Annotated in this window: 77 protein-coding genes, 1 tRNA gene, 7 pseudogenes and 3 other annotated features (1 of these 88 only partly in view); of the genes and pseudogenes, 18 read left to right on the top strand and 67 right to left on the bottom strand. The window is 41.3% G+C overall.

The genetic code is table 11. The features are described from left to right. Together safA and D1970_RS17475 are read right to left on the bottom strand one after the other, a co-directional pair. A partial coding sequence (gene safA / locus D1970_RS17480) for a SafA/ExsA family spore coat assembly protein (protein ID WP_119114139.1) occupies positions 1 to 350 on the bottom strand: 350 nt, incomplete at its 3' end. Positions 351 to 684: 334 nt separating this feature from the next. After that, positions 685 to 1,268: pseudogene (locus D1970_RS17475) on the bottom strand (quinolinate synthase NadA); the annotation flags it as partial. On the opposite strand from D1970_RS17475, the pseudogene D1970_RS23460 reads away from it, so the two are divergent. The 3 genes and pseudogenes from D1970_RS23460 to D1970_RS17460 form a co-directional block, all read left to right on the top strand. Beyond that, positions 1,201 to 1,359 (top strand): annotated as a pseudogene (locus D1970_RS23460) (hypothetical protein); the annotation flags it as partial. The pseudogenes D1970_RS17475 and D1970_RS23460 sit on opposite strands and share 68 nt — an antisense overlap. A 74-nt stretch (positions 1,360 to 1,433) precedes the next feature. Further along, positions 1,434 to 1,985: pseudogene (locus tag D1970_RS23455) on the top strand (aminotransferase class V-fold PLP-dependent enzyme); the annotation flags it as partial. A 302-nt stretch (positions 1,986 to 2,287) separates the two neighbouring features. After that, positions 2,288 to 2,821: a transcription repressor NadR gene (locus tag D1970_RS17460; RefSeq protein WP_119114137.1), complete on the top strand. Its 534-nt coding sequence runs from the start codon at positions 2,288 to 2,290 to the stop codon at positions 2,819 to 2,821. A 77-nt stretch (positions 2,822 to 2,898) separates the two neighbouring features. Here D1970_RS17460 and D1970_RS17455 read toward each other — a convergent pair. The 17 genes and pseudogenes from D1970_RS17455 to D1970_RS17375 form a co-directional block, all read right to left on the bottom strand. Further along, positions 2,899 to 3,967 (bottom strand): annotated as a pseudogene (locus tag D1970_RS17455) (HTH domain-containing protein). 90 nt (positions 3,968 to 4,057) lie between these two features. Beyond that, positions 4,058 to 4,903, bottom strand: coding sequence for a prephenate dehydratase (pheA, locus tag D1970_RS17450; protein ID WP_119114136.1), 846 nt, complete (start codon positions 4,901 to 4,903; stop codon positions 4,058 to 4,060). 35 nt (positions 4,904 to 4,938) lie between these two features. Beyond that, positions 4,939 to 5,394 (bottom strand): transcriptional regulator ThrR, encoded by a 456-nt coding sequence (thrR, locus tag D1970_RS17445; RefSeq protein ID WP_119114135.1) that lies wholly within the window; start codon positions 5,392 to 5,394, stop codon positions 4,939 to 4,941. A 15-nt stretch (positions 5,395 to 5,409) separates the two neighbouring features. Then, complete coding sequence (gene obgE / locus D1970_RS17440; RefSeq protein WP_119114134.1) at positions 5,410 to 6,714, bottom strand: GTPase ObgE; 1,305 nt, start codon at positions 6,712 to 6,714, stop codon at positions 5,410 to 5,412. A 96-nt stretch (positions 6,715 to 6,810) separates the two neighbouring features. Beyond that, on the bottom strand, positions 6,811 to 7,365 hold the full coding sequence (locus tag D1970_RS17435; RefSeq protein WP_119114133.1) for a sporulation initiation phosphotransferase B: 555 nt from the start codon (positions 7,363 to 7,365) through the stop codon (positions 6,811 to 6,813). Positions 7,366 to 7,523: 158 nt separating this feature from the next. Further along, positions 7,524 to 7,817 carry a 50S ribosomal protein L27 gene (gene rpmA, locus D1970_RS17430; protein WP_119114132.1) on the bottom strand — a complete coding sequence of 98 codons (294 nt, stop codon included), beginning with the start codon at positions 7,815 to 7,817 and terminating at the stop codon, positions 7,524 to 7,526. Continuing rightward, entirely contained in the window at positions 7,818 to 8,162 is a 345-nt protein-coding gene (locus tag D1970_RS17425; RefSeq protein ID WP_119114131.1) for a ribosomal-processing cysteine protease Prp, read from the bottom strand. It lies immediately after the preceding gene. A gap of 12 nt (positions 8,163 to 8,174) precedes the next feature. After that, positions 8,175 to 8,483: a 50S ribosomal protein L21 gene (gene rplU, locus D1970_RS17420; protein ID WP_071460263.1), complete on the bottom strand. Its 309-nt coding sequence runs from the start codon at positions 8,481 to 8,483 to the stop codon at positions 8,175 to 8,177. A gap of 14 nt (positions 8,484 to 8,497) precedes the next feature. Further along, positions 8,498 to 8,576, bottom strand: a sequence feature (ribosomal protein L21 leader region). 68 nt (positions 8,577 to 8,644) lie between these two features. After that, positions 8,645 to 10,123, bottom strand: coding sequence for an Rne/Rng family ribonuclease (locus D1970_RS17415; RefSeq protein ID WP_246369968.1), 1,479 nt, complete (start codon positions 10,121 to 10,123; stop codon positions 8,645 to 8,647). Between the two features lie 78 nt (positions 10,124 to 10,201). Further along, complete coding sequence (locus D1970_RS17410) at positions 10,202 to 11,068, bottom strand: M50 family metallopeptidase (protein ID WP_119114129.1); 867 nt, start codon at positions 11,066 to 11,068, stop codon at positions 10,202 to 10,204. Next, positions 11,061 to 11,831, bottom strand: coding sequence for a M23 family metallopeptidase (locus D1970_RS17405; protein WP_119114128.1), 771 nt, complete (start codon positions 11,829 to 11,831; stop codon positions 11,061 to 11,063). Before D1970_RS17405 ends, D1970_RS17410 begins: the two co-directional genes overlap by 8 nt. A gap of 125 nt (positions 11,832 to 11,956) precedes the next feature. After that, complete coding sequence (gene minD / locus D1970_RS17400) at positions 11,957 to 12,763, bottom strand: septum site-determining protein MinD (protein ID WP_119114127.1); 807 nt, start codon at positions 12,761 to 12,763, stop codon at positions 11,957 to 11,959. A 1-nt stretch (position 12,764) separates the two neighbouring features. Then, positions 12,765 to 13,445, bottom strand: a complete 681-nt coding sequence (gene minC, locus D1970_RS17395) for a septum site-determining protein MinC (protein ID WP_119114126.1) — start codon at positions 13,443 to 13,445, stop codon at positions 12,765 to 12,767. A gap of 83 nt (positions 13,446 to 13,528) precedes the next feature. Continuing rightward, the gene (mreD, locus tag D1970_RS17390; protein WP_119114125.1) at positions 13,529 to 14,047 is read right to left on the bottom strand and encodes a rod shape-determining protein MreD; all 519 of its coding nucleotides are present in this window, start codon (positions 14,045 to 14,047) and stop codon (positions 13,529 to 13,531) included. After that, on the bottom strand, positions 14,044 to 14,919 hold the full coding sequence (gene mreC / locus D1970_RS17385; protein ID WP_119114124.1) for a rod shape-determining protein MreC: 876 nt from the start codon (positions 14,917 to 14,919) through the stop codon (positions 14,044 to 14,046). The genes mreD and mreC overlap by 4 nt, the downstream gene beginning before the upstream one ends. Before the next feature lie 41 nt (positions 14,920 to 14,960). Next, the gene (locus D1970_RS17380; protein WP_119114123.1) at positions 14,961 to 15,983 is read right to left on the bottom strand and encodes a rod shape-determining protein; all 1,023 of its coding nucleotides are present in this window, start codon (positions 15,981 to 15,983) and stop codon (positions 14,961 to 14,963) included. A 159-nt stretch (positions 15,984 to 16,142) separates the two neighbouring features. Further along, a pseudogene (locus D1970_RS17375) lies at positions 16,143 to 16,310 on the bottom strand (JAB domain-containing protein); the annotation flags it as partial. 168 nt (positions 16,311 to 16,478) lie between these two features. On the opposite strand from D1970_RS17375, the gene D1970_RS17370 reads away from it, so the two are divergent. From D1970_RS17370 to D1970_RS17355, 4 genes are read left to right on the top strand one after another with little or no spacing between them, the layout of a single operon-like run. Then, the gene (locus D1970_RS17370) at positions 16,479 to 17,723 is read left to right on the top strand and encodes a site-specific integrase (protein ID WP_119114122.1); all 1,245 of its coding nucleotides are present in this window, start codon (positions 16,479 to 16,481) and stop codon (positions 17,721 to 17,723) included. 36 nt (positions 17,724 to 17,759) lie between these two features. Further along, positions 17,760 to 20,996, top strand: a complete 3,237-nt coding sequence (locus D1970_RS17365; protein WP_119114121.1) for a hypothetical protein — start codon at positions 17,760 to 17,762, stop codon at positions 20,994 to 20,996. Beyond that, entirely contained in the window at positions 20,993 to 22,642 is a 1,650-nt protein-coding gene (locus tag D1970_RS17360; protein WP_119114120.1) for a tyrosine-type recombinase/integrase, read from the top strand. The genes D1970_RS17365 and D1970_RS17360 overlap by 4 nt, the downstream gene beginning before the upstream one ends. Positions 22,643 to 22,646: 4 nt before the next feature. Continuing rightward, positions 22,647 to 23,291, top strand: coding sequence for a hypothetical protein (locus tag D1970_RS17355; RefSeq protein WP_119114119.1), 645 nt, complete (start codon positions 22,647 to 22,649; stop codon positions 23,289 to 23,291). Between the two features lie 625 nt (positions 23,292 to 23,916). Here D1970_RS17355 and D1970_RS17350 read toward each other — a convergent pair. Further along, positions 23,917 to 25,335, bottom strand: a complete 1,419-nt coding sequence (locus tag D1970_RS17350; RefSeq protein WP_119114118.1) for an ApeA N-terminal domain 1-containing protein — start codon at positions 25,333 to 25,335, stop codon at positions 23,917 to 23,919. Positions 25,336 to 25,503: 168 nt separating this feature from the next. Further along, positions 25,504 to 28,468: pseudogene (locus tag D1970_RS17345) on the bottom strand (Tn3 family transposase). 155 nt (positions 28,469 to 28,623) lie between these two features. On the opposite strand from D1970_RS17345, the gene D1970_RS17340 reads away from it, so the two are divergent. From D1970_RS17340 to D1970_RS17330, 3 genes are all read left to right on the top strand, one after another. Then, positions 28,624 to 29,196, top strand: a complete 573-nt coding sequence (locus tag D1970_RS17340; protein WP_119114117.1) for a recombinase family protein — start codon at positions 28,624 to 28,626, stop codon at positions 29,194 to 29,196. Positions 29,197 to 29,276: 80 nt separating this feature from the next. Further along, on the top strand, positions 29,277 to 29,810 hold the full coding sequence (locus tag D1970_RS17335; protein ID WP_119114116.1) for a sigma-70 family RNA polymerase sigma factor: 534 nt from the start codon (positions 29,277 to 29,279) through the stop codon (positions 29,808 to 29,810). Next, the gene (locus D1970_RS17330; protein WP_119114115.1) at positions 29,803 to 30,828 is read left to right on the top strand and encodes a DUF4179 domain-containing protein; all 1,026 of its coding nucleotides are present in this window, start codon (positions 29,803 to 29,805) and stop codon (positions 30,826 to 30,828) included. Before D1970_RS17335 ends, D1970_RS17330 begins: the two co-directional genes overlap by 8 nt. Positions 30,829 to 31,527: 699 nt before the next feature. Here D1970_RS17330 and D1970_RS17325 read toward each other — a convergent pair. Beyond that, positions 31,528 to 32,241, bottom strand: coding sequence for an STM2766 family helicase-associated protein (locus D1970_RS17325; RefSeq protein WP_119114114.1), 714 nt, complete (start codon positions 32,239 to 32,241; stop codon positions 31,528 to 31,530). A 2-nt stretch (positions 32,242 to 32,243) separates the two neighbouring features. After that, positions 32,244 to 34,283, bottom strand: coding sequence for an STM2767 family DEAD/DEAH box helicase (locus D1970_RS17320; RefSeq protein ID WP_119114113.1), 2,040 nt, complete (start codon positions 34,281 to 34,283; stop codon positions 32,244 to 32,246). A gap of 323 nt (positions 34,284 to 34,606) precedes the next feature. On the opposite strand from D1970_RS17320, the gene D1970_RS17315 reads away from it, so the two are divergent. Then, positions 34,607 to 34,795: a hypothetical protein gene (locus D1970_RS17315; protein ID WP_119114112.1), complete on the top strand. Its 189-nt coding sequence runs from the start codon at positions 34,607 to 34,609 to the stop codon at positions 34,793 to 34,795. A 125-nt stretch (positions 34,796 to 34,920) separates the two neighbouring features. Here the strand turns inward: D1970_RS17315 and radC are convergent. From radC to D1970_RS17290, 5 genes and pseudogenes are all read right to left on the bottom strand, one after another. Beyond that, positions 34,921 to 35,445 (bottom strand): annotated as a pseudogene (gene radC / locus D1970_RS17310) (RadC family protein); the annotation flags it as partial. 55 nt (positions 35,446 to 35,500) lie between these two features. Continuing rightward, positions 35,501 to 36,073 (bottom strand): Maf family protein, encoded by a 573-nt coding sequence (locus D1970_RS17305; protein WP_119114156.1) that lies wholly within the window; start codon positions 36,071 to 36,073, stop codon positions 35,501 to 35,503. Between the two features lie 461 nt (positions 36,074 to 36,534). Continuing rightward, positions 36,535 to 37,491 carry an SPOR domain-containing protein gene (locus D1970_RS17300; RefSeq protein WP_181213198.1) on the bottom strand — a complete coding sequence of 319 codons (957 nt, stop codon included), beginning with the start codon at positions 37,489 to 37,491 and terminating at the stop codon, positions 36,535 to 36,537. A gap of 109 nt (positions 37,492 to 37,600) precedes the next feature. Next, positions 37,601 to 38,095 carry a hypothetical protein gene (locus tag D1970_RS17295; protein WP_119114109.1) on the bottom strand — a complete coding sequence of 165 codons (495 nt, stop codon included), beginning with the start codon at positions 38,093 to 38,095 and terminating at the stop codon, positions 37,601 to 37,603. Between the two features lie 588 nt (positions 38,096 to 38,683). Then, positions 38,684 to 38,956: a transposase gene (locus D1970_RS17290; protein WP_246369965.1), complete on the bottom strand. Its 273-nt coding sequence runs from the start codon at positions 38,954 to 38,956 to the stop codon at positions 38,684 to 38,686. 456 nt (positions 38,957 to 39,412) lie between these two features. On the opposite strand from D1970_RS17290, the gene D1970_RS23450 reads away from it, so the two are divergent. Next, the gene (locus D1970_RS23450; protein ID WP_119114108.1) at positions 39,413 to 39,697 is read left to right on the top strand and encodes an IS3 family transposase; all 285 of its coding nucleotides are present in this window, start codon (positions 39,413 to 39,415) and stop codon (positions 39,695 to 39,697) included. Here the strand turns inward: D1970_RS23450 and D1970_RS22480 are convergent. Then, positions 39,618 to 39,884: a hypothetical protein gene (locus tag D1970_RS22480; protein WP_181213225.1), complete on the bottom strand. Its 267-nt coding sequence runs from the start codon at positions 39,882 to 39,884 to the stop codon at positions 39,618 to 39,620. The two genes, D1970_RS23450 and D1970_RS22480, sit on opposite strands and share 80 nt — an antisense overlap. Before the next feature lie 405 nt (positions 39,885 to 40,289). On the opposite strand from D1970_RS22480, the gene D1970_RS17280 reads away from it, so the two are divergent. Next, on the top strand, positions 40,290 to 40,478 hold the full coding sequence (locus D1970_RS17280; protein ID WP_119114107.1) for a hypothetical protein: 189 nt from the start codon (positions 40,290 to 40,292) through the stop codon (positions 40,476 to 40,478). Between the two features lie 15 nt (positions 40,479 to 40,493). Here D1970_RS17280 and D1970_RS23125 read toward each other — a convergent pair whose 3' ends face one another. The 5 genes from D1970_RS23125 to D1970_RS17260 form a co-directional block, all read right to left on the bottom strand. Beyond that, on the bottom strand, positions 40,494 to 40,811 hold the full coding sequence (locus D1970_RS23125; RefSeq protein ID WP_246369963.1) for a type IV pilus biogenesis protein PilM: 318 nt from the start codon (positions 40,809 to 40,811) through the stop codon (positions 40,494 to 40,496). 91 nt (positions 40,812 to 40,902) lie between these two features. Then, positions 40,903 to 41,481, bottom strand: a complete 579-nt coding sequence (pilM, locus tag D1970_RS23120; RefSeq protein ID WP_246369961.1) for a type IV pilus biogenesis protein PilM — start codon at positions 41,479 to 41,481, stop codon at positions 40,903 to 40,905. A gap of 17 nt (positions 41,482 to 41,498) precedes the next feature. Further along, positions 41,499 to 42,254, bottom strand: coding sequence for a prepilin peptidase (locus D1970_RS17270; RefSeq protein WP_119114106.1), 756 nt, complete (start codon positions 42,252 to 42,254; stop codon positions 41,499 to 41,501). A 560-nt stretch (positions 42,255 to 42,814) separates the two neighbouring features. Next, entirely contained in the window at positions 42,815 to 44,137 is a 1,323-nt protein-coding gene (locus D1970_RS17265; RefSeq protein ID WP_119114105.1) for a bifunctional folylpolyglutamate synthase/dihydrofolate synthase, read from the bottom strand. Between the two features lie 122 nt (positions 44,138 to 44,259). After that, positions 44,260 to 46,899 carry a valine--tRNA ligase gene (locus D1970_RS17260; RefSeq protein WP_119114104.1) on the bottom strand — a complete coding sequence of 880 codons (2,640 nt, stop codon included), beginning with the start codon at positions 46,897 to 46,899 and terminating at the stop codon, positions 44,260 to 44,262. 61 nt (positions 46,900 to 46,960) lie between these two features. After that, positions 46,961 to 47,198, bottom strand: a binding site (T-box leader). A 163-nt stretch (positions 47,199 to 47,361) separates the two neighbouring features. Between D1970_RS17260 and D1970_RS17255 the strand changes: the two genes are divergently transcribed. Continuing rightward, positions 47,362 to 47,556, top strand: a complete 195-nt coding sequence (locus D1970_RS17255; RefSeq protein WP_119114103.1) for a YszA family small membrane protein — start codon at positions 47,362 to 47,364, stop codon at positions 47,554 to 47,556. A 14-nt stretch (positions 47,557 to 47,570) separates the two neighbouring features. On the opposite strand, the gene ysxE is transcribed toward D1970_RS17255, so the two are convergent. The 8 genes from ysxE to hemA all read right to left on the bottom strand — a co-directional run bounded on the left by ysxE (position 47,571) and on the right by hemA (position 56,300). Then, entirely contained in the window at positions 47,571 to 48,617 is a 1,047-nt protein-coding gene (ysxE, locus tag D1970_RS17250) for a spore coat protein YsxE (RefSeq protein ID WP_119114102.1), read from the bottom strand. A gap of 27 nt (positions 48,618 to 48,644) precedes the next feature. Beyond that, the gene (locus D1970_RS17245) at positions 48,645 to 49,904 is read right to left on the bottom strand and encodes a LysM peptidoglycan-binding domain-containing protein (RefSeq protein WP_246369996.1); all 1,260 of its coding nucleotides are present in this window, start codon (positions 49,902 to 49,904) and stop codon (positions 48,645 to 48,647) included. A gap of 160 nt (positions 49,905 to 50,064) precedes the next feature. Next, a complete protein-coding gene (hemL, locus tag D1970_RS17240; RefSeq protein ID WP_119114101.1) occupies positions 50,065 to 51,351 on the bottom strand; it encodes a glutamate-1-semialdehyde 2,1-aminomutase in 1,287 nt (428 codons plus the stop codon). Between the two features lie 44 nt (positions 51,352 to 51,395). Continuing rightward, positions 51,396 to 52,373 carry a porphobilinogen synthase gene (hemB, locus tag D1970_RS17235; RefSeq protein WP_119114100.1) on the bottom strand — a complete coding sequence of 326 codons (978 nt, stop codon included), beginning with the start codon at positions 52,371 to 52,373 and terminating at the stop codon, positions 51,396 to 51,398. Beyond that, positions 52,370 to 53,161, bottom strand: a complete 792-nt coding sequence (locus tag D1970_RS17230) for a uroporphyrinogen-III synthase (protein ID WP_119114099.1) — start codon at positions 53,159 to 53,161, stop codon at positions 52,370 to 52,372. Before D1970_RS17230 ends, hemB begins: the two co-directional genes overlap by 4 nt. Further along, the gene (hemC, locus tag D1970_RS17225; RefSeq protein WP_119114098.1) at positions 53,158 to 54,093 is read right to left on the bottom strand and encodes a hydroxymethylbilane synthase; all 936 of its coding nucleotides are present in this window, start codon (positions 54,091 to 54,093) and stop codon (positions 53,158 to 53,160) included. The genes D1970_RS17230 and hemC overlap by 4 nt, the downstream gene beginning before the upstream one ends. A 13-nt stretch (positions 54,094 to 54,106) precedes the next feature. Beyond that, on the bottom strand, positions 54,107 to 54,940 hold the full coding sequence (locus D1970_RS17220; protein ID WP_119114097.1) for a cytochrome C assembly family protein: 834 nt from the start codon (positions 54,938 to 54,940) through the stop codon (positions 54,107 to 54,109). A gap of 13 nt (positions 54,941 to 54,953) precedes the next feature. Then, entirely contained in the window at positions 54,954 to 56,300 is a 1,347-nt protein-coding gene (gene hemA / locus D1970_RS17215) for a glutamyl-tRNA reductase (RefSeq protein ID WP_119114096.1), read from the bottom strand. A 280-nt stretch (positions 56,301 to 56,580) separates the two neighbouring features. Between hemA and D1970_RS17210 the strand changes: the two genes are divergently transcribed. Continuing rightward, positions 56,581 to 57,069 carry a LiaI-LiaF-like domain-containing protein gene (locus tag D1970_RS17210; protein WP_119114095.1) on the top strand — a complete coding sequence of 163 codons (489 nt, stop codon included), beginning with the start codon at positions 56,581 to 56,583 and terminating at the stop codon, positions 57,067 to 57,069. Positions 57,070 to 57,091: 22 nt separating this feature from the next. Here the strand turns inward: D1970_RS17210 and yihA are convergent, their stop codons facing one another. From yihA to D1970_RS17105, 19 genes are all read right to left on the bottom strand, one after another. Then, the gene (yihA, locus tag D1970_RS17205) at positions 57,092 to 57,679 is read right to left on the bottom strand and encodes a ribosome biogenesis GTP-binding protein YihA/YsxC (RefSeq protein WP_119114094.1); all 588 of its coding nucleotides are present in this window, start codon (positions 57,677 to 57,679) and stop codon (positions 57,092 to 57,094) included. A gap of 3 nt (positions 57,680 to 57,682) precedes the next feature. Further along, on the bottom strand, positions 57,683 to 60,007 hold the full coding sequence (lon, locus tag D1970_RS17200; RefSeq protein WP_119114093.1) for an endopeptidase La: 2,325 nt from the start codon (positions 60,005 to 60,007) through the stop codon (positions 57,683 to 57,685). 159 nt (positions 60,008 to 60,166) lie between these two features. After that, entirely contained in the window at positions 60,167 to 61,837 is a 1,671-nt protein-coding gene (gene lonB, locus D1970_RS17195) for an ATP-dependent protease LonB (RefSeq protein ID WP_119114092.1), read from the bottom strand. Positions 61,838 to 62,004: 167 nt separating this feature from the next. Next, complete coding sequence (clpX, locus tag D1970_RS17190) at positions 62,005 to 63,270, bottom strand: ATP-dependent protease ATP-binding subunit ClpX (protein ID WP_119114091.1); 1,266 nt, start codon at positions 63,268 to 63,270, stop codon at positions 62,005 to 62,007. 363 nt (positions 63,271 to 63,633) lie between these two features. Next, on the bottom strand, positions 63,634 to 64,920 hold the full coding sequence (tig, locus tag D1970_RS17185; protein ID WP_119114090.1) for a trigger factor: 1,287 nt from the start codon (positions 64,918 to 64,920) through the stop codon (positions 63,634 to 63,636). A gap of 153 nt (positions 64,921 to 65,073) precedes the next feature. Then, the gene (locus D1970_RS17180) at positions 65,074 to 66,096 is read right to left on the bottom strand and encodes a tetratricopeptide repeat protein (RefSeq protein WP_119114089.1); all 1,023 of its coding nucleotides are present in this window, start codon (positions 66,094 to 66,096) and stop codon (positions 65,074 to 65,076) included. A 185-nt stretch (positions 66,097 to 66,281) separates the two neighbouring features. After that, positions 66,282 to 66,866, bottom strand: a complete 585-nt coding sequence (gene leuD / locus D1970_RS17175; RefSeq protein WP_119114088.1) for a 3-isopropylmalate dehydratase small subunit — start codon at positions 66,864 to 66,866, stop codon at positions 66,282 to 66,284. Positions 66,867 to 66,893: 27 nt separating this feature from the next. Continuing rightward, positions 66,894 to 68,306: a 3-isopropylmalate dehydratase large subunit gene (leuC, locus tag D1970_RS17170; protein WP_119114087.1), complete on the bottom strand. Its 1,413-nt coding sequence runs from the start codon at positions 68,304 to 68,306 to the stop codon at positions 66,894 to 66,896. Positions 68,307 to 68,326: 20 nt separating this feature from the next. After that, complete coding sequence (gene leuB / locus D1970_RS17165) at positions 68,327 to 69,439, bottom strand: 3-isopropylmalate dehydrogenase (RefSeq protein WP_119114086.1); 1,113 nt, start codon at positions 69,437 to 69,439, stop codon at positions 68,327 to 68,329. Positions 69,440 to 69,458: 19 nt separating this feature from the next. Beyond that, positions 69,459 to 70,997: a 2-isopropylmalate synthase gene (locus D1970_RS17160; protein WP_119114085.1), complete on the bottom strand. Its 1,539-nt coding sequence runs from the start codon at positions 70,995 to 70,997 to the stop codon at positions 69,459 to 69,461. Beyond that, complete coding sequence (gene ilvC / locus D1970_RS17155; RefSeq protein WP_119114084.1) at positions 70,984 to 72,006, bottom strand: ketol-acid reductoisomerase; 1,023 nt, start codon at positions 72,004 to 72,006, stop codon at positions 70,984 to 70,986. The genes D1970_RS17160 and ilvC overlap by 14 nt, the downstream gene beginning before the upstream one ends. Positions 72,007 to 72,034: 28 nt before the next feature. Further along, positions 72,035 to 72,550 carry an acetolactate synthase small subunit gene (gene ilvN, locus D1970_RS17150; protein ID WP_119114083.1) on the bottom strand — a complete coding sequence of 172 codons (516 nt, stop codon included), beginning with the start codon at positions 72,548 to 72,550 and terminating at the stop codon, positions 72,035 to 72,037. Then, positions 72,547 to 74,265: an acetolactate synthase large subunit gene (gene ilvB / locus D1970_RS17145; protein WP_119114082.1), complete on the bottom strand. Its 1,719-nt coding sequence runs from the start codon at positions 74,263 to 74,265 to the stop codon at positions 72,547 to 72,549. Before ilvB ends, ilvN begins: the two co-directional genes overlap by 4 nt. Before the next feature lie 128 nt (positions 74,266 to 74,393). After that, positions 74,394 to 74,650 (bottom strand) — a binding site (T-box leader). A gap of 5 nt (positions 74,651 to 74,655) precedes the next feature. Then, on the bottom strand, positions 74,656 to 75,561 hold the full coding sequence (gene ilvE, locus D1970_RS17140) for a branched-chain-amino-acid transaminase (RefSeq protein WP_119114081.1): 906 nt from the start codon (positions 75,559 to 75,561) through the stop codon (positions 74,656 to 74,658). Between the two features lie 1,965 nt (positions 75,562 to 77,526). Beyond that, positions 77,527 to 78,489 (bottom strand): restriction endonuclease subunit S, encoded by a 963-nt coding sequence (locus D1970_RS17125; RefSeq protein WP_119114079.1) that lies wholly within the window; start codon positions 78,487 to 78,489, stop codon positions 77,527 to 77,529. Next, complete coding sequence (locus D1970_RS17120; RefSeq protein WP_119114078.1) at positions 78,486 to 80,330, bottom strand: HsdM family class I SAM-dependent methyltransferase; 1,845 nt, start codon at positions 80,328 to 80,330, stop codon at positions 78,486 to 78,488. The genes D1970_RS17125 and D1970_RS17120 overlap by 4 nt, the downstream gene beginning before the upstream one ends. A 493-nt stretch (positions 80,331 to 80,823) precedes the next feature. Next, positions 80,824 to 81,366 carry a recombinase family protein gene (locus D1970_RS17115; RefSeq protein WP_374978561.1) on the bottom strand — a complete coding sequence of 181 codons (543 nt, stop codon included), beginning with the start codon at positions 81,364 to 81,366 and terminating at the stop codon, positions 80,824 to 80,826. 163 nt (positions 81,367 to 81,529) lie between these two features. Continuing rightward, a complete protein-coding gene (locus tag D1970_RS17110) occupies positions 81,530 to 82,999 on the bottom strand; it encodes a DUF8370 family protein (protein ID WP_119114077.1) in 1,470 nt (489 codons plus the stop codon). A 145-nt stretch (positions 83,000 to 83,144) separates the two neighbouring features. After that, positions 83,145 to 83,708, bottom strand: a complete 564-nt coding sequence (locus D1970_RS17105; RefSeq protein WP_119114076.1) for a tyrosine-type recombinase/integrase — start codon at positions 83,706 to 83,708, stop codon at positions 83,145 to 83,147. A 303-nt stretch (positions 83,709 to 84,011) separates the two neighbouring features. Here D1970_RS17105 and D1970_RS17100 point away from each other — a divergent pair, with 303 nt between their 5' ends. From D1970_RS17100 to D1970_RS17090, 3 genes are all read left to right on the top strand, one after another. Beyond that, on the top strand, positions 84,012 to 84,299 hold the full coding sequence (locus tag D1970_RS17100; RefSeq protein ID WP_119114075.1) for a helix-turn-helix domain-containing protein: 288 nt from the start codon (positions 84,012 to 84,014) through the stop codon (positions 84,297 to 84,299). A 2-nt stretch (positions 84,300 to 84,301) separates the two neighbouring features. Further along, positions 84,302 to 84,523: a hypothetical protein gene (locus D1970_RS17095; protein ID WP_119114074.1), complete on the top strand. Its 222-nt coding sequence runs from the start codon at positions 84,302 to 84,304 to the stop codon at positions 84,521 to 84,523. A 640-nt stretch (positions 84,524 to 85,163) separates the two neighbouring features. Continuing rightward, positions 85,164 to 86,105, top strand: coding sequence for a hypothetical protein (locus D1970_RS17090; RefSeq protein WP_119114073.1), 942 nt, complete (start codon positions 85,164 to 85,166; stop codon positions 86,103 to 86,105). 757 nt (positions 86,106 to 86,862) lie between these two features. Here D1970_RS17090 and D1970_RS17085 read toward each other — a convergent pair. From D1970_RS17085 to D1970_RS17060, 6 genes are all read right to left on the bottom strand, one after another. Further along, entirely contained in the window at positions 86,863 to 87,888 is a 1,026-nt protein-coding gene (locus D1970_RS17085; RefSeq protein WP_259339700.1) for a tyrosine-type recombinase/integrase, read from the bottom strand. Between the two features lie 132 nt (positions 87,889 to 88,020). Further along, positions 88,021 to 88,094, bottom strand: a tRNA-Arg gene (locus tag D1970_RS17080). A gap of 172 nt (positions 88,095 to 88,266) precedes the next feature. After that, positions 88,267 to 88,782, bottom strand: a complete 516-nt coding sequence (locus D1970_RS17075) for a metallophosphoesterase (protein ID WP_119114072.1) — start codon at positions 88,780 to 88,782, stop codon at positions 88,267 to 88,269. Next, positions 88,767 to 89,390 carry an XTP/dITP diphosphatase gene (locus D1970_RS17070; protein ID WP_119114071.1) on the bottom strand — a complete coding sequence of 208 codons (624 nt, stop codon included), beginning with the start codon at positions 89,388 to 89,390 and terminating at the stop codon, positions 88,767 to 88,769. The genes D1970_RS17075 and D1970_RS17070 overlap by 16 nt, the downstream gene beginning before the upstream one ends. 13 nt (positions 89,391 to 89,403) lie before the next feature. Then, positions 89,404 to 90,159, bottom strand: coding sequence for a ribonuclease PH (gene rph, locus D1970_RS17065; protein WP_119114070.1), 756 nt, complete (start codon positions 90,157 to 90,159; stop codon positions 89,404 to 89,406). A 129-nt stretch (positions 90,160 to 90,288) separates the two neighbouring features. Continuing rightward, positions 90,289 to 91,073, bottom strand: the 3' portion of a protein-coding gene (locus D1970_RS17060; protein WP_119114069.1) for a GerMN domain-containing protein. The gene runs 298 nt beyond the window's last position; the window shows 785 of its 1,083 coding nt (coding positions 299-1,083); the start codon falls outside the window, past its right edge — the gene reads right to left on this strand; its stop codon occupies positions 90,289 to 90,291.

Raw genomic sequence — 91,073 nt, 5'->3', positions numbered from 1 at the left:
GGCATTTGCTTTGGCGCTTCCATCTTTGGCATTTCCTGTTTTGGCGGCTGCGGTGCCGGTACTGGCTGTTCGGGGGCCGGGATTGGCTTCTCTTTAGCAAATGGATGATCTGTTATTGGCATTTCCTTTTTGCTGCCCATGTTGATTTTTGCCTGAGGCGCTCCCCCGCCAATTGGAGCTTCTTTCTTTATTGCACCACCTGCAGCGGGAACTTTTATTTTCATGCCGGGCATAATCATATCAGGGTTGCTGAGCTGTGTGTTCATTTGCTTCAGCTCTTCAAAGTTCACGCCGTACTTCTTGGCGATCTTCCAAAGGGTATCCCCTTTCTGTACGATATGGATCTTCACTCTGATGTCCCCTCCTATGCATAAGTCCATACATTGTATGTTGGTATGGGCAAATTGCCATTAATCAAAAAAAAATTTTCTTCTCTCGTCATGTATATGTGTGGGCATTCAATTTAAAGCTTTTCCTACAAAAAAACTCGATTTTCCGAAAGAGATTTATAGAAACAGAAAAACCTCGGGATGCGCTTAAGAAAACAGCCGTGAAACCAAAAAAGGTCGCCATTACCCAGCTAACATTAGCTGGGTAATGGCAACCTTTTTCTATTTAAGCTGTATAAAATGCCTTTCTCAACAATCCAAGGATGCATTTGCATTGCATTCTCAGCCAGTGAGGTTACGATTGTTCAAGCATTCGGTTCAGGGCTTTTTTTGCTGGTACTACCACATTACTCCCGACTTTTATCACATTATGCCCTTCCCCTTTTTCAATCGACTCGAGGCACCATGCCAGATGGGGGAGATCGATGCGGTTCATCGTTAAACAAGGACACATGTGGGGATTCAATGAGATGATGTATTTAACAGTATACTGTGAAATAAGTCGGTTCACTAAATTCATCTCAGTGCCAATCGCCCATGCTGAACCTTCCGGGGAAGACTCAATAGCTTGAATGATAAAGTTGGTGGACCTGCCATATCAGACAGCTCAACAACTTCATGCTTGCACTCTGGATGAACGATAACCTTCATATCAGGGTGCTGAACACGAACAGTGCTGATATGTTCAACGCCAAAGTTCTCATGAACCGAGCAGTGACCTTTCCACAAAATTACTTTTACCTTATCAAGAGGTCCATCGAATTCCAATGTAAGGTCGAGCGGATTCCACACTGCCATTTCATCCAGCCCAATGCCCATCTGGAATGCTGTATTTCTGCCAAGGTGCTGGTCGGGAAGGAAAAGCACTCTATCCTTTTCCGGCCTCTTTTTTACTTCAGGAGGCTCAGAAAGCAATTTCCTTTCCATCCACGCGCTCCTTTCTGCCGCTCCTTCAAACGGACGGCACATCATCACAAGCCATGCGGAGCATCCTTCAGTGCAGAACACATTTAAAAAGCTTGAAAATGAAATTATAAAACTACTTTCCTTCCTCTCAGTCCTGATGGATTTATCGATCCAGGACTCATTCAGCAAAACATCACAAAGGAGACTGTCCTTGTTTCAATCCAGCATGGAAACCCCGAAATCGGCACACTTCAGCCAATAAATGATATCAGTCGGATTTGCAGGGAAAGAAACATCCTGCTGCACAGCGATTGCGTCCAGACATTCGGAAAAATCGATATAAAACAAACTGCCGCAGCAGTTGATGCCCTGTCAGTATCTGGACATAAATTTCACGCTCCTAAAGGGACAGGGGCAGCTTTCATTCGTCCGCAAATCACCTGGCAACCTTTCCTTGAAGAAACGAGCCATGAAAAAGGTTTCCGCCCTGGCACTGTCAATGCTCCCGGAGTGCTCGCCATGACGGCCGCTGCTGAAAAAGCTACGGCCAGCCTTGATCAGACTAACGCTCGATTATGCAGTTATTGCGTTCCGAATTTATACAGTCCCTTGCTGGAGTATCCAAAGAAATCATCGTTCATGGTTCATTTGGAACATCACAGTTGGCTTGACTTATTGGAATGGGGATAAACGGAGTTGAGGGCCCATGGGTTATGCTTGAGGCCAATCGGAGCGGCTATGCTATTTCTACTGGCACAGCCTGCCATACTGGCCTTCAAGAACCATCTGCAACCATGCAGGCAATAGGAATATCAGGAAAAGCTTGCTAAGGAGTTTTTTAGAATTTCATTTGGGAGAAGTTCAACTTTGGAGGATGTTAAAAGCCTTGCCGGGCTGATCTGCAAAATAGCTGCTGGAGTGCCTGCTGGTTAAAGACCGCTCCCCAATTTTGTGGTAATATTCTATAAGAAGACACTCGAGGAGAAGATATAATGAGCCAAATGAAGAAAGTCACGGGTGATGATAGAAGAAACTTCCTGCTGGAAACGCTGAAGAACAGCAAAGAACCCATCACAGGGGGAGATCTTGCGACACTGACTAGCGTAAGCCGCCAGGTAATTGTCGGAGACATCACCCTCTTAAAAGCGAGGAATGAACCCATCATTGCCACAAGCCAGGGCTATCTTTACATGCACATGCCATCCCCTGCTCTTTTAGAACGAATTGTAGCCTGCATGCACCCTCCAGACAGAACCGAAGAAGAACTGATCCTTATTGTAGACCAGGGAGCGACAGTGAAGGATGTCAGGATTGAACATCCGGTTTACGGGGATTTAATAGCCTCCATCATGGTCTCAAACCGCAGAGAAGTTAAAAAATTCATGGAGAAAATTCTTGTTACAAACGCCGGCTACTTGTCGGAATTAACAGAAGGGGTCCATCTCCATACAATTGCCGCTTCAAGCGAGAGTATCTTGAATGATGCCGAGGAAGCATTGAGGAAAGCAGGGTTTCTGATTGGATAAATCAATTGAGCCCTGGATTAATAAAAAAAACATCCGGCAATGAACTGTTCCCTTTGTAAAGGACATTTTAAAAAAAGCTAGGCTACTTTAAGAAGATGATCTCTGTATTGAACAGGGGTCATCTTTTTTATATCCCACTGGTATCTATAACGGTTGTAATATGTCATATCAAGTGTAATGCGGTCTGAAATCTCATAGGCTAAAATTTCATTCGTGGAGGCATCCTTGATGGTTGATAAATACGCTTTTTTTCCTTTTCCATAAAACAGATATGTAATATCGGTAAGAAGGACTTTATATGGAATCTCCTGTTTGAACTCCCTATTAAGCATATCATGAAAGCCAACCATGTGCTCCTGGTTGGCTTTCATGATATGCCTGTAAGGGTTTGCCTTCCGGATAGGGCAGATAATTTCGTATTTCTTCATGATTCTTCGACTCCTTTTCAGATTGTAGACAACCTGAAATTGACCTGCCAATGTATCTTAATCTAGTGTGCCCCTTTTTTACGGTTTCTATTATTGTATGCTTTCAGGACTACATCCCGGACAGCTTCCTCCTCCATTTCCCTTTGTTTTCTGCGTTCTAAAACTTTCTCGGAAAGATGGTTATAGTAGCCGGAACGTGACACACCGGCTATATTACATAGATAGCTGACCATGTTTTTCAGATTGTATTTTTCGATGACGGATTGGATGAGGATGAATTTTTGGTCGTCAACTGGTAGCTTTATTTCTTCTTTAGCCCTCTTTCGGCGAATCGTATCTTTTTTAATAATTCGTTCTCAGCTTTCAATAGGTTGTTTTCCGCTTCAAGCCTGGCATACTTTTCTTCGGCTGAGAGTTCTCTTTCACGGGGTCTGCCTAAATTTCCTGCCCTTGTATCATTTATTCCTAATACACCATCTTTTCTATAGGCTACACGCCACCTTATGCCTGAAGAATCGACTCAATACATCCTAATCATCTCTACATCAAAACCACATTCTTTAAATATATCTCTAGAAAATTTTCCGGATTCATTTTGTTTACTGAAATTTTGCTTGAACTCGTCTGTATAGGTGATTCCTTTCGTACTAACTGATTTAACATAAGGGTTCCTAGACAATATTTTAATTTCTTTTTCAGTAATTAATTTTTTACTCACGTTTTCATTCATTGTACACAAAAAGACCCTGCAGAGTAGTCTTTTTTAAAGTGACTACTCTACGGGGTACAGTTTACAAACCGGATGGTTTTATATTTTATAGGATGGATAGCTGCCCAGAACTTTCACTGAACAACCGAGCGCTTCAAGCTCAGCCATGGCTCCCGGAAGAAGGATGCCCTCCATTTTCATATCGATATCAATAATAAAAAAGTACTTTCCCAGTCCAGTTTTCATTGGCCTCGACTCGATTTTTGAGAGGTTCAGCTTTCTCCAAGAAAAAGCTGAAAGGACTTGATGAAGTGCACCAGCACGGTCAGCAGGAAGCGTGACCATCAAGGTTGTCTTGTAGAAATCACTCTCATTTGGTAAAAGCGGCATGGACTCCGGTGCGCTTGAAAGGACGACAAACCTTGTATGGTTGTACTTGTAGTCATGAATGTCCTGCTTGACGATCACAAGTCCGTACTCTTCGGCAGCGAGACCATTTCCTATTGCTGCCGCCCGCACTTCGGGATGGTCGCGGACATACATGGCTGCGGCTGCAGTAGAGGTTGTATTCTGGCTTGGCACTCCCCGGAATTCATGATGCAGGAATTTATGGCACTGTGCAAGTGCATGCGAATGGCTACAGACCAGTTCAATCTCTTTTCCTCCTGCATTGGCCGGATGAACCATTAAATGCTGCTGAATCGGCGCTGTTGCTTCCCCGATGATCCGAAGAGGGACCTCATGTACCAGATAGTCAAGCGTGATGTTAACAGAACCCTCAAGAGCATTTTCCAAAGGGACAACCGAAATTTCCGTTTCTCCTGCTGCAGCTGCATCAATACATTCAGGTATTGTCAAATATGGCACAGATTCCTCTTGAGGAAACAGCCGGCGAACAGCCAAATCAGTGAACGTGGCGCACGGCCCCAAAAAACCTATTCTCAATTTTCCATCCCCCCTTCGCACGCGAAAGCTTCTCTCTACGCCCCGGATCCAAGCACATCGACTTTCTCGACAAATTCAAGCTTGCGAAGGCCTGTAAGCAGCTCGTCCATTGACATATTCATTTCTGTCACGTTCAGGCTGAGGGTAACATTGGCCCTTCCCTGAAGTGGAATCGTCTGGTGTATCGTAAGCACATTGCATCCTGATGAGGCGACCGTTGCCAGTAGCTGCGACAAGGTTCCTGACCTGTCTTCGAGGTAGAAAAACAGGGAGATAATCCGCTCCTTGACAATCGTATGGAAAGGAAATACCGTATCGCGATATTTATAGAAAGCGCTTCTGCTCAGGTCGACACGATGGACCGCATCCCATACAGATTCAGCTTTCCCCCGTTCAATCATTTCCTTGGCTTCCAGCGTTTTTTTCATCGCTTCCGGCAGGACATCTTCCCTGACAAGATAAAACTTTTTATCCTCATTGTTCAGCTTCATTTCTCCACCTCTGGATTATTCAACAAACTCGAATTCATACTTCAGGATGCGGACTGTATCCCCATCCTTCGCCCCGCGTTCCCTTAGCGCATCATCAATTCCCATGCCGCGCATCTGCCGGGCAAACTTCCTGGTAGATTCTTCACTGGCGAAGTTCGTCATTTTAAACAATTTCTCAAGGGTTTCACCAGAAAGAACAAAGGTTCCGTCGGAATCCCTCGTGATGGCAAACTTGTCCTTGTCTTCTTCATGCCTGTATACAACACGGTTGACACCCTGTTCTTGCTCCTGATCCTCTTCCACTTCCTCAATGAGCGGAAATTCCGGTGTCTTATCGACCAAGTCCGCGATGGCAAACAGAAGGTCACGCAGCCCATCTCTCGTAAAGGCTGAAATAGGAAAGACCATATCATTTTCATGCAGCTTTTCTTTAAAGGCAGCGAGGTTTTCTTCTGCACCAGGCATATCCATTTTATTAGCTACAATGACTTGCGGCCTTTCTGTCAGACGCAGGTTATATTCTTTCAGTTCATTATTGATTGTAAGATAGTCTTCGTAAGGATCACGGCCTTCAATAGCAGCCATGTCAATGACATGGACAATGACCCGGGTCCGTTCGATATGCCTTAAAAATTGGTGGCCAAGGCCTACGCCTGCGTGCGCGCCTTCAATCAGTCCAGGAAGGTCCGCCATGACGAAGCTTCTCGCGTCCTCTGTCTCCACCATTCCAAGATTCGGCACAATCGTTGTAAAATGATACTCGGCAATTTTTGGGCGCGCTGCAGAAACAACAGAAAGCAGTGTCGATTTTCCGACACTTGGGAAACCGACAAGTCCTACGTCAGCAAGAAGCTTTAATTCAAGGATAACATCTCTTTCCTGCCCAGGCTCCCCGTTCTCAGAAAGCTCAGGTGCCGGATTGGCAGGGGTTGCGAACCGTGAGTTGCCCCGTCCGCCTCTTCCGCCTTTCGCAATGACAGCCTGCTGGCCGTGTTCAGTCAAATCTGCGATGACTTCCTCTGTCTCAGCATCCGATACGATTGTACCAGGAGGAACTTTGACAATCATGTCTTTGGAGTTTTTCCCATGCTGGTTTTTCGACATTCCGTGCTCGCCGCGCGGAGCCTTGAAATGGCGCTGATACCTGAAATCCATAAGTGTCCTAAGGCCTTCTTCCACCTCAAAGATCACATTAGCCCCACGGCCTCCATCTCCACCGGCAGGACCCCCGTTCGGTACATATTTTTCGCGGCGGAAAGCAACCATTCCGTTGCCTCCGTCCCCGCCTTTTACATATATTTTAACCTGATCGACAAACATCTTGTAAATTACCACCTGTCCACAATTGTTTTATATTCGGCAAATAGCGGCAAAGCCGCAGCTTTCCGATTTGCATCGTTCCTTGAAGCCTTTAGCCTATTTCAACATTCCCCTGCAATACAGGCTAAAAACTTCAATGGACATCTCGGCATCCCCGATTTCCCAATCCATGACCGGCAAGGATGGTTCTGCATGCCTTACGAGGAAATCAGTCAATGCCGATTTATCTGTTATTGTTCCGCAAAAATCAAAAAAGAACCTGATTCCGTCACTTCCCGGTTCAATGGAAACCGATAGATGATTTTCCTGATACTTCTCGATGGAAGCATCGAGGGCTGCAAACAGCCCTTCTGCCCATTGTGCCAAAAGGCTGTCATGGATTAAGCCAAGGTGCCGCGAATCAACTATTTCATATTCAAGCTGGAAGAAATGGTTTTCCCAATTGCAGGTTAACAGCGAAGAGGCGAATTGAGGGAGGTTCAGATTAGTTAGCTTTGCTTCCTGCCTGGCTTCAATGATGATCTCGTCAATTATGTCCTTTGCCCGGTCCACATTGTTCAGGGAGAGATTGCCTTTAATGAGCTGCAGCTTATTCAACCAATCATGGCGTGCATGCCGCAATACCTTGATGGTATCCCACTCTTTTTTCATACATATTTGCTCCTACTCTTTTTACTGCTTGAAAATAGTATAACAAAAAAGCCTGGAAGCGTAAGCAAAAAGGGATAAATAAACGCTTGCAAACGGAATTTTTTCCGTTTCCAATAGCAAAAAAAAACCCCAACCGCAAAAGGTCAGGGTTTCTTTGCTTAAGCTTCTTGTGCAGTTGGGTAGACACTTACTTGCTTTTTGTCGCGGCCAAGGCGCTCAAATTTTACAACGCCGTCAACCTTTGCAAATAGTGTATCGTCTCCGCCTTTGCCAACATTTACACCTGGGTAAATTTTAGTTCCGCGCTGACGATAAAGAATGGAGCCGCCTGTAACGAACTGGCCGTCCGCACGCTTTGCGCCAAGGCGCTTAGCGATGGAGTCACGTCCGTTCTTTGTGGAACCTACACCTTTTTTCGATGCGAACAACTGAAGATCCAATTTTAGTAACATTTATTCCACCTCCTGCTTTTTGAAGGTAATTTTTATGTGCTTTCCGTATTCTTCTTCAATCGTCTGCAATGAGACAATCATTCCTTCGAGCAGAATCTGTACCTTGTCACTGACATCTTCCGGAAGGTCATTAGGGATGCTGCAGCTAAGATAGCCAGCCTCACCCACTTCAAACTCTGGTGTGATGCCAGTAACTTTATGAACGGCATTGATTGCACCAACAGAAACAGCCGACACGCCTGCACAGACAATGTCTTTGCCTCTGTTAGCATAGAAAGCATGACCGCTGATCATAAACGATTGAATTTTTCCGGACTGAGTACGATAAATCGTAACAGAAATCATTTAATATCCGCCTTAAGCGTTGATTGCTTCGATAACAACTTTTGTATAAGGCTGACGATGACCTTGCTTTTTACGGTTGTTCTTTTTCGCTTTGTATTTGAAAACGATGATTTTCTTTTGACGGCCTTGTTTCTCAACTTTAGCTGTCACGGTAGCTCCCTCAACAACAGGGCTTCCTACTTTCACGTTTTCGCCGCCAACGAATAGAACTTTGTCAAAAGTAACTGTTTCGCCTGCTTCTGCGTTCAGCTTTTCAATGTAGATAGCCTGTCCTGCTTCTACTTTGACTTGCTTTCCGCCAGTTTCGATAATTGCGTACATTCCACTTGCACCTCCTCTGAACTAAGACTCGCCATGACAGGCGCTTGCTAAAAGCAAAACTTGATTGCCTGTTCCGTGCGGTTGTAGCGTGGTGCGCTACAAACATAACATGAAAATACTATCATATAAGGCTGGCAGGTGTCAATCATATTTCTAATGCATTACTCGCTTTCAAATATTTCTCGAACATTTCCAAGCTTCCTGACCGAATAAAAAGGTTTGGGGGAATCAGCAATCAAGAAAGAAATTTTTAATCCAAGTACTTGCTCAAGGCGGATTTTATGCTCCCCCTCATTGGCCAAGAAAAAATTTGCAACCTCTGAATCGCTTTCCACAAGGACTGCTTCATAATCGGATCCGCGGTATTCCCATAATTCCCTTTCAAGGCGGAATGCCATCGTCTCAGAACTGAGGACGTGCCCGGCGCCGCTGCATACCCGGCATTTTTCTGTCAGGGCTTCTGTTATTGAAAGCTTTGTCTTCTTTCTTGTCAGCTGCAGGACACCGAGCAATGTAAACCCAGCAATTCTAGTCCGGCGTTTGTCCTCGGCAAGAGCGGATTCAAGAATCCGTGCAACCTCCTCCCTGCTCTCCTGGTCCTTCATGTCTATGAAATCGATAAGAATCATCCCGCCCAAGTCACGAAGCCTGATTTGGCGGGCAATTTCTTCCGCAGCGAGTTTATTGGCGGCAAATACGGTCTCCTCAAGATTATTTTTCCCTGTAAATTTTCCGGTATTAACATCAATGATGGTCAATGCCTCGGCTGCATCAAAAATAAGATAAGCACCATTTTCAAGCCAAACCACTCTTTTCAGCGCCTTGTCAATTTCATGTTCTGCTCCGTAGAAAGAAAAAATGTTTTCAGCTCCGCTGTAAGAGACTATGTTCGCCTCAGTGCCTTGTCCAGATTTATATCCAGCGAGCTTCTTCCGCATTTCCGGGTCATCCGAAACGATTTCCGCATTCCTATGCCTGTCGATTTCCCCTGTCAGCTCTTCGTAGAAGTAGTCCTTTCCATGGACCAAGCCCGGCTTTTTTAGGGCATCCGACTTTCGCTGAATGTCTGAAAAGAGATCGCGAAGCTCCTGAAGATCTTGTTCTATCTCTTTTTGTTCATGATTGACCGCTGAGGTCCTGAAGATGAGCCCTTCTGTCTCGGTTTTAATCGACTCTCCAATTTGTAGCATGTTCTTTCTAAGCTCAGGGTTTCCGTGTTTTTTCGAAACCGCAACATATTTTCCCGAGGGCATGTAAACAAGATGGCGACCCTTCAGCTCAATAACGGCTGTCAGCCTGGCTCCCTTTGATCCTGCCGCGTCTTTTTCTACCTGAATAAGCAGCCGCTCACCCTGATGGACATAACGGCTGATGCTTCTCCCTTGCTTTTCGGCTTTGCTGCCGTGTTCCTGGACAAAGGATGGAAGTTTGTCACGGTGAAGATATCCGCTTTTTTCACATCCGAAATTCACAAATGCCGCATTCATTCCGGGAACAACTTTTTCGACAATCCCTAGGTAGATGTTTCCGACCTGGGACTGCTGCCCGGGCTGTTCAATATAAAGCCTCTCAGCTTTGCCGTTCTTTATAGACGCAAACCTTTTTTCAGCCGTCAATGTATTGATAATCAGTCTGTCCAAAATATTTCCCCGCTTCGACAAAAATTTTCCCATAACAAAAAGGCAGGGCGTGTTCCCTGCCTGTCTATTATCCTATGGTCAATATGTGTAAAGCAAATCTCCAATTTTTGCAGAAAGCATTTTTTCCGTAAAATAAGCATGAAGAAGTTCATTTTCATCAAGCGCTGCCTCGATTCCGTCTTCCTTTGTAACAATGACAGGGTGCTTGCATCCGCGCTGAAACCTCTCCAGGACAGCGAGCAGCCCCTCTTCCTCGCTTACGTTAAGCGGCTTCAGATGGCGGAAGTCCCCTTGCTTGCCATAATATCTTTCCATGAGGAAACGCAAAAATACATATCTTCTCTGCTTCCACTCATAGTAAAGTGAAAAGCAAAGAAAGCCAAAAATCACCCATATATTTAATGTGAATGGCCCGATTACTGTAATGGCTGCTGCAAAAATCAATAGGAATGCAGCAGAGGATATTAGCGTCCGCCGATGTGCCTGCGGAAACGGCAACTTCACAGAAAAGAGCAAAAACAGTAGCTTTCCCCCGTCGAGGGGCCAGATAGGAAGAAGGTTGAATAGAAGTACCATTAAGTTAAAGTCAATAAACTGCGAATGCCAATACTCTGGCAGCAGCCCTGCGGAATAAAGCGTGAAGCTCGCGGCTGCCATCCAGATATGCTGCAGGGGACCCGCAGCCACCACTACACTCTCTTCAAAAAGGGAACGGTTACCGTGTTCATCCATTTCTGCCACTCCTCCAAATGGAAGAAGAGATATCCGCCTGACTCTCCATGAAAACAATGAAGCGGCCGCTGCATGGCCAAGTTCATGGACAAGGATGATAAACAGGAGCAGTGACAGTTCAATAAAATGTGCTGTTGCGACAGCGAGGAACATAACAATCCAGAGGATAGGATGGATGCTGATTTTCTTTAGCAAATCCATGGCTCTATTCAAATTTGATCACCGGCATTGGATCAATGAAGTCATCCCCTTTTTTGATGGCAAAATAAAAAGAACCCTTGCTTCCATCATCACTTGAGGTTGTTTTTCCCACCGGCTCGCCTTTTTTTACATACTCATACACGTTTACGTCAAAGCCGCTTAAATTCCCATACCAGGACTCGCTTTTATCAGCGTGCTGGATGATGACCGTTTTCCCGAAACCCTCCTTATTCCCGGCAAATCTGACAAGCCCTCCACTCATTGCTTCAACATTTGCATTATTCCCAGTCTCAATGGTGATTTTTTGTCCATCGTCCCCGAACTCCTCAAGAATCTTCCCTGAAGCCGGCAATGCATAGCCGTTGTTTACGTTGTTTGACTTTTCTTTGATTTTTACTTGCTGCGGCAGCAGGGCCAGCGGCTTTCCGAACTGCTGTTCATACCAATCTGAAACCATGGCGAATTGAAACTCTTTTTCCATCGTGCTTGCAACAAATTTTTTGGCCGGGGCGGCCGTTTCCGGTCCGCTGCGGAACAGAATGGAGACAACCAGTACGAGGCATGCCGAAAAGAGAAGCTTAAACAAAAACACTTCCTTGCTGAACACGGGATGATTTCCTTCTCCGGGACTGGTTTCATAGGCAGGCATCGGCGCAAAGCCATACAATTCCTCTGTCTCCGGTATCTTTCCGGAATAACCGCGTTTTGAAGACCTTTCCCTGTCCTTCTTGCGCTTTTCAATCCTCTTTCTTATATCGTCAGCTCTTGACCCCATTTCTCTTTCACCCATCCCTTTTAGACAGTTTGTACAAGTCTATGAAACTGTCAGGGATAGTATTCCAACAGCTGAAAGAACAACAAAGCCTCAGGAACGAATTCCTGAGGCTTTGTCCGGCTATTTTATGAACGCACTCCAAAAAAGCGCTTAATTTTTGTAAACATGCCTTCGTCTCCTGAATCAAGCTGCTGGAGAGGAACTGATTCCCCAAGGATCCTTCTGGCAATATTGCGGTAAGCAATCGATGCTTTGCTATTCGGATTAAGCGCAATCGGCTCGCCATGGTTTGATGCTTTGATGACTTCATCATCATCAGCAACTATCCCGATCAGCCCGATGGAAAGATGTGATGTCACTTCATCAACATCCAGCATATCTCCGTTTTTCATCAGATGGTTCCGAATCCGGTTGATTACGAGCTTCGGAGGTTCGACATTCTCTTCCTTTTCGAGCAGCCCTATAATTCTGTCCGCATCGCGCACAGCGGAAACTTCCGGCGTTGTGACAACAATGGCTCTGTCTGCCCCTGCCACAGCGTTCCTGTAGCCCTGCTCAATGCCTGCTGGACAGTCTATGATAATATAGTCATAATCCTGTTTCAGTTCATCAATCAGCTTCTTCATTTCTTCTGGCTGTACTGCTGTCTTGTCGGATGTCTGTGCTGCCGGGAGCAGATAAAGCTTGTCTTCGAACCTTTTGTCCTTGACAAGCGCCTGGTGGATTTTGCATCTTCCTTGGATTACATCGACGAGATCATATATAATCCGGTTTTCAAGCCCCATCACGACATCCAGGTTACGCAGACCGATATCGGTATCGACAAGACATACTCTTTTGCCTTGAAGAGCCAAAGCCGTACCAATATTTGCAGAAGTTGTCGTTTTGCCAACCCCGCCTTTTCCGGATGTAACCACGATTGCTTCTCCCACTTTAGCGGCCTCCTTCAAATCTTGTTAAATTCGGTCTAATCTTCATTAAAGTTTGCAATCTATCTATGACAATCTGCTGGTCTTCAGATATATACGCGCATTCCATGGCTTTTCCGTCTTCGTTAGGAAGCTGGTCCGGAGCACGGCTAATGCAGCCGGCAATGCGGAGCTGGGACGGCTTCATAGACGATGCTCCAATGACTGCCTGCTCATTTCCATTACAGCCAGCATGGGCGATCCCTTTAAGAGAGCCCATGACAAATACATTTCCGCTCGCTTTCACCGTTCCGCCAGGATTGACGTCACCAATCAGCAAGAGATCTCCGGTTATTTCAAGCACCTGGCCTGACCTGACAATCCTTGCCACTGATACAATTTCATTTTCCTGTCTTAGTTCCTCTGCTTCAGCTATTGTCATGACATTCGTTTCAATCACATCCACCAGCAGGTTTCTTTTCTGACGGATCAAATCTTTCAATTCCTCTTGCTGACCATGTGACAGGTATCGATTCCCGACCTTAACTTTAACAGTCAAAAGCCTATCCTCTTCCTGAGCCTTGCTTGTGTTAGCAAGCTTTCTGTCTAGTTCTTTTTTTAGTTCTTCATAGGAGCATGTATCATCAAGATGGAGCGTAAGCCCGTCTTTAGTCCCTTTAATTGTTACATTTTGTGTATTTTTCATACAGGATGTTCACCTCAATGATAAAAGAGATTCGACAGCCTAATTACAATCTCCTTTTTTTTGCTGCGGGAACGATTTTTTTATTAATCATTCCGCAAAAAATCGGCAAATTTCTCAAACTGTCTCTTGAATGGGTAGGCCGCCAGCACTAGAAATGCCATGTTGAGGACAAGGGTAGGGAATAAGCGAACGCTGACAAAGTTTGAAAAATCCATATTCGTAATATGGATTAAAAGGTTCATCTCGTATACGCCGACTTCCAGCAGCGCAATTCCTATTAGCGAAACTGCAGATACGACAACAACATTTGTTTGAAGGATTCGCATTACATTCGCGAAAAGATAGGAAAGCAAAGGAAACAAGACAAGATAGACGCCAAGGATTTCCGTATAAACCATGTCAAACAAAAGTCCGAATATCAAACCATAAATGACTCCTTGCTTCGCATTTCCATAAACCGTTAAAAAGAAAATTGCAGCCATCAGAAAACGCGGAACCATTACCCTTCCGCTATTAAAGACCTCGGGAGGAATGATGTCCACAAACAGGCTTTCCAGCAAAAACAAAAAAATGAACAAGAGGGGGACAGTTATCCGTTTCACAGTCCCCCCTCCCCAATCGCTGCCGCTGGCGGAGAAGGCATCAGCCTTTTCAAAACCATAACGTGCTGAATATCATAAAAATCCGCATCAGGTTTGATATAAGCAGTCTGGTTCAAGCCAAGTTCACCGGGCTCGACTTTCTGGACTTTGCCAATCGGCACGTTAGGCGGGAAGACACCGCCGAGGCCCGAAGTCACCACATTCTGCCCTTTTTTGATTTTCGAATCAAACGGCAGGCCTTTTAACAAGAGCAGTTTCTTTTGCTCATCATAGCCATCAATAGTGCCATAAATCTGCTTATCGCTCTGGAGAGCCGCCGAAATTCGGTTAGTCGGATCAGACCCGCTCATAAGCTGGACTGTGGAGGTAAAAGGAGTTGTGCTTTTTATCTTGCCAATCAGCCCTCTTGACGTCATGACCGCCATATTTTTTTTGACGCCGTCAGATTTCCCTTTATTGATAATGATTTTTTCATGCCAAATACGGTCAGGGCTCCTTGCAATAACGGTTGCCTGCATAGGTTTGTAGTCCTGGAGGGAACCTTTCTTGTCAAGGATGTCTTTCAGCTCTTTGTTTTCTTTTTGGAGAGAATACACTTTTGCTTCAAGCTGAGCCATATCATCAAGATGCTTTTTCAGCTTTTTATTCTCGTCATATGTATCTTGCAAGTCTTCAAGATTTTCAAAAAACCCGGCAATATAATGGGCCGGCCGTGACACCAGGGATTGGACCCAGCCGGTCGTGTCTTTCACGAATTGCTCCGGCCAGGTCAGCTCTTCCCGGTCCCTTAAGGAAAACCCAATCAATGCCACGAGGATAATAATGCTGACAAGCAGCATAATCAATCTTTTATTCAGGAAAAATTGTGGCATGACTCTACACCTCTATTTTAGTTAAACAAATTCATTCAGCATTAACGTGATTCTTTAGCTTTGTTTTTAAACAAGTCAATGTGGTCAAGGGCTTTTCCGGTACCAATGGCAACGCAGTCAAGCGGATCTTCTGCAATCAGGACAGGCATTTTTGTTTCATTTACAATCACCTTGTCAAGATTGCGGAGAAGCGCTCCCCCCCCAGTCAGGACAATGCCCCGGTCCATAATGTCTGCAGCAAGTTCAGGCGGTGTATTCTCAAGCGTGAGCTTAACAGCATCGACAATCGAATAAACAGTATCATGAAGGGCTACAGCCACTTCCGCAGCCGATATTTCTATTGTCTTCGGTAAACCTGTCAAAAGGTCGCGTCCGCGGATTTCCATGTTGTCGATTCCATCTGGTTCCCCAGCTGAACCGATTTCCATTTTAATGGATTCCGATGTCCGCTCACCGATCATTAAATTGTAGGTTTTACGGATATAGCTGATAATAGCGTCATCCATCTCATCACCGGCAACTCTGATGGACTGGGATGTAACGATTCCGCCAAGCGAGATGATCGCGACTTCAGTCGTGCCGCCGCCGATATCCACTACCATGCTGCCTGTCGGTTCCCAAACTGGAAGGTTCGCCCCTATTGCAGCAGCGAAGGGTTCTTCAATTGTAAAAGCATCCCTTGCACCTGCCTGGCGGGTAGCATCAATGACGGCCCGCTCTTCAACAGCTGTAATCCCGGAAGGCACGCAAATCATAACATACGGCTTGCCGGCAAAAATGCTTTTATTTTTTGTAGCCTGTTTAATATAATACTTCATCATTGTAGCTGTTGTTTCATAATCAGCAATGACTCCGTCTTTCATCGGGCGCATAGCCACAACATTCCCCGGTGTCCGTCCAATCATGTTTTTCGCGTCGTTGCCGACCGCTACAATCGATTTCGTGTCAGTCTGCATAGCCACAACAGATGGCTCGCGAAGCACGATTCCTTTTCCTTTTACATAAACAAGTGTATTTGCAGTCCCAAGATCGATTCCCAGGTCTCTTGTCCCAATTCCAAACATGTTGTATCTCCCTTTCTTGAAAAAAAATGCTTTTTAAAGTGCTGATTATCTATCATGACAGCGTTAGAATTCAGTCGTTGACTAAAGCATTTGCAGCTTCAAATTCGCCGCAAAAATCATAAATTATATTATATCCCAACGTCAAATAAAATCATAGTATCAAACATAACCTTTTTCCTTGAGGCTTACATATTTATTCTCCCCGATGATTAAATGATCAAGTATTTCAATTCCTACGATTTTTCCGCATTCGGCCAGCCTCTTTGTTACTTCAATATCTTCCCTGCTTGGGGAAGGGTCTCCTGAAGGGTGATTATGGGCGCTTATAGGTACACTTATAGGCGTTAATAATTATATGTAACATTTTTCATCATCTATCCATTAATATTGCAACATTTAACAATTTCGCCTATTTTAAATATAAAGGCTAAATTTAGTATTAATTGTTATAAAAAGTTAATCTATAATCATTAACATTTAAGGAGGGGGAATCAAATGGAGTTAAGTGAATCGTACAAGTTTATAGCAAAAGAAATTAGAGAGATTGCTAACAATAATAAAGTTATATCAATAATGATCCATGACCAAAAAACAAACCTTCAAGTACCGCACCCTATTACAGAGTTTATAACTGTAAAATATGCATATCATGGTAAATCATTAAACTCACAATTAGTACCAGCCCGAGTAGTATGCCGCTTTTTAAACTATACCCTTAAATCTATAGATAATAAAGACAAACTGTTCATGCAGCTATCATTTAAAGGATTAAAGAATCTGAATCTATATCATGGTAGTAATTATATTTCTCACCTATCAAGAAATGGCTTATCTCGGAACACAATCAAATTGTATGAAGGAGCACTCACTAACTTTTTTGTATTTCTAAGTGAAAATAATTATATCAATGAAAAGATAGAAATTGAATATAACTATTACAAAGATAAAAGAACAATTAAATCGGTATTTGAAAAAAGTTATCTCCAAACCAAATATCCTCCTTCAAGAAAATCAAATACTACCTTAAAATTAAAAGATTTCGGTAAGAATCGTTATGAGCTTATGATTTTATTCATACAGGTAGCTAGAGCTGTTTCACCAGATATCGTTTTAGGTATTTGTTTTCAGTTTTATGGTGGATTACGTAGAGGTGAGGTTGTAAATGTTACTAGATTAGATTTAGAGGTAATTCCAAATGAATCTATGATAGTTCATATTAAAGATAATAGACATCTCCTATTCTCGGATTTAGAGGATACATCAAATGAATTTCCAAAAAGAACAAATTATCTCTCCCCTAGATTATGCAAACAAATAATAATGGATATACCTTTAGTATGGGAAGTATATTTTGAACATATTAATCACCTACGAACTGTGAAAGCTAAAAATAAAAAAGCAATGTTTTTAAATAAAGATGGGAATGCAATGTCTGGTAAAGTTTATGATCGAAGGTTTAATAAAGTAAAAAAACGTTTTTTAGAGGAATTATTAAAGCAAGGTAAATATGAAGATTACACATTATTAAGTGAGAGTTATTGGTCTACTCATATTGGCCGAGGCATTTACAGTAATATTCTATTTGATATGAAACTTACACCTACTCAAATAGCCATCGCTAGAGGTGATACTAATATTAATTCATCTATGGAATATGTAGACGAAAAAACAACTTTAAATGCAATTAAAGACAATTTGCCTCGAATAAACAAGTTAACTGAAGAATATTTCAATAATTAAATATGAGAATAATTCACATCGAAAGGTGGAAGTAATTTGGATAGAAATCTAATTAAATTATCCTCGTTTTTTTACAACAAACAAAATATTCCTGCAACTAAACATAAAATAAAGCTTCTTATTAAGGAAGGCTACCTTAAAACTTTTCGAATTAACAAGGAAATCTATTTTTATCGAGATGAAGTAACCGAAATTTTTCAGATTGAAAATGACTTATCAGAGAATTACTTTAATACTGAAAGTTTTCTCCAAACAGTTTGTAGAGCCTCTAGTACTACATCTTATAGAAAACAATTAATCGAAATACTCTCTAAATGTAATCAAGTGTATAAAATTAATACTGTTAATTACAGAAACTCATTATACTTCGCTAAATCAGATGTAGAAAAATTTCTTTTTAATGTATATACCAAAGATGAACTTTTAAAAAAATTTAGCATCAATATTTATATCTACGATAACTTTGTAAATTTAAAGAATACAAATTTGATTAGAATCTCAAAAAACACAGAATACATTCCTAAGTCCTACTCAACCAAATTAAAAAACTTTTCAAATAAGTTTTCTTCTAAGGAACGGAAAGCTAAATGGGTCAAAGGCACAACAATAATAAGAAGTAATATTTTTTCTAAATTAGTTAAAAAAAATGAAACTTTATATAAACTATGTCTCAAAAATTCAATAAACCACTTTAAAAATCATGAAAAAGTTTTATATGTAGATTATCATTCTCTCTCATCGTTTTACAGGATACATCTAAATTCATCTAATAATTACTACACATTAACGGAGATTAGAAAATTATTTGGTACGCATCAAACTTCACTAACTAATTTAAAATATACTTTTGTCCCAAATTTATTAAAAATGTGCGAAAAATTGAATATAAAGTATTTTAAAACCAGTCAGCAACTTCTAGGGGATAATATTTATTTCAAAAAAGTACATATTAATGATTTTCTATCTACTTATATTTCCAATAAAGATGTAGTTAATCAATATAGCATAACTTTTCATCAATTAAATTTTCTGATCAATCACCATAACATTGATCACATTGATTTACACACCCGACTTAGGTTATATAAACAAAAAGACATTATTGAAATGTTTAACAAAGACGATACATGGCTGTACCTTGGAAAAAAAGATAAATTCTTTTATTTAAAACAAGTATTTGAATTATTACAAGTATCAGATAGTGAACTAATCACTATTAGAAAAGAGACTAAACTGACTTTTTATAATTTCCACAATACAACCTATTACTACAAAGAAGAAATAAATAATTTGCTTAAACTCAAACAGTATCTTAGGGAGAATTATGTTCCTTCTTCTTTAGTTTCTGAAACACTTGGAGAACACTACACTCGATACTTTACAAGTAAAAAAAAACCAACAGGTATTGAAAGATATGCTTTCAATGTAGACTCTCCAACATTCTTAATTTTTCCTAAATCAGAGTACGAAGTACTATTAAAACAGAAACAACATCAAGAAATATTAGATTCCATATCATATCATGATCCACTTTCGGCTTTTAATGAACTACTAAAAATATATAACATTAAATTTCATGAAAAATCATCTGTTACACAACAATATTGGTTTGATTACTGTACCGATTCAATTCAATATAACAATAAAGCGAAAGAAACTGTACCTTACTTTGTAAATGCCTTAGTAAAATGCACTAAATTATTATCAGAATTTATTTCGGATTCAGAATTATATCTAAAATCGAGCAATGAAATAAATTTTTGTTTATTAAACTCAAACATTCCAATTACTCATCGAAATATTATATTACCTTTTATTAATAAACATTATCACCAATTAATTCAAGATAATATTAAAGGCGCATTCAAAATAAGTAAAATTAAAAATTCATCAAATACCACTAGAACTGTAAATCAAGATATGGATATATACGACTACACTACTTTTAAGCAAGTATATTCATATGTAAATAAACTTAATCATAAAGCACCTGCAATAAATGACGGTTTACTTAGAATAAACTTTCCCACATTAAAACAATCAAACGAATATGCTTATTCTTGGCTATATATACTGTTACACCTAAATAACGCTTGGCGACATAGAGATATATGTAATATAAAAATGATTAATATCTCTTTTCTTAACATAAATTCGTTAGAGAAGTTTATAAATAGAGATCTTACCAACGATGAAGTAAACAAAATCATTAATTTACTTTTAGCAAAAGAATACATTGTTTCTAAAACTAAGGCTATCAATAATTTTTTCATATCTGATGACATTAAGGTCGCTGTTGCTAACGCTTATGTAATTTGTCATTTAATAAATCAACATTGCTATCCTACTTTAGATAATATTATTTATTTTAATAATAAACAAAATAATTTTCTCGACACTCATACTAATAGTTTCTTTAAGGATTTTCCTAAAGAATTCAAATTTAAAAACAGAAAGATGAATAGAACATTGCTTACTATCATGTATACACTATTAAAAACGGAAAAACATAGTGGCGCAGCCCTTAACATTACCCAGCGACTCCGTTCTCATAAAAGTGTGGAATCAACCAATGTATATATTAATATCCCTGACGAAGATATTAATAATCTTTCCATAAACTTATTTAATCGTGGAGTATTTGGTTATATACCAAAAATGCTTAGTGAAATAGTTTTCGGAAGTACAAGCGATCTGACAATTGAAACAAACAATATAAAAAAATTACAATCAGTATTCAAAGATATTTATAACATTGAATCCACCGCAGGTTTTTTAAATAGTGTACTCAAACAAAAAAAATCTATAATCGAGTTATTTATTTATAAAGGATCAAAAGTAGCATTCGAAACTTTAAATAAGCTTCAAAAGAATTTCTTACCGGGAAAGGATGAAAATTTCCAATGTATTGTTTCAGAAGAAGGTTGTCTTAATACTGGTTTAGACTGTAAGAACTGTGTTTATTCTGTACCAAATTTTTATGCTACAGCTAACATAGTCTCTAGCGTTACACACACATTAGAACAGTTTAAGAATAACTTCAACAATACTAATTTCGAAATTGAAAAGATAAAACAAGTAAATCTTTTGTTTATGGAATTAGATATTTTAGATGATTTGGTTAATAAGCTTGGCGAAGATGTAGTGTTAGGGTTTTTCGAAGGAAATAAACAGGGCTATATTAAGTTGCTAGACTTATTAAATAATATTGATTCAAAAAAACCTATACAAGAATACGCTACTTATGCACCAAAAGGAGTTGATGAAAGGTGAGTGATAATACAACAATAAAGTCCACTACTACTTTCGATACGCCCTATTTATCCGAATACGAAATTACTTACGTTATCAATTTAATATTAGAGCTAAAAGCAAAAGGTATTTTTCTATCGAATTCAATTCACGATGACATTTGGATATTCTCACATGAATATAGTCCAGGAAGATCTATTAAACTAGATTTCGGAAAAATTAACAAAGGTTTAACCCAAGATGGTCAATTACTAATAAAATGTTGGATAGGTTCATTGCTTGATAAATACCGACCATCTACGTGTATTCACTATTTCCACTATTTTTGTATGGCTATTAATATTACAAACTTTTTCTCTCTAAATCGTATAGATCATTTTGTAGAATGGCTTCATGAAGATCAAATCACTGATAATGAAAAAACTTATGTTCTTTCCACTGTTTTTAGTTTTTTTGATTTTAGTGAAATTTCCAATTCAAGTAAATATCTTACTAAACTATACGATATACGAAATAAAATTAAATTCAGTAAAAATCCCATTAGTCTACCTTCATCAAAATATATCTTAATATTCTCATATTATTTAGAGAAATATTTTGCTGACATCGAAAAAGACGAATTGTTTAATGTTGAAGAAACTATAAAAAAGAAAATCCTTTTCTCTCCGATCTTAATCTGGTGGAATTTAACTACAATTATTCCAATGAGATCTACTGAATTTTGTTTAATAAAAAGAGAGTGTATTTCGGAAGAAAACAACAAATATTTTATTACAATAACTAGAATTAAAAAACCATTAGACCAGGAAGTTAAAAATAATTATTATACTAAAATTGAGATCAATGAAAGTATGTATAATTTAATAAATAATTATATTGAGGTTACTGAAGAATATGGAGAAAGTGAAACACTTATCTCTTATAGATCTTTAATTTACGTTGATAATACAGAACGTAGAAGACTTCAAAAAAGAAACCTAAACTCTTTCAATAAAAATAATTTAGAAAAGTTACTTAAACGTTTCTATAAAGAAGTTATTAACGAATATTATCAAATTAACTTATCTCTAAATCAAAGATTAAGTCCAAATGATACTCGTCACATAGCTTTTGTTTCACTTATGATGCAAGGTATTTCACCTGTTGAAATAGCACGTTTGGGTGGTCATAAAACAATAGCAGCACAGTATCATTACAGTTTTCACAAAGAATACTGGATTGATAACGAGGTATTTAAGTTAATTAAAAACTATAAAAACATATCTACTTTCGATAACAATAATATTAGATATATTCCAGAAAACGTTAAATTGAAGGCCTTTGAATCACCTACATCAAGCTTTAGAGGCGAATTAGAAATCGGCTATTGTAGCGACTCTCTTATTCGTTGTGAAGCCAAAGAATGTATGCTTTGTAGCCACTGGCGAATTGATTTTGATGATATAAAATTAAAACATAATCTTATTATCGAAAAAGTGAATAAGAATCGAAACAATCTAAATGAACTTATGAATTTTATTTATAAAATTCATACAAATACAGTTTTAAATACCCTGACACCCAAACATCTAGAAAACGAGAAAGACTTACAGCAAACATTACAAAAAGTTAAATCAGAACTCCATAATTTATCAAAACTAATCCAATTTGAAAGGAATATCTATTAATTATATGACTAATAAAGGGCGGAAACCAATACTAACTGAAATTGAAGCTAAAGAAATAATAAACAGTTACGTACTAAAGCATAGTGTATCGAAAAAGATTAAATATAGTGATTTGAATAATTATTGTATTGAACTATATCAAAATAAAGAGATAACTCAATTACCATCAGAATCATTTTGGAGGAAAAAGGATCGGACAGGCAGAAAATTAATAGATGAGGTAAATTCAGTTCTAACTCACAAACTTGAAAGACATGAAAAACAATATGAGCTTCAAAATTTATTAAAGCTAATAGAAAATAAAATCACAAATAAAGTACTAAAAACAACTCTTTTCAACGAATTAGAATCTAAGCAAAATAAAATAGAACAGCTTGAAAAAGAGCTTAATATAAAGGAGGAAAGGATATTATCATTAGAAAAATCATATGAAAATAAAAAAACATTGAATAAACAGCAACAAGAATTAATATCACAGGTTTTTCACTACTTTCTAAACAAATCTACACCTGAAAATTTTAAATTTTTTGATTCTGCTCTAAACAATATATTCACAAACCCCTTTGATTACCTTTCTTTATTACAGGAAAAAGAATCTCAAAAACAAAATAATGTTGCTGACTTTTTTAAGAATAGACTGAAAAAATAATTAAAAAGTTTACTAGAAATATATCAGATTCCGGGCATAAGAACCAACTTGTAACCGTCAGATAACTTTGAACACTTTTTGCTGAATTGAAATGAACACTATACTGAAAATTAGAACATGCACATTGTCACTTACATGGAGCCTCTACGGGCAAGATGATGAGCCATGAAGCCAAGATGCACCAAAGCTTATCTGGCTCAGCCATAATAGGCTATCATGCCCGTCTCTCCAAATACAGTGCACGTCATTCTATTTTTCTTTTTTAGGCGGTTTTCCTATTAACGCTTCGACACATCTACAAGCCTGTACAATTGCTGCCTCATAATCAGATATTACATTTGCTTGCTCCTAAAACTCTGGTAACACTCGGAATATCCGAGCGTTTTTAGTCTTAATTTATGGCTCTGTTCGCATATTTTGTTGTTTCTAGGTAAAACTGTTATAATGTTGGAAATCTTTATAACAGAGGGTGCATTGTATGTGGCTAGATATGTACGAAAAATTTGCAGATCTTTCTGATCAAGATAAATTACGATTATTTAATGCGATTAAAGAGGACATTTTCCCTGAACCAAAAATGGATATCTCTAAACTGATATGCGCTCAGTCAGTGGCGCGCTAGGGATTATTGATTATTTTTTCTCTTATCGGATTTTCTTATATCGTTACTAATCATAATTGGTTTTATCCTTTCTCTTGTTCTTTCATGGATAAAATCTTCTTTAAATCCTAATTCTTTTAGTAAATAGAATTCTAATATGTTACGTAGGATGTGGAAAGCAATTATTAAATCTTCACCTTTAAGAGTTTTATCTTCTCGTTTTTGATTATAGTGTGTGTAGTAATTCCTTGTTTTAGCTATTAACTGGGGGAATTCTACTAATTTGAAGTCTCCGGTATGAAATATGAACCTATGGTCTGCTAGTAATAAATCTGCCAGACGGCTTCTTAATATAACAAAATCTTTGCACCCATCCAATAAGAACTCCCTATCTTGATTGCGAAAGGTTTCAGGCCTCACTTCTAATAACTTTTCTACTCTTTTTTTATAATCTTGAAGAGAATAAGCAATTCTTCGAGAATGGTAGGTTTCCAATGCTTGTACCATGTTCAAAAAATGCCGACTAACTGACAAATTTTGGTTGTATAAACTGTCAATATAGAGTTCTATTATAGGTTCCATTATAGTTGCTACTTCTTGCCATTGTGAAAAATTTGCTTGTTTTAGTTCACTCAGGCTAAAAAGATAATCATGTTTTATTAATTTTTTAGTGCTATTTTCAATATTTAAAGCGTGTTTATAAGCGTGAAAAACTTCTAGCGGTCGAATATGTTTCTCATCATCTTCAAATTCATAATAAACATCGGGGCTCTCAACGATCATCGAGCCATAGTTTAAAGGGACACCTACAGCTATCTCTATAAGTCTTTTCATTTGGTTAGCAGTTTTCATAAACCATTCTATTGTTTGTGTGGATTGGGCTTCGATTATAAGATGAGGCGTTTGCTTTAGTGTTATCTCCTCTTTCATGAGATGAAATGGTTCACTAAAGGTTAAATAGTAGTATATACTGTAAGTTTCATTTGAGTATATTTCGACTGGCTCTACAATCTTTAAATCTATAAGAGAATCTATTTTTTTGTCCAAATCAGGTCTTACATAGTTTGAAACATCACCCCATTGAATTATCCCTGGTATGCATATTATCATTTTAGAAAATTTGATATCCTCTTCTTCATTGAAATTTACACCATTAAACATGAATTGAGCCTTATATCCAAATACTTCTTCTGACCCTACTCTACTATTAGTACTTATTCTTGAGCAATTGAGAAGAGTAATTTCAGCACCATTAATTGTAGTACCAGTAATAAAAGGAATTTCAAGAGGAAGTTCTAAGTAACTCATGATAGGACCATTATTAGGTATACGAATATATAATAATATGCCACCTTCATCTTCATTTAAATATAAGTCCCCTGTATATTTTTTTCCTATATTGTTAATCCTCCAAAAACCTGTTGCCGATAAATTTACTTTCATTTTTTCACCACCATAAATAGCGTTGATAACTATTTCTATTGTATCTATAAATAGAAAAATATAGCAACTCAATAAACCTATTTCAGTTTGTTTAGGGGTAGCGTCAGGAAAATGCGGATTTACAACGCTAAGCCCATTTTCCTGACGATTCCCCTGTTTTTAACAACGTTAAGAAAGTTTCAGTGGTCTTAAAGAATCTACCGAGACCATTTTCTCCAAATTAAAATGGTATTCTCCTAGCAAATTAATATGTTCCCAACCTAGAGGCGACATATGGTGCAATAATTCTTCATTAAAACTACCAGACTGTTTTTGATATTCAACTGCTTTTGTTAGATGTAGGGTATTCCAGATACTAATGGCATTGATAATTATGTTTAAAGCACTGGCCCTTTGCAATTGATGTTGTATCGTTCGTTCCCTAAGCTCACCTTGTTTTCCGAAGAAAATAGCTCTTGCCAGCCCATTCATGGCTTCCCCTTTATTCAATCCTCTTTGTATTTTTCTTCTTAGCGATTCATCCGATATATAATTCAAAATAAAAATCGTTTTTTCTATTCGGCCCATCTCACGTAAGCTGTAGCTAAGCTGTTTTGTCTTGAATAGGAACCTAGTTTCCCATAATAAGGGATGCTGAGACTGTTCCTTCTCTTATTGAATGGGCTAATCGTAAAACATCCTCATAATTTTCTCCAATGACCTTTGTATTTATTTGTCCACGTAAAATAGCTTCTAGTTTTGGATACTCACTTGCTTTATCTATCGTAAATAATTTTGAGTCCGATATATCTCTTATTCTTGGAGCAAATTTAAAACCTAATAAGTGGGTCAATCCGAATATTTGGTCTGTGTAACCGGCTGTGTCTGTATAATGCTCTTCTATGTTTAGATCGGTCTCATGGTGCAACAAACCATCTAAAACATGAATGGCATCCCTTGAATTAGTATGAATAATCTTTGTGTAATAAGAAGAAAATTGATCACTTGTAAATCGATAGATGGTGGTTCCTTTTCCTGTTCCGTAATGAGGATTCGCATCTGCATGTAGTGATGAAACTCCTAGCTGCATTCTCATCCCATCTGATGAGGACGTTGTGCCGTCTCCCCAATAAGATGACAATTGTAGCTTATGATGCAAATTTACTAAAACAGCTTGGGCTTTATTCATTGCGTCTTCATACATGCGCCATTGAGACACATTCGCTAGTTGCTTATATGTAAGTCCTGGTGTGGCTTCAGCCATCTTACTCAATCCAATATTCATTCCCATACCTAAAAGAGCAGCCATAATAATGATTGTTTCTTCCTTATCTGGTTTTCGATTGTTAGAAGCATGTGTAAATTGTTCATGAAATCCTGTTATATGGGCAACATCCATCAGTAGTTCGGTTAATTTTATTCTTGGTAGCATCTGATACAGGCTGGCACTAAATTTCTTAGCTTCTTCTGGAACATCTTTTTCTAAGCGTGCAAGTGACAGCTTTCCTTTTTCAAGAGAAACCCCGTCTAACTTGTTGGAATTGGCAGCTAACCACTTTAACCTTTCGTTAAGGCTGCTGGTCCTCTCCGTCATATAATCTTCGAATGATAAACTAACTGATAATCTCGTATTCTCCTTCGTTTGGTTCCATGTATCTTCTGAAAACAAATATTCCTCAAAATCTCTATATTGTCTGCTACCAACAATGGAAACATCTCCTGCCCGAACATGCTCCCTAAGTTCTGTTAAAACGGCCATTTCATAATAATGACGATTAATTGTTTTACCATCATCCTCGTATAAATGCTTTTTCCAACGTTTTGAAATAAAATCCACTGGTGAGTCATCGGGTACCTTTCGTTTCCCAGATTCGTTCATTCCTCGGATAATCTCTACAGCCTTTAATAGTTGTTCATTTGCCTTTGTAGAATGAAATTCCAATACTCTTAATAGCGTGGGTGTATATTTTCTAAGTGAATAGAATCGTTTTTGCAGTAAATCTAAATAATCATAGTCGGCAGGACGTGCAAGCTCCTGAGCCTCTTCCACCGAAGAAACAAAAGAATTCCATTCAATAACCGATTTCAAAACCTCAAAAACGTTTAATTTTTCTTTTTTTGCTTTGATTAAGGCTTGTCCGATGCTCGTAAAGTGTATAACTTTCTCATTCAGTTTTTTACCGTTTTGTTTCTGAATTTCCTCTTGAGCCTTGCGGCCTTTTGATAACAGACTAAGTATTTGTCTGTCATGAATTTCAAAAGCTTTGTCCGTTAACTCCTGAGTAAGATGTAATAAATAGACGGTTAATATCGAATATCGTTTATTTTCTTGAAAGTCACGAAATGCATATGGCTCATATCTTGAACCTAAACGAGATAGCTGTAATAGGCGATTGCGATGCAGATGACTAATTTTTACCGTCTCTAATTCTATTCCCCGTATGTATTCGAGTCGTTCTATTACTTTCAGAAATGTTTCGGGTGAAGGATGCCCTGGTGGTTCCTTTAACCAACCCAATATCGTTTTATTGGATTCGGATGGATGCTGCGATGTAATGATCTCTTCAAGCTTTTCTTTTTGTTCATTTGTCAAAGATTTACTAACCGTATTAAATAGCTTCTTTTCAGCCATTGCTCTTGCCTCCCACACCATTCTTTCAAGTGTAGTGATAGCAGGCAGAATGCTTTTATTTCTTCTTAGAAAGTCGATACATTCGTGTAGTAGATGAATGGCATCACCATTTTCCAAAGCTAATTGATGAAGATGCTTAAATGTCATTCGATATTCTTTCAACGTAAAAGTTACAAAGTCGTATTCACTTCGAATTTCTTTCAAATGATCCCAAAGTGTATTTTCTCTATGAGGATAATGACTAAGTGAAGATGGAGTGGTACCGATTTGTTTTGATATATAATGTATGACCGAATCTGGGATGCTTTTGATATGAGTGTACGGCCAACCGGGATACCGAAGAACAGTTAATTGAACGGCGAACCCTAACCGGTTTTCTTCTCTTCTTCGTTTATTTATAATTTCTAAATCTCGCTTGGAGAAAGTGTAGTAGGTTCCTAGCACCCACTCATCTTCAGGAATTTGCATAAGAGCCTGTCTCTGTTCAGGTGTAAGCAATTCCCTACCTCTGGCAATTTTCATTAAGTATCATCCCATTTCTGTAATTTTCAATTTATTAGTTCAATTATATATCAATAGAGTGTACTCTATTGATAGAATTTTGGCTCCTTGATATTATTAGCTTAATAGACTCTCAATAACACTTATCAAAATTATAGATTAAAAGAGGGATAAAAATGATTTATGGATATGCTCGAGTAAGTACACAAGATCAAAATCTAGATAGCCAGATTGATCAACTTACAAAATACGGAGTAGATGAACTTGTGGAGGAGAAAATAAGTGGCGTTTCTAAACAAAAGCCATTTTTAGATGAACTTCTTTCCAAGGTAGCTCCTGATGATACATTAGTTGTGACACGAATGGATCGTCTTGGTCGAAACACTCTTCAGTTACTGCAATTAGTTGAACAACTTAGAGAAAGAGATATACACTTTGTTATTTTAAACTTAGGAATAGATACCAGAACACCAACTGGTAAATTCTTTTTAACGGTAATGGCAGCCTTTAGTGAACTAGATCGAGAAATGATTAAAGAGAAGCAACGTTCAGGAATTAAATTGGCCAAGCAAAAGGGGAAATATCGAGGAAGAGTTAAAAAATATACAGATAAGCATCAAGGTATGAATCATGCCATTGAATTACGTAAAACTACCAATAAAACTGTAAAGGAGATATGTGCAATTACAGGAATCAGTCAGGCGGCATTTTATCGTAGACTAAAGGAAATGGAAAAAGATAATGGATAACAATTTTAATACATTTAATTATTTTGCAACCGATTAACTTCCTCATTCGACTTTATTGTGTAACGGAGAGGAGAACCAAAATGGATCTAGCAAAATTAGTGAAAAAAGCAAAAAAAGGTGATGATGAAGCATTTGAACAACTGATTGGTTCTGTTCGACAAAAGCTGTACCGAACAGCCTATGCATATGTTAGAAATGAACAAGATGCTCTTGATGTCTATCAAGAAACAATTTATACAGCCTATATTTCAATAAAGACATTAAAAAAACCTGAAAGTTTTTCGAGTTGGATTACAAAAATTCTAGTTTTTAAATCGATTGATTTTATTCGGAAAGAGTCCCGCCATTTTACTACAGATAATGAGGAAATCTTTACTGAATTAATCGCTTCTGAAAATGTTGATTTTATTATGCATTCGATGGATTTATCAGATGCCTTTAAATTTTTAAATCCTACTGTTAAGACCATTATTTTGTTGAGGTATTATCACGATTTGTCCATTAAGGAAATTGCCACCATCATGAATTATCCGGAAGGAACTGTGAAATCACACTTAAATAGAGCGAAAAAAGAGCTAAGACCTATTTTAAAGGAGGGCTATCTTTATGAATAAAGACAAATTCAATCGATCTATCGACAACATAAATGTACCTGTTGAAAAGCTAATGGCAAGGGAGAAGATGGCTATCTTTCAAGCCAAGAAAAAAAGAAAAGTAGGAAGAACCACAAAACGGTCAATCTTGGTAGCGTGTGGGTTATGCCTATCTTTGCTTGGTTCTGGATTTGTTTCAACAGGCATGGCGGAAGCATTGTCAAATATTCCCCTAATTGGTCCGATTTATAAGGACTTTAGAGACATTGCCTCAGATAAAATTGAACACGATCAACTTACGACAGTAATTGATAAACAGGATAGTAAAAACGGCTTAACAATGACTGTAAAAGAAGCAACTTATGATGGTAGCCGGATAATCGTAACAGTTGTTTACACAGGTCAAAAAGAACTTTCGATGAAAGAAGAAAAGGCCGGCTTTAGCTATATAACAATTAATGGACAAGAAGTTAAACCAGCGAGTGGGTCAGCAGGGCAAGATGACATAAACTCGAATACAATAATTGAACATCATCAATTTACCTTTTCTAATTATAATGAATATGGCGATAAAATTGAGGTTGCGGTCCATGGAGAAGATTTATTTGGCTATGAGGGGAAATTGAAGGTGGCTTTCCCACTTGAAAAAATAAAAGGCGATATGTTTGAGTTTTATCCAAAGGCTACAACTAAAACGATTGATAAAGTTTATACATTAACAGCCGACAAAGTAACATTTTCACCTCTATCAACAAGAATAGACCTAACGATTGATTATCCTGTTGAAATGGATGAAAACGATAGTTGGCCATGGTTTGATTTCTCTGTAGTCGATGATAATGGTCATGTATATGATAAACTGAAACTACAAGCAGGCATGGCTGTTGGGAACTATGGTCATCATATGGTACTGACTTTGCCTCCAATGGATACGATACCAAAATCATTTACACTAAAGCCAAGTCGAACAAATAGTGAAGGCTTTAGTGAAGAAATAAAGGAATTAGAATTAGTCGTTCCTTTAAATAAAAGTAAATAATGACCTCGTTTGCTTCGTTTACTCATATCGCGGGAGTATCTTAAGCTAACGAACACGGTTGAATAAGGACTAGAGCAGTAACCCTGTGATCAGGACAATAACGAGTTTTATTAAAAACCATAATGAAAGCCGGATTCCATAGCTATTGGAATTCGGCTTTTTAAACTTTCTTAACGTTGTAAATCCGCATTTTCCTGACGGTACCCCGTTTAGAGGATACAAAACATGAAGGTTTAAAACAAATGTAATCGTAAATAACATCGATATGGGGTAGCACCAACAAAACGCGAATTTCGTACGCTAAGCAAAATTTTATAAAGAAAAAGCCGATTTCCTGTACGTGAAGGACCTCGGCTTTTTCTCAATCCATTATTCTTTAAAATTTAGTACTTAGTTTCACAGACAATGCTATGCATCAGTATTTTGAATAAAATCTATCATTTTCTCGTTTAATTCAGTAGTAAATTCTGTACGTGTACTGAGATAGAATTGATTATTACTAGACAGATGTACGCGTATAAGGTTTGCTGATCGTAATATCATAAGGTGATGATGGAGGTTCCCTTTGGCTCCGCCTATATAATTTAAAATATCCGTAAATTTATATTTAGGAAAAACCCTGTGGTTCCACAGGATTTTTTAATCAAAGTTTATTATTAACATACAGACTTTGCTTTGGTTTCTAACAACTTATTTTCATTAGCTTAGTGAGTAGCAATATGAAGCACGAGACCTTCCGTCTAATAATATATCCTCAAACTCTTCTAAGCTTAATCTATCATTAATCTTAAAGCTATCGTCGAATCCTAATTTAAATGTACCTACATCTGAATAGTAAATATCTATATGATGAAGAGGGTGAATAAACTCTTCACAGTTATCCACATCATAATCATATCTAATATAACCTGGTTCAAATGTCATTAGACATTTTATAACTGACCATAAATCCGTTTCTAAATCTACCGAGATATTAAAATCAGATAATAAATCTCCATAACTTTCTATAAATGACAAGATATCATGATTATCCTCATTATTATCTGAGAACCAATTATTTTTACAAAGTGTTGATAAAATTTCAAGAATATATAAGTCGATTTCTATCTCTCTATTATTAATACTAAAATAGACATTCGTATCAACGAAATTAATATTGAATGGAAATATAAACGAAAAATGTTTAAATACTTTTTCCTCTTTATCGTATATAGTGAAAAACATTCGTTTCTTCAGACCATAATATCTTAAAGTAAAAGTATCTCCACTTTCTTCAGTAGGGTTTAAATCAGTTAATATTATCTTTAAAGAAGATACTAAAATAGTTATAATTTGACTTTTAGATTTAATTCTCGAATGTACTAACTCATCTAAGGCCTCAAAACTAGTTATGTTATAGGAATTCCTTAGCAATTTCAGACCTCCAGCATGGATAATACTAATTTCTCTAACGCCCTATAATCAGTAGTCTGAACGTTAAGAGCACCGATAGCCGATTGTATACGAGATTGGTCAACATAGTCTAAATTTAAGTTGGTAAAAATTTCATATAAAATTTCATATTGTGACTTCTTAGGCTGCTTAATATCGTTTAATCGTCTTTTTTGATGTGCTTTTTCTTCACTAGTTGGTTCTAAAGTATAAATTGCATTTTCCCTTTTAATAATATCTAGACCATTTGTAAAATTTGTTAATATTTCTTCATTATATTCTTCCTGTATGATTAAGTATGAAGTTAAAAATGATCTTGTTAGAGCCATATATAACGTGTTTCGCTCAGCAAAATTACGTGTTATTTTATGATTAACAACACAAATAACAAATGGAAACTCTAATCCTTTAATATTGTTTTTATTTGATATTATAATTTTATCTTTTTCAACTTTTTTATCTTTATAAGTTACACTTGAATTCCAACCAAATTCACTAAAAAGATTAGCTTCAAGATAAGTTACAAATTCATAATCATGCCTAGAAAGTCTTTCCTTAGTAAAAATAACTGCTATATCCTCTGGACGAACGTCTGGATGCTTAGCTTTTATTCCATAAATTGTACTTATAATACCATTCATTATCTCACTTTGAGGAATTTTAATAATTTTGGTATAATCTAAGCCCTCCATTTCTAGCTCTTGAAACCTCAATATAGCTTCTCTTGTTAATTTATAGTTCCTTCCCTCAAATTCAGTTATATAACCACATGCATCCCAACCATTTTCCTCTAGCCAAGTGATAGTAGGTTGCTCAAATAATCCCATACCAACAGCATGAGAAAACATTAAGTTTTTAGGATGAGTACGATATACTTTATTTAATGAAAAATCAGGTTCAGAAGCTAGTTTTTGCATATCAAAAATATCTTGAAAAATATCTCCTGCTAAGTATAGTGTTTTAGAAGTTGCTTTTTGACATAATTGAATAAATTCCTCAGGAAAATCTTGTGCTTCATCTACCAATATATAATCAAAATATGGTTTTATTTCGACATCGTTTTCCTCAAGTTTCAACAAATGGGCCAAACTTTTTTTACAAGCACTTTGGAAACTGCCTTCACTGGCATTAAAAAATGGGAGTTTATAAATACTACATATTAAACTATATAAACCCAGATTATTAAGATTCCGTTGCGAGCCCCAGCCATGAAATACCCACAAACGTTCATTCCATTTAATTTGCTCCTCAACTTTCATAAAATCAAAAAACTCTGGAACACGAGATTTCAATTTATTCGCAAGAGCAATATTATGACATGTGAATGCTATTCTATTTGTTTCATTTTCAGTGTACAGCTCTTTTAATCTATGTAAGAGAAGTTCTGTTTTACCTGTACCTGCTAATCCTTGAATCTTTACAATGTCTTGACTCAATTCTTCATAAATAAACCTTGTTTGATCACCATCAAACAATACTATCTTTTTTCTAATTTTTTCTAATAAGGTTTCAGGAACCTCATTTCCAATTTTACTAATATCATTTATACTACCGGTAATTAGTGAAATTATTAGATCTACTTTTCTCTTCTCTTCGGAATCAGTGTATTCAATTTCCTTAAAAAAACTGTATATCTTTTCTTCCGAATCTAATAATCCTAACTCCTCAAAATTAAACTTTTTTAAATATTTTCGCCATTTATTTGGCCGTCCAATAACATCATTGTATTTAAATTTCTTACCCAAATATCCTATATCTTCTATAAGATAATCTACAATTTCTTCGAATTCATCAGTGTCTTTAGAATTATCTAGACTAACGATAGTAACAGCATGAAATGGACTTAGTATTAATATAAACCTATCAGTATCATAATCCGTTTCTTTTTCCATAAGAGGTCTATCCATTATATATATCTGGAATTGATTATTCACGGCATACTTAAAAATTTCATTAATGAAACTATCCAGTTTTGGAGTACTTTTTTCTAAATTTTTATAAAAAAAGCTACTTAATTGGCTCATTTAATCACCTTACCCCCACTTTAATTTTTTATCCATTACAAATAATTAGGGATTTCTTTCAACTGAAAAATATTAAATAGATTCCCTTTTTATATTTGAAGGTTTACATTTGAATTTTTTCATCTAAAATTGTTGGATAGGTATAATAATACCTGTAATTCCACCTTCTAAATGAACATGAACAGAAAGCTTTAACTTTTATAGAAGGAAATTTATTTTAATTCTACAATAAATTATATAATTGTAATATCGAAAATTAGTGAAATACACAAAACTTATGATTTGTATACATTCGTATGCATATAAGATTAGGAGTGATAAAAATGGCCGAGACATTCCGCCGTGGAAAAATTGAGGATTATATTAACAGATTGAAATTTAGAAAAGAGATCCTAATCAGGCAATTAACTCAAAATGAATATGTATGTTTAAGAGAAAATCTAACTGGACAAATACAATCTATAGACTTTATTTTAAATGAATTAATCCAGGAATTTAATATTAAAGTGTAATTCAGAGTATACAAATGTATACTCTTTTTTAATTTCGCCAAAGAAGTTTGGGCGAAATTAAAATAAGCTCTAGTTCACAATAAAATTTAATTTCGCCTCAATTTTTACTTGCCTATTTGAGCGAAGATGACTGAAGCGGCAGAACGGCGGACAGCTTCCTTAAAAACTTCCCTTGGGTGGACAATGGAAGCATTCAGGCTACCAATAAAAATGGTCTGCCTGTGGATCACCTGGTTTTTTGTATTCAAATACAGGCAGACAAAATGCTCCTGGGGTAGGAATCGCATATCATTCATCAGGTATTTTGCCCCGTCTTCCGGGGAGCGGACGACATACCTTTCATCAATAGTATGGTTAGCTATCCTTCTGCCAATTTCAACTGCAGCGAGGATATGGATTGCTTTCGCCTTGCCAATGCCTTTTATGCTTGTAAGTTCCTCAAGTGTGGCATCCTTAAGAAGCCGCAGCCCTTCGAACTGTGAGAGCAGTCTGTTGGCAAGCTGAAGGACGGGTTCGTTCTTTGTCCCGGTACCGAGCACCAGCGCAAGCAATTCATGGTTTGACAGGCTCTGTGGCCCATTCAGGATAAAGCGCTCCCTTGGCCTTTCACTTTGCGGATAATCCCTGATCAAGAACGTTTCATTTTGCAATCAAAATTCCTCCCTGTCATGTGACCGGGAGCTTCAGAGATCGAGTGAAGCTTTGCTAAAACGGGAGAATAAAGCCGGCTCTTTTCAGTTCCCGTACTGTCCTGGCAACAGGAAGACCGACAACCGTGTAATAGTCTCCGGAAATTTCCTTGACGAGAAAACTTCCAAAGCCTTGAATTCCGTAGCCGCCAGCTTTGTCGAATGGTTCTCCGCTTTTAATGTAGGCGTCAATCTCTGCATCTGACAGCCCCCAGAAAGTAACATCTGTTTTTTCAAAAAAGCGGGTCTCGGCTTCAGGGGAAACGATGGAAACTCCAGTGTAGACGGAATGAGTATTTCCGGACAGCCTTTTCAGCATCGATTCTGCCTCGGACACCCCTTTTGGTTTGCCGAGTATTGTACCTTCATGTACAACAACAGTGTCAGAACCGATGACAAAAGAATCAGGATGCTTGGCTCCGACAGTAAGAGACTTGCGCGATGCCAGCTCCATGACCGCTTCTGCCGGGCTCAGGAAGCTGCCCAAACTCTCATCCGCATCGCTCGCGGAAATGTCAAAAGTAAGGTGGAGATTCTGAAGGAGTTCTTTTCGCCGTGGAGAAGCTGAGGCTAAAATGAGGTTCTGCATGATATCACCTTTCCTGAAAAAAGCATAATTTAGGGAGATACAAATTAATGGTAACAAACTTCTTCCCTTCCTACAATGATAACCGGCAAAAGCCGACAAAATTTTTAATAGGGTCTGCCGACACCGGCAGACCCTATTTATAACTGTCTGGTTCCTGCGTCTAGTGGACTTCGCCTATTTCAACTACGACGAAGTACAGGAGATGCTAGTAAGGCAGAACGATCCTGGATGTTGCGTGAGATGAGCTTTTATTAACCTAATGATGCGGCTTTTCCAGCTTTAACAGGAGTTCGTACTGGTCTTGAAATGGCAGATTTCCTCCCCTATTCAAGGCGCTTCCGCTTTTCATTTTCCTTTATCTCGTGCCGGTGTGCTCCAGTCCAGACGGCGCTTAACGGGCGCCTCCGCTTTTCTTATATAAACTATTTCCCAGAAAATACTGTTGTTATACTTGGAATGTTTTATTGTCCCAATTCGCTGTATGCCGCCAGGACCTTTAGCAGTTCACCTTGGCTGGCAGGCTGTGAAAGGCTTGTCTTGATTGACTTTATTTTTTTGCTTTCTATATCTTTTTCAGGGATTTGTTTGAGAGTGCCAGCAATTTCTTTTGCTTTAGTTACATCACCAGGCGTGAGCATTGCTTGTACCGCGTTGGGCACCAATGTTAAAATTTCCGTTTCTTCCTTGCTGACCCCTTTGACTTGTCCTCCGCCGATTGTGATTGGCTTTGCAAAGGCATCTATCCCTTTCCCCTTCATTTCGGCTGCCTTCTGCTTTGCTACTTCAATTGAAGGCGCTGCATCCAATATTAAAGTGTACTTGCCTCCACTTTGAATAATGGCCGTTGTCATTCCTTTTGCTTCTATATCTTTTTGGGTTTTTTCCGCCGAATCCATCGAAGTATAGACGCCCCCTTGAATAATAAATGTCTCAATAGGCGTAAGCTTGGCAGTTCCCTTTCCCACGGCAGCCGGAGCATCCTCCTGCAGGGATGCAGCTTCATTTTGTCCCGGAGCTGCTGTTCCAGACGTCACAACACTTAGTATGGCATATCCAAGAGCGACACCGATAACGATTGCACATGCAACCGCACCAAGGACTCTCTTTGCCATTCCGGAATGTTTGATGCTTTTGTTTAATGCAGGCATCCTAAAGCTTCCATTTTCTTTTTTGACACGATCACTACCGGCATCATGATCCTTTTTTTCTGTTTTATGTACAGGATCTGGCAGAATCCAATCGAAGCTTTCATCATCATTTTCACGGGCAGCAGCGGTTTCTTTCCAGTGTCCCACCTTCAAATCAGTCCCAGGGGGAATCGTTCGTTTCCTTTCCTTCCCTTTTGCCTGCTGGGTACGTTTAAACGGACGATCCTCGCCATTGATTTTAATCGTAATGGTTTTTCCGCGCTTGTCCAATTTTATGTCCCCCCCAATTTCCTTCGTAAGTTTGTCCATTCTAGCATAAAGAAAAAAAAAAAGAACAAGACTTTTGTCGTCTCGTTCCTTAAGGATTTCGTCAAATTTTTTACTCTTGGCCATTTTGCAGAACAGAACCAAATGTATAGAATGGATTTTTTTTATTGGAAGGCTCCGGAATTTCCAGCGAAGGCAGTCCTTCTTTTAAATCATTGAGACTTGACATAAAAAAAACTGAAAGTGTCAAAGTAAAATTTATATTCCCAGCGTCCTGATTCCAGGAAGTGATTTCTTCGGGACCGTTGAAATCTATGCTGTCCACTGTGATGATCCGTTGAAGGCCTTCAAGTGTCTCAATAAAGCTTTTCAGTTCAAAATAATTCGATGCAGCTACTTTGACAGTTTTGCTATTTGTCTCCACACCATTCGGTTTCTTTACCGTTTCTCCAGCCTGCCGTTCCCCTTCTGCTTTCTGTCTGTTTTCATTTCCAACATCTTCTTTTGAATCTTGAGTGGTCGATTCTTCTGTGCCAAACTCTATTGAATCAATCTCGCTCCCTGAAATAATTTCCGCTTCTTCTATATCCAGAACAAGCTGGTCCATTTGCTGTACCATCTAAATTAAAGAGTAGAATAAAAGTTGAAGCGAAAAAACAAAAAGTAAATATGGAGGATATCGTTGTTAGTATATTGACAACTTATTATAATAATCAAGATAAAAATGGCAACGTATAATAACAAGAGTTTAATGATTATCTGCATTAGTTTTTCTCTTTTGGTTGTTCCTATAAGGAAACACCAAAATAAAAAGTTAATGAAAAAAGGGAAGAAGAAACTACATTTTCTTTTCTGCAGAAGTTTACTAGGCACGTAAGTCAGAACTCCCTTCAAAATTTAGATGAAGAACAATCATCACCAAATATTAAAAAGGGAGGATTGAAGTATTGTTATAGTTAAAAATACGATTAACGGATTATCGCCATAATTATGCACTTGTTTATTCTGTACATAATAATTATTGTTGATTTAGAGCCATTAAGCTCTTTTTTCTGTGAAAATAATTACTCACCTGGAATTAGGTATACGATCAATCTCAGCGGGTTAACCTATTCTTAACCGAAAAAAGCCATTAAGAAAGCTAGGGTACCTGTCGGAAGGTAACCATGTATATTCTTATCTGGTTTTGGTTATACTAACTGATTTGTGGTTCTTTGTAACACTCCTTGTTGATTAACATGGAGTAAATGATCCGAAGCATTCGATGCGATATGGCAACGAGTGCTTTTTTCTTTCCACGTCTGGAAGCTATTGACCAATATTTCGCAGCCAGCCATCGATTCCTGAATCTTGATACAGCCCAAGCGACCTCACACATAGCGGATTTGATATAGGGATTACCCTTGGTTGTCCTAGTGCTTTTCCGTTTTCCCGCACTTTCATGGTTCCCGGGTGATACTCCTACCATGAAGCAAGGTGCTGCGATGTCGGAAATTGAGTCATATCTGAATGTAGACTAGAAGACGGACACGTAGAATTGGTCATTTTTCTATAATGGCCTTACTAATTCATAAGAGGACGTGTCTAATAATGGGAAAGCATTTTGATAACGAGTATAAGATGCAAATAGCCAAATTCATTGTAGAAGATGGAAAAAAAGCCGCACAATTGGCCCGAGAACTGGATATCCCTGAGGGAACAGTTCGAAACTGAGTTCAAGCCTAAAAAAGGAAGAAAGACGGCGGTTTTGTGGGTAGCGGTAACTTAGCCCTGAGCTAAAATCTTTAAAGGAGATGGAAAAGCAACTAAAGGATCTTCAGGAGGAGAACGAGATATTAAAAAAGGCTATGCACATCTTCACGAAAAACCCGAAGTAATCTATACCTTTATCAAGGAGCACGAGCGCGCGTTTCGTGTGGTGAAGATGTGCCAGGTTCTAGGTGTTTCGAAAAGCGGATACTATGATTGGCTGAAGCGAGAAGAAAGCCCGCGGAAGCAGTCTCGGAAGGCACTAATAAGGGAAATTAAGAAAATCTACTTTGAATCGAAAAAGCGTTATGGAAGTATCAAAATTACCAGGAAGCTGCATGGCCAAGGGATCAAAGTTTCCGAACGGCATTTGCAGAGGATTATGACGAGCGAAGGAATAACGGGGCCACAGGCAAACGGCTTTGCATTTCCCCGATTCCCCTTACAATGCGCCGTTTAGTATTTCTTGACTTTTTCTCCAGCCCTTCCAATATTCGCTTTTCAGAAGTCATTTCCTTCTCTTTTCGCTCAAGTTCTTGATCTAAAGGTTTTATGTAAGATAAATAGAAAGCAAGGTAGAGAAAAAGTGATAATGGAAGTGAACCTGCCAGAATTAGTTTCTCTCTTTTCCCAAAATTCCAGTTCATAACGACTCTCCTCCTCTTCCAGGTTCCCTTTATTCCGGAAGAAAATGACCCTTTTTCAGAAAGATGGAATATTCCATGGAATACCTCGGCAAAATGTTACTCTAATTATTTTGCGGCTCCTTGCTCGCCTTTTCCTTTTTATCTCGTTCCGCTTTAATATAAAGCAAATCTGCACGATCCACCCAGTCTGCTTTTTCGAGGGAGTGTAAATAATAGGCTGCAGAACGCGTATCATCCATTCTGACATTGACGGTAACGGATTCGGAATCTTTATATTGAAAATTCCTAATAAAAACCTCTTTCAGGAAGAAGCGTGATGTGACTTTCCAGAAGCGGCATTGTCATCGTCCTTGTACTTTCCGCCCAATCTATTGCCTTCTCTAGTCTCTCGGCGGAGCTTTCCTCATGTTTATCCTGCAAGGAATCGGCCTGATCATGAAGTCTATTGATTTTTTTATCTGTACTATTTATTTTGATGCTATCGCTTTTCCCCTGCCAAAAAACAAGTCCACAAACTGCTGCTACCTAAGCACAGCAGCTAATACGGCTGCAATCACTGCAGAATGCCAGGCTCTTTTCTGGGAAGGAGGTTAATGTCCACAAGCATTCCTACGCCTCCTTCAATCCAAGTCCGAGTGCAATATACAAGCTTTTCGGGAGAGGATCAGCACCCGGTTGGGTAGATTTCATCGTTAGTGTGTCAACTGGAATATCAAACCGCTCCACCATTTCATCATGTATTCTTTCAAGCATAGGATGGTCGCCGTTTAACAATATTTCGGTAATTTCACTTTTTCCCTCTGTAAAAGAATAATGATAAAAATCCATCAGTTTGTTCATTTCTTTATATATATCCTCAAACTGGAACACAAGCTCGTCCATCTCGCCATTATACGCCAGCTCCTGCTCTCCCGAGGTACCCAGCATAACTTTCCATTCTTCCTTTGATCCAACAGTGAGATGACGCATGAAGACTGGGTAGCGGTCCTCGAATATGCACATGCTGACACGGTCAAGATCAAAATTTACTGTTAATAGCCTGCCGGCTGGCTTCCTTATGTAGAGCTGACGATAAAGCCTGTAAAGTGCCAGTGTGGAAAATATCGGCTGAGACCGGTTTCAGTTTTGCGCTTTTTAATAGATTGGCATACTCCTGTACATACTTTTCAGGAGCGGCAAAAAGCAGAACCTCTTTGTTTCCATTTGGATTAGGAAGGGAAACCGTATCAAAAACTGGCTCTTCAAAAGGCAGATGAATCGATGATCCGAATTCTAAATAAAGGTAGCCATAAAGCTCGTCATCTTTTACGTCAGTTGGGACCGCTGCTTTTCTGATGACGACAAGTGAATCGGGGACAGTAAAACGCACTTTCCTCCCCGGAATTCTCCAATCCTGGATACACTCATCCAAAATATTGGCCAATGTATCATAATCATGGATTTTCCCGTCGGAAATAATGCCTTGCTGGAGGTATTTTTCTCCGTAGTGGAGGGGTACTGGGGAATTTGAATGCTTGAGCTCAACGAACCGGATTGAATGGTCATTTATAACAAGGTTAATGACCCTCCTCCGGCCAAGAAAACGGGAAAACAGCATGAACAAAACTCCTTCAATTAAAATCCTGATGACAGCATCGTTAAGTACGCATGGACGATTGCATCTCCAAAAAAATAAGCTGTGAGCGTTCCAATCGCAATAAAAGGTCCAAATGGAATAGGCTGTTTTCTTTTAACAAGCCCAGCCATCAAGCCGACAATACCGAAAAAAGCACCAAAAAATGTGGCAAAAAAGAAAGATAGCAGCATCGTTTTTAATCCAACCGCCATGCCGATGACAGCAAACAACTTTACATCTCCCATGCCCATCCCACCGCGGCTGATGATGCTGATGAATAGAAGCAGTAGGAATCCTGCCACAGCACCGGCAAGCGAATCCCACCATGGTGATAGAGGAGCTACAGCTCTGATCAACAGAAAAATCCCGGCAAACACTAAAAGCACTTTATTGGGAATGATCATGTAGGCAAAGTCGGAGACGGTGATGATCATAAACAAGGAAATCAGCGCCAAAGCGGCAAAAAGCTCCCAGTTCCAGCCGATGAGATAAGAAGCAGCAGCAAAAAGAATTCCAGTGGTCAATTCGGCAAGAGGATATACAAGTGAAATGCTCCCGCCGCAGCTTCGGCATTGTCCCTTTTGAATCAAATAGGAGACAACAGGGATAAGCTCCATACTCCTCAGCCTGTGCCCGCAGGCTGGACAAGCCGACCCCGGGGCAACAATTGATTTTCCTTCCGGAACGCGAAGGCCAACCACATTGAAAAATGACCCAAAAACAACACCGTATAGAAAAAGCAAAGTAGTATACAAAAATAGTTACCTCACAATTCTAAAAGGATTGGTTTAAATACAGGCATCAATTTATTCCGTCTTCGTGGCCTCTTCTTTTGTTCGCTGCTAGTGCCGCTTTCATGGTCGCTAATCATTCCTGGCTGAGCTGCCCTGCTGAAAGTTTGCCATCATTGGAGGAATTCAATTGCTTTCCCTGAATAAAAAAACCGAAGAAGGATAGTAGTATAATAGACAAAAGAGCAAGGGCGAGCGTGATTTCAAGCAGTTGATAGCCTTCCTGGCGGTGAAGATCGCCCTTAAAACCCACCCTTTCGTATTAGTTCTTTATACCTATTATACTTCCATTCTCCATGCTTTACATCCTTTTTTTGCTAAAATAAAGCAAAAACGCCATTCTCATCGAAAATTAAGCGTAAAAAAACTTACGGTCAGTCAACCGAACAGCCCGAATGCAAAAAAAAAGCCGTCATTACTCAGCTAAGTAATGACGACCTCTATTTTCAAAAGTCGATAAGATAACTTTCTGAACAACCAGAAACGATGTTCAGGCTGTTTTTTGCCTAAAGGAAGAATTTTCGCTACAAAATTTCCTTCCGCTGATTGAGTACTTCTTGGATATAAGGCTTCACTACCGAGAGAAAGTACAGCGAGCCGGTAACAACAAACATTCCGTCAGTCTCGATTCTCTTCAGTTCATCCGATATTCCTGCTCTCCAATCAGAAGCGGTGAGCTTAGAAGCCGATATGCTGGCTTCGGACAAATCTTCCGCGGAAGCCGCCCGTGGGAAGTCGAAGCTTGTAAACACCAATCGGTCTGCTGCAGCGTCAAGGTCACGAATCATTTTTTCAAACTTCTTGTCTTTTAATGCTGCAAACATGATGGTTTTCTTCCTGCCGGGATACTGGTCCTGTAATGTGCTGACCAATGCCTTTATCCCTTCCTCATTGTGGGCGCCGTCAATTACAACCAAAGGGTGTGCAGAAAGAATTTCAAACCTTCCTGGCCAGCTCGCGCGAAGCAGTCCGGCGCGGATGTTCCTTTCCTCGATTGGAAGAGAAAAGTTCGCAGAAAGAATATGGCACGCCATGACAGCAAGCGCCGCATTTTCCGCCTGATGTTTGCCAATCATACCAATTTCAAGGCCGTGATATTCTTTAAAAATGCTTGAAAAGGTGAATCGGCCCCCGTTTTCGAGCGGAGTGTGCTCAATTGCCCTGAACTGCCCGCCAGCAGTGTAAAGCGGCGCCTTTTTATCCTCCGCTGTTTTACGGATGACAGCCAATGCTTCTTCCTGACTTGCACCGGAGATAATGCTGACGCCGTCTTTAATAATCCCCGCTTTTTCAAAAGCAATCTCGCCATATGTATCACCAAGAATCGCGGTATGATCCCGTCCTATGCTTGTGATGATGGAAAGCAAAGGATGGATGATGTTTGTCGAATCAAACCGGCCGCCAAGGCCCACTTCATAAATAACCACATCAACGGGCGACATAAAAGCGAAATAATACATTGACATGGCCGTGATCACTTCGAATTCAGTCGGACCACCGAGCTCCGTCTTTTCAAGCTCATCTGCCAATGGCCTGATTACATTCACAAGCTTGACGATTTCACTGTCCCCGCAAGGCTTACCACTCATGCTGATCCGCTCATTGAAATGCTCTAAATACGGGGAAGTAAAGGTCCCGACAGAGCAGCCTGCCTCCTCAAGGATGCAGCGTAAAAAAGTCACGGTCGAACCCTTCCCATTCGTCCCTCCAACATGGATGGTCCTCAGCTTCTTTTCCGGGTTGCCAAGCCTCTCCATCATCCATTCCATCCGCAGTAGACCTGGTTTGATTCCGAGGCGGAGCCGTGAATGGATCCATTCGACCGCCTCTTCATACGTTGTTAACATCCTGCTACCCCCTAAAAACGCAAGCGCACATAAAGCGTTATTTCCTTATTTTGAAAGGTGAAACCGTTTCTTTCCCATTAACACCGAAGACGAACCAGACAACTGGTTCGCCTTCTTCCGGCTTATCCCCGGAGTTCCTTGATGCGGGCTTCAACAGCCGCCCGTTTTTCCAAATAATCTTGTTCCTTGGCTCGCTCTTCTTCAATAACTTTTTCAGGCGCCTTCCGAACAAAGCCTTCGTTGCCAAGTTTTTTCTGAACGCGCTCGACTTCTTTGTTAAGCTTTTCGCGTTCTTTTTCAAGCCTTGCTATTTCTTCATCGATATTGATTAACCCTTCAAGCGGAAGGATTATTTCAAGTCCTGTTACAACCGCAGTCATCGCCTTCTCAGGGGCATCGATCTCGATACCTGCCTCAAGCTTCTCAGGATTACAGAAACGCTCGATATATGCGCGGTTTTTCTCAATCACTTCAAGAATGCTTTCATCCTTTGCTTTAAGGAAGATGCTGATTTTTTTGCTCAGCGGAGTGTTCACCTCTGCGCGGATGTTCCTGACCGCACGGATTATTTCCACGAGGAGCTTCATTTCTGAAGCAGCATTCTCATCTGTCAGCGAAGCTTGCGCTTTCGGCCATTCGGCCACTGTAATCGATTCTCCTGAATGCGGAAGGTTCTGCCAAATTTCTTCCGTGATGAACGGCATGAACGGATGCAGCAGGCGCATCGTGTTGTCGAGGACATAGGCTAGTATGGACCTTGTCGTCTTTTTGGCAGCCTCATCATCGCCATAAAGCGGGAGCTTGGCCATTTCAATATACCAATCGCAGAAATCATCCCAAATGAAGTTATAAAGGACGCGGCCGACTTCACCAAACTCATAACGGTCCGAAAGCCTTGTCACTGTCTCAATCGTTTCATTCAGCCTCGTCAGGATCCACTTGTCAGCTACTGATTTTTCGCCGGACAAATCGATTTCCTCAAAGGTCAAACCATTCATATTCATCAATGCAAACCGGGATGCATTCCAAATCTTGTTGGAAAAATTCCAGATTGATTCGACTTTTTCAATGGAGAAACGCAAATCCTGGCCCGGCGAACTTCCGGTTGACAGGAAATAACGAAGAGAATCTGCTCCATACTTATCGATAACATCCATCGGATCGACGCCATTGCCTAGCGATTTGCTCATTTTACGGCCTTCCGCGTCACGGACAAGCCCGTGGATAAGTACATCCTTGAACGGCCTTTCGCCTGTAAACTCAAGCCCCTGGAATATCATCCGTGATACCCAGAAGAAGATAATATCGTATCCTGTGACAAGCGCGGCAGTAGGATAATAGCGTTGGAAATCCTTCGCTTCGCCGTCAGGCCAGCCCATTGTCGAGAATGGCCAAAGCGCGGAAGAGAACCATGTATCTAAAACATCGTTATCCTGGCTCCAGTTTTCAATGTCACTAGGCGGCTCGTGATCAACATAGACTTCGCCCGTTTCGTTATGGTACCAAGCCGGGATTCTGTGGCCCCACCAAAGCTGGCGTGAAATACACCAGTCGCGAATATTTTCCATCCAGTGCAGGTATGTTTTTTCAAAACGGTCCGGAACAAAGTTGGCTTTATCTTCTTGTTGCTGAAGCTTAATGGCTTCATCAGCAAGCGGCTGCATTTTGACAAACCATTGTGTGGAAAGGTATGGCTCGACAACAGCTCCGCTCCGTTCGGAATGGCCGACAGAGTGCTGGTGTTCCTCAATCTTGAATAGGATACCTTCTTCCTGCAAATCTTTTACGATTTGTTTGCGGCATTCAAAGCGGTCCATTCCCTTATACTTGCCTGCACCCGCATTCATGGTGCCATCCTCATTCATGACAAGGATTCTTTCAAGATTGTGGCGGTTCCCTATTTCAAAGTCGTTCGGATCATGCGCAGGAGTAATTTTCACAGCGCCTGAACCAAATTCCATATCAACATAATCATCCCCGACAATCGGAATTTCCCGTCCAGAAATAGGGAGAATAACCGTTTTTCCAATAAGGTGGCGATAACGGTCATCTTCCGGGTGAACTGCAACAGCGGTATCGCCCAGCATTGTCTCCGGACGTGTCGTGGCGATCTCGATACCGCCGGATCCATCAGCGAGAGGATAGCGCATATGGTAGAATGCACCCTGGACGTCCTTGTAGATAACCTCAATATCAGACAACGCAGTTTTCGTTGAAGGATCCCAGTTAATGATATATTCGCCGCGGTAGATTAAGCCTTTTTTGTATAATGACACAAATACTTCGCGGACAGCTTTGGAAAGGCCCTCATCAAGCGTAAAGCGCTCACGGCTGTAATCAAGTCCGAGACCAAGCTTAGACCATTGCTCGCGGATATGATCAGCGTATTCTTCTTTCCACTTCCATGTCTCTTCCACAAATTTCTCACGGCCAAGATCGTAGCGGCTTTTTCCTTCCCCGCGCAGCTTTTCCTCTACTTTTGCCTGTGTTGCGATTCCAGCATGGTCCATCCCGGGAAGCCAAAGGACATCATAGCCCTGCATCCGCTTCATCCTCGTCAAAATGTCCTGCAAGGTTGTGTCCCATGCGTGACCAAGGTGAAGTTTTCCGGTTACATTCGGTGGAGGAATGACGATTGTATATGGCTGCTTCTCATCATCGTCTTTCGCTTCAAAATATTTACCTTTTAGCCACCAGTCATAGCGGCCTTTTTCTATTTCTGCCGGATTATATTTCGTCGGCATCGATACATTCTCTTCCATTTAAATTCCTCCTGTCAATAGAAAAACACGCTTTTTTTGCAACAAAAAAACTCCATCGTCATAAAAGGACGAATGGAGTGCGATTCGCGGTACCACCTTTTTTCCGAAACGGGACAATGCCCCTCCGGCTCTCGACTCGATAACGGTGAAGACCGTCTCCTGTTACTTTAGGCAATAGCCGGTTGGCAGGAGAAGCTCGAGGGTGACTTCCAACCGGCCCCGCCTAAAAAACCTCTCAGCAAATGGTTTTTCTCTCTTGAGGCAGCCTTTGTTGTACTGGTCCCTGTCCGCGCTTTTAAGTTTCATATATAAAATATACTACCGAAAAAAGGGGAATGTCGTCAATCATCTTCTCCGTTTTTTCTTATTTTATACTTTTATGCCGGGATTGTTCGAGTTTTAGGCACGATTATGGCCCAACGTTCATAGAATAAAGGAAAACCTTCGGGGGAGGAATCACGTATGAAAGGAAAACGGTACAATCCATATTCACTTCCGCGCTGGCTTCGGACGTGCAGGAGCATTGCGGCCCAGTTTGCCATTCCATTCTGTGCCTTCCAGGGGATTCGGACCATTTTTTTCCCAACTTCATTCGATGTCCTGCTCCTCAGTATTTTGATCCTGATAGCACTCGCCATACACTTTGAATTCATTTAAAAAAACCCAGAGGTTTAGCTCTGGGCTCCTTGCTGTGAGGCCGCGGCCTCTTCTTTTTGCTTCTCGATTTCTTCCATCCGCATGACGACATACTCAGTGTTTTTCAGCTGCCAATAAAGCTTCTGAAACTTTTGGACAGCTCTCAGTTCATCTTGCCCCTCCCTGGTGAGGTGATAGCTTTGGACGGCCTTTAAAATACCGGTGGGGTACGCCATATAGCTCACAAAAAGCAGCTTTTCGTCCTCTCTGAACGGAAAATGTTTAAAATACATGTTCAGCCATTCAATCCCCTCATCCGCTTGTTTCGGACGGGCCCGCAAATATCTGGAGAAGAAAGGCAGCAAATCTTTAATGGGAGAACCAAGCCTAGAATCCTCAAAATTGATAAAATATCCAAAACCTCTCTCATCAAAGAGAAAGTGGTCCGACGAGACTTTCCCGTGCAGCATTACCATGCGGGCTTTGCTCTGCCCCGCCGTCTTCTCCTTCCAGCTGTCAAGCTTCTGCCTGGCAAATTGCATTGCCTGGCGGATATCCTGATAGTAAAGGCAAAACAGCATTTGGAATGGGGACATGTACCATTCATTCTCACTAGCTTCAATAAAGCCATCAATAAACTCTTCGTCTTTTTCCCATTGTTTGGCTGTCTGCTCATAATGCTTCTCGCGTTCTGCCCTCCCAACCTCTACATCCCGGGCGGAAAGGGTATGGAGGCGCGCCAGTTCCCTGAAAAGTTGAAGAGGTCTTTCTGTCCGGTTTTCTTTTACCTCGTTCGGTAGCCAGGGCATCAAATAATATAGTGAATCCTTCTCCAGTACTGCATATCTGCCATCCGCTGCAGGATAGACAGGGACAATCCTGTTAAAGCCTTTTTGAAAAAGAAACTGGGTATTCCTAATGAAATCAGTTCCACGACGGGCATCAATTTTCTTTAATGCATACTGGCCTGAATTCGCATAAACCTTTTTCGTCCTGCCAAAGTTCTCGACAAAATAGGGCTCGATTGCATACTGCCTGAGGATTGGTTCTGTGTCTATGAGTAGGCTTCGGGCATCATCCATGGCTATTCACTCACCTTCTCCAACAGCTTACTTCTGCTGGGGAGCATATTCCGCAGGTACATACAGCACTTGGCCTTCTTCAATTTCCTGGTCGATTCCAAAATGGTTGGCGCGCAGGAGATGCTGTACAGAAACTTCATACCTGTCGGCAATTTGCTGGATTGTGTCTCCATGCTGGACAATACACACCCTGATTTTCGCAATTTCGGTTTCTTCTTTCCTTGCCAGAAACTCAGCAATAGAAAGGCTTTTTTTCTTTGATTTTTTCTTTTGTTTGACTGCTTCTTCTGAAGATGAAGAGCTTTCTTCCTCTTTTTCAGCTTCTTTAGGGGCAGAACCTTTAATCTCTAATTCAAACTCTTTTACGTCAGCAGGAGGAACAGGTGCATTCTGGGCTGCAGGCTCTTCTCTTTTACCAGTATCGGCTGCCTCTTCATCCTGTTCAGCTTCCTGTTTTGCGGCTGTCTCTGGCTGTGCTTCTGGCTGGGTTTCCCCTCGATTCGTGTTCGAAACCAGCTCAGCTATCTCAATGACCTTTGCACTCTGGCTCTCCTCGGACTGTCCGGGTTCCTTCCTTGCTTCCGCAGTAAACGGAGCAAATTCTTCATCTTTTTCAGGAGCCGCAACCGTTTCCTGATCACCGTACATCCCTTCCTCAAGGGAAAACAGGCTTTCGCTGAATTCCAAGGGTACAGGTTCGGGCAGGTCATTCTCAGGTTCACGGAATAGCTCGGAAACAGCCTCTGGTTCCCGATACTGCTCGGGAACGTCAGCCTCTGGTTCACGGTACAGCTCAGGAATAGTTTCTCCTGTTTCGATTGCATAGGACGATGGAGCTTCACTTCCATGCTGCTGCTCCCCATATAATCCGGTGATGTATAAATCTGCAGTCAATGAAAGTGAATTCTTTTCAGGAAGGGCATAATCGAATGTCTCGACAAGGATGTTCAAATCATAAATGCTTTCAATCCTATTTTTTGGGATTGTGATATCCACCGGAAACCGATGGGCAAATTCCATGTTTTCTTCATCATTTCTGGATACAGAATGAATAGTCTTTGGCGCGAGGAACATTTCCTCCTCCGCCGTTATCTCTTCTTCCCCTTCAAAGCATTTATATTCCCCGGTCAATTCAAGTGAACCGCGAATCGTCACGTACTGGTCATTTTCCTGGATGGAAATGTTCGGATCTAATGAAATCGAGACAAGTTCTGCGACTTCCTGTCCTCTTTGGAACCATACGGATTCTTCGAGAGAAAAACGCAGGCACGATTGATGATTCCCCATAGACAAAGCGACTCCTCCTTTCATTCCTTCAGCATAAATCACTAAGTCATTTACACTTTATGACCAATAATGGCTGATTATGATTAAAATCCTCTGCGCTAGCGGATTAATAAAAAAACTCACACTCTCCAGCAGCGGAGGTGTGAGTTTTTGAAGCAATCTACTTTAGTTTTTCAAAAGCCTTTTCAGCAGCTTTCAAGGTTGTGTCTATATCTCTTTCTGTATGGGCTGTTGAAATAAACATTCCTTCAAACTGCGAAGGAGGCAGGAAAATACCCTGGTTAGCCATTTCACGATAGTAAGAGGCGAAGAAATCCAAATTTGAAGTTTTCGCTTTTTCGTAGTTGATCACTTTTTCATCCGTGAAGAAAAACCCAATCATCGAACCCGCACGGTTAACGGAAAGCGGAATACCGTGTTTCATTGCCGCAGCCTTAAATCCTTCCTCAAGAACATCACCCAGTTTTTCGAAGTGTTGATACGTTTCAGGCGTAAGCTGTTTTAATGTCTCATAGCCCGCTGTCATGGCAAGCGGATTTCCAGAAAGAGTTCCAGCCTGGTAAATAGGACCGCTTGGAGCAACTCTCTCCATGATTTCCCGTTTACCGCCGTAAGCGCCGACAGGAAGCCCCCCGCCAATTACCTTACCAAGACAAGTTAAATCAGGTTTGATGCCGTAATAGCCCTGTGCACAATGATAACCAACACGGAAGCCTGTCATGACCTCATCAAAGATTAGCAATGATCCGTATTGTTCTGTCACTTCGCGCAAGCCTTCAAGGAAACCTGGCAGCGGAGGGACGACTCCCATGTTCCCGGCAACAGGTTCTACAATGATGCAGGCAATATCTTCCCCAAACTGTTCAAATGCGTATTTGACGCTTTCAAGGTCGTTGTATGGCACTGTCACTGTATTCTTAGCGACTCCTTCAGGCACTCCCGGACTGTCCGGCAGCCCCAAGGTCGCGACGCCAGATCCCGCTTTGATAAGAAGCGAATCTCCATGCCCATGGTAACACCCTTCGAACTTGAGGATTTTATTTCGTCCAGTGTATCCGCGGGCAAGCCTTAGTGCGCTCATCGTTGCCTCTGTGCCTGAAGAAACCATGCGCACCATCTCGATTGATGGGACCCGGTCAATGACAAGCTGCGCAAGCTTGTTTTCCATCAAGGTAGGAGCGCCAAAGCTTGTCCCCATTTCAGCAACCTTCTTGAGAGATTCGACTACGGCGTCGTTAGAGTGTCCGAGAATTAACGGCCCCCATGACAATACATAATCAATATATTCATTACCGTCAATGTCATAAATTTTCGAACCTTTTCCCCGTTCCATAAAAATCGGATCCATAGCGACCGATTTGAAGGCACGGACCGGGCTGTTTACACCGCCTGGCATCAAGTCCACAGCCTCTCTGAAAGCAGCTGCTGATTGTTCATAAGAGCGCATTCTAATCCCCCGTTTCTCAAATTGATAAATCGAAGTTTGGCAAATTACTTCTGAAGCCAGCGTGCCGCATCTTTAGCATGATAAGTAATGATCAGGTCTGCCCCCGCACGCTTCATACCTGTCAGCATTTCCAGAACTGTATTGCGTTCATCCACCCAGCCATTCTGTGCGGCAGCCTTGACCATTGAGTATTCTCCGCTGACATTATAGATGACAACCGGCAGATTGAAAGAATTTTTCACATCGCGGACAATATCAAGATATGGCATACCAGGCTTAACAATCAGGAAGTCGGCTCCTTCAGCAACATCAGACTCAGCCTCTCTTAATGCTTCAAGACGATTTGCTGGATCCATTTGATATGTTTTGCGGTCTCCAAATTGCGGGGTGCTTTCTGCTGCCTCCCGGAACGGACCATAAAAAGCAGAGGAGTACTTAACAGCATAGGACATGACCGGAATGTCACTGTAACCAGCCTCGTCCAGGCCAGCACGAATGGCTGCAACAAAACCATCCATCATATTTGAAGGAGCAATAATGTCCGCTCCTGCTTCAGCCTGGGCGACCGCGGTTTTTGCCAGGAGTTCAAGTGACGGATCATTCAACACATTTCCGTTTTCTACAACGCCGCAATGACCGTGGCTTGTGTACTCGCAAAGGCAGGTATCAGCAATCACTATCACCTCGGGGTAGCTTTCCTTTATGTAACGGATACCCTGCTGGACAACACCATGGTCATGAAAAGCCTGGGTACCGCATTCGTCTTTTTCGCTAGGAATACCAAACAGGAGCACAGATTTGATGCCTAGTTCGGTTACTTCATCCATTTCCGTTTTTAACTGGTCAATCGAAAGCTGAAAGATTCCAGGCATTGAAGAAATTTCTTTGCGTATGCCCTTGCCTTCTGCAATAAAAATCGGGTAAATCAAATCTTCTGTGTGAAGATGGTTCTCTCTTACAAGCGCTCTCATATTGGCGCTGCTTCTCAGTCGGCGATGGCGTGAAAATACAATTTCCTTCATTGTTTTCCCTCCTGTTTCTGGGATATGCCAAGGAACTTGACAATCCCTTTCAGCATTTCCTCAACAGTATATTTTTCCGGACAAACATGTACATGCAACCCATGTTCTTCCGCTTTTCTTTTTGATACTGGCCCAATGCAGGCAATGACGCATCCACAAATGCAGTCTTCAAGCTCCTTTTCCTTCACAACCTCCATAAAATGGCTGATGGTGGACGGACTGGTGAAAGCAAGGACATCAAGCTTTCTGCTGTCAAGCATGAATGCAAGCCGTTCTTTGCTCTCTTCGGGCAAATATGTTTCATAAATAATCAGTTCTTCCACACTAGCGCCATTCATCCTCAACGATGAAGCAATATGCTCCCTTGCTAGATTCCCTTTTGGAATAAGTACCTTCATTCCATCAGTGACGCGGGGAAGAAACTCCTGGACAAATTCCTCTGCCACATACTTTTCCGGCATGAAATCTGTATGTATCCCGTGGTGCTCAAGAGCTTCTCTCGTTTTCTCGCCTATCGCGGCAGTCTTTGGGAATCGGCCTGCTCCCTTATATAATGAAAAAAACGAATCAACTGTAACATTGCTCGTAAAGATAATCCAGTCATATTGATGCAGTTCATCTATCATATCATGAATCTCTTCGGATGCAGGAACAGGCCTGAAAGCTAGCAGAGGGATTTCGGCCGGAATCCCTCCATGCTTTTTCACCAGCTCCGAGAAGGACCTGGCATGGCCCTTCCCCCTGGGAATCAATACCTGTTTATTTTGCAGCGGAAGAGCAGGATTCATTCTTTATCAAGCTCCTGTTTCACCTTGTCAATCAATCTTTTTGCACCAAGGCTTATAAGCTTTTCAGCGGCCTGTACCCCAAGCTGTTCAGGGTCTGTTCCTGTCACTCTCTCTTTGTAAATCTCTTTTCCATCAGGTGAACCCACTAGGACAGACAGGACAATTTCCTCTTGTTCATTTACGCTCGCATAGCCGGCAATCGGAACCTGGCATCCGCCCTCCATTACATCAAGGAAAGCGCGTTCTGCACGAACAGCAAGGGATGTTTCTTTGCTAGTGAATTTTCCTAGCCACTCCAGAAGTTCTTCGTCACTGCCGCGGCACTCAATAGAAAGCGCTCCCTGTCCTACTGCAGGTACACACAGTTCCGGTTCAATGAATTCTGTTACCACATCGCTTGCCCAGCCGAGGCGCTTAAGCCCTGCAGCTGCCAGGACAATCGCATCATATTCTCCGGATTCAAGCTTTCCAATCCGCGTATCGATATTTCCCCTAATCCATTTGATGTCGAGGTCAGGGCGCGCAGCAAGCAGCTGTGCACTGCGGCGCAGGCTGCTCGTCCCAACGACAGCACCTTCCTTCAATGCGTTCAAGCCGGCTCCGTCCCTTGAAATTAGGACATCGCGATGGTCTTCACGCGCAGGAATACTTCCAATCACAAGACCGTCAGGAAGGGCAGCCGGCATGTCTTTCATGCTGTGGACAGCCATGTCGATTTCCTTATCGAGCATAGCTTGCTCAATCTCTTTTACGAACAGCCCTTTTCCGCCCACTTTGGATAGAGTGACATCAAGAATTCTGTCCCCTTTTGTTAAAATTTCCCGCACTTCGAATTCAAATGGGGCCCCAAGTTCCTTTAGTTGGCTGATGACCCAGTTTGTCTGTGTTAAAGCTAATTTGCTCCTTCTTGAACCAACAATAATCTTTCGCATAGCTGCCTCCTTGTCACATATACCAGAAATGGAATGATGATAGCTTGCCAAACAGGAAAAAGTTAATCAGGACAATTAAAAAGGATGCTGTATTCCAGAGTGCAAGCGTTTTTCCATGAAAACCTCTGGCTACGCGCAAATATAAATAAATGCTGTAAAAAGCAAGAACCACAAAAGAACCTATGATTTTTAAATCATACCATTCCATCCCAGGTACCTTAATCCAGGCCCAGCGAAGGCCCAGAATCAGGCTCAGGACCAGCATCGGGACACCGACCGCATTCAAAAGGTAAGATACTTGCTCCAGTTTCGAAAGATCCGAAATACGCCAAAGCCTCTCCCCCCACTTTTTCCGCTTAAGCAAATCGTACTGTACGAAGTAAAGAAGGGAGCATACAAACGAAAGCGAGAATGCTCCGTATGATAGTATGGCCATTGTAATATGAATTAAGAGTAGCTCTGAAACAAGCCTCTCACTCATAACATCCGATGCAAAATACCCCGGGGCAAATGTATGGATTGCCATAATGATAAATCCAAGAATATTTGTAAAAAAAACAATGAAATCCACTTTCAGCAAACTGTTGATAATCAGTGACAGCGTGATGAGGACCCAGGCATAAAAATATAGCCCCTCAAAGAGAGAAAGCACCGGGAATCTCCCCGTTTCAATCATATAAAAAAACAGAAACACTGTTTGTAGACCCCATACAAATGCAAGTAACCAGAAGGCTGTTTGATTTGCCTTCCGGTTACTGTTGAGGAAATCAATAAAATACAATAGGACGCTTGCAGCATAGATGACGATCGTCAGTTCATGCATGCGGGTAATGTATAACTCTGACATGGCCAGAACCTCTCTATCGTTGAAAAGAAACCAGAGGCGATGCAACAGCAGCCTGATTTGTCTCGGCAGATTTCAGTTCTTTTTGTTCCGCAACGATTTCTTCGATATTGAAAATCTTGACAAAAAGATCAAGTGCCTCATGTGCGTCCGGGCGGGCTGCCAATTCTTTTGCCTGAAGGATCGGATCCTTCAGCATTTGGTTGATAATACTTTTCGTATGCTTATTCAGGACTTTGATATCCCGTTCCGACATGTTAGTCAATTTCCGCTCAAGGCTGTTCATCGTTTCCTCCTGGATTCGAAGTGCTTTAACGCGGAGGGCCGAAATGACAGGAACGACACCAAGTGTATTGAGCCATTGTTTAAACAAGACCATTTCTTCTTCCGCCATGAGCATAATCCGCGCTGCGGCTTTCTGGCGCTCCTTCAAATTTGCTTCGACAATGCCTTCCAAATCATCTATGTCGTAAAGGAATACATTTTCACAATGAACAATCTCAGGGTCAAGGTCACGAGGGACTGCAATATCCACCATAAAAAGCGGCTTGCCTTTCCTGAGCTTTTCGACCGAGTCAATCATGTCCTTTGTGATGACATAGCCTTCTGCACCCGTGGAACTAATCAGGATATCACATTCAACAAGCGCGCACTGAAGTTCCTTTAAAGTTTTGGCAGTTCCAGCAAAACGGCTTGCAAGGTCTTCCGCTTTCTTGAAAGTACGGTTGATGACAGTTACCTTTTTTGCTCCGTTCGAATGCAGATTTTGGATTGCAAGCTCACCCATTTTTCCCGCACCAAGAACGAGTATGTGCTTGCTTTCAAGAGAACCGAAAATTTTCCTGGCCAGCTCTACAGCTGCGTAGCTGACAGAAACAGCATTTGCCCCAATATCAGTTTCGGAATGGGCGCGTTTGGCAAGTGTGATTGCCTGTTTGAAAAGATGGTTGAATACTGTTCCAGTCGTTTTGGCCTCCTGCCCAAGCAAAAAGCTTGAACGGACCTGGCCAAGAATCTGGGTTTCCCCAAGGATCATACTGTTCAATCCGCATGAAACTTTAAAGAGGTGTTCCACCGCTCCATCGTGCTCGTAAATAAAAAGGAAAGGAGAAAATTCCCCCTGATCCAGTCCGAACCATTCAGCCAAAAATTCTTTAATATAGTAGCGGCCGGTATGCAGCTGGTCGACAACTGCAAATATTTCCGTACGGTTACAAGTCGATAGTATAACGTTCTCAAGGATGCTCTTCTTTTTTTGCAGCGTCTGCATCGCATCCGCGAGGCTTGCCTGGTTAAATGTCAGTTTTTCACGGATTTCGACAGGGGCTGTTTTATAATTTAGACCGACAACGATTACATGCATATTGAAATGACACCCCCAAAAAATATTCCACAAATCGTTAAACTCATTATAACACGCACCATTTTTCACTTTTTGAACAAATTGTGAACAACTTAAGAACTGTAAAAATCCCCAAATTAGCCAAATCCAGCCATGACAATCGCTTTCGTCGGCGTTTACAGAAGGTGCTGATTTATAGTTAAATAGTAAAGTGGATATTAAATTTCGACAAATACTCCCATAAGTACAGTATCAAAATACTCAAGGTAATTCAAGTATGCCTTACTGGAAGTGGTGAAAAATGAAAAATCAACGAATTTTCCCCGGAGTGATTCTGATTGGGTTCGGAATTTATTTTTACTTACAGCAGGAAAATATAGAATTTTTCCAGGATTTCCACTCCTGGCCGACGCTTATGGCAATAGTGGGAATTGCTTTTTTGGTGCAGGGCTACTGGGGCAAGGATTATGACTCCATTCTGCCAGGGGCGATCTTTCTAGGGCTTGGAGTTCATTTCCATATCGCCGGGCGCCTTGAAATATGGCCGGGACATCTTGGAGCTTTCATTTTAATCATCGCTTTGGGCTTCCTGCTCCGGTACCAGAAGACAGGAACAGGATTAATCCACGGTATTCTATTCCTTGCACTTGCTGCGCTGCTCCTTTTTTATGGCAAGATGTCCGCGATGCCGTTCATGCTTAAACCAGGGATTGCTTCATTGTGGCAATTTTGGCCGGCAATCCTAATTCTAGCGGGCGTATTCCTGCTGCTTGTGAAGAAGAAAAAATAAATAACCGGCTTTCGCCGGTTATTTATTTTTTCATATAGCTTTGCAGAACTGACCAGGCTTTATCCTTACCTTCCCCTGTTTCGGATGAGAAAAGGATGATGGTATCTTCCGGATCGAGTTCAAGTGTTTCCTTTGTTACTTTTAAATGCTTTTGCCATTTCGACTTTGAAATCTTATCAGCCTTTGTCGCAATAATGATAACTGGAATATCGAAATGCTTAAGGAAATTGTACATCATCACATCATCTGCACTCGGTGGATGCCTCAAGTCAACGATGAGCAGAACGGCTTTTAGCTGCTCCCTGCTGGTGATATAAGTTTCAATCATTTTCCCCCAGGCTTCCCGCTCTTTCTTTGAAACCTTCGCATACCCGTATCCCGGGACATCGACAAAATGGAGGTCTTCATTAATCAAGTAAAAATTCAGCGTCTGGGTCTTTCCTGGCTTGGAAGATGTTCTCGCAAGGCTTTTCCTGTTAAGCATTTTATTGATGAAAGACGACTTCCCTACGTTTGATCTGCCGGCAAGGGCGAATTCCGGCAATGCCGTTTCCGGGTATTGGCTTGGCCTTACAGCACTGATTACTATCTCTGCTTTTGTTACTTTCATGTATTATTTGTCTCCCTCATTAAGGGCATGCTTAAGGACTTCATCCACATGGGATACTGTCACGAACTGCAGTTCTTTACGGACACTCTCAGGAATATCATCAATATCCTTTTCATTGTCCTTTGGCAGGATGATTTTTTTCAGACCTGCCCTGTGCGCGCTTAATGTTTTTTCCTTGAGCCCGCCTATTGGCAGGACCCTGCCTCTCAGCGTTATTTCCCCAGTCATGCCAACCTCCCGGTGAATCGGCCTTCCTGTCAGCGCAGAAACGAGTGCTGTTGCAATCGTGATACCTGCTGACGGACCATCTTTTGGAGTGGCTCCTTCGGGAACATGGATATGAACATCAAGCTTTTCATGGAAGTCCTCGTCAATGCCCAGCTCTTTTGTTTTGGAACGTACATAGCTGAATGCCGCCTGAGCGGATTCCTTCATAACGTCACCAAGCTTTCCTGTAAGGACAAGCTTCCCTTTTCCAGGGGACAAGGATACTTCTATCTGCAATGTATCCCCGCCTACTGTCGTATAGGCAAGTCCTGTCGCTACGCCAACCTGGTCCTGCAATTCAGCCTGTCCATACCTGTACTTCTTTTTCCCCAAAAACTCTTCAAGGTTATTTTCATTTACAACCACTCGTTTTTTAGAGCCGGATACAATAATTTTCGCTGTTTTACGGCAGATGGCAGCGAGCTGGCGTTCAAGCGAACGGACCCCTGCTTCTCTTGTATGGTAGCGAATGATCATTTGAAAAGCATCGTCTCGGATTTGAAGCTGTGATTTTGAAAGTCCATGCTCCCTGATCTGGCGCGGAAGCAAATGGTCTTTACCGATATTCAGCTTTTCAAGTTCTGTATAGCCTGCAATTGTGATGATTTCCATACGGTCAAGCAAAGGCCCCGGTACGGTGCCAAGGTTGTTTGCTGTAGCAATGAACATGACCTTAGATAAATCGTATGGCTCTTCAATATAGTGATCGCTGAAGTTATGATTTTGTTCAGGATCTAGAACCTCCAGCATTGCAGCAGAAGGGTCGCCTCTGAAATCGCTGGACATTTTATCAATTTCATCAAGAAGGAAGACAGGATTAATGGTAGTCGCCTTTTTCATTCCTTGAATGATTCTGCCCGGCATAGCTCCGACGTAAGTCCGCCTGTGCCCGCGTATTTCTGACTCATCACGGACTCCCCCTAGAGAAACCCTGACAAAATTCCGGTTAAGAGATTTGGCAATCGAGCGGGCCAGACTTGTCTTTCCGACACCCGGAGGTCCCGCAAGGCAAAGAATGGGGCCCTTTAGAGAATTAGTCAGCTGTTGGACGGCAAGATACTCTAGTACCCGTTCTTTTACTTTTTCCAGCCCATAGTGATCATCATTTAATATACGCCCGGCTTTATTGATATCCAGGTCATCGTCTGTCGATTTTGTCCATGGAATAGCGACAAGCCATTCAATATAATTGCGGATGACAGCACTTTCCGCAGAAGTGGAAGGTACCTTCTCATAGCGGTCAAGCTCCTTCATTGCGGTTTCCTTTACATTTTCCGGCATTCCGGAAAGCTCAATTTTATCCGCTAGTTCCTTGATCTCGCCAGTCTTGCCTTCCTTTTCCCCGAGCTCTTTCTGGATGGCCTTCAGCTGTTCACGGAGATAATATTCTTTTTGTGTCCTTTCCATCGAGCGCTTTACACGCTGTCCAATCTTTTTCTCAAGATTGAGGACCTCTTTTTCATTATGAATGATCTCAATGATTTTATTTAATCTTTCTTTAAGATCAAGCGTCTCAAGGATTTCCTGCTTTTCCTTCAGCTTTAGCGGAAGGTGGGAGGCAACGATATCGGCCATCCTTCCCGGTTCCTCGATATCTGCAACTGATGCGTATGTTTCTGCTGAAATCTTCTTCGACATTTTTATGTACTGCTCAAAGTATTCAAGCATTGTCCGCATTAAAGCTTCATCTTCGACATCCTTAGATTCGCGGTCCTCATATGTTTTAAGACTTGCAGAAAAGTTCTCCTCCCCTTCGTGGAAGTGGATGATTTCTGCCCTTTTTAATCCTTCAACAAGAACACGAATCGTACCGTTAGGAAGCTTAAGCATCTGCTTCACCTTTGTCAGTGTTCCCATCTGGTAAAGGTCTTCGGCTGCTGGTTCATCTATTGAAATGTCTTTTTGGGTCGTCAGAAAAATAAGGTGGTCATCCACCATTGCTTTCTCAAGAGCCTGTACTGATTTTTCGCGGCCAACATCCAAATGCAGGACCATTGTCGGATAGACCAAAAGACCACGCAGAGGAAGCAGTGGAACGGTTAGCTCATTTTGGTTTGCCATGCAATTGCACCTCCACATGCAATGTATTGCTTACTTTGTTCAATTCTATCGTATTTGGCTCCTAGTGTCTAATTCAAGCGGGGTTCGATTAGGCTTGTATGGATGGCCAGGAATTCAAATGGAAAAGCCCCGGAGTTTTTCTAACCGGGGCGTCCGCAGCTAAACGCTTTCTTTTTTAGGCAGCTCGGGTGCTGCGGTAATAATTTGCTCCCTAGATTGCTGTTCTCTTACCAGCGCGAGTTCAAAAACTTCATCCAGGTGGGTGACGGGAACTATCTCAATTCCTTTTATTTCCTGCAGAATAGTCTGCTCGTTTTCCTTTGGAATGATGACTTTTTTTGCTCCTGCCTTCAAAGCAGCCTTGACTTTTGGGTAGACACCGCCAATCGGTTTCACATTTCCATGGATGCTAATTTCTCCTGTCATGGCAACAGTATGGTCTGTCGGAATCTTATAGATTGCCGAGTATATTCCAGTAGCCATTGCAATGCCTGCTGAAGGGCCGTCAATTGGAATGCCGCCTGGGAAATTCACGTGAATATCAAATTCGTCTGCAGGTACGCCCATTGAGCGAAGCACAGTGATCACATTTTCGATGGATCCCCTCGCCATGCTTTTTCTCCTGACTGATTTCCCCTGGCTTCCAATACTTTCCTCCTCGACAATGCCTGTTATGTTGATTGATCCTTTTTCCTTCGCAGGAATCACAGTTACTTCAATCTCAAGCAAAGCTCCTGAATTGGGGCCATGGACAGCAAGACCATTGACAAGGCCTATCGCTGACTCTTCATTGATTTTACGTTCCATCCTTGGTGTTAACTGGCTTGAGTGGACAACCCACTCAATTTCTTCTTCCTTGATGTAATCACGATCATCAGAAATGGCAAGACCTGCGGCAATCTGAACCATATTAACCGCTTCACGCCCATTCCGGGCATATGACGCTAGAATGTTTATCGCTGAATCGCTCATGGACAAGTTTACTTTCTCTGCTGCGTTTTTTGCCACTGCTGATATTTCTTCAGCCGTCAGCTCCCGGAAAAACACCTCCATACATCTGGAACGGATAGCAGGGGGAATCTCGCTTGGCGTTCTTGTTGTTGCCCCGACAAGCCGAAAGTCTGCCGGAAGGCCATTTTTGAAAATATCGTGAATGTGGCTTGGAATCTGGGCATTTTCTTCACTATAGTAGGCGCTTTCAAGAAATACTTTTCTGTCTTCAAGCACTTTAAGCAGTTTGTTCATCTGGATGGAGTGCAGTTCACCGATTTCATCGATAAACAGTACGCCTCCATGGGCGTTTGTTACCGCACCTTGCTTAGGCTGCGGAATGCCAGCCTGTCCCATTGCCCCGGCCCCCTGATAAATTGGGTCATGGACAGAGCCAATCAATGGATCAGCAATTCCTCTTTCATCAAAGCGGGCTGTTGTTGCATCGAGCTCCACAAACACCGAATTACCTTTGAAAGGGGACTTTGCATTAGACTTAGCTTCCTCAAGTACAAGCCTTGCAGCAGCTGTTTTGCCTACACCCGGCGGCCCATAAATGATAACGTGCTGGGGATTGGGCCCGCATAATGCTGCCTTCAAAGCTTTTATTCCATCCTCCTGGCCAACGATATCCTTAAAGCTTGAAGGACGGACTTTCTCAGAGAGCGGTTCGCTGAGCGATATCGATCTCATTTTTTTCAGCTGTTCCATTTCCTTCCTTGATTCACGGTCTATTGAAACTTTCTGTGTGCGCTGATTTTTTAGCAGGTTCCAGAAATACAGCCCGATCACAATTCCGAAAAAAAGCTGTATAAATAAGGCTATTCCCGTCCAACTCAATGATTTTCCCTCCTGCGATTCATACTTTTTATATATCCTAGTATCCCCCTCTACCAGTTGGAATAAACAAGATTTGCCGCCAAAATTGAAACGAAGCAGGATACGTAAATACAAATAAACCCGGTATCATTCGATACCGGGTTTATTTTCATATAAAATGCTAAGTTTTAGGCAGAAGTTTTGCGCTCTTCTTTCACAACTGTTCCATCAGCAAGAACAAGCTTTGGCGGATTGTTGTTTTCAACAGCTTCACCCGTTATGATGCACTTGATAATATCATCCCTTGAAGGAAGGTCATACATTACATCAAGCATGATTCCTTCAATGATGGAACGAAGACCCCGGGCACCCGTTTTTCGTTCGATTGCACGCTTGGCTATTTCATGCAGGGCCGCTTCTTCAAACTCAAGCTCAACATTGTCGAGTTCAAGCATTTTTTGATACTGCTTCACAAGAGCATTCTTTGGCTTTGTCAAAATCTCAACCAATGCTTCTTCATCAAGCATCGCAAGGCTGGCAATAACCGGAAGACGTCCGATGAATTCCGGAATGAGCCCGAACTTGAGCAAGTCTTCTGGAAGGACTTTGGATAGAAGCTCTTTTTGGCTTATTTCCTGCTGCTTCACATCCGAACCAAATCCGATTACTTTTTGGCCCAAGCGGCGCTTGATGATGGTTTCAATTCCATCGAATGCCCCGCCGCATATGAACAGGATGTTTGTTGTATCAATTTGGATAAATTCTTGATGAGGGTGTTTTCTTCCTCCCTGCGGCGGTACGCTTGCTACCGTGCCTTCAAGGATTTTGAGCAGAGCCTGCTGAACTCCCTCACCTGAAACATCTCTTGTAATGGAGGGGTTTTCGGATTTTCTGGCAATCTTGTCAATCTCATCAATATAAATAATCCCTTTTTCTGCTTTCTCCACATCGTAATCTGCAGATTGGATCAGTTTAAGGAGAATGTTTTCAACATCCTCACCCACATAACCTGCCTCAGTCAGCGAAGTCGCATCAGCAATGGCGAAAGGCACATTCAGGATTCGGGCCAGTGTTTGAGCCAAAAGCGTTTTACCGCTTCCTGTTGGTCCAATCATGGCAATATTGCTCTTTGAAAGTTCAACTTCATCAATCTTGCTGTTAGAGTTGATACGCTTATAATGGTTGTAAACAGCGACAGACAGGTTTTTCTTTGCTTGATCCTGTCCAATTACATATTCATCGAGAATATCCCGGATTTCCTTCGGCTTCGGAACATCCTTAAATTCAACTTCTTCCTCAGTGCCAAGCTCTTCCTCTACGATCTCTGTACATAATTCGATGCACTCATCACATATATATACACCTGGCCCGGCAACAAGCTTACGGACTTGATCCTGGGTCTTGCCGCAGAAAGAACATTTCAGTTGTCCTTTTTCATCATTAAATTTGAACATTTTTTCACCCCTTGAGAGCTTCTAAGCGATATATTAAGCTGCGAATCAGTAGCAGGTAAACGGTTTGATTTCTGGGTTACCACCATTGGTAGAACAGGTATGTATTGCATTGTATCACATATTGGCAATGAACAGGAAATAATAACTCTTGGCTTTTCAAAAGTTTTATGCTACATGATTCGCTAAAAATATGTACCCAATCAGCATAACCACAAATCTTGAAATTAAATCCGCTTATCCGCATTTACCAGTTAAAAAACATGACGTATCTCATGATAATCATCCATTTAATACTTATGTATAAATTGTACAAAACAAGGCACGATTACATCGCGCCTTGTCCTGTATAGGTTGTTACTTATATTATGCTACAGTTTTGCTGTTTTCCACAAGGAATTCGACTGCTTTGCGAAGCTTAAGGTCGCCTTTGATTCCTTCAAGGCTGCCAAGAGCAGCTTTGATGTCGTCAATAGCCATATTGTACATTTCCGCCATTTTTTCAAGCTCAGCATTTACGTCTTCATCGGTTGCTTCAAGGCCTTCTGCTGCAGCGATTGCCTCAAGAGTAAGGTTTGAACGAACACGGATAGCGGCTTCTTCTTGCATTTGTCCGCGAAGGGCTGCTTCATCCTGGCCTGAGAACTGGAAGTACAGCTCAAGGTTCATGCCCTGCATTTGCAGGCGCTGTTCAAATTCTTTGACCATGCGGTCGATTTCGCTCTCAACCATTACTTCTGGAACATCGATTTCTGCATTTTCAGCAGCTTTTTCGACAACTGTATTTTGTACATGGTGTTCTTTTTGGTGCTCCTTGTCAGCTGCAATGCGGTTTTTGATTTTTTCTTTCAGAGCATCCAAAGTTTCAACTTCTTCGTCCGCATCCTTTGCGAATTCATCATCCAATTCAGGAAGTTCTTTCGCTTTGATTTCATGCAATTTAATTTTAAATACTGCTGGCTTGCCTGCAAGCTCTGCAGCATGATATTCTTCAGGGAAATTCACTTCAACATCTTTTTCTTCTCCGGCAGCAAGTCCTACTACCTGCTCTTCGAAGCCAGGGATGAAAGAACCTGATCCAAGTTCTAATGAATAGTTCTCAGCTTTTCCGCCTTCGAATGCTTCACCGTCAACAAAACCTTCGAAATCGATGACAACAGTGTCGCCGTCCTCAGCTTTGCCATCTTCTTTCACAACAAGCTCAGCGTTCTTTTCTTGAAGAGATTTCAACTCAGCCTCTACTTCTTCGTCAGCAACAGCTGTTTCGAAAGCTTCCACTTCAAGACCTTTGTATTCTCCAAGCTTGACTTCAGGCTTAACAGTAACTGTAGCTTTAACAATCATGCTTTTGCCTTTTTCAATTTGTTCTACATCGATTTCCGGGCGGTCGACCGGCTCGATGCCAGTTTCTTCAATAGCACTTGCATATGCTTCAGGAAGCAGGACATCGACAGCATCCTGGTAAAGAGCTTCTATGCCAAAACGCTTTTCAAAAAGGGCACGTGGCATTTTACCTTTTCTGAATCCAGGTACATTAATATTTTTCACAACTTTCTTAAATGCAGCGTCAATACCTTCTTTGACTTTTTCTGCTTCGACTTCAATTGTGAGAACGCCTTGGTTCCCTTCAAGTTTTTCCCATTTTGCAGACATACTATTCCCTCCAACAATCTATTATCATGTTCATTCACAATGAATATGTCTTGTCACACAAGCAATATTCCAGTTCAAATGTAAATAGAATGATTTTTACATAATACAACCACTACATTATAACACAGGTTCCATTTCTTTCAACAGCCTGTACTATATTATCGGGGAAGAAATTTCTTCTGCCTTCCGGATGAATTCAAGGGCGGAGGCTGCTTCAGGCAGGGATACTCCATACTGCCGCGCATAGTCTTCTATAGCCCCTTCATTGCCATGATAGATATTTCCAAGATAATGGCATGCTGCTGCCCATGCAGCGGGATTCACAGGTTCTGGATCGAAAGGATATAGAAGGAAGAAACTTCTTTCAGCAAGCCCTCTTATATTGTCATACAGTACCGGGTTATCATTTTCAAGCTTCTCCGCAAGAATCTCCCCGACAGCGACAAGCTTTTCCGTTTCTCTTGGATCCGCGCACTCAGCAGGCACAAATGAATCTGTCATGCCAAACTTCTCCACTCTCAGTTCTTTTCCATACTCCTGCTCCTTTAGGATGTTCAGGAGCAGTGTTTTCTGGAAAGGATTGGCCCCCCCAGAAGATAGATATCCCCTTATTTCTTCTATATAAGGGCGTACATTTTCCTTTGAAAGCCTTGCAATAATTTGCAACAGCTCCCCAGGGTCCTCCTTATCAAGCAGGCCGAGCTGCTCTCCGGAGATTTCCGGCTGTACAGTATCGAGGCTGCTTGCCGAATCTTTTGTCTCTGCCATTCGCCGGCTGAAATCCAGGAGGCGCGAAAAGTGCTCAAGCTTTTCCTTCGGAACCTCTCTTTCTTCCAGCAAGGCCTCGATTGTAGCAACAACTTCTTCGTATTCATTTAGCTGGACAAGGACCATGATATAAAGGTCCATTGTTTCGATGTAATCCCCAATTCCTCCTTTGAGCATTTCAAAAGCAAGCTGCTTCGCTTCACGCGCATGCCCGCTTTCAAAGTAGGCCATGACAAGCCCGATATAAATCTCGCTATTTTCAGGATCCATTTCCCTAGCCTGTTCAAGCAGGGAGGCTGCTTCCCCATATTTTTTGTCATGCAGGCAGTGGAGCCCTTTTTCTAAGAGCCTGCTCTCCAGACCCGGGAAAGGAATGACATTTTTACTGTCTGGATTATGTTTTTCCATGCTTAAAACCGCCTTCATCCAATCTGATGAAGTTAGTTTAGCACGAAAGACCAAAAAAACAAAAGATTCACAGTGAAGCAGTGAATCTCACATATCATGAGATAACTTCAACAAACAAAAAATCGCCAGCTGACAAGGCTGAAGCAGCCAGTCAGCGGCGATTCATTTGAATTGCAGTAAACATTCTACCGAGAAACCGCTTCGAACTTCTTAATATCATCCTCGAGCTGCATTGTGAGCGCAATTTCATCAAGCCCATTCATAAGCATCATTCTCCAGTGAGGGTGAATGTCAAAAGAGAATAGAATATTCCCTTCACTTTTTACTGTTTTTTCTTCCAGCGAGACTGTCAGCATGCATGGCTGCTGCTTCGTTTTTTTAAACAGTCTCCTTACATGGAATTGATCTGTTGCTATGGGCAATACCCCATTCTTCAGGCAGTTCTGGTAAAATATATCGGCAAATGACGGAGCGATAATTACCTTAAATCCGTAATCCTGCAATGCCCAGGGCGCATGCTCCCTTGACGAACCGCAGCCAAAGTTCTCATTGGCCACAAGAATGGAAGCTCCCTCATTTTCAGGCAGATTCAATTCGAACTTAGGGTCTGGGCTGCCATCCTTCAGAAAACGCCAGTCGTAAAATAAAAATTGGCCAAACCCCGTCTTTTCTATTCTTTTCAGAAACTGCTTCGGAATGATTTGGTCCGTGTCCACATTCACTCTATCCATGCCAACGGCTTTTCCTGTAAAAACATTTATTCCTGACATCTTTCCTTCTCTCCTTTCAGCCAGCAGCTATGAAATCGTCTGGGCAGCAAGCTCCCTGACATCGACAAAGCCCCCGCAAACTGCAGCTGCCGCCGCCATAGCTGGACTGACCAGATGGGTCCTTGCACCTGCCCCTTGGCGACCTTCAAAGTTTCGGTTCGAGGTGGATGCGCAATGTTCTCCTGCAGGCACAATATCCGCATTCATGCTGAGGCACATGCTGCAGCCCGAGTCACGCCATTCAAAACCCGCTTGGAGGAAAACCTGATCCAGACCTTCTAGTTCCGCCTGCTTTTTTACGGATTGGGAACCTGGGACGACAATAGCTTCCACACCATCATGAACTTTCCTGCCCCTGACAATTTCTGCAGCCGTTCGCAAATCTTCTATTCTTGAATTGGTACATGAACCAATGAAGACTTTTTGGACCCGAATGTCCCTCATCCGCTGGCCCTCCTGCAAACCCATATAGCTCAAAGCCCGTTCGACCGCTCTTTTCTCAGTCTCCCCTTCAACATCTTCAAGAAAAGGTACTTTTCCGGTTACAGGTGCTGTCATGGAAGGATTTGTCCCCCAGCTGACCATTGGAGCGATATGGCTGCCAGCAATGAGGATTTCCTTGTCATACACGGCGTTATCATCCGAGTTAAGTTCCTTCCATCGATTCTCCTCGGAAGCAAATCCCTCTTCCTTTGGCGCATATCGGCGTCCCTTAAGATATGAAAATGTTATTTCGTCAGGAGCAACAAGGCCCGCTTTTGCGCCTCCTTCAATCGACATATTGCAAAGAGTCATCCTTTCTTCCATGCTCATCTTTCGGACAGCTTCACCGCAGAATTCAATCACATGGCCGCTGCCAAAATTGACACCGTATTGCGAAAGGACGTACAGAATCACATCTTTTGCTCCTACTCCCAGCTGGAGTTCACCGTCAATCTGGATCTTTAAGGTTTTCGGTTTCGTCTGCCACAAAGTCTGGGTGGCCAAAACATGCTCCACTTCGCTTGTACCGATTCCAAACGCAAGGGCACCAAACGCGCCATGGGTCGAGGTATGGCTATCGCCGCAAACGATCGTCATTCCAGGTTGCGTCAATCCGAGCTCAGGGCCGATAACATGAACGATACCCTGATCAGGGCTATGGATATCAGCCAGTTCAACCCCAAATTCTTGGCAATTCATTCTTAATGTATCCATCTGCAGCCCCGCTACCGGATCTTCTATCCGGTAACGGTCGGTTGTAGGAACATTATGGTCCATCGTGGCAAAAGTCAGGTTAGGCCTTCTGACACTCCTATTCTTCATCCTTAGTCCGGAAAAAGCCTGCGGAGAGGTCACTTCATGTACGAGATGAAGATCAATGTACAATAAATCCGGCTTGCCGTCCTCTCTATGGACGATATGTTTTTCCCATATTTTCTCTATAATTGTCTTTCCCATCTTCCGCTCTCCTCCCCAACTCAAGCATAAGCCCCCATAATATTTAAGATAGCTTCGTTATCGAGGATGGTCGCTTTAATTTCTTCAATCATTTCGGCAGTACCGATTGGCCTGCGGCCGAACGGAACAATGTCCACAGTCCTGCATCCTGCATCCAGTACTTGTTTGACAGCATTCTCGATTGCCTTCGCTTCTTCCTCCATCCCGAAAGAAATCCGAAGCATCATCGCAGCTGAAAGAATCATGGCAATAGGGTTGGCAGTGTCTTTTCCTTCAATATCCGGAGCAGAGCCGTGAATCGGCTCGTAAAGGTAAGGACCGTTTTCCGAAAGGCTGGCAGACGGCAGCATGCCTAGTGATCCAGTCAGCACGGATGCTTCATCGCTAAGGATATCGCCGAACATATTTTCCGTTACAATTACATCAAACTGGCGCGGTGCTTTGATCATCTGCATGGCTGCATTATCGACCAACATATGTTCGAGTTTCACATGCGGAAACTCCCGGCCAATTTCTTCTGCTGTTTCCCTCCACATTCGGCTTGATTCCAATACATTCGCCTTATCCACTGAGGTCACTTTCCCTCTTCTCTTTTCAGCAAGCCTGAAGGCCAGACGGATGACCCTATCCATCTCTTCCTTCTTATAGAATAGTGTGTCGACAACGGAGTCCTCTCCATTCTTCCTTGACCTCCCGCTTGGCTTACCGAAATATAGGCCGCCAGTCAGTTCCCGGACAACGAGCATATCCGCTCCTTCAATCACTTCCTTCCGTAGGGGAGAAGTTTCTGAAATGCTTGAATAGTAATGGACCGGCCTTAAATTAGCGTATAAGTTCAACTCTTTCCTGATTCCAAGCAAACCTTTCTCCGGGCGTAAATGTCCTGGAAGATGATCCCACTTTGGCCCTCCGACAGCTCCAAGCAGGACGGCATCGCTTTTTCGGCAGATTTCAACTGTTTCCTGCGGAAGCGGAGTACCCGAGGCTTGAATAGCAGAGCCTCCAATGCCGGCAAAAGTAAAAGAAAATTGGTGTCCAAAGCGCTCTCCTACTGCCTGTAAAACGCTAACTGCACCCTTTGCCACTTCTCTACCGATTCCGTCCCCCGGCAAAACTGCAATTTTCTTATTCATTGCCTTCCCCTCCATATTTTTATTGGTATACCTTTGCTGTAGTGTTTTCCTTCATATATATCACACGGTTTACCGCATTGAGATAAGCTTTTGCTGAAGCTTCAAGCACATCCTGGGCGAGTCCTCTTCCACTCGTTTCCATCTCCGCATAACGGAGTTTCACATACACCTGGGCAAGAGCATCTCGCCCCGCTCCCACCGACTGGATCCGGTAATCAAGGAGATTGATAGTCCCATCAATACACTTTTCAAGCGTATTATAGAGTGCTTCAATGCTTCCGGCTCCTGTGGATGCCTCCTGAATCACCTGATTGATACAGCCAGTAAGAGTCACTGTTGCAGTTGGAACCTGGTTCGTTCCGTACTGCACCTGGATAGAGGATAACTCATAGAACTGCTGCTCTTTCGACAGGCTTTCTTCAAGAATGATCGCAGCCAAATCCTCGTCGGTCATTTCTTTTTTCCTGTCTGCAAGTTCCTTAAAGATTGCGAAGAGCCTGCTGATGTCTTCATCCGGGACGTTCAGGCCAAGCTCATTCAGCCTGTTCTTGAATGCATGCCGTCCCGAATGTTTGCCAAGCACCATTGAATTGTTCCGGTATCCGACCAGTTCTGGCGAAATGATCTCATAAGTAGTTTTCTCTTTCAGCACACCATCCTGGTGGATCCCCGATTCATGGGCAAAGGCATTTCTACCGACGATTGCCTTATTGGCCGGGACTGTCAATCCAGTAAGTTTGCTTACAAGACTGCTGGTTCGGCTGATTTCCTTCAGGTTCATCCCAGTAGATGCCTGAAAATGATCTTTTCTGATATGAAGAGCTACAGCTAATTCTTCAAGTGCCGCATTGCCTGCACGTTCGCCAATACCATTAATCGTCCCTTCCACCTGACTGGCGCCATTTTGAATCCCCGCAAGTGTATTAGAAATGGCCAGCCCAAGATCATCATGGCAGTGTGTGGATAATTCGACTTTCCCTATAGATGGAACGTTCCGGTGTAAATATTGAAAAATCGCTCCATATTCTTCTGGCGTGATATATCCAACCGTATCAGGAATGTTAATCACCTTTGCTCCTGCCGCAATCACTTCTTCAACGATTTCAGCCAGGAAAGGCAATTCTGTCCGGCAGGCATCCTCTGCTGACCATTGGATGACAGGGAACCTTTCCGCCGCATATTTGACCGCATTGACAGCTGTCTCGATGACTTCCTCTTTTGTCTGCTTCAATTTATATTTCCTATGGATCGGCGAGGTTGCAATGAAGATATGGAGCCTTGGCTCCTCCCCTCCTTTTAATGCCTCCCAGGCACGGTCAATATCAGAAATGACCGCCCTTGCAAGACCTGTAACTGAGCATCCTTTTATTGTGTCTGATAATTCCTTTACCGAGGCAAAATCCCCTTTTGATGCAGCAGGGAAACCCGCCTCAATAATATCAACTCCAAGCCTCTCAAGCTGCCTGGCTATTTCAAGCTTTTCGGAATGGTTAAGATTGACGCCGGCTGATTGTTCCCCGTCACGAAGCGTTGTATCGAATATTTTAATTCTGCGCACTTGCAGCCACTGCTTTCTTTTTTTCCTGATTGACGAAAGGCATCATTTTGCGGAGCTCTCTTCCGACTTTCTCGATTTCATGCTCTTTTTCCCTTTCATTGATCGAATTGAAAACTGGACGGTTCGCCTGATTCTCAAGGATCCATCCTTTGGCGAATTTACCTTCCTGGATATCCTTCAAAACAGCTTTCATTTCTTCCTTCACCTTCTCGTCAACAACGCGCGGCCCGCTGACAAAGTCTCCCCATTGTGCTGTATCGGAGATGGAATAGCGCATTCCTTCAAGTCCGCCTTCATACATCAGGTCAACAATCAATTTCAGCTCATGCAGGCACTCAAAGTATGCGAGCTCCGGCTGGTAGCCTGCTTCTGTAAGAGTTTCAAAACCCGCTTTAACGAGAGAAGTAAGACCTCCGCATAAGACTGCCTGCTCCCCGAACAGATCTGTTTCAGTTTCTTCTTTGAAGGTCGTCTCGAGCGCTCCTGCCCTTAATGATCCAATCCCTTTAGCATAAGCAAGCGCCAGCTCCCTTGCTTCTCCAGTCACATTCTGATAGATGGCGAACAACGCCGGTACACCCGCCCCCTCGGTATATGTTCTCCGAACGAGATGGCCAGGCCCTTTTGGTGCTACAAGCAGGACATCGCACTCTTTTGGCGGAGCAATCTGGCTGAAATGGACGTTAAATCCATGAGCAAACATCAATGCCTGGCCTGTAAGATTTGGGGCAATTTCATTCTTATAGACAGCTGGCTGCATTTCATCAGGCAACAGGATCATTACGACATCCGACTGGGCTGTTGCCTCAGCTACCGGATAAACCTTAAATCCGTCCTGTGATGCTTTCTGCCATGACTTGCCTTCGCGCAATCCAATGACTACGTCAACTCCGCTGTCGCGCAGGTTTTGTGCATGTGCGTGGCCCTGGGATCCATAGCCGATTACCGCTACTTTTTTTCCATTTAGATAACTTTCGTTTGCATCTCCGTTATAGTACATTTTCGCCATTTGTAATCTCTCCCTTTATGTTTGTTTTTTAGACTAATGAACAAGATTTTGTCTGTCCGGGCCGCTGGCTGCTCCGCGGGAACGCTGTCGTTCCCGTCCTTGCCAGCTCTTTAATGCCATAAGGCCTGACAAGTTCGATAAAAGCCTCCACCTTTTCGGTTTCTCCGGTAATCTGAATAATCATGCTTTCTTTGCCAATATCAATGACAGAGGCCCTAAATGGCTCGATCAGCGACTGGATTTCATTTCTGTTGTTGGGCTGGGCAGCAACCTTAACCAAGGCAAGTTCCCGGGCTACGATCGCCTGGTCGCTGATGTCTGTCACTTTCAGCACATCAATTTGTTTGTTGAGCTGTTTGCTGATTTGTTCAATCACCCTGTCGTTTTCAACATGGACAACACAGGTAATCCTTGAAACTCCCGCTTGTTCCGCATGCCCCACTGAAATACTTTCAATATTGTAGTCCCTTTTCGAGAACAGATTTGTGATCCTGTTCAGGACGCCGGGCCGATTCAGGACTGTCAGAGTAATGGTTCGCTTCATTTTTTAACACCTTCCATCTCGTGCAGCCCTTTGCCGGGAGCAATCATTGGGTATACATTCTCCGAGGCGTCAATCCTGAAATCGAGAAGCACTGGTTCTCTGTTATTCAGCACATCCTCAAGCACTTCCCCGGCTTCTGTCTCAGAATGGACTTCATATCCTTTGATCCCATATGCCTCCGCAAGTTTGATAAATGAAGGCTGTGAGGGCATCCTGCTATGTGAATATCTTTCTTTGTAAAATATTTCTTGCCATTGCCTTACCATTCCGAGCGAATGATTATTGAATATTGCGATTTTTATCGGCAGATTCATTTCTGCAATGACAGAAAGCTCCTGGGCGGACATTTGGAAACCCGCATCTCCAACAACCGCGATAACGCAGGCATCCGGTTCTGCAAGCTGGGCGCCGATACTGGCAGGAACACCAAAGCCCATTGTGCCGAGCCCGCCGGATGTAACCCACCGGCCTGGGGCACTCATCGAGTAATGCTGCGCTGCCCACATTTGATGCTGGCCTACATCTGTGACAACAATGGCTTCTCCTTTTGATTTTTCGTGGAGCATCTGCATCAGACGCTGAGGTTTGATTGGCGATTCCACGTCTTCATGCCAGTATGGATATTCGAGTTTCCAACTATCAAGTTTAGCCATCCACTCTACATGCCGAGGAGGTTTTCCTCCCTGTTTAACAAGAAGCTTGAGCGCCTCCTTTGCATCTCCAACAATCGGAATGCTAGTTGTGACGTTTTTTCCGATTTCTGCTGGATCAATATCAATATGGGCAACGGCAGCTTTTTGGGCAAAATGCTTGAGGTTCCCGGTGAGCCTGTCGTCGAATCTTGCACCAATATTAATCAGTAAATCGCATTCGTAAAGGGCCATATTTGCTGCATAGCATCCGTGCATGCCTCCCATTCCGAGGAAAAGCGGATGGTCTGCCGGAAAACCGCCAAGACCTAACAGTGTATGGACAACCGGAAGATTCTGCTGTTCGGCAAACACCTTTAATTCTTCCGCTGCGTTTGAGTGCATAATTCCAGCACCTGCAAGAATCACGGGTTTTTTCGAAGAGCTGATTGCTTCAGTTAATTTTCGGATTTGCAGGTAATTGGGTTCTATCGTTGGCTGGTATCCAGGAAGCGAGATTTCTGGTTCGTCCGGTCTTGCCGTCTTTGCCGCTGCAATGTCTTTGGGAAAATCGATCAGTACTGGCCCTGGCCGGCCTGTTGTTGCAATATGGAAGGCTTCTTTTATAATTTTTGGAATGTCTTCAATCCTCCGGACCTGAAAATTATATTTCGTGATGGGGGTCGTAATCCCGAGAATGTCGGCTTCCTGGAAGGCATCCGTTCCAATCACTCCTGTTGCCACCTGGCCAGTGAATACAACAAGCGGAAGGGAATCCATCATGGCATCCGCTAGCCCAGTCACTATATTCGTGGCCCCTGGCCCAGAAGTCGCAATCACAACTCCGGCTTTTCCGCTGACCCTCGCATATCCTTCAGCAGCATGTATTCCTCCCTGCTCATGCCTCGGCAGGACATGAAGGATATTGCAGTCATAAATGCTGTCGTAAATCGGCAATACTGCACCACCGGGATATCCGAAAATTACTTCCACGTTTTCCTTTTTCAGCGCCTCGATCAACAAGTCAGCCCCGCTTACCGGGCTGCTTTCAGCTTTTACTTCTGTAAAAGCAGCTTCCTGCAACATTCATACTGCCTCCCAACTTTTTTTAAATCTGCCGTTAGCCTTTTGTAATGGGTTGTTGGAACGCGGCCTCCGGCTTTCTTATTCAATAATAAAAAGCCTGTTTCACCCCCCAAAATGCCTGCTTATAGGCAAGGGATGAAACAGGCTTTGCTCCTGTTCCACGGTACCACCCTCATTCGCACAGGGAAATCCTGCGCGCACTCGTGGACTGTGAAAGTCCGGTTTGGTAACGGGTGGCCAGCACCCGTCCGCCTTTACTCGAATATCCTTTTAAGGCGGCGCTCCGAGGTGAGTTCACTTCCTGTGTCCATCGCCGGCTCCCACCATTCCGGCTCTCTGTGGATGGGTACTGCAGGAAATTACTTGTCCTCTTCTCTGCTTTATCGCTATTTAGCTAACATTAGGTTCTGCTGACTGACTGTATACTTTTACTCCTTCACTTACAACTCTCTTTCTGAACTCTTCCAGGATCGTCTTTGTGTGGAATCCAGGGACGCCATCACCGATCACCCGGCCGTCAACTTTGACTACAGCAATGACCTCAGCTGCTGTCCCGGTCAAAAATACTTCATCGGCTGTATAGACATCATGCCTTGTGAACGGCTCTTCCTTCAGCTTATAACCAAGGCCTTCCGCAATATCCATGACTGCGCTCCTTGTAATGCCTTCAAGTGCCCCGATATAGCCAGGCGGTGTGTAAAATGTGTTTCCTTTAATAATGAAAATGTTATCCGCCGACCCTTCAGCTACGTATCCCTGGTCGTTGAGCATAAGCGCTTCGCTCACATTCGCGAGGTGTGCTTCAATTTTCACGAGGACGTTATTGAGATAGTTCAGTGACTTCACCTTCGGGCTCAATACGTCAGGCCTGTTCCTCCTTGTTGCGACTGTAACGATTTCAAGTCCCTGTTCATATAGTTCTTTTGGAAAAATGGCCAATGGCTCAACAATTATGACTACATTTGCTTCTTTACACTTATATGGATCCAGTCCAAGGTCCCCGACACCCCTGGATACGACAACGCGGATATAGGCATCCTCAAGCCCATTTCTTTCAACCGTCTCCGCTATCAGGCTGGTGAGCTCTTCCTGGGAATGCGGAATCGCAAGCATGATGGACTTGGCAGACCGGTAAAGGCGATCCATGTGCTCCTCCATCCTGAAAATATTGCCGCTGTAAACACGAATTCCCTCAAAGATGCCATCACCGTACAAAAATCCATGGTCATAGACCGAGACTTTGGCATTCTCTTTTGTAACGAATTCACCGTTTAAATAGATCCATTGATCGGGCACTGTCAAACACTCCTTTTGTTGTTAAACGCTTTAAATGGATAAAATGTTAGTTGTAAAAAATCCCGCAAACACCGCTGTACTAGGCTTGATAACCTTCCCGACTACGGTTGTCTGAGCTACTGTTCTGTTATTTGAGGACTATACTACGCCCATTTCAAACCTTCGTCAACCGGTTTTTTTGAAATTATTTGATAATTTAGATTTATCAATATTCTTGTATCCGCTTACAAGCTTGATGCTGTCACATTTGCTTTTCCGAAAACTTTTTTACTGTTTCACTAAAAAATTTTGCTTATCCAATTTTCATTCTAAAAAGAAGGCGACAGGGCAGTTCTCTATTTTTAAAAATAAAAAATAAAAAACTCACCACAAAAGGTGAGTTTTTTATTATGTAGCTATAGTAAGCGTCCCAGGAGAGATTCGAACTCCCGACCGTGACTACCTAAATGTTATTCCTTAATTTCAAAGGGTAAATACCCTAGATTAATGCAGTCTATGTCACCGCCAAAAAGCACTGAAAGCTAAGTGAATTTCTATTCAATCTGGCATATTAAAACGCGGGAAATAATTATACACCAAAAATCCGCCAAATAAAATGAACAGGATTGAGAAAAAAAACGCACCTTCAGTAAAACCGGCAAATCCCATAAGTATAGTAATTAGGCCAAGCCAGGAAGCCAGCGAACTTAAAGTATACGAGTATATCGAAACAAAAAATGTTATTGTCCTCCCTATAAACCCTCCTGATAAAGGCTCCTTTGCCATATGTCTGATACTTAATATAACGCTCCATAATAATAATGCCGGGATTCCCCATGAAAAAATCAACCCAAATATACCTACCATTATCCACCCTCATTGTTCCCTAATTCTTTTTTTACCAAAAACCCCAATATTTATATTCTCTATTCCATTCTTTAATTCCTTCTTCAAAATCTAACTTCCAAGTAATATTTCCTTATCAATGCCGTGTTCGTTCTATACTGCCATCGTGGTACACGACATTTTACTAGTTTCCATCGAACCCAATCCGACAAAAAAGATTTTTAACAAGTCTAGCTTTGCAAAGTACTTAACATCTTTATTAGCAATAGACCAGTCAATCCTTCAAAGAACATTCTTCACATCACTTTTTCGTCATAAAAAAAATAAGCCTACTATAGCGTTAAAATGATCATCCGATCGTAAGTTCGGTCCCGGGTTTATCTCCGAATTTGACCGATATGTTGATCGTTTCACTTAACGTTATTGAAGGCTTATCTTTTGTTCTTTAACTTTTTACGTCCCAGGAGAGATTCGAACTCCCGACCGACGCCTTAGAAGGGCGTTGCTCTATCCAGCTGAGCTACTCTATATATCGCTGTTTTGCTTCCGTTCAGTATAACGGTCACTTTTCGAACTTAGACCGATTGACTTATCTCCTATTATAATTACTTATACTCTGTAATTCAATAATATAATAGTTAAAAATAATCCTGTTTCAGTATCGATACATTTGAAAAATCAAAGGCATGTGCATAAACCAAATATGGGCTTGCCCCATTCACCCCCTTAAATGTGGAAAATCCGCTCCCTAATCCTAACAAAAAAAAGAGACCCCTTAGGAGTCACTATTTAACTAACTTGTATATGTTCTTTAATTAACTTGTCTGATGTTGGTTCTGATACTACAAGTTGTCTAATCATTTAAGTACTAGAACACGATTTTGAGTCGTGCGCGTCTGCCAATTCCGCCCATACATATTATAAAATTTAAGTGATGCGTTGGCACCACTGCTTTTATAAGAGACTAGTAAACTCAGTGATACGCACAAAAAGCATACGTTCATTAATTTCATCAAATATTGTGCTACTGATATGAATTTATAATAAACAATTCTATGGGACAAGTATTTTCTACAATTAATTGAAGTCTTAAAATTCAAATAGGGACACGCTAATGTCCCTACTTGTATCTTAAGCAATTTAAAGACTATTTAAGCTTAATGATTTTAAGACTGGAAGCAAAATAGTTTTTAACTTGTCTCCTTTTGGTTTTCTACCATAAGAGAATTTGAATCTATTAGCCGTTATTAAGGTTGCATAGGCTAATTTTTGCTCTAAACTTAACTCTTGTTTGGGAATTAGTACTGTAACATCACTGTTTGGTACAAAAGATTCGATAGATACATAAGAATAAGTGTGGCTTCCTGCACCATTAGTTGAAACATAGAGTGTGCCTGCTGGAAAAACTTTATTTTGGGGGACAGTACGAATATCAACATAACCTGTATAACTCGTGGACTGCCATTTTGACGGCCTAACAAAAGGTATTAAATACTCATTTGCTTTTTCAGGCTGAATAGCTAAATTACTGGATGCAACCCCATTATACATATGAAAGATATCTTGTAACATTTTAAAGTTGCTGTCATCTTGATTTCCCAAAACCTTTCCAACCGAGCTCACCTTATTATTTAAGAATTCAAACTGTCTGATTCCAATGCTATCATCAATACTGTAATCTAATATTGAAGTAGGAATTTCGGTTATATCTGGAATCAGCAATTGAGCTAAAGTTCGATTTACTTGCCTACCATAGCTGAACTTGAACTTATTCATTGATAAAGCAGTGCAGTAGTATAGTAGGACTGGCTTCGACATGTTTACTTTCGGTTTCAAATAAAACAAATCTCTTCCTGAGTAATAAGGAAACTCTTGTAAGAAACTGGACATTACGCTTCCTCCCCCAGCAACCGAAATAGTCATTGGTGGATTGGGGGTTACACTAATTTTTTCAACGAAAGCAGTAACACCATTATGTTTTCCGCTACGCCCAACGTAAGGAATGGCATTCGGAGAATTGATTGAAACTTCTTCTAACTTATTCAGGTCTAAATTCACGCCATATTTTACTTCAAATAATTCTTCCACACGAACTAACTTCATAGACCATTCTCCATCTTAAATGCCTGATACTTACGAACTGTCTTTTCAAATGCTCTCATATCTAGGGAACTATAATCAGTTTCTAAATATGCCTCTGCAATCCATTCATCTTCTGGAGTAACTATCTTGTTTATACTGAATTCAGCTATTTCCTTTCTGTTCATAAAAGCATTTAACCATTGCCGCTCTAATCCTTTTTCGCCGTCCCACTGTCTATTTACATCTGCGCGCCCGTATTTCTTGGTTTTAACAAAGCCATCATTTCTCCAATATCCGAACCATGTTTCTTTATACTTAGGATGCGGAACATGAGCTGTGATTACAATACCCACAGTTACTACAGATGTTTTACTATTAGCAAACAACTCTTCAGGCAATGAAACTACTGCTTCAAGTGTATGATTTTTAAGCAATCGCTTTTTGTATTCGTAATTTGCTCCTGAAGTATCTGTAACTACACTTGCAGGAACCAGTGCTATAACAGTCCCCTTTTCTTTAACGGCATCTAAATTAGAATAAATAAATTCAAATTCATAAATATCGTCTTTATCCATCTTAAATGGTGGGTTAAGAAGACCAACGTCAATTAAATTTTTTCCTTTTAGCTTACTAGGAACCACGTCAAATGTATCACCCCAAATGATGTTACTGCGACCATCTGAATGTATTATCATATTTGAAACTAGCAATGCTAAATTACTAGATTCATATTCAATTCCATAAACTTGCTTTTCACGTATTTCTTCAATTTTTGTTTCATCATCACCTGCATCAATCATCATTTCTCCCAAGGAAGCCACTAGGAACCCACCAGTTCCTGCTGCATTGTCAAGTACAGTGGTATCCTTTCTTACATTAGCCATCTTAGCGAACAATTGCGCAATGTGCATTGGTGTAAGTACAATGCCTAAGCCCTTATCAGTATTTGCATAGCGTAAGAATTCTATATAGAACTGACTTAGCGTATCAATGTATTTATATTTGTCTAGGAACGTATAAACGTTATCCTTAATTGAAGTGATAACTTCTGTTAATGCCAATAACCCTTTTTTACTGTCAGAGAAGGTCTTGTTTGTTTTGATAAAATCAAATGCCCCTAATACTACATCCGTATTTTTGTCCTTTTTAGGGTCTGCTCTTAACTCCGTAGAGATAGCTCCTAATAAAGAACTGATTAATGCGTTAGCTGTTTTGTGAGTGTTGTACGATATCCTAAATGCATCATTTTGTAGTGCTACAAGTATTCCTGAAATAAGTAAAGCTCGGTAGGATTCTTTAATTTTTTTCTTATGAAGATTGCTGTTCAACAATTTGGCATAAGTCAATAGCTTTGAATAGTCTCTATGGAAAGCTTCATCTGATTCCAAAATTAACCTTAAGTAATTATCATAAGTTAAAAGATTCTCCGACTTCACTTCTTGAACATCATCGGTTCCCTTTAACTGCCAGTATGCACTTACTTCATAATTATCTTCACTTCCACTTAAAGCAATGGATAGTACATCGAACTCTTTTGAAACAAAAGACGAGTAAAGCAATACTCCGTCAACTGCATAATCAGCATACCTTTCTCTGGTTAAACTGCTATGAAATTTGGTGTCCGCTTTACATTCTACTAGGAAAATGATATCTGGGTATCTATATGACCTTAGGATAAAATCTGGTATCCCTTTTTTTGTGCCTTTTTTACTAGCATTTAAAAGTAATTTTTTTATTTTTTCATTTGCTGTCGCATCTTTAAATTCAACAATAATATCTTCGTTATCAAAATAGCCTTTTTCTTGAAGCAAATCCTTAAAAAGCCATTCAGTTTCAGTCTCCGATATTTTTCTTTTAGCCATATTTGCACTTCCTTATTTTTCGCATTTACATTTTTTTGCTCTGTAAAATTTCCGACAATAACAATTTTACTATAAAATGCCTGTTAGTTGAATGCCTTTTCTACAAACAATGATTATTGTATTGCTCCTCCCTCCTAGATGTAGGGGCGTATGCCATCTGAGAATAAAGTGCTACCAATATATCAAAAGCCCTCTAGCCCAATGGAATCAATACATTGAAGGTTAAAGGGCCTTTATTTATGCTAGTCTTGGTGTCAATTAATGAAACATGCGAAATATTTCACCTATAAGTCTCTACTTAAACTTATTTTTCTGTATAGGGCTATAACAGCCTTATTTCGGCTTTCCCATGCTTCATTTCTTATTGCTGGCACACTTTGTATGTCGCCTCCATTTCATCCATTAAATTGGCTAACTTACGGCTTTTGGCTCTCTTGCTACTCTGTGAATGATTTGCTCATACTCACTCGTGACTGGATGGCGGCTAATGTCCTCATGCTCCTTTCTCCTGTTCCTCTATTTCCTTCGCTAGTTTATAAAAAGTTGTGCGTTTCATCCCTGCTTCTTCCATGGCAGCGGTGGCGGTGATTTCCCCTGCTTTCCACTTTTCATATGCTCGGCAAAACTTCTCCGTCGCTTCTGTTTTTGGTCTGCCAAACTGCTTGCCATTCTTTAGAGCTACGTCTATTCCTTCACGCTGCCTTTTTCTGATGCGTTCCCGTTCCTCGTCTGCCATCCATGAAAGGATTTGTAATACAAGGTCGGATATAAAGGTTCCCATGCTGTCCTTGTATTTCGTAGTGTCCAGCAGCGGCATATCCAGTACTACAATATCATCCTTTATATTCCCTGTGATGTCCTGCCATTCATTCAGAATGTCATCTTTGTTCCTTCCGAACCTATCCAGGGAATGGATATACAGAATATCTCCTTCACGCAAACACTGCTTTAATGCCTGGTATTTGTCACGCTCAAAGTTCTTTCCACTCTGTTTATCCAGGAAAATATCCCTGTCCTCAATATCATGCTCTCTCATTGAAGCAAGCTACTATCCTGCGTTCTGGTCCTTGCTACTCACACGTACACAGCCAAATTTTTTAATATTCATATTTCCCTCTCCTTTTTAAAATAAAAAAGACCACAATCGTGTGGTCTTGAGTGGCAAACTATATAAAGTGATATTATTACGGAACTATCAGTTAAGCAGAAGCAGTAGAAGCAGAAGGCTTATTATCATTCCTGGCATCGATTAGAATTATGTTTTTGGCTTCCTGTAAGCCAAGCTCTTGTAATATTTTTTGCACTTTTTTTAATTCCTGCTCAGAAAAGTATAAAATTACTTTTATTGATTTTTTTGTTTCATTCGCAGCCTCATATATTGGTACTTGGTTCTTCAAATTCTTTTTCAACTGTGAATTACTTGCCAATTTAAATTCGATAAGCGTCTTATCTTTATTTCCCTTGGATACTTTAAAATCCACAGGCCCCCTCCCATTATTTACTTCTCTATTCACGTCAGAATCAGCGGCAAACCAAGTCAGCCTGTATAAAATTTGAAGGTCTTCTTCCTTTTTTATAGCCATTCCCTTTGAATAGAAAATTCGATAGCCATCGTTATTCTCGATAACATGTTTTAAAAACATGACCCTCTGCAAAGATTCCTCAAAGGTGTCCTCTTTTACTTTATAAAAATCCGTTTCTTTTTCAAGCAGTTCAATAAGTTCTTTAAATTTCTCTACATAAAATTGAGCGGATTCTTTTACTTTTTCGATGCTACGGGCTTGAGCTTGACCTCCGTGCTGTTCCTTAAATTTTATATAAAAGTCAACGAACTCAGGGTATTCTGATACTACTCTGGTTACAGCAAGACTTCGGTCTTTCGCAGAAGGTTTTTTCGGCAAAATCGAAATAAAATAGTTGTTTATTTGAAACCTTAACTGTTCGTTATCAATACAGGCGGGGATTAATGAAAAATCCTTTACCATATCTGTTTTATTAATCCAAGTGTCATCTTTTGTAAGAATATCCATAGGTGTTAAAAGAACATAATCTCCGTTTATATACGGCAAATCATAAGCATCTCTTTCCCAGGTTTCCGTTTTATAATTGAACCTTACGTTGTTGACTGTAACCTTTTTAACATACTTTTTGTTCAAGTGTTTTAAAGCGAACGTTTGAGTATATTTCAGTAAGTATTCATGTATTAATCTTGTGGTAAAATCGCTGATATTGTCTCTGCCCACCTTGTCCTTAATAATGCATAGCTTTTCAAGATGGCTGCTTTTTGTCACTTTTTCCATTCCAAACTCTGAGAGCACACTATTTAAATTGCTATGCAAAGCAACTGCGAAGTCTCGCCCTAGTCCGCTGCCCCCATTTCCACTCTTAGAAAACCCCAACCAATTTTGCTTGATTTCAGGAAACATAAACCAAGCTTTTAATAATCCAGGAGAAAGAGTTTTTTCCTGAGCTTTATCCCTTAGAAACCCAAGATATTTTAACATGTTTTGATGCAAGTCTTGATACTCTTTCTTGGTGCTATTAAAAAGAAGAAAGGGGTCGATAAATAAAGGCAAATCATTTATAAGTGAAACATCGAATGCACCATATTCATAAAGTACACTTGGTTCTACTTCAAGAAAATCAGAAAAATATACTTTTAAGTTCATTGGCTATAACCCCCTTTTTCGGAACTGGTATATATTGATAATTCTATATAAATACTGTGCGTGTTACAACAAAATTTGGAATAATCCGACAATATTCAATGCTTTATACTGTGATAATGTCAATATGGTTGTTTCTGATTTCCCTTTATAATACAAATTCATTTAAGCTGTCTTCTATTTCCTCTTGGGTAATGCCGATATATCGTTTTGTAATTTCAGGCTTTGAGTGGTTCAGGATTTCTTGAAGTTTTGCCATGTCTTTTGTCTGTTTATAAAACCAATAGCCAAATGTTTTCCGCATGGTATGGGTGCCAATGCCATCCTCAATATCCACCATTTTAGCAGCCTTTACAATCTGCCTGTATGCCTGAGTAGTTGTTATATGGCTTCCGCCCTGGCGGCTGGGGAAAAGCCATTCTGTGCCTTCCAGTGTATTTATATAGGCTTGGATTTCGTCATAAATGTTTGTAAACTGGATTACCCTTGATTTCTTAGTCTTTCCTTCCTTTACAGTGACTTTCTTCTTTCGCTTAACATCCTTCACTTTGATTTTTACTAGGTCGCCGACACGCAGCCCTGTATTGATGCCAATAAGAAATAGAATGTAATCCCTCTGGCCGCACCATTTCTTTAAGCTCCATTTTATGTCCTCCAGTTTTTCTTTGCTCCTAATTGGTTGAACGTCATAAACCCCTGCTTTAGCCGTCATTTTTTCTCCGTCTCCTTTCAAGTCAGTAATATCAATAAAATGAGTGTACGATTTTTTTATATGTATAGGGCATAGCACCAAAAAAGGCACTTTTCCAGTAATACCAAGGAAATGAGTGTATGATTTTGGCTATTTTCTTACACTCGTAAATGAACAAAATTAATGAAAAAAGTTCTTGCAATTATGGAATCAAATGGTTTAGATGGTTTTGAGGTAAGTTCCTCCCTCTCCTAGAATAGTGAGTCCTCCTTTCCTTTCTCCTGGGGGACTCCAATCTTAAATAACCGTAAAGGATTGATATATATGATTACACAAGAAGAACGAGACAGTCTTATGAGGGCAATGGAAATGAAGCATGCACTTGTTTTTTGTGATGGTTTACCGATAGGGCGCCAAATTCGCATAAAACGAGCGCACGATTCCCTTTCACTGGTTCAAGCTAGTGAATTTTTAAAGATTCCTAAGTCAACATTGTCTGAAATTGAAACAGGGGTTAGAAAAGTACCTCGTAAACATGAAAAGGCAATTAATGAATACCTGTATCACATGTATTTTGCTGATGGTGAATTTATTGAAAGGTGGGAGCAATAACAATGATAGACCATATCGAGATTATCAAAAGGCTTGAACAACAAAATGCTTTAATAGACACGACAGAAGCACAACGAGAAGCTAACCTTTTTAGGATTCAATGGCTTACATGGCTGCATAGGGATAAACCTACCTATCACCCTTCAAATGGCACAGATTTTTTGCTAGAAGCTCATAAAAATCCCAATTATCGTTGTACTCCACGTTCTCTTTTAGAGAATTGACCTTATCTGCACACGATCACTTTAGAGGGAAGGTCTTTTCGCTCCTAATTTAGGAGTGCTTGGAGGTCAGGTGTGGACAGCGTCCACGGTCTTAAAGGGGCAAGGAGCAGCTTTCCTTTTCCCTCTATCTTCTTCCACCTGTTACACTAGAAAAGCGACGAGAAGCCATATAAACTCCCTAATTCAGTGTGTGTCGTCGGCAATATGACCGCAACGGCTGGAAGTGGCTTTGTCAATGAGGCTTGAAGTTTTAGCGTTCTTTGCTAAAAGTTTTGTGAAGCGAAGCGGAACAACCCATTGACTAAGACAAGGAATGTACTTCTCTTTCCGCCTTTTTGTTTTGTTGCGTGTGAACTAGATGAATGGCAGTTCTCCAATTAAAGAGCAGAAGCTACACCCTACCAGCCGTAGGCAAAGGACTAGCATTTATGCTACTCCCTTCTCACAGAGACCCCCTGGGCACCGAACTTCACTTTACCAATTACAATAGGTATACCTTGCCACTGAAATTTGTGGTACTTTTTTTCTTTTAATACGGAAATAGTTCAACTTTTAGATGGACAAAAAGCGACTATATCGCTTAGGTTTGAATTATGACTATGCAATGACACAATTAATAGTAGAAACGGGGGAAGTTAAGATGAGTGAATCACAATCGGAAAAAATCCTGAGTCAAGTAAAGAGTGGTGAAATCAGCATTCCAGAAGGAAAAATAGAACTATATAAGGTTTACAAGAGGACTCATAGGGAGCAGGCAGAGGCTCTACGAAAAAAGACGACGGCGGAGCAATATAAAACTATTCACAAAGGACGTGAATTCCTTATGCAAAGCCATGGATTAATGAAGCTATATAAACAACTAACCCATGCAGAAGCAGGAACATTCTATAAGCTATTCAGCTACGTACAATGGGAAGGAGACGGACTCTTAATTAAGAATAAACAGGCTATGACTCAGAAGGAATTAAGCCAGATAGCGGGTGTGAGTGTCAGACAGCTGCAACGTAACGTAGAGAAACTCATTGAGCTAGGATTAGTTATCCAACATGGGTCGGACAAGTACCCTACCTACATCATTAACTCTGACTATGTAAGAATGGGAGAACTACGAGACAAGAAGACTCCATTCACAAGGGTGTATAAGACAACGAGCCGCCACTTCTTCGATAAACTTAATATAAAGGAACTCGGCTTCTTCATTAAGTTAAGCCTCTACATCGACTTCAATACATTGATAGTAGTAGGTAACCCGCATGAACCTAATGCGGATAAGATTACCCCACTACGATTAGCTGGCATTGCTGAGCTTATGGGAGATAGCGTGAACACAGTCAAGGCTCACATCAGAGCACTAGGTAATGCAGGCATCCTACGAGAGGAAGGTCCAGCAGGGAGCACACTGGCTAAGAAAACATTCTACTTGCATCCAGAGGTTGTAAACAGGGGGCAGGTCGGCAACACCACATTCTTTGATGTACTTAGCCTCTTCACTAGCCTAGATAAACCTATGAAGTATGAGAAAGCTCATAAGGAGAAAGTAGCAGCAAAAGAGTTCATCCAAAGAGTAGTAGATAACAAATAACCAACAACAGCCGCAGTAGAAGCCATACAACCCTCCCCTGCGGTTTTCTTATGTTGTTCTTGTTCATGTATTAACAACTGCTGGTGGGTAAAGTGTCCTCCACAAACCATATGAGTGAATAGATAACTACCCTGTATTCATAACTACAAAAGGATAGATTTCTTCCACTATTATTAAGCTAGATGGATATCACCGCTCACTTCGTTCTCGGCTCACCATCATGTATCCATATATTGTCTTATGGAAGGCCGCTAGTTATTCATATATAACCTTCGGCAAGTGGATTTTCGCTAAACGCTCAATCTTACTGTCTCTACCACGCAGACCTCTTTTTGGTGGGGGGTATTTTCCCAATTTAATTATCGCTCCAAAGGCAGAATGTGCAAGGAGTTACCTTTCAAAAGACCAGCCCTTGAAGACCATCATGCATGTAGAGATACAAATATAAAGAGTGTAAAACCTCCATAAATAACTCTATCCCTTGCGGCTGTAAGGTCAATTAATAATTTTTACTACGACACTTTTTGACGGTTTTAATAGTCTTACTACGACACTTTTTGATACTTTTACAAAACGAAGAATTATTTGAACAAAGTAATAAACTATGCTTGGATTCTTTACGAGCAGCATCCATTGGAACTACTGTCCAGGTGGAAATTAAAACCCGCACCATCAATGGTAAAAGCCACCTGATGCATTTAACACTTCTCAGATGGCTTTCCTATCTCATCTTTTTATAACGCTAGTGGCGGGCTAATTAATCATTTTCATTGTCCCCTAAATATGAGCGAAGGTTATTTGCCACTTCATCGACATCAAAGTGCAAATATTTAGTTGTAACCGATAAATCACTATGCCCTAACGCCTTTGATATCACTGCAATATTTGCCCCTTTATCTAGTAATGTTTTTGCAAAACCTCTTCTTAAGGCATGTGGATTTATGTTTTTTAAACCATACATCTTGGAATACTTATTTAGCCGCTTCTGGATGTTATTATGTGTTGGGGAGGTTGATATCACATCACCGTATTTTGTAATAAATACCAAGCTGTTTTTCTTGCCATATCCCTTCCTAATTACGGCATTTTGTTTTATAAGTACACCTAACAGTTGTTTTAGTAAGTCATTAAAAGGCAATTTAATTTGCTGATGATTTTTCATTATGCTGCCTTCCAAATTTAGCACATTGTTATTGAAGTCTATATGGCGTTCTTCAAGTTGAGTCAATGTACTTATTCGAATACCTGTTTTATACATTACTAGGATGGCCACAGCATCCCTTAATTGAATGAAATTACTTAAGTCTAATAAAGAGAGCAATACATTAACATCACGCTCTGTTGCACCTTCTTTAACCATATGGTCAACCTTTATATTAATGGTTTTCCAAAACTTTATTTGAATCCAACCATTATCAAAACAGCGGGAAAGAAAAGCTTTTAGACATTTTAATCTTGTTAATTTTGTCTGATTACTAACATTCATACTATCTAACCATCTATAAATGGCATCGGCGGTAATATCCGCTACATATTTTACATTTGTTATGCTTTGAAAATGCTCTACATGAAGCACATAATCACTTATGGTTCGGCTTCTATTGCCGCTTACCTTCATTTGTCTTGTAATGGTTTCGAGAGCAACAGAAATCAACATTGAATCATTATTTACCTCATGCAGTTTTGTTTTTGCTTTTGAAGCAGTTGAACTTGTTTCAGTTAATCCACCTAATAATCCTCCTACATCCACTTCAACTTCAAATAATCCTTTTCTTTTGGTCACAATAAAAAACCTCCTATATCGCAAGTGATATAAGTCAATAACGAGTGTAATTTCTTACATGACCGTTATACTGACCGTTTCACTAAACGATATAGAAGGCTGTTGCGGTGGTGTTCTCCACCTTCAAGTTAGTGTCCCAGGAGAGATTCGAACTCCCGACCGACGCCTTAGAAGGGCGTTGCTCTATCCAGCTGAGCTACTGGGACAGGATAAAAAACAATTGAAAGTGCGCCGTAAAAAACAACTGGTTGACTGCCCGGCCGGCAGCACTTTTTATGTTTTTCGAAGACAATATTTATTATATTAGGCTATCGATTAAAAGTCAACAGTCTTATTGTATTTTTTAAAAAAGGGGAGTTTTTATTCTCCCCTGCAAAGTTACTGCTCAAAGCTGAATTTTTGTTTTAGCTTTTCCATCTCACCGCGGTCATAGTCGTGGACATGGAGGAGCACGGAATTCTTACAGTTTTCGAGTGTGACATAAGTCTTTTCACTGCGTCCGCGCGGAAGGCGGAGGCTTCCCGGATTAATGAACAGGGTGGACCCGATCATTTCGACACCGAGAATATGCGAGTGCCCAAAACAAACAATATTGGCACCCACTTCTTCGGCTCTGTAAGCAAGCTTCAGCAAATCATTTTTAACAGAATAATGATGGCCGTGGACAACAAGAATCCTGTAGCCATCATGATCAAGCACAAGTTCTTCAGGGAAATCGCCAAAATAGTCGCAGTTTCCTTTTACAGCTGCAAATCCCTTGAGAGCCGGATCATCGGGCGTCAGTTCCGAATCGCCGCAATGGATCAGCAAATCCGCCTCAGTCTCTTTTTCCTTCACGCCAAACAGAACCTCTGACGAACCATGGTTGTCACTTACGATCAGGATTTTGCCCATTGGTGTCCATCCTTTTCAAGGCTCGTTAACAATGTCTGTTCAAGCTTTTCCAATGCCCTAGCCCTGTGGCTGATTTTATTTTTCTCCGCAGGCTCCAGCTCGGCCATCGACCTATTCATTTCGTCAGCATAAAACACAGGGTCGTAGCCAAATCCATTTGTCCCTCTTCTTTCAGGCAGTATTCTGCCTTCACAGCTGCCCGAAAAAGTTTGCGTCCCACCTCCAGGAATGGAAACTGCAAGCACGCATCTAAACCTTGCCGTTCTTTCCGCAGCGGGGACGTCTTTCAGTTCATCCAGTACCTTATCGATGTTCGCGTCATCATTCTTCTCTGTTCCGGCATAGCGTGCCGAATAAATACCCGGCCTGCCACCAAGTGCATCCACTTCAAGGCCTGAATCGTCAGCAATGACCATTTTTCCGAGCCTGTCAGATGCTGATTCAGCCTTGAGAATGGCATTTTCCTCAAAAGTAGCACCAGTTTCTTCAATATCCGGAGCTTCCGGATAATCCAAAAGCGTTTTCACATCAAAGCCCCGGGCATTAAAAATTCGCTCAAACTCTTTTGCTTTACCCTTATTTTTTGTAGCGATAATGACTTCGTTCACTTTGGGATGCCCCCTATTCTTCTTTCCCTGATTCAATAAGACTGGATAATTCCCCGCCAAGCGCTTCTTTCTGAATTTCGAAAAGCTTCGCAAGGCCTTCCTGGGCAGCACTTAGCAGCTCTTGAAGCTGACTGTAGGAAAAAGTTGATTCCTCACCAGTTCCTTGAAGCTCTACAAACTCACCGCTGCCCGTCATCACAACATTCATATCAACATGTGCAGCAGAGTCCTCAGGATAATTCAAATCAACCACTGCTTCCCCGCTCTCAAGGATCCCCACACTGGTTGCGGCTAAAAAGTCCGTTATCGGGAAGCTCTTCAGTTTCTTTGTCTTGTACAGATTTTCCAGCGCCAGCGCCATGGCTACAAATGCACCAGTAATTGAGGCAGTCCTTGTACCGCCATCAGCCTGGATGACATCGCAGTCAATCCAAACCGTGCGTTCTCCGATCGCTTCCAGCTGCACCGCAGCCCTTAGCGCCCTTCCGATCAAGCGTTGTATTTCCATCGTCCGTCCTGTCACTTTTCCTTTTGAAGACTCCCGTATTGTCCTCTGTTGGGTTGCGCGCGGCAGCATGGAATACTCCGCAGTAATCCACCCTTTTCCTTCTCCGCGCATAAACGGCGGCACCCTGTCCTCGATGCTGGCAGAACAGATGACCTTCGTATCGCCGACCGTTATTAGAACGGAGCCTTCAGGATTTTTCAAATAGTTTGTCTCAATATGTACAGGTCTTAATTGCAGCGGTTCCCGCCCATCAAAACGCATGTTTATGCCTCCTTATAGATTAAGCTTCGACTGCTGCCAATTGAATTGCTCCAGCAGCAATAATAAAGAAGAGGCAGCCAATAGCCTGCCTCTTTATCTGTCATTTCATAGTATAACAAATTTACCGAATTAAAAACTACCGGTGTTCACTTTTTCTGGACGAGTAACAGGCTTCGATAGTTTTTTCCCATTCTCCATAACGAGCTCGGCCTTTCCTTTGACTTTCACTGAAACACTTTCAATTCCCTTTTGTTCAGTAAGTGATAGTACGAGGGAATTAAGCACATTTTCCGAAATAACTTTTTCCTTGAAGCCGCCATAAATTGACTCATTGAAATTGAGCGTCACCTTGTTTCCTTCTACCTTTGCCTTATCAATCAGCTTGACATCCGGCTGGAACTCCGACTGAAGTGATGAACCATAAGCAGGGCCAGCTGCAAGCTCGCTGATAATTGAATCAATATTATCAGTCTTGTTATTAGAAACCCTTTTGGTTACAGGGACATAGTAATGACTTCCTTCGCTCCCGCCAACATAGTATACGGTAACAGCCTTGGTATTCGTGATATCGGCAGCTCCAGTTGTATCTAGGTTAATGCCATCCACACGGCTCAGGCCCTCTTTAATCGGCGTTCCATTCACCGGCATGCTGTCAATTTTTTTGCCATTTACCTGAAGCTGAACATTTTTCACACTGTCAAACTGGGTGAGCGTCCAAGTAACAGCCTGAAGGATTCTTAGCTCATCCTCTTTTTTATAATTGGCAAACTCCTTGGAAAAATCAACAGCGGCAACTCCGTCTTTGATATTCACGGATACTTGGGTATCGGCCGGCAAGACTGCCCGGAACCCATTTGGCAGCATTTCTGAAACTGGACCGTTAACCACAAGGTACTCAAGCGCCTGCTTTGCGA

Source organism: Mesobacillus zeae (assembly GCF_003570705.1).
Classification (GTDB): domain Bacteria; phylum Bacillota; class Bacilli; order Bacillales; family Cytobacillaceae; genus Mesobacillus_C; species Mesobacillus_C zeae.
The sequence above is the reverse complement of the archived record's forward strand: the minus strand, read 5'-3'. Positions and strand labels throughout refer to the sequence as shown.

Coding starts and splice junctions, on each gene's coding strand:
- D1970_RS17460 (WP_119114137.1), top strand. CDS start 2,288: ATGAGCCAAATGAAGAAAGTCACGGGTGATGATAGAAGAAACTTCCTG.
- thrR (WP_119114135.1), bottom strand. CDS start 5,394: ATGAAGCTGAACAATGAGGATAAAAAGTTTTATCTTGTCAGGGAAGAT.
- obgE (WP_119114134.1), bottom strand. CDS start 6,714: ATGTTTGTCGATCAGGTTAAAATATATGTAAAAGGCGGGGACGGAGGC.
- D1970_RS17435 (WP_119114133.1), bottom strand. CDS start 7,365: ATGAAAAAAGAGTGGGATACCATCAAGGTATTGCGGCATGCACGCCAT.
- rpmA (WP_119114132.1), bottom strand. CDS start 7,817: ATGTTACTAAAATTGGATCTTCAGTTGTTCGCATCGAAAAAAGGTGTA.
- D1970_RS17425 (WP_119114131.1), bottom strand. CDS start 8,162: ATGATTTCTGTTACGATTTATCGTACTCAGTCCGGAAAAATTCAATCG.
- rplU (WP_071460263.1), bottom strand. CDS start 8,483: ATGTACGCAATTATCGAAACTGGCGGAAAGCAAGTCAAAGTAGAAGCA.
- D1970_RS17405 (WP_119114128.1), bottom strand. CDS start 11,831: ATGGGGTCAAGAGCTGACGATATAAGAAAGAGGATTGAAAAGCGCAAG.
- minC (WP_119114126.1), bottom strand. CDS start 13,445: ATGAAAAATACACAAAATGTAACAATTAAAGGGACTAAAGACGGGCTT.
- mreC (WP_119114124.1), bottom strand. CDS start 14,919: ATGCCACAATTTTTCCTGAATAAAAGATTGATTATGCTGCTTGTCAGC.
- D1970_RS17380 (WP_119114123.1), bottom strand. CDS start 15,983: ATGTTTGGAATTGGGACAAGAGACCTGGGAATCGATCTTGGGACTGCA.
- D1970_RS17370 (WP_119114122.1), top strand. CDS start 16,479: ATGGAGTTAAGTGAATCGTACAAGTTTATAGCAAAAGAAATTAGAGAG.
- D1970_RS17355 (WP_119114119.1), top strand. CDS start 22,647: ATGACTAATAAAGGGCGGAAACCAATACTAACTGAAATTGAAGCTAAA.
- D1970_RS17350 (WP_119114118.1), bottom strand. CDS start 25,335: ATGAAAGTAAATTTATCGGCAACAGGTTTTTGGAGGATTAACAATATA.
- D1970_RS17340 (WP_119114117.1), top strand. CDS start 28,624: ATGATTTATGGATATGCTCGAGTAAGTACACAAGATCAAAATCTAGAT.
- D1970_RS17335 (WP_119114116.1), top strand. CDS start 29,277: ATGGATCTAGCAAAATTAGTGAAAAAAGCAAAAAAAGGTGATGATGAA.
- D1970_RS17330 (WP_119114115.1), top strand. CDS start 29,803: ATGAATAAAGACAAATTCAATCGATCTATCGACAACATAAATGTACCT.
- D1970_RS17320 (WP_119114113.1), bottom strand. CDS start 34,283: ATGAGCCAATTAAGTAGCTTTTTTTATAAAAATTTAGAAAAAAGTACT.
- D1970_RS17315 (WP_119114112.1), top strand. CDS start 34,607: ATGGCCGAGACATTCCGCCGTGGAAAAATTGAGGATTATATTAACAGA.
- D1970_RS17305 (WP_119114156.1), bottom strand. CDS start 36,073: ATGCAGAACCTCATTTTAGCCTCAGCTTCTCCACGGCGAAAAGAACTC.
- D1970_RS17295 (WP_119114109.1), bottom strand. CDS start 38,095: ATGGACCAGCTTGTTCTGGATATAGAAGAAGCGGAAATTATTTCAGGG.
- D1970_RS17290 (WP_246369965.1), bottom strand. CDS start 38,956: ATGGTAGGAGTATCACCCGGGAACCATGAAAGTGCGGGAAAACGGAAA.
- D1970_RS23450 (WP_119114108.1), top strand. CDS start 39,413: ATGTGCCAGGTTCTAGGTGTTTCGAAAAGCGGATACTATGATTGGCTG.
- D1970_RS22480 (WP_181213225.1), bottom strand. CDS start 39,884: ATGAACTGGAATTTTGGGAAAAGAGAGAAACTAATTCTGGCAGGTTCA.
- D1970_RS17280 (WP_119114107.1), top strand. CDS start 40,290: ATGTTTATCCTGCAAGGAATCGGCCTGATCATGAAGTCTATTGATTTT.
- D1970_RS23125 (WP_246369963.1), bottom strand. CDS start 40,811: ATGCTGGGTACCTCGGGAGAGCAGGAGCTGGCGTATAATGGCGAGATG.
- pilM (WP_246369961.1), bottom strand. CDS start 41,481: ATGCTGTTTTCCCGTTTTCTTGGCCGGAGGAGGGTCATTAACCTTGTT.
- D1970_RS17265 (WP_119114105.1), bottom strand. CDS start 44,137: ATGTTAACAACGTATGAAGAGGCGGTCGAATGGATCCATTCACGGCTC.
- D1970_RS17260 (WP_119114104.1), bottom strand. CDS start 46,899: ATGGAAGAGAATGTATCGATGCCGACGAAATATAATCCGGCAGAAATA.
- D1970_RS17255 (WP_119114103.1), top strand. CDS start 47,362: ATGAAAGGAAAACGGTACAATCCATATTCACTTCCGCGCTGGCTTCGG.
- ysxE (WP_119114102.1), bottom strand. CDS start 48,617: ATGGATGATGCCCGAAGCCTACTCATAGACACAGAACCAATCCTCAGG.
- D1970_RS17245 (WP_246369996.1), bottom strand. CDS start 49,904: ATGGGGAATCATCAATCGTGCCTGCGTTTTTCTCTCGAAGAATCCGTA.
- hemL (WP_119114101.1), bottom strand. CDS start 51,351: ATGCGCTCTTATGAACAATCAGCAGCTGCTTTCAGAGAGGCTGTGGAC.
- hemB (WP_119114100.1), bottom strand. CDS start 52,373: ATGAAGGAAATTGTATTTTCACGCCATCGCCGACTGAGAAGCAGCGCC.
- D1970_RS17230 (WP_119114099.1), bottom strand. CDS start 53,161: ATGAATCCTGCTCTTCCGCTGCAAAATAAACAGGTATTGATTCCCAGG.
- hemC (WP_119114098.1), bottom strand. CDS start 54,093: ATGCGAAAGATTATTGTTGGTTCAAGAAGGAGCAAATTAGCTTTAACA.
- D1970_RS17220 (WP_119114097.1), bottom strand. CDS start 54,940: ATGTCAGAGTTATACATTACCCGCATGCATGAACTGACGATCGTCATC.
- hemA (WP_119114096.1), bottom strand. CDS start 56,300: ATGCATGTAATCGTTGTCGGTCTAAATTATAAAACAGCCCCTGTCGAA.
- D1970_RS17210 (WP_119114095.1), top strand. CDS start 56,581: ATGAAAAATCAACGAATTTTCCCCGGAGTGATTCTGATTGGGTTCGGA.
- yihA (WP_119114094.1), bottom strand. CDS start 57,679: ATGAAAGTAACAAAAGCAGAGATAGTAATCAGTGCTGTAAGGCCAAGC.
- lon (WP_119114093.1), bottom strand. CDS start 60,007: ATGGCAAACCAAAATGAGCTAACCGTTCCACTGCTTCCTCTGCGTGGT.
- clpX (WP_119114091.1), bottom strand. CDS start 63,270: ATGTTCAAATTTAATGATGAAAAAGGACAACTGAAATGTTCTTTCTGC.
- tig (WP_119114090.1), bottom strand. CDS start 64,920: ATGTCTGCAAAATGGGAAAAACTTGAAGGGAACCAAGGCGTTCTCACA.
- D1970_RS17180 (WP_119114089.1), bottom strand. CDS start 66,096: ATGGAAAAACATAATCCAGACAGTAAAAATGTCATTCCTTTCCCGGGT.
- leuD (WP_119114088.1), bottom strand. CDS start 66,866: ATGTCAGGAATAAATGTTTTTACAGGAAAAGCCGTTGGCATGGATAGA.
- leuC (WP_119114087.1), bottom strand. CDS start 68,306: ATGGGAAAGACAATTATAGAGAAAATATGGGAAAAACATATCGTCCAT.
- leuB (WP_119114086.1), bottom strand. CDS start 69,439: ATGAATAAGAAAATTGCAGTTTTGCCGGGGGACGGAATCGGTAGAGAA.
- ilvC (WP_119114084.1), bottom strand. CDS start 72,006: ATGGCGAAAATGTACTATAACGGAGATGCAAACGAAAGTTATCTAAAT.
- ilvN (WP_119114083.1), bottom strand. CDS start 72,550: ATGAAGCGAACCATTACTCTGACAGTCCTGAATCGGCCCGGCGTCCTG.
- ilvB (WP_119114082.1), bottom strand. CDS start 74,265: ATGTTGCAGGAAGCTGCTTTTACAGAAGTAAAAGCTGAAAGCAGCCCG.
- D1970_RS17125 (WP_119114079.1), bottom strand. CDS start 78,489: ATGAAGTTAGTTCGTGTGGAAGAATTATTTGAAGTAAAATATGGCGTG.
- D1970_RS17120 (WP_119114078.1), bottom strand. CDS start 80,330: ATGGCTAAAAGAAAAATATCGGAGACTGAAACTGAATGGCTTTTTAAG.
- D1970_RS17115 (WP_374978561.1), bottom strand. CDS start 81,366: ATGAGAGAGCATGATATTGAGGACAGGGATATTTTCCTGGATAAACAG.
- D1970_RS17110 (WP_119114077.1), bottom strand. CDS start 82,999: ATGAACTTAAAAGTATATTTTTCTGATTTTCTTGAAGTAGAACCAAGT.
- D1970_RS17105 (WP_119114076.1), bottom strand. CDS start 83,708: ATGACGGCTAAAGCAGGGGTTTATGACGTTCAACCAATTAGGAGCAAA.
- D1970_RS17100 (WP_119114075.1), top strand. CDS start 84,012: ATGATTACACAAGAAGAACGAGACAGTCTTATGAGGGCAATGGAAATG.
- D1970_RS17095 (WP_119114074.1), top strand. CDS start 84,302: ATGATAGACCATATCGAGATTATCAAAAGGCTTGAACAACAAAATGCT.
- D1970_RS17090 (WP_119114073.1), top strand. CDS start 85,164: ATGAGTGAATCACAATCGGAAAAAATCCTGAGTCAAGTAAAGAGTGGT.
- D1970_RS17075 (WP_119114072.1), bottom strand. CDS start 88,782: ATGGGCAAAATCCTGATCGTAAGTGACAACCATGGTTCGTCAGAGGTT.
- rph (WP_119114070.1), bottom strand. CDS start 90,159: ATGCGTTTTGATGGGCGGGAACCGCTGCAATTAAGACCTGTACATATT.